Genomic DNA, 86,700 nt, shown 5'->3' on the forward strand with positions numbered 1-86,700 from the left:
CCAGAAAGAGCGGAGGCACATCCCCGGTAGGAGGCGCGCCCTCGCGGCGATTGGCTCAAGGTATATTGCGCCAGGGGCGGCCCTCCTACCAGAAAGAGCGGAGGCACATTTCCGGCAGGAGGCGCGCCCTCGCGGCGATTGGCATCACGGAGTATCGCGCCGGGGGCGGCGGCCCTCCTACCCAGAAAGAGCGGAGGCACATTCCCGGTAGGAGGCGCGCCCTCGCGGCGATTTGCGTCAATACGGCAAGCCGGTTCAATAGCCGTAGGCCTGCGAAAGATCCGCCAGCGATTCGCCCCCGTGCAGACGACAGATGGCTTCGGCGACGAAGGGGCCGAGCCCAATCACCTCGACCCGCTGTGCCAGAAATTGTGAATCCAGGGCCTCGGGGGGGACGGTGTCGCCGATGAAGATGCGCTCCAACGGGGATTCACTCAGTTTGTCGCCCGCTCCCGGGGCAAACACACCATGGGTGGCAACAGCGATCATCCGACGCGCGCCGCGCTTTTTACACGCCTCTGCCGCCCGGGTTAGGGTGGTGCCACCGGCAATCAGGTCGTCGACAATGACGACCGTCTTGTTGGCTACATCTCCGACCAATTGTTCTCCGGAGACGACACCGCCGCTGCGCTTTTTCTCCATGAATCCGTTACTGGCCGGCCTTTTCAATTGCCGCTCCAGGACTTCACGGAACCGCTCGGCGCGCTTGACCCCCCCGGAATCGGGAGAAAGCACCAGGGTGTCGTCTCCTCCGATGAAATCAGCCACGGGGGCAGCAAAGGCGTGCCGCGCCTCCAGGTGTTCGGTTGAGCAGCGAAAGGCGTTTTCAAAGGCCGAGGGATTGTGGACATCTACCGCCAGTACTCCATCCGTACCGACGGCTTCGAACAGCATCGCCACGTACCGCGTGGTTACCGGGTCATGGGGTTTGGTCCGACGATCCTTGCGGGCGTAGCAGAGATAAGGCAGCGCCGCAGTGACCCGCGCAGCCCCCGACTGCTTCAACGTCCCGATGAAAAACAGGAGCCGGACCAGTTTTTCGTTCACGCCCTGCCCGCCGCGGCCGTGCAGCGACTGGACGACATAGACATCCCGATCCCGCACCTCCACCAGCGGGCGCGCCTTGTGTTCACCATCCTCGAACTCGCGCTCTTCATGTTCACTAAGCGAGACATCCAGGGCCCGGGCCACGCTTTGGCCGAATTCCCGGGATGCCTCAAGGACAAACAGCATCGGTGTGGGCGGCATGCTCATTGTCCCGTATGGGCCTGGAACCACTCCCGGGCCAGACCCGCGACCTGTTCAAGTTTGCCGGGCTCCTCGAACAGGTGAGTCGCACCGGGCACGATTTCCAGCCGAGTCTCTGCCTGCATCTGTTCGGCGGCCTCACGGTTGAGCTGGATCACCTGCTCATCAAGCCCCCCGACCAGCAGCAGCGTTGGTGCCTTGACCCGGGCCAGTGCCTCTCCGGCCATATCGGGACGGCCCCCGCGGGAGACCACAGCCGCTATGCTCTCCGGTTTCCTGGCAGCAACGTTGAGTGCTGCCGCCGCACCGGTGCTGGCCCCGAACAGGCCGATGTGCAGGGACTGCAGCTCCGGCTGGCTTAGAACCCAATCCACGGCGTTCCCGAGACGTCGGGAAAGCAGGCCGATGTCGAAACGGAATTCGGCACTGTACTGATCGATTTGATGCTCGTCCGGCGTCAACAGGTCGAAAAGCAGCGTCGCCAAACCGCCGCCATTGAGGTCCTCGGCTACCAGACGATTGCGGGGGCTGAACCGACTGCTGCCGCTGCCATGGGCGAACAGCACGATGGCTCGACTCCCTTCGGGAATGTTAAGGTTACCCGGGAGCGTCGCGTCCGGTGTTTCTATCATAACTTCACGTTTTTCGATGGCGGCCCGATCATTCATGCTGATTCCCTCCCAGAAGCGCGATGACCTCGTCGTCCGTAACCTGACCGAAGTCCTCGAAGAATTGCCCGACCGCCATGAACGAGCTGGGCGTCATCAGACAGACCATCTCATCCACCGACTTCCCGATGCGTTCGGCGGTTTCCGGGGGCGCCGCGCCGATTCCGACGATCACCTTCGCAGGCCTTTGCGCCTGCACGGAGCGGATCGCCGCCTGCAGCGTGGAACCGGTTGCGATACCGTCATCGACCAGAATGACCACCCGGCCCTCGGCCTTGGCCGGAGGACGTCCATAGCGTTCACGGCGCTGGCGGATCTTTTTCAGCTGCCGCTCCGCCTCTTCGTCGATATAGGACTGCTCTATACCATACTGCCGAGCCACCGGCGTCAACTCCACATGTCCGCTCTCATCCACTGAACCGATGGCATACTCCGGGTTCCCCGGCGCGCCCAGCTTATGGACCAGAACCACATCGAGCTCGCCCTCGAGGTGGTCGGCAACGATGCGTCCCATGGGTGCCCCGCCCCGGGGAATAGCCAGAACAAGAGGGTTATCGCCGCGGTGGTGCTCCAGCCGCTCGGCGATCTCTTCGGCGGCTTCCTCGCGATTTCGGAACATACGCCTCTCCACCCTTCTCGGTCGGTTATCCGCAGTATAGGAAACGGAAAGGGGCTTTTGGGCTAGCAGCCTATCGGACTTGTGAATAATCTACCGGGCTGAGGGCAGTGCAGTCCAGATTGCCTCGATTTTTTGTACATAGAACCAGTCGGCTTGGCTCCTTGAGAACAGGTTCCAGACATTCTCTACTACCGCCATCCATTGCGGGATGCGGGGCTCTAACGACTGCGTCCGTGCAGTCGTAGGCTCCTCAATCGAAAAAATTGGTGACCGCTCTCCCACCATGCCGTGCCGCTACCACTGGCTGAGTCCGACAGGCTCCTGGAGAGCAAGAAACTGATGGTTCAGGGATGAAACAGTCCCGAGATACTGAGCGCGCCCATACCGATAAGCATGGCACCCGCGGTCCGCTCCAGCCCACCCTTCCAGCCTGCCAGGCGCTCACGGACCTCAGCACCGATATGCGCCACCACCAGGCTGAACAGAACGGCGGGAATGGCTACCGCACCCAAGCCGAATCCCACCCCCAGCATCAAACCCGCGGTCGGGTCAGCCGTGACGGCAGCCGCCAGTGCCACCGTGCCGAGCGGCACACATGGATTGAGCGCCATGGCCGCACCCATTCCAAACAATCCCATCGGCATGAGCGCGGTATCGGCAGGTTTGTGGTGCAAAATGATTTCCGATTGATTCCCGGGAGAAGGGTGTGCACTGCAGGATGACGGTGTGCCTTTACCCGTTCGGCGCGACCGCCACAGGATCACAAGGCCGACGATGACCGATGCGGCACCGAGCAGGACGGCCCCGGCGCCGTATTCCAACTGCACCGTCACCGCACGCCCCACAGCTGCCGCTGCCGCGCCGAGGGCCGCGTAGGCAGAGAGCCGGCCCAGCGAAAACGGCAGAATAGTGCGCCAAGCCTGTCTGATACCGCCCGAGCGGGCCAGAAAGACCGGCCCGAGATAGGGCAGACAGGCGATATTGCAGGGCCCTGCACCGTAGATCAGGCCCATCACTAGCGCTGCCGAGAAGCTGAGTGCGACCGGTTCCATTTACGTGCTCCGGGATTCGTCATTCGGGATAGCATGGCCGCCCTGTTTCCGGGCGGCCGTTTCGGTTGCGATTCCGACCAGGAAGGGCATCCCTGCCCCAGTCTGAAATCCTTTGTGGTGCGTTTCCTGCCGAATCGGTTCAGAAACGCAGGGACACACCTGCATAGTACGCCCGGCCCGGATTCACGACGATTGAAAGATCCTCCTCATCGTAGACACCATCTTCATTACCATCCCCCGTGCCACGGACCGTGTTGTAAAAACGCTCATCCATGACATTGTCGACGCGGGCGAAGAAAGACCAGTCCTTGGCGTCGTAATTCAACAGCAGATTGAAGACCTCGTGGCCATCGATTTTTTCCTGGTTGATTTCATCGGCGTAATAGGAGGAGATAGCATCCATTTCTCCGGTCAACAGCCACTTACTGGCTGGCCGGTAAAGCAGCCGCAGATTGGCGTGGTGCTCCGGTACGCGTGGAACGCTGTTCCCGGCGTTGTCGTAGGTCTTGTCGCAGGCGACAACCTCCATTGTTCCTGTTCTGTAGTTATATTCCGTTATTCCTGTAAAACCAGACGAACAGCTCCCACCAACCGGCTCCACTCTCAAGTGGTAGTCGTCATATTTCGTATAGGTGCTGTCGAGATAGGTATAAGCGATGTCCATCGATAGCTTGCGGGAGGGGTCGGTCAGCAGCGAGAGTTCAAGCCCGCGGCTGCGGAAATCCCCCACGTTATCGTAAACGGCATCGGTACTGGTGGAGTACTGCCCCCCGGTGGACTGGATATGGTCGTAACGATCGAGTTGGAAGATGGCGGCATCGAGATCGACCGGCAGACCCAGCCAACTGGTTTTGGTCCGAAACCCGATTTCCCTGTTGATGGTGGTTTCGGGGTCGAGGTCCGGATTGGGTGCGGTTTTATGGCTGGGGCTATTGCTGCCCACGAACAACTGCTCCGGAGAGGGTGCCCGAAATCCCGTGGAGGCATTGGCGTAGAGGTCCATGTTCGGGCGAAGCGAATAGTTGCCGCCCAGTCGCCATGAGAAGACATCGAAATCCTTTTCACCGTTGAGCTCCGAATCCAGCTTATCCTCGTACTCCAGCTCGATGCGGTCTACCCGACCATTGGTGGTAAAGGTCAGCCGCTCGGTCGCCTGCATTTTAACTTCGCCATACAGCGCCTGCACCTTTTCGTCGGTGTCGTTGAAGTTGGCCGGATCACCAGGTAAAGCTGCATTCCAGCCAGTGGTCTCGATTCGGAAGGTGTCGCGGTTCTGGTACAGGTTATCGCGCAGATCCACCCCCGCCATCCAGGCAACGGTCTCGCCGCCGGTCCGGAACTCCGACTTCACTCCGCGCTGCACCTGATGATAGTCGTTGTCATAGGTGTAGACTTCCGGATCATCGTCGGTGGGAGCGGTTACAAACTCGGTGTCGTCGGTGAACTGGTAGGCATTGACCATCCAGTTCGACGCTTCTCCAATATCGTTGGAATAGGTCAGGAAGTACTTGGACAGATCGACGTCAAAGTGATTGGCGTAATCGTTGTAGGAGGGGTCCTCACTCTTCGGATCCTCCTCGGCCGCAGTGACCCCTTTGACATTGCCATGGCTCCCCTTCTCCCGATTGGAGCGTTCGAAGCCAAAGGTCAGGTCACTGGTATCGCTCAGGTAATATTGCAGTTTACCGTTAAGATAATCCGCCTGGGATGCGGAATCGTCATAATAGCCGTCCGTCTGGCGGCTGGAGACCTGGACATGTCCGTTCGCTTTTTCACCCGCGAAACCTGCCCGAGCCAGTCCCTTTTGATGTCCGAAGCTGCCGCCTTCGGCCTGAACCAAATAGCCGGCCTTGTCCGCGCCGCGCTTGGTGGTGATAATCACGGCACCTGAGAGGGCATCATCACCGAATAGATAGGAGGCGCCGCCTTTGACTACCTTGATGGACTCGATGTTGTCGAGATCGATGTTGACGCGGCCGGTCCGTTCAAAAACAGGCACGCCATCGATGACGACGGCCACGCCCGGTTTTTCCCCCATGTAGACCTGATTCTCCACTCCGCGGATATGGATCTTCAGGGAGTCACCGCTCTGCACCTCCGTGGTAACACCGGGGATTTGCTGCAGTATCTGCTGGATGTTTTCGGCATGCGCCGCATCCACCTCTTCGCCCCTGACGACGCCAATGTTCGAAGGTTCACCCCGCTTGCTATCGAAACGGTCGTCGATGGTGGTGGACTCCACCTGGATAATGCCCAGGTCTTCTGCCGTGGCGACCTGAGTTCCGGAAAGCATCACGCCGCCCAACATTGCGGCGCTGACGGCCGATGCCAGCCGAGACTGACGAAATTCAAACATACCTAACCCCTTAAATAATTATGATCGATTATGTTTTTTCCGTGTCACTGCCTCCCTGATGGGCATCCGTAGCCCTGTGACTAACTTCCTATCGATGGCAATAAAATTCCAAAATTGAAATTCTTGAATTATTTGGTATTCATCTTCTGTGCTGTAAATCAGCCATATGGTTCATCCCGAAAATCGATAGCATTTGTCTCTCTGAAGCGGTTGGCCAGATTCCGGGCTTCAGGACCTGCAAGTCTGCTCGGCATCGGCCGCTTCCGCCTGCCACGCTTCACGGGCGAGAATCGCGGCGCCGTAGGCCGTGGTGATTTGAGGGATATCGGGGATCACCAGCTCGCGCATCAGCTCCTCTTCGAATGCCGCCACCAGCCCCTTGTTCAGAGCGGGACCACCATCGAAGTAGATGCGGTCTTCCAGACCGACCCGCTTGGCGAGCCGGACGGTTCGCTTGGCGATCGAATAGTGGATACCCGCAACAATCTCTTCTTTGGAATAACCGCTCGCCAGCAGACCGATCACCTCCGATTCGGCAAATACGGCACAGGTGCTGTTAATCGCAGGCGGTGCGCCCTTGAGGTTGAAATGGCAATCACCGAGCTCGTCCAGGTTGAGCTCGAGGTTGCGCGCTGCCATGTCGAGAAAACGACCGGTACCTGCGGCACACTTGTCATTCATGGCGAAAGTGACCACATTGCCATCCTCGTCGATCTGAATCGCCTTCGAATCCTGACCGCCGATATTGATAATGGTCCGCACGCCGCCGTAGGCCTCTCCCGCCTTCTTTGCCCCCATGGCATTGGCGGTGATCTCGCTCACGGATTCATCGGCTTCGCGGTAGAGTTTTCGCCCGTAGCCGGTCGCCGTAAGAAAAGCGATATCCGCCTGCTCAAGGCTGTTTTCCTTCAGCAGTGAGTGGAACGCCTCTTGCGCATTGCCGTAGAAATGGCTGCCGGTTGCGACCGTTTTACTGGCGAAAAGGTTGTCCGCCTCATCGACCAGAACCACCTTGATCGCGGTGGAACCGATGTCGATACCTGCAAAATACGGCATGCTATTTTCTCCTTCTGCGTGCCTTGAGCGACTCGATGAACGCCTCGATGCGTGTCGAAAGCTGACCGACATCATCGGGGCTGTAATCGGTCTCCACGTACAGCGAGGGGATCCCCTCGTCGGCGAGGAAGCGGCTGATACTGCGCTGTTCCATTTCAAAGACCTGACACCCGGAAAAGGCCTGGTACACCACACCATCCACCGCGAATGTGCGTGCCAACTCCAGTAGCCGGCGCTTGCGATCCTCGTCACTGATGAAGATGGGACAGGTGCAGGGTTTGAGCGCACGGTCGGCGACTGCATCCACCATGTCGTAGAGCTGCCACTCATCGACATTGACGGCGTCGTAGAGCATGCGATTGGCGGAGCAGGTTTCGTCGGCGACAATCACCGCCCCCGACTGCTCGATTAGCGTGGGCAGCTTGAGGTTGGGAAAGATGGGCGGTGAACCGGTAAACAGAATACGCGGTGCCCGGCGCTGGGCGGCGGCGAAGCCCTCCTCGCAGCGCTTCTCCACCTCATCATTCAGCGCCTCGACGGCATCGGTCCAGGCATCGATGTCGTCGAAGAAATAGGCATTCGTCACCAGAAACACATCCTTGCCGAGGATGGGCGCGAGCGGCGCCATGCGCAGGCGATGCAGTCTGCGAAAGGCCTGCTGCGCGCGCGCCACCCTGGCGATACTGTCGCGCAGGCTGTTGCGGGTGATCTTGTGTCCGGTGAGCGAACCCAGCTCCCGGGCGAATCCGTTGACATTGCTCTGCCAATAGGTGCGGGCCGCCTCACTCTCCTTGGAGGGAGGCAGTTCGAGGTGATGGACCCGGTAGCCGGCCTCCTCCATCAGGCGACCCGATTTGGTCTTCTGGTCACAGGTGGTCACGTTGACAATGTCCCGGCCTTCGTCGAGCCAGGAGGCGAGTCCACTGGAGAGCATGCCGAGGGTCGCCTTGACCAGGGAGCAGGACTTGGCCGGCATGAACTCCGCCCCGAGCTGGTCGTAGGTATGGGACCCGTTACAAAGACGTACGGGTACGGCACCGGCCGCATAAATGAGCTCCTCGGGAACCTGCACGCAGGTGGTGCCGATGACCTTTTTTCCCGGGTGCGGCACCTCGCCTTCGCAGTGAATGCGGCGGTAGAGGTCGTAGAAGTAATCCATTGCCTTCGGATTATCGGGAAAGTCCTTTTCAATCTTGTTCAGCGCCTGAGCGGATTCGCGGGATAGCTGCTTGCGCGCCATCTCGGTCTGTTTTGCCTTTACCTCGGCGCTCATCTCTTCCTCCTCTTGGTCATGCGCTTGAAGAAACCGGCTTCGGTCGATTCATAGATGGGGATCCCCATGAACGAGGCCTTGAGTGCCCCCTCCTCGGGACAGGAGGCGACGCACTTGAAGCACATCATGCAGTCGTCCTTGATCAGCGTTTTACTCTCGACATCGTCCGCTATTTCCTTGATCTGCATGTCGCAGGCGCGATAGCAATCACCGCAACGGGTGCACTTGCTGCCGTCCTTGCGCAGCTTCAGCAGCGCCACTTTCGAAAACAGCGAATGGAGCGCGCTCATGGGACAGAAAAAGCAGAAAAAACGCTTGTTGATGAACCCGCCGATAAAGAAGATCCCGAGCACCAGCATCCCAAGTCCGGTCATGGTGGCGGCGGTGCCGGTGGAGAAGTCCACGGTCCACTGGGAGAAATCACCGGTAAACGCCGGGATCACCATGCGTGCCGGACAGATCTTGCAGAACGGCGTCCCCATGTCCTCCGGCAGGGTCGGCAGTCCCGCCACGGAATTCGCCATCAGAAACGGGATCACGATCAATAGGATCAAAAGGATGTACTTGATCTTCTTGAGCCGGGTGAACCAATCCAGGCTATAGGTGGAATAGCGAATACCGAGCTTCTGACGCAGGCTCGTCATCCAGTCCTGGATGGTTCCCAGCGGGCAGGCATATCCGCACCACGCCTTGTTGAAGACGAAAAGCCAGGCGACAAAGGTCAGCAGGCCGGTGAGAATGCCGAGCCCGCGCCAGCTGATGATGCTGTCCCAGGGGATGTGGGTCTGATGCTGCAGCGGCAGGAGATAGCAGACTCCCGCCCGCCCCGGCTGGTTGAAGCCACAGGAGAACGTCGGCAGGGACTGGCCGAGATTGATCAGGAAGTATCCGCCGTACACCAGCAGGACAAAAAACCCCAACTGGACCCAGAAGCGAAACCGCCGGATATCGGCCCCGTTGATGAATGCCCGTAGCCGCTTCACTGGAGCCGCTCCCGTCCCGCCCGGCTGTGCTTCAGGCGGTAGAGGAACACCCCTCCGGCACCCAGTGCCGCTGCGATCAGCGCCACGATGAGACCTACCAGATAGGACGAGTACTCCACTTCGGAGGGATAAAAGATGCCCGGCAGGGTTGCCCGATAGTGGGCCTTTTCGAACGGTGTGCCATTCAGCTCACCGGGCGTCTCGACCCGATACTCCGCGGTGACCAGAAAGGCCTCGTGATGCCTCTTGTCAAAGTCGTTCCAGGCGGGATAGTAATCACGAATCAGCTTGAACACAGCCCTACCGTCCGCGTCTGCCACCACCTGTTTGGTCCAACCCTCCCGGGTGGTCAAGCTGACGTTGGCACCGGCGGCGGGGCTCCCTTTGTAGTGGACGCGAAAGCCCACCTTATCGCCGGATCGAATCCGCGTATGAAAATCTTCACCGGGGAGACGTTCGCGAATGATCTCCAGGGGCACACCGGCCCGGTCCCGCGGCGGCATGCGTGATGCAGTGAGTTTGGGATCGTGTCCCTCGCCGCAGCTGTGCTTGAGGACCTCCGCCTTGACGATGGAGGTCTTCAGCACGGCATCTTCGACGCTGCGTTCGATGAAATAGGCGTTATAGAACCCTTCTTCGGGCATGGGGAAGGTGATGCCGCCACCGCTGGCGACCTTGAACAGGTCGGGTGCAAGGCTTTCGCCATCGATGCCGAACACGCCGAAACTGGCATCATCGGCGGGCTGCGTATAGACGGCGGAGGCCGGCTCACCCCCGGCTCTCAGCCAGAGCCGCTTGACGTAGACGCCTCCACGGCCCCGTTCGATCATCCCGCCGTGCGCGTGGTGTGCACGCTTGGCCCACTCCGCATCCGGCGGCTGATCGGAAAACCAAACCGGTTCGGCCTGGGCGCTTCCGGCCAGCCCACCGGACAGCAGCACAAACCCGATCACCCAGTATCGCCACTCTGCCATCTTCTCTCCCATGCCCATTCACCCCACCATCAAAAATCACGTTCATGAATACCGGCGTGCGTTACCGCTCGTTTTTTATGGAGTACCTTGAGGGACCATTCGGCTCCTCTATGCTGAGCAGATACCCTGTGCTCCGGCGGCTCAGACACAAACAGACACAATTCGATACACAAGGACACAATCCGTGCACGGAGCACATTTCATGCCGATGGCTAATTCACTGTTTTTTCAGAAGTAAAGTTCGAACTTCAAACGAGGGTGCGTGTTATGCCGCACCCATCAGGGGCAAAGCACACAGTTTGGAGTGACCCCCTACAGCGTACGAATGCGCTATCTTCGCTATAAACGCATCTGAGGAGGTTGACATGTCGACCTTGTATCCCGCTGACGTTCTGCGCCGGCTCGCGACCGAGTTCCATCACCGTAAGCAGGAAAACAAAGAGAAAGCGGGACTCCACAGTCAACAGCGGCGCCGGCATGAAAAGGAGCTGGAGGAGCTGCAGGCCGATTTTGAGTCGATGTTGAAGCGCTGGGTAAATGAGTCCGAACGCGAAGCGTGGCGTGCCCATTTCCATCACTTTGCGCCGGTGCCGGCAGGTCCGCAGCTTGAACAGCCGCCTCTGTTCAAGGGGCGTAGTTCCAGCGGAGGCCTGTTGGAAATCCGACAGGCACCGGGCCCCGCTTACGAAATCATTCTCGATGGAACACCCGTTCGACGCATCAGTGAGTCCCCCGGACTGACTGAGCGCCGGATTGACCGAATGCGTTTTGAAGAGACTGAATTTGAAGAGGTATTCGATGCGCCGGAGGAGGGGCAGGCTCCACTGGCCGACTTCTATGACGGACCTCGGGATGGTGCCCCCTGGGAATATTCCCACGCTCTTTTCAGGGACGGGCTCATCGATGCAAATTTCGGGCTCACCGAGAGGGGCCGGCGGTGGCTCGATACCCGGCGACATGGAAATGAGGGCGGAGTCCAGGTCTGGTTGTAATCGTCACCGATTAACCGTTAAATAAGCAGCCGATGCACAGAGCCCCGGAGTCAACGGGGAGTCGGTTATGGCTTACAGAAAATTCCCGACACTCGTTCGATACGGATTTATCATTCCGGCGTTATTGCTCGCGGGCCTGCTGCCCCATGCCCTTGACCAGGCTCTTGGCTTTCATGGAACGATAACCACCTTCTTTGGCGCCTCCATGGTGGTCGCCTGGTATGGCGGCCGGGGACCGGCGCTGCTTACACTTTCCCTGGGTGCGCTCGCTGCCGCCTACCTCTTCATGCCGCCGCACGGCAGTTTTTCGGCTGAGCCAGGCGAATCGTTCGGGGTCGCACTGTACCTGGCCATCAATTTCGTTGTCGTTGTTCTGGTGGTTTACCTCAAACACAGCAAGGAGACTTCCGATCTCAATGACTTGCGCTTTCGGCGTCTGTTGGAGGCCGGCAACGTCGGGATCGCCCTAGCCGACACTACAGGCCGCATCAAGCATGCCAACCCGGTACTTCTTGACATGCTCGGGTATACCCCGGCCGAGGTCGAAGCCGGAAAGCTTCGCTGGGATCGGCTCACGCCCTCTGAATTCACTGAGGTGACCGCAGAAGCCCTTCGGCAGGTCCATTCCAGCGGCCTGCCATTTGGCCCGTACGAGAAGGAGTACATCACCAAAAATGGGGAACGGGTCCCGGTCCTGATCGGGCTTGTGCCTTTCGAAAGAACACCCGATGGGACCTTGACCGGGGCCATCTTCGTCATGGATCTGAGCCGTATGAAGCAGGTGGAAAAACAACTGCGGCTGCAGGAGGCGCGAATGCGCATTGCGGCCAAGACCGCCGGCTTCGGTTCGTTCGACTTGAACCTGAAAACTGGTGAGGAGTACTGGTCCCCGGAAATCAAAAAGCTGTTTGGATTGTCACCGGAGGCACCAATAGCACTGGAGGCGGACCGACTCCCAACCTGTTTTCACCCCGACGACCGCAAAAACATTCTGCGAGCCATACAGGCCGCCATGGATCCGGCCCGCGCCGGCGATATAAAGATTGAGCACCGAATTTTACAACCGAGTGGAAAAGAGTCCTGGGTACTCAACCGAAGCAAGGTGTTTTTCGCCGGCGAGGGGGAAAAACGCCATCCGCTTCGTCACATTGGCGCTCTCATCGATATTGATGAACGCAAACGTCTCGAGGAGGCGCTGCGGGCAAACGAAGCGCGTCTGAAACGCGCCAATGCCGAGCTGGAACAGTTCGCCTACGTCACCTCCCATGATCTCAAGGCTCCTTTGCGATCCGTTCACGGACTCTCTAGCTGGATCGAAGAGGAGACCGCCCCGCACCTCTCCGCGGATGGCCGGCGCCATATGCAGTTGCTACGCGATCGCGTGGCGTACATGGATCAGCTACTCAACTCCCTGCTGGAATATTCCCAGGCCGGCGGTCGGGTCGGGGAACTGAAAACCGTAGCCACCGCCGATTTGATTGAGAATGTTATTGCCGCGACCGAGCATCCCCCCGAGTTTCGGTTTGAAATCGTTTCGGATATGCCTCGCTTCACGACCGATACATTTCACCTCCATCAGGTGTTCAGCCACCTGCTCGACAATGCTGTCAAACACCACGACCGTCCCGATGGACGGGTTTCAGTATCCTCGCGTGATCTGGGCACGGTCTATGAATTTACTGTTGCCGACGACGGCCCCGGCATACCTGGCGAGTGTCAGGAACGGGTTTTCAACCTCTTTCGGCAAGGACCCCGTGCACCGAAATCGACCGGTACCGGGGTGGGTCTGACGGTGGTAAAAAAAGTGGTCGAGAACATCGGCGGTGATATCCATCTGGAATCATCGCCGGCTCAAGGTACAACATTCCGTTTTACCTGGCCGAAAGAGATCCTGGCGAACGGCCCGAACCAGGTGTAGCCACTTCAGAACGCCGGGATTCACCCAAAGTATGGCCATGCCCTCTGCATGGATATCGCGCAACTCCTCCCCCCGACCCGATTACCCTCAGCATCTGCAGCGTTGCTTGAGCCATGATAAGCCGTATGAGCAAATCAGTACGCGTCAATGTTAGAATATTTTGACCCGCCACCTGTGGCACCTGGAGAAGGCCGAATAGTGAGTTTGGCTTAACGTTCAATACAACAAATCAATTATAAGATGAAACATACTTATCGTACCCTCGTTGTCGCTCTTGCCGTCTACACCCCCTGCACAGCCTTCGCCACCAACGGCTACCAGCTGATCGGCGTAGGGGCCTATCAGAAGTCACTGGGCGGAGCCGTTACCGCAAATCCCGGCAGCGCCATGACCGCCGTGACCAATCCCGCCGGCATGGCCCGTATCGGCAGCCGCGCCGACTTTTCCATGGAAGCCTTCATGCCCGAGCGCGAAGCCGGTTTTTCGGCAACGGGTGGAGATACGGCTGAGAGTGCAGTGGATATGTACGGTGTGCCCGCCATCGGCTGGACCGCACCAGTTAGCGAACAGAACCAGGACGTCTTTTTCGGCGGCGGCATGTATGGCACCTCCGGCATGGGCGTTGATTATGCGCCGACATTGATGTCGCCGGGCGTGTACTGGGACGGCTACTCCAATATCTCCTTCTGGCAGATGGCGCCGACCGTGGCCTGGAACCAGAATGAGCGGCTTAGCCTGGGCGCCTCCCTGAACATCGACTACCAGTCCGTGGCCTTCCGCCAGCGCGCCATGCAGGATACGACTGGTGACGGAATGGGTGACGCAACCGTTTCCAACTTCGATCTGGGGCGCTCCACCAGTTCGTTCGGCCTGGGCTTCTCCTTTGGAATGTTCTACGACCTGACCAAGTCCATCGACCTCGGCTTCGCCTACAAGAGCCGCCAGGAGTTTTCCGATCTGGAATACCAGTTGGCACAGGGGGATATCACGGATCAGTTGGGCAACCCTCTTCCGGCGGGCACCTATAAACTGGATCTCGACTACCCTCAGCAAGCCTCCCTCGGTATCGCCTATCAGGCCACACCCACATTGACCGTTTCGGCGGATCTCAAGTGGATCGACTGGTCCGACACCATGAACAAGCTGACCGTGGAAGGCCCGGGCGTAACAGTCCCGATGGATCCGGGCTGGGATGATCAGACGGTGTATGCCCTCGGTCTCGCCTACGCGGTGAATAACCGATTCAACCTGCGTATTGGTTACAATCACGCTGATTCGCCGTTTGGCGATGAAGAGGTCAGCCGCAATCTGATCCTGCCGGCCGTGGTCGAGGACCACTACACCATCGGCGGCGATTACCGGTTCAACCAACACTGGGAATTGGCCGCACATTACATGTATTCCCCGGAAGAAACCTTCACGGCCCCGGCGGACGATCCGATCGCCCCGGGTGCCGAAATCAAACTGGGGGAAACCTCCTTCGGCCTGAACGTCGGCTATCATTTCTGAAGCCGCCGGCGCGGGGCTCCGGCCCCACGCCGCTGTTTAGTCAGACGCTATCGAATCATCACGGTAGGAGTGGCACCCTCGCCGCGATTCGCGCGAAAGAATCCCCCAGGGAGCGGGCTCCCTACCCCATCGGGAAAAACTCTCCCCTACCCTGGCGTAGATTAGTCAGTAAGCGCGTAACTGCTCGCCCGGGTCATCGCGCACGGCCCAGGAAATCCGGCATCCCCGCGCAGGCGGGGATCCATTTTGAGCCATGTTTCTGTTCTCTGGATTCCCGCCTACCCCCCGCCTGCGCGGGGGTGACAGGGAATGACGGAGGGGGTGAGTAGTTACGGAAGCGCAGCGGTTATTTGCCCAGCAAGCCGTCTAGAACTTGCGGTCACTCCAACCCTCGGCATCGGGCATGCCCGACAGGGCCTCCTCGAATTCGGAGCCGACCATACCGGCTTCGGGAGATACTCCGTCTCCCAGTTCGCCGAGGTAGTAGTGCTGGAGGATGTCGATAAAACGCATCGCCTGGGGGGAAAGGAAACGGCCCTGGCGCAGGACAATGCCGTAGGAGCGCTTGGGGAAGTAGCGCACCAGTGATTTGCACGCCAACCGCTCATCACCGGTCAGACAGACATCGGTCACAATCGAGATACCGAGCCCCAACTCCACGTATTTCTTGATCACCTCCCAGCCGCCGGCCTCCAGCGCCACCTTGTAATTCACATTGTGTTGCCGAAATACCAGGTCAACGATACGCCAGGTGGAGAGATGACGGGGCGGCAGTATGAGTCCATGGGGACCAATATCCTTGAGCGTGACCGTTTCCTTGTGCGCCAGCGGGTGGTCCTGCGCGGCAATCAGGGTCGGGTCATAGGTCACCACTGGGCGGTACTTGATCTCCTCCGGCACTTCCAGCATGGAACCGACGGCCAGGTCCACTTCATCCGCGCGCAGCATGGCCATGCCATCCCGTCCTGTAACGTTGTGCAGCTTCAAACGGATATTGGGATAAGCCTTGGCGAACAGCCGAAGCGGCTCGGCCAGTATATAAAGAATGGTTGACTCGCCCGCTGCGATATCAAGCTCCCCGGATTCCAGTTTTCCGTAATTGGCTGCAAAACTTTCGTGCAGCTTGTCGATGCCCTCCACCAGCGGTTCCGCGAGCTTGTAGAGCGCCTCCCCTTCCGGCGTCATCTTGATGTGGGGACCCCGCCGCTCGAAAACGGTCACCCCGAATTCCCTCTCCAGCGCCTGTATTTGCAGTGAAACCGATGGCTGGCTGAGAAACAGTGTTTCCGCTGCCAGCGTAATACTCCCCGCTCGTGCAGTGTGACAGAAAGCGCGTAACTGCTTGAGCCGATTCTGTTTGTAGTAAAGATTGGGTGTTGGATTCATGGCGTTTGTTCGTGGCTTGGCGTCTTTATCATTAAGTTAGCCAATATTGAGCATTGAAATAATTGTCGTGTCAAATACACCCGGGATCACTAGGATTACTTCCGTGACCAATGACTTACCGTTACAAGCATTGGAATTTTCAATACTAACAACTGAAGCCGCATCAGGGGGTGTAATGGCGTCCGTCATGCATATTGCGATTGCCGGGACGTTCATGGCGGGGCTGGGTGTTGCACTGGCTTCGGTGCTGGCCATTGCCAATCGTCGTCTGCAGGTGGAAGAGGACCCTCGACTCGACGACATCGAAGAGATGCTTCCCAACGCCAATTGCGGTGCCTGCGGTAACCCAGGGTGCCGCCCTTTCGCCGAAGCCCTGCTCGCCGGTACGGCCGAGCCGGCCAAATGCACCGTCAACCCCGTAGAAGTGAATCAGGCCATTGCAGACTTTCTGGGCATCGACCTGGGCACCCCCGACAAGCGCGTGGCACGCCTGGCCTGTGCCGGCGGCAGTCACGTTGCCTATACCCGCGCCCGCTATCGCGGTCTGAAATCCTGTCGCGCCGCATCTGTGGTCTCCGGCGGCGGCAAGGGATGCAGCTGGGGCTGTCTGGGCCTGGCCGATTGCGAAGCCGTCTGCGACTTCGACGCAATCCAGATGGATCAACACGGGCTACCGGTGGTGGACGTCGACAAGTGCACCGCCTGCGGCGATTGCGTAGACATCTGCCCGAAAGAACTCTTCTCCGTGGAGCCGATCAGCCACCGTCTCTGGATCGCCTGCAAAAACCGGGACATGGCCGATGAGGGCGAGGCCCACTGCGAGGTGGTCTGCAATGGCTGCGGTCGCTGCTCCGCCGACTCACCCGAAGGGCTCATCGCCATGGAGGACAACCTGGCGGTGATCGATTACGAAAAAAACGACCTCACCTCAAAGGTCGCCATAGAGCGCTGTCCAACGGGCGCCATCGTCTGGCTCGATGATGTCAAAGGCGCCATCAAAGGGGCCAAAGCCAGGCGGGTCACCCGCAAACAACCCCTGCCCGAACGGGTGGAGCCGCTGCCACGACTCTGACAACACCGATCCCCTGAGATTACAAGAAGTGGTGTTTTCGATGAAGATGAAGCAGAAAGAAGAAGTACAGGTTAAATATCCCGGCTCCCGCCAGGCGATGGACGGCAACAGCGCTGTCATCCTATGCGAGCGCGAGTCGTCCGATGCTGCCGGCGCCTATCCCATTACTCCCTCGACACAGATGGGGGAATTCTGGGCGGAAGAGGTCTCCAATGGTCACATCAATATCTCCGAACGGCCCCTCATCTTCATTGAACCCGAGTCGGAACATGCCGCAGCGGCAGTAACCGCCGGCCTGTCAATGACCGGCCTGCGCGCCACCAACTTCTCCTCGGCCCAGGGCGTGGCGTTCATGCACGAATCGCTCTACGCCGCAGCGGGCAAGCGCCTGACCTATGTCCTGAATATCGGCTGCCGTGCGATCACCAAAGCCTCACTGAATGTGCACGCCGGCCATGACGACTACCACTGCGTGGACGACACCGGTTTCTTCCAGATGATGGCCAACGACGCCCAGGGTGCCGCGGACCTGAACCTCATCGCCCACCGCGTGGCGGAGTTGGCCCTGACGCCGGGCATCATCGCCCAGGACGGCTTCCTTACCACCCACCTGATCGAATCCCTGCAGGTCCCGGAACGCGAGCTGATCGCCGAATACCTGGGCCGGCCCGAAGACCTCATCGAGTGTCCCACCCCGGCCCAGAAGATGCTGTTCGGGGAGACCCGTCGTCGCATTCCCCTGACCTGGGATGTGGACAATCCGGTCACCTCCGGCTCGGTCCAGAACCAGGACGCCTACATGCAGACTGTCGCCGCCCAGCGCCCGTTTTTCTACCGGCATATTCCGGCGCTGATGGAACGGGCGATGGAAGAGTACTACCAGCTCACCGGTCGCAAGTATGGACGTATTCACACCTACCAGACGGATGATGCGGACTATCTCATCGTCGGCCAGGGCTCCATGGTGGTACAGGCCGAGGCGGTGGCCGACTATCTGCGAAAGAGCCGCAAGCTGAGGGTGGGTGTGGTCGGCATTACCAGCTTCCGCCCCTTCCCGGGCGATCGACTGGGACAGGTACTCAAAGGCAGAAAGGGGGTTGCCGTGCTGGAGCGAACCGATCAGCCGCTGGCGGAGGACCTGCCGCTGATGCGCGAGCTCCGCGCCACCCTCTCCAAGTGCATCGAAAACCAGTTCGCCGCCAACGGCCAGCTGCCCTGGCCCAATTACGCGGTCTACGCGAAAAACGGGGACATTCCGGTCCTCTACTCCGGCGCCTTCGGCCTTGGCTCCCGCGACCTGCAGCCCGAGGGTCTGATCGCAGCCGTGGAGAACATGCTCGATGACGGCCCCAAAAAGAAATTCTTCTATCTGTCGATCGATTTCCTGCACGACGGCCCCGAAAGCCCCAAACAGGAGCTCTACCAGCAAGAGCTGCTCGAGGCGTACCCGGATATCGGCGACCTCGCCCTGCGCGGTTCGGAAAACCCGAACCTGATGCCCGAAGGTTCGATCACGGTTCGCATGCATTCGGTGGGCGGCTGGGGCGCGGTGACCACCGGCAAAAACCTGGCGATGACCCTGTTCGACCTTCTCGATTACGACATCAAGGCGAACCCGAAATACGGCTCGGAAAAAAAGGGACAGCCGACCACCTATTATCTGTCCGCTGCACCGGAACGCATCAAGATTAGCTGCGAGTACCACTTTGTGGATGCAGTCCTCGCCCCGGACCCGAATGTGTTCGAGCACTCCAACGCCCTGTTCGGGCTCAAAAAGGGTGGCACTTTCGTGGTGCAATCCAGTCTCGACACACCGGAGGCGGTCTGGAACAGCTTTTCCTACTCCACCCGCAAGTTCGTGGTCGAAAACGACGTTCGCATCTTCTATGTGGACGGCTTCGGAATCGCCAAGAGCGAGGCCTCCAACGCCGACCTGCAGTTCCGCATGCAGGGCATCGCCTTCCAGGGCGCCTTTTTCAAGGCCTCTCCGCTGATGGAAGCCGCAAACCTGGATGAAAAATCGCTGTTCCGGGCCATCGAGGATCAGCTGGAGTCGAAATTCGGCTCCAAGGGCCGCCGCGTGGTGGAGGACAATCTGCGAGTGGTCCGTCGCGGCTTTGACGAGTGCACGGAAATCCTCGACAAGCCGCTCGGTGAAGTGAACGCCCTCACCAAAAAACACAAGTCCACGCTGCCGATCACTCTCAAGCGGATGCCGCAGAACCCGGACCGGCTGACCGACATTCATCGATTCTGGGAGTCGACCGGCAATTTCTATGTCTCCGGCCACGGATCTGACAATCTGGCCGATCCCTTCATGAGCCTGTCGTTGATCCCTGCGGCCACCGGGATCTATCGGGACATGACACAGATCCGCTTTGAGTATCCGGACTGGATTCCCGAAAACTGTACGGCCTGCGGGGACTGCTATACCGCCTGCCCCGACAGCGCGATTCCCGGTCTGGTCAATTCCATACCGGAGGTGTTCAACACCGTCATCCAGCGCATCGAGGGAAGCGGCCGCCCTACCCGTCATCTGCGCCGGGCGGTTCGTACCCTGGAGAAGAAACTCCGCTCCGGAATCGAAGCCGACGGTGAAAGCGCCAATGTGCAGCTGCTGATCGACCAGGCCATCGTCGAGACCATCGTCGAATCGGAACTGGAAGCCGAAGCCCTGGAGCGCCTCAACACCGAACTGGAGTGGTTCAAGGAGTCCATCGGCAGTTTCAAGTTTGCCAGTACCAAGCCCTACTTCACCGCCAAAGAGAAGCGTGGCAAGGGTTCCGGCGGCCTCTTCTCGATCACTGTCAATCCGTATACCTGCAAGGGCTGCATGGAGTGCGTCGAGGTCTGCGACGACGCTGCCCTGGTGGCTGTGAAGCAGACCCCCGAATCGGTGGAGCGACTGCGTGAGGAGTGGAACTTCTGGCTCGACCTGCCCACCACGTCACCGGACTACATCCGGGTGGACGACCTGGATGAAGCCATCGGTGCGCTCGATACCATTCTGCTCGACAAGCGCAACTTCGGTTCCCTGATCTGCGGCGACGGTGCCTGTCTCGGGTGTGGCGAAAAGACCGCCATTCACCTGTTCACGGCCACCGTGACGGCGCTGATGCAATCACGGGTCAAGGTTCACCTGGCCAAAATCGAAGACTTGATCCAGCGGTTCGAAAAACACATTCGTCTGAAGCTTGCCGAGTCCATGGACCTGTCCGATACGGGAACCATCACGGCCGTGGTCGACCGGCACCGGGATGTGGACCTCACCCTCTCCCGGCTGTCGGCAGGTCTCGATGAGGACAGGGACAGCAATCCTCTGGATGCCGACTGGCTGAAGTGGGCCACGGATCTGCTGGCACGGCTCAAGGAGCTGAAGTCCAGATACGTCAGCGGACCCAACGGCAACGGCCGCGCCGAGATGGGCATTGTCAACGCTACCGGTTGCACCTCCGTCTGGGGTTCAACCTTCCCCTACAGCCCCTATCCGTTCCCCTGGACCTCACACCTGTTCCAGGACAGCCCCTCCATGGCAATGGGTCTGTTCGAGGGCCATATGCAGAAAATGGCGGACGGTTTCCGGGCCGTGCGCATGGCGGAGCTCGAACTGAAGGGAAACTTCAATCGGGAGACCCATGGGGAATTCTTCAAGTACTTCTCCTGGAAGGACTTCAGCGACGAAGAGTTCAAGCTCTGCCCGCCGGTGGTCTCGGTCGGCGGTGATGGCGCCATGTACGACATCGGATTCCAGAATCTGTCGCGCGCGATGATGTCCGGACTGCCCATCAAGGTGCTGGTCCTCGACACCCAGGTGTACTCCAACACCGGTGGCCAGAGCTGTACATCTGGTTTCGTCGCGCAGGTAGCCGACATGGCGCCATACGGCACAGCGATCCGCGGCAAACAGGAGATCCGCAAGGAGATTTCACTTATCGGCATGGCGCACCGCACCAGTTATGTCATGCAGAGCTCGGTGGCCAATGTGAATCACCTGCTGGAGAGCTATATCGAGGGCCTGAACAGCCGGCGACCGGCACTGTTCAACGTCTACACCACCTGCCAGCCCGAGCACGGCGTAGGTGATGAAGCGACCATGCGTCAGACGAAACTGGCGCTCGATTCCCGCGCCTACCCGATGTTCCGCTTCAATCCGGACCGCGGCACCACGCTGGCGGAGTGCTCCGACATCGACGGCAACCCGGCCATCGAAGAGGATTGGGTCACTTACACCCTGCGCTACGAAGAAGAGGGGCAGCAGAAGAGTCTGGAGGTGCCCCTCACCTTCGCTGACTTTGCCGTGACCGAAGGGCGTTTCCGCAAGCACTTCAAAACGGCGCCGCGGGAGAGCTGGGATGACGACAAGATGGTGCCGGTAGTCGAGTTTCTGGACCTCGACGCGGACGAGCGCGAGGGGAAATTTCCCTATGTGTGGATGGTCGATGGCAAGAACCGTCTCAATCGGGTGCTGGTCTCCCGGGAGATCATCGAGTCCAGCGAAGAGCGTCGTGACTTCTGGCGGCAGTTGAAGGGACTCGTTGGTGCCGACCAGACGGTCGATTTGAACCAGGTCGCCAATGATGCGCGCATCGATATGGCTCAAAAGCTGACCCATAGCCTGCTGGCAATGGCGACCGGCAATGCAGCGAACGGCAATGGCTTCGGGGAAACCCTGGCGGGGCTGCCGGCCAACGGAAACGGCGCACTCCGGTTCGAGAATGGCGCCAACGGCTCGGGCGTGGCCGACACCGATTACGAAGCCGTATGGGTGGAAACCCCCGAATGCACCGCCTGTGACGAATGCATCGAACTCGCCCCCAAAGTGTTCCAGTACAACGACAAGAAACAGGTCGAAGTGATCAACCCGCGAGGGAGTTCCTACAAGGACCTCGTCAAGGCGGCGGAAAAATGCACCGCCGTATGCATTCATCCGGGCACCCCCTGGAATCCGTCCGAGGCGGACGAAAAGCTGTTGAAACGGGCGTCGAAATTCGCATGACCAAGTACACCACAGAGCACACAGAGGAATTTCCTGGAACACTCTCTGTGTTCTCTGTGGTTACAGAACATGGTGTCAGCAATGGGATTTTTTAATTTCATCAGGCGGAAGAGCTTCTCGCACGGTATCCACCCGCCGGATTACAAAGAGGAGACGGCGCACAAGCCGATCCGGCGACTGCCGTTCGCCCCCGAAATGGTCATCCCGCTGTCGCAGCATTTCGGTGCAGCGGCCATTCCGCTGGTGCGGCCGGGTCAGGAAGTTCTTCGCGGTGAACCTGTCGCGCGTGCCGACGGATTCATGTCGGCACCCATTCATGCCCCGGCGACGGGCACAATAGAAGACATACGCCTGATGCCCACGGCGCGTGGCCCCAAGGTGGAGTCCATCATCCTCAAGGCACACCCGGGTGCAAGCCAACGGGTGCTCTACGGTGCCGAACTGGACGTCGATACCCTGAGCGCCGAAGAGCTCGTGAAGGCCGTCCAGGATACCGGCATGGTCGGACTGGGCGGCGCAGGGTTTCCAACCCACGTCAAACTCACGGTTCCTCCGGAGCATCGGGTCGATACGCTGGTGGTCAACGGCTGCGAATGCGAGCCCTACCTGACCACCGACCACCGCATCATGCTCGAGCATACGGATGAACTGATCCGCGGCATCCGCATTGCCCTGCGCGCCAGCGGCACCAGACAGGCAGTAATCGGCATCGAGGACAACAAACCCGATGCCATCGAGGCCATTCGTGAGCGCCTCAAGCCAGAGGACCCGATCGCGGTTCAGGAGGTCCGGACCAAGTACCCGCAGGGTTCGGAAAAATTGCTGATCACTGTGCTGCTGGGACGAGAGGTGCCATCGGGCGGACTTCCTTTTCAGGTGGGTGTCGTGGTCAACAACGTCGGCACCCTGGCCGAGATCGGGCGACTGCTGCCAAAAGGCGAAGGTCTCATCGAGCGCGTGGTCACCATCGCCGGGCCCGAAGTCAAAAAGCCCGGCAATTACCTGGTGCCACTCGGTACACCCCTGCGCTTCATCCTGGAGCAGGTCGGCTATTTTGGTGACGCCGGTCACCTGATCCTGGGCGGACCGATGATGGGGACGAGCGTGGCCTCGCTGGATGTTCCTATCACCAAACCAATCTCCGGCCTGATTGTATTGCCGGAAGAATCCGCCAACGACCACCCCGACCGGGTCTATCCCTGTATCCGATGCGGCACCTGCGTGGATGCCTGCCCGGTACATCTCAATCCGTCACGGCTGGGGCAGCTTGCGGCAAGGCGCCGATACGAGACCATGGCCGTCGAGTTCCATCTGAACGACTGTTTCGAGTGCGGATGCTGTAGCTATGTATGCCCGTCCAACATTCCGCTGGTGCAGTATTTTCGCATCGCCAAGTCCGTCAACCGCGAACGGGCAGCGTAATGAATACGATTGAAAACCACGGGGGGCACGGGGAGCACGGGGAAACCCATTACTTTTGTTGCCGTCCCCGTGTTCCCCGTGGTTAACAAATAGAGAAAACATGGTAGCCAAGGTCGAACTCAAGACATCGCCGCATCTGCGTTCGGCACCCAGTGTCGACCAGATCATGCGCAATGTGGTTTATGCGCTGCTGCCCATCGTGGCATTCGCGATCTACCAGTTCGGATTGTCGGTCCTGGTCCTGACCATCACCGTGGTGGCGTCCTGCCTGGGAACCGAGCGCCTGTTCAATTGGCTGTCGGGGAAACCGAATACCCTGAGTGACTGGAGTGCGGTGATCACCGGACTCCTGTTGGCGTTGACCCTGCCACCCGCCTTCCCGTTGTGGATGGGTGCCGTTGCCGGCTTTACCGCCATCGCCATCGGCAAGGCCCTGTTCGGCGGACTCGGCTTCAATGTATTCAACCCGGCGCTGGTGGGACGCGCTTTCGTCCAGGCCGCATTCCCGGTTGCGATCAGTACCTGGACACCGGCCTTTGCTCCGGGACGCTTCATGGAATTCATTCCATCGACGTTGGCATTGCCCTTCATGAAACCGCCGGCAGTGGATGACTGGATAGCCACGCAGGCGGTTGACACCTTTACCGGCGCAACGCCGCTGGCGCAGTGGAAGTTCGATGGCGAGATCGTGGACAGCTGGAGCCTCTTCAGCGGCATGACTACCGGCTCCAGCGGCGAAACCTCTGCCCTGCTGATCCTGGCTTGCGGCGCCTATCTGGCCCTGCGGCGCATGATGAACTGGCAGATACCCGCTGCCATGCTGCTCGGTGCCGCCCTGACCGCCCTGCCCTTCTGGCTCTACGCACCGGAGACGTACCCCTCGCCGGTGTTCGTCCTTTTCTCCGGCGGACTCATGCTGGGCGCGGTATTCATGGCCTCCGATATGGTCGCCTCACCGGTGACCCCGCGGGGGCTGTGGATCTATGGGCTGTTAATAGGCTTTTTAACAGTCGTGATCCGGTTCTGGGGCGGCCTGCCGGAAGGCGTCATGTACGCCATTCTGCTCGGTAATGCCGCCTCGCCGCTGATCGAATCCATCAGCCAACCGCGGATTTACGGCCAGAAGAATTGATTAACCGCAAAGCTTCCGCTCCTGCTCACGCTCCTCACCTACATCCCTGTAGGCGAAGGCGCAAAGAGCGCAAAGATAATTGGCCGGAAAGGTCACTAACACACAGAGCATCACAGGATGACGCCACAACAACAGATACAACGAGTTCCGGCGCTCCCCTCCAGCAGCAGGCTGATTGGCACACTGGGGGTGATTGCAATGCTCTCCGGTTTTCTGGTCGTGCTGGTGTACGAATACACCCGTCCCTTCATCCTGGAAAACAGACGCGAAGCGATCGAGCGTGCAGTATTTCAGGTCGTGCCCGGAGCAACAGACCATCGTGACTTCGTGGTCAATAACGAGGAGATATTCCCCGCGGATTCGGGCAGGAACGGCACCCTCCTTTATGCCGCATACAACACAGCGGGGGAACTGGAGGGTATCGCTGCCGGCGCCGCGGCTCAGGGCTATGCCGACACCATCCAGCTGCTGTTCGGTTACGAACCCGACTGTGAGTGCATCACCGGTTTTTCCGTACTGCAAATGGCGGAGACGCCGGGGCTGGGTGACCGAATTCTTACCGACGAAGGCTTTCTGTCCAATTTCAACGATCCCGGGCTGGATGCGAGACTGGAGCCGAATCGTAAGGAGTTGGCCAATCCCATCGTCACGGTCAAACACGGCACCAAAGAGCAGCCGTGGGAGATCGATGCTGTCTCCGGAGCCACTGTCACATCCAAAGCGGTGGGCAAGGCACTCAACAATGCCGCGCAGGAACTTCTGCCGAAGCTGTCGCCCCATTTGGACGAACTGCGTAGAGGAGAGGAATCGCAAAGGCACGAAATCGCCGGAGACGCAAACGGGTGAACCATGGCTATCGATTTGAAGAAAAATGAGAGCATAACCGCGGATACCTTTCTCTCGGGACTTTGGCGGGAAAATCCCGTATTCGTGATGCTGCTGGGGATGTGCCCGGTACTTGCGGTGAGTAATTCGGTGATCAATGCCCTTGCCATGGGCCTGGCGACCACCTTTGTGCTGCTGGCCTCTTCGGGCCTCGTATCACTGCTTCGAAGCTTTATCCCGAAACAGGTCAGGATCGCCAGCTACATCGTCATCATCGCGACCTTTGTAACCATCGTGGATTATGTCATCCAGGCCATCAGCCTTGACCTTTACAATCAGTTAGGCGCATTCATTCAACTGATTGTCGCCAACTGCATGATCCTGGGCCGCGCCGAAGCGTTTGCCTCGAAACAGCGCCTCGGCAAGACACTTGTCAACTCCCTGGGGCAGGGGGCCGGCTTTACCTTCGCCCTCCTCTGTCTGGGGTCGGTCAGGGAACTGCTGGGCAACGGCACGCTATTGGGTATCGACCTCTTTGGCGCCAACTTCGAGCCCTGGGTGGTGATGATCCTTCCCCCGGGCGGCTTTTTCGTCCTCGGCGGCTGGCTGCTGCTGTTCAACTGGATGAGGGAACGCAAGGCGCGCAAACTCCGGGAAACAGAAGATGCGGAGGTGGCCCATGCCTGACTCACTCTCGTTCATCTTTCTCAATGCCTTCATTATCAACAACTTTGTGCTGGCACTGTTTCTGGGCATCTGTCCATTCCTGGGCGTATCCGGAAAGCTGCAGACGGCTTGGTCGATGGGCCTTGCTACCGCCCTGGTGATGCTCATCAGTTCGGTTTCGGCCTACGTCATCAATAGTCTGCTGGTGGAGTTCGGTCTCGAATTCCTGCGGCTCATCTGTTACATCGCAGTGATCGCCTCGGCCGTACAGCTGGTGGAAATGGCCATGAAGAAGTTCAGCCCCACGCTGTTCCGGGCACTGGGGATCTTCCTTCCGCTGATCACCACCAACTGCGCCATTTTGGGACTGGCGCTGTTTCAGACTTTCAACGAGTACAACTTCCTGCAGTCGGTCGTCTACAGCCTTGGCGCAGGTGCGGGCTTTATGCTGGCTATCGTGCTGATGGCCGGCCTGCGGGAAAAACTGGAACTGGCGGAGGTGCCGAGCATCAGCCAGGGCGCTGCGATGAGCCTCATGCTGGCGGGCATCCTTTCGCTCTCCTTCATGGGCTTTGCCGGACTCGGTGGGTAGCACTCCAATGCGGAATCAAGTAGCCGAAAACAGGCTTGCACCGCAGAGGCGCAGAGTTCGCCGACGAGTACGCAGGGATTTTTCAAAAGAGGTGCGACTTCAATTCACCGCAAAGGCGCAAAGAGCGCCAGGGAAAAACAGGATTACACCGCGACAGTGGGGATCTAGAGGCACGGTTCGTTGCCACGACTTCCTGGATTCCCGCCTTCGCGGGAATGACAGCCGAACGGTGACTGTGGGCACATGGAAATTTGGCGAACATCTCTGCAAATTGCGCGCCTCTGCTGTGAATTTTTCGCTTTCTTTGCGTCTTTGCGGTTAACCAGAGGGGTTTACTAACCATGATTAATTATTTCTTTGCAATGGGCCTCATCATGCTGCTGCTCTTGGGCTGGGTCTCGGTTCAGCATCTGGCGCGCCTGTTTGCCAAGCGCGATCCGCAGTTTGGAGCCGTCCGCGAGGATGGCGGTGGTTGCGGCACCGGTTGTCTTTGCCGTGGCGGAAGTTCCTGTAAAAGCCGGAACTAACCCAGACTATTCACCGCAAAGACGCAAAGGACGCAAAGCTTTGATTACACCGCACCGTGTATTATCGCCATGGTTCTTCCGTTTCCGTTGTTTTTCGGTTATGTGTGCCGATAAGCAATTGAATATTTGCGCTCTTGGCATCTTTGCGGTGAATTCGTGAAGTCTCCGGGCTAATTGGCTCAATTCGCCGCGAGGAACCTTTGATCTCTTTGCGGCTAAACGTTTTATCGACGATGTGGGGGAGTAACGTGGCGGACGAATACATCATCTGGTTCGACAAACTGGGCATGGACGACGTGGCACGGGTCGGCGGCAAGAACGCATCCCTTGGGGAAATGATCAGCGGGCTGGCGTCCGCCGGTGTGCGCGTACCGGGAGGATTCGCAACCACTGCCCATGCCTTTCGTGACTTTTTGCGCCACGACCGCCTGGCGGATCGCATCGACGGGCTGCTGGAAAAACTCGACGTGGAAGATGTCGATGCGCTGGTCGAGACCGGTGCCACCATTCGGCAGTGGATCATCGACACGCCCTTTCCTGAGCCCCTGCATGCCGCCATCACCTCGGCCTACGGGAGGATGGCCGGTGAACACCAGGGCGAGTTGGCGGTGGCGGTGCGCTCCTCGGCGACCGCCGAAGATCTTCCCGACGCCAGCTTTGCGGGTCAGCAGGAGACGTTCCTGAACGTCCGGGGCCTCGACGATGTACTGATCGCCGTGAAGCATGTGTTTGCTTCCCTCTATAACGATCGAGCCATCGCTTATCGCGTGCACCAGAACTTCACTCATGCGGAGGTGGCGCTTTCGGCAGGTATCCAGCGCATGGTGCGCTCGGATATCGGGGCCGCCGGCGTGATGTTCACCCTCGATACCGAGTCCGGGTTCCGGGATGTGGTCTTTATCACCGGAGCCTATGGCCTCGGCGAGACCGTGGTTCAGGGCGCGGTCAACCCTGATGAGTTCTATGTCTACAAGCCAACTCTCGCCAAGGGTAATCCGGCCGTGCTTAGCCGCGCACCGGGCACCAAGGCCATAAAGATGGTCTACAGCGACCAGGCAGGGCATGGTAATTCCGTGAAGACAGTCGACGTGGACGAGGAAGAGCGGCTTCGCTTCTGTCTCACCGATGCACAGGTGGAGGAGCTGGCACGCCAAGCCATGACCATCGAAAAGCACTACCGACGGCCGATGGATATCGAGTGGGCGCTCGATGGCGAAGAGGGTGCGCTCTATATCGTACAGGCACGTCCGGAGACGGTGAAAAGCCGGGGCGGACAGGTGATTGAGCGCTACAGCCTGAAAAAACCCGGGGTGGTTCTGGCCTCCGGCCGCGCTATCGGGCAGAAGATCGGAACCGGCCCCGCACGGGTGATCAAAAACGTCAAAGAGATGAACCGGGTCCAGCACGGCGATGTTCTGGTTACCGACATGACCGATCCCGACTGGGAGCCGGTCATGAAACGGGCGGCGGCGATTGTCACCAATCGGGGGGGCCGGACCTGTCATGCAGCGATCATCGCCCGTGAGCTGGGGATCCCCGCCGTAGTCGGCACCGGCGACGCCAGCTCACTTATCACGGAGGGTCAGAAGGTCACGGTCTCCTGTGCCGAGGGGGATACCGGCTACATCTACAAAGGGCAACTGGCCTTCGAGGTCAAGACCGCACACGCCGACAAAATGCCCGACCTGCCGGTCAAGATCATGATGAACGTCGGCAATCCGGGCCGCGCCTTCGATTTCGCCAACCTGCCCAACGCGGGGGTCGGCCTGGCCCGCCTCGAATTCATCATCAACGCCATGATCGGGGTCCATCCCCGGGCGCTTCTGGAATTCGAAAAGCAGCCACCGGAGCTCCAGGAGCAGATCCGCAAGAAAATGGCAGGCTACGCGACTCCCGTGGACTTCTATGTCGAAAAGCTGGCCGAGGGCATCAGCACGCTGGCGGCAGCCTTTTACCCGCAGCCGGTCATCGTCCGCATGTCGGATTTCAAGTCCAACGAATACGCCAATCTGCTGGGCGGCAGCCGATACGAGCCTCAGGAAGAGAATCCCATGATTGGATTCCGCGGCGCTGCACGGTATCTCTCCGAGACTTTCCGCCCCTGCTTCGACCTCGAGTGCCGGGCGCTTCGCAAGGTGCGGGACGAAATGGGACTCACCAATGTGGAGGTCATGATCCCCTTCGCCCGGACCGTGGACGAGGCGAAAGGCGTGATCGACCTGTTGAGGGAGAACGGACTGGAGCGGGGCAAGAACGGGTTGCGGGTGATCATGATGTGCGAAATCCCGTCAAACGCGATCCTCGCGGACGAATTCCTGGAACACTTCGATGGCTTCTCTATCGGCTCCAATGATCTGACCCAGTTGACGCTGGGTCTGGATCGCGACTCGGGGTTGATCGCATCCTTGTTCGATGAACGCAACGCGGCCGTCAAGAGACTCTTCTCCATGGCCATTGAGGCGTGCCGCAAACAGGGAAAATACATCGGTATCTGCGGGCAAGGTCCATCCGATTACCCGGACCTTGCAAAGTGGCTGTTTGATCGCGGCATCAGCAGCATCTCACTGAATCCCGATACCGTGATCGAGACCTGGCTACACCTGGCCGGCAAAACGGTCGACGAAGAGGACAACGCAACGGCAGGAGGATCCGTCGCCTGACCTGCCACAATCATAAACCCCTGTAGGTCAGCCTTCAGGCCGTCATCAAGTTGGACCCGGCCACCAGCCCATAGGGCGTGCCGGCTGTCCATCTGTAGGTCGGCCTTCAGGCCGTCATCGAGTTGGACGGCTACCTTGGTGGACACAAAGATCGAAAAACCGGACGGCCCAAGGCCGTGTTCGCCCAGAGGGCTGGGCTCCTACGAAAAACCGGAGGCACTGGCCGGTAGAGCCCATGGATTGCATCGCAAGACGGAACTGCATGTCTTGCGCTGCAAGACATGAAGTCTCGGGGATTGGTCCATTATTGCGCCAAACAAATTCCTTTTGGCACAATAAGTTGCATGCAATCCATATCAGGAGGCGCGCCCCCGCGGCGATTTTCGTCACGGTCAGTGTCGTGCCGGGCGACCTCCTGCCGGAAACAAAGGCAATAGTCCCCGTCGGAGCTACACCGGCAGGAGCCGGCAGTGTTAATAAAAGATCAGGGTAAACGTCTTGGCGATCTCCGATCGGCCTTGACCCCTGCAATTTCCCACAGGAGACTTTCTATCTCCGTGTTCCCAGTGGTTAATTCTATGCGCCGTTCCGTTTTCTTCCTGTCCGATCACACCGGCATTACCGCCGAGACGCTGGGCCGTAGCCTGTTGACCCAGTTTGACGGGATCGATTTTCACCAGACCAGCTGGCCTTTTCTCGACAACATCGAAAAGGCCGAAAGTGCAGTGAGCCGCATAAACCGGGCTGCCCGTGAGGACGGCTGCCGCCCGCTGGTGTTCTCGACCATCGTCGATACGGAGGTACGCAAGGTCATCCTCGCCTGCCGGGGCGCCGTATTCGATTTTTTCGATGCCTTTAACGACAGACTGGAGAGCGAACTGGGACAACCGGCACTGCATGTCACCGGCCGTTCCCACGGCATCAGGGATTTTCAGCGCTACACATCCCGTATCGATGCACTCAACTTTTCGCTGGCCAATGATGACGGACTGATGGCCAGCAACTATCCCGCCTCGGACATCATTCTGATCGGCGTTTCCCGCTCGGGAAAGACGCCCACCTGCCTCTATCTGGCGCTGCAGTACGGCGTGCTCGCGGCCAATTACCCGCTGACCGAGGATGATCTCAAGGAGGGCCTGCTTCCAAAAGCACTCGCTCCCTACCGTGATCGCCTTTTCGGGCTGACGATAGACCCTGACCGTCTGCATCGAATTCGAACGGAACGCTATCCCGACAGCCGTTATTCTCAGCTAAAGCAGTGCCGATTCGAGATCGATACTGTCGAGTCCCTTTACCGTCGGGAGGCAATACCGTTTCTCAACACCACCTCCATGTCCATTGAGGAAATCGCCGCCACCATCATGCAACGGGCTGGTATTCAGCGCCGTCTGTATGGCTAAGAACCTGTCCAAGAATAGCGGCCGTCACCCACGTGTTCGGGTTTCCTGCAGACACAAAAAAAGCCCGCGAGACGGGCTTTTTTGTAATAGTCAGCCCCGATGTCACCTATGTGTCAGCTGGGGCCAGAGATGAAAAAACCCGGATGAGGTCCGGGTTTTTAAGTTGCTGTTTTTATCAGCTTTTATATGGTCGGAGCGGGGAGATTCGAACTCCCGACCCCCACAACCCCATTGTGGTGCGCTACCAGGCTGCGCTACGCTCCGAAAACCGGTCTTCCCGTCGGGAAGCGCGGTATGATACACAACTGAAAGAAAAACCGAAACATGAATCGGTCAATGTTTCAGGATATCCAGCACCCCTTCAAGCTCCATGCGGATCTGGCGGATGATCTGCTGACTCTGTTGTGAATCGGCCTTGGCCGGCTCACTCTCGAGCTGTTGCCGCGCACCGCCGATGGTAAATCCCTGTTCGTAGAGCAGGCTGCGGATCTGGCGGATCATCATGACATCCTGCCGCTGGTAGTAACGGCGGTTGCCCCGCCGTTTTACCGGCTTCAGTTGCGGGAATTCCTGCTCCCAATATCGCAGCACATGCGGCTTTACGGCACAGAGTTCGCTGACTTCGCCGATGGCAAAATAACGTTTTCCCGGGATGGGCGGAAGCTCGTTATTGTTGCTGGGTTCCAGCATAAGCCTCTACCCGCTGCTTGAGTTTCTGACCGGGACGGAAGGTCACCACCCGACGGGCCGTGATGGGGATCTCTTCGCCGGTCTTGGGGTTGCGACCCGGTCGCTGTTTCTTGTCACGAAGATCGAAATTACCGAACCCCGACAACTTGACCTGCTGTCCCTCTTCCAGTGCCCTTCGAATCTCCTCGAAGAACATCTCGACGAGCTCCTTCGCCTCGCGTTTATTGAGGCCGAGCTCTTCGAACAATTGTTCCGCAATCGCTGCTTTGGTAAGCGCCATATCACTCTCTCAATGAAGCGCCCAGCTGGTTGCCAAGCGTTGTCACTACTCCGTCGATGACGGCGTCGACTTCTTCGTCGGTTAGAGTGCGTGATTGCGACTGCAAGGTCAAGCGTAAGGCCAGACTTTTTCTACTGGAATCAATGTGTTCGCCCTCATAGACGTCAAAAAACTTTAACTCACGCAGGATCTCGGGAGCAGCTGCGCGGGCGCACTCCGCCACCTTTGCGGCCGGCATGTCCCGCTCCACGACAACGGCGATATCACGGCGGATGGCCGGAAAACGCGACAATTCGTGGAATTGGGGCAGCCGTCCATGGGTAACGGCATCAAGCCGCACCTCAAAGATAAAAGCCCGCGCCGACAGGTCGAGGCTGGCTTCGACAGAGGGATGCAGCGCCCCTATCCAGCCAATCGCCTCACCGTCGAGCCGGATGAGGGCCGACTGACCCGGATGCAGTGCCGGATGTTCAGCCGCTTCAAACGTCACATTCTCAGCCCGGCCGGACAGATGGAACAGTTCCTCGACGTCGCCTTTGACGTCGAAGAAATCCACCGGTCGATTGGGGCTGCCCCACTGTTCCGGCAAGGCGCTGCCCGCGACCACTCCGGCGAGCATCGGCTCCTGACGGGTCTCTTCCCCCGAACGCAGAAACCGCAGCCCGGTTTCAAACAGGCGAACACGCCCCTGCTGACGGTTCAGATTGCGGATCAGCGCCGGGATCAGTCCTGACCAGAGCGTCGTGCGCATCACGGAAAGGTCAGCGGAGATGGGGTTGGCCAGCGGTATTGCGTCGGCCTCCGGGTCCAAAACCTCCTGGACACGGGGCTCGACGAAGCTGTAGGTAATCGCTTCCTGGTAACCGCGATCCACCAGGAGACGACGCAGGCGCGTCAGCGGCACCTCGGCTTCCGGCTCGGTACGCATAACCAGTGGCGCAGTGGGCGCGCAACCCGGCAGGTTGTTGTATCCGACCACCCGCGCCACCTCTTCGATCAGATCCTCCTCAATACGAATATCGAAGCGGAAACTGGGGGGCGTCACCATCCAGCCGGCGTCGATCGAAGTCACTCCCATATCGAGACGCTCGAGCACATCCTGGACCTGCCCGGCAGGGATTTCGCTACCGAGTACCCGGGTAATCCGTTGGTGGCGTATCGCAACCGGTGTCCGCGCTGGAAGATACTCTTCGGAGACCACTTCAATGACCGGCCCCGGCCTGCCGCCGGTAATCCCAAGCAGTAACTCGGTGGCGCGCTCAATCGCACACTGCTGCAGCTGCGCGTCCACGCCGCGCTCGAATCGGTGAGACGAGTCGGTATGCAGGCCATAGCCCCGTGCCCGTCCGGCAATCCGGGTGGGTTCGAAAAAAGCACTCTCCAAAAAGATATCCCGGGTCTGCTCCGAAACCCCGGAGGCCTCTCCCCCCATGATACCCGCTAGTGCCAGCGGGCCGCTGCCGTCGGCAATGACCAGATCCTCACTGCTCAGCGTGATTTTTTCACCAGTCAGCAGTACGAGAGTTTCCCCCTCTTCCGCCTTTCGCACCCAAATGCCGCTCCGTAACCGATTCAGGTCGAAGCCATGCATCGGCTGCCCCAATTCGAGCAGAACGTAATTGGTAACGTCAACGACCGGCCCGAGCGAACGGATGCCGCTGCGGCGTAACCGTTCACGCATCCAGACGGGGGTTTCGGCGGTCGCATCGATCCCGCGGATCACTCGTCCCACATAACGGGCGCAATCCACCGGCGCATCGACTTCAACCGGGAAGGTGTCCTCTATGACCGGACTGACACTTTCCATGTGAGGCCCATTGACGTCCATCCGATTGAGGGCTCCCACTTCACGGGCAATACCGACAATGCTCAGGCAGTCTGCACGGTTGGGTGTCAGGCCCAGCTCGATACTGACGTCATCCAGTTCCAGGTAGTCGCGGATGCTGGTGCCGATCGGCGCATCGGCCTGCAGTTCCATCAGCCCATCAGAGGCTTCGGCAAGTCCCAGCTCCTTGGCAGAGCAGAGCATTCCCCGGGAGGGAACGCCGCGAAGCTTGGCCTTCTTGATCTTGAAGTCGCCGGGCAGACGGGCGCCGACCACGGCGGTGGGAACACGCATGCCCTCGTGGACGTTGGAGGCACCGCAGACGATATCCAGAGGTTCGCCCTCTCCCACATCCACTTTGCACACCCGAAGCTTGTCCGCATCCGGATGAGGCTCGACATGGAGCACGTGACCCACAACGACACCGTCAAAGGCCGGTGCCGCCGGCTCGATGGCGTCGACCTCCAGACCCGCCATCGTCAACTGGTCGGCCAGCTCCCGGGTGGATACCCGGGGGTCAACCCACTCCCGCAACCATCTCTCGCTGAATCGCATAGGTTCGAATCTTGTAAGCCGTGTTATTAGAGCCCGGTGGGATTACCGGAACTGTTCCAAAAAGCGAAGGTCGTTCTCGAAGAAGAGCCGCAGGTCATTAACGCCGTAGCGCAGGAGCGTCAGGCGCTCTACCCCCACGCCGAAGGCGAAACCCGTATACCGCTCACTATCGAGCCCGGCGTGGCGGAATACTTCCGGATGGATCATGCCGCAGCCAAGGATCTCGATCCAGCCGGTATGGCTGCACAGGCGGCATCCCGAACCGCCGCACTCCACACACTGCACATCCACCTCCGCCGACGGTTCGGTGAAGGGGAAATAGGAGGGGCGAAAACGCACGGCCAGTTCCTGTTCGAAAAAGTTACGAAGAAATTCGTCGAGGATGCCCTTCAGATCGGCAAAGGTGGTGCATTCATCCACCATGAAGCCTTCCACCTGATGGAACATGGGGGTGTGGGTCAGATCCGAATCACAGCGATAGGCGCGGCCAGGGGCGATCACCCGAAAAGGCGGTTCCCGCCCCTCCATCACCCGAATCTGCACCGGAGAGGTGTGGGTACGCAGTACCGTGTGTTCATCAAAATAGAAGGTGTCGTGCATGGCCCGCGCCGGGTGCGACTCCGGGATATTCAGGGCCTCGAAGTTGTGATAATCGTCTTCGATCTCGGGGCCTTCTGCCACCTCGAACCCGAGCTGTCCGAACAGATGCTCAATCCGTTCCAGTGTCCGGGTGACCGGATGCACGCCCCCTGTGGACTGACCACGGCCGGGCAGCGTCACGTCCACCGCCTCGGCAGCCAGCCGCGTCTGCACTTCAGCGACCTGCATCGCCTCCTTCCGAGCCTGTATCGACTGCTGCACGGACTGCTTGGCCTTGTTTATGGCCTGCCCGGCTGCAGGGCGCTCTTCCGGGGACAGTTTGCCAAGCTGCTTCATTCGTTCGGTGAACAGCCCCTTTTTGCCCAGGAAGCGGACACGCACTTCATCAATGGCTGCGAGGTCCTCCGCGGCCTCGATGGCACTTCCGGCTTCGGTTACCAGCTTGTCGAGATCGGTTTGCACGTTCTTACCCTGGTGTTAAATGGCGCGGGCGTAACCAGCACCCCCGGCACCCAAACAGAAAAGGGGAAGGCATTGGCAGCCTTCCCCTTTTCCTCGATCTGGCGTCGGACCGTCATGGTGACTGTGATCGGACAGCCTCCTGGCCCCGGCAAAAGGTGCGGTTTACGCTGCCAGCGCTGCCTTCGCCTTATCCGCCAGGGCGCCAAAGGCAGCCTTGTCGAAAACAGCGATATCAGCCAGCACCTTGCGGTCGACTTCCACGTTGGCTTTCTTCAGGCCGTTGATGAAGCGGCTATAGGAGAGTCCACACTCGCGCGAAGCAGCATTGATACGCACGATCCACAGGTTGCGGAACTGGCGTTTACGCTGACGGCGATCGCGATAGGCATACTGACCGGCCTTGATGACCGCCTGCTTGGCAACGCGGAATACATTCTTGCGACGGCCGTAGTAACCCTTGGCCTGAGAAAGAATCTTTTTATGCTTGGCGCGTGCGTTGACGCCACGTTTAACTCTGGGCATTGCTCGTCATCTCCCCTTTAACTGTACGGAAGCATTTTCGCCACGAGACGTACATCCGCCTCATGAACGGTGCTGGGCGAACGCAGTTGGCGTTTCCGCTTCGTGCTCTTCTTGGTGAGGATATGACGGCGGTGCGACTGGTTACGCTTGAACCCGCCCGAGGCGGTGCGCTTGAAGCGCTTGGCCGCGCCCCGATTGGTTTTCATCTTTGGCATGTCTTTCCAAAACTCCGCATTTTCATTTCATTACGCGTACGTTTGTGACCGGGCACCTTACGGCAGACGGTAGCACGCAGTGGATAGGCAACGGCTGCCTATTGCTTCTTCTTGGGGACGATGATCATGATCATTTGCCGCCCCTCCATTTTCGGGAACTGCTCGACGACCCCGAGACCCTCGAGATCCGCTTCAACCCGTTTTAGGAGTTTGCGACCTAGATCCTGATGGGCCATTTCACGACCGCGAAACCGCAGTGTGACCTTGACCCTGTCCCCGGCTTCAAGGAAACGCACCAGGTTGCGCAGTTTTACCTGGTAGTCTCCTATGTCCGTTCCCGGACGGAACTTCACTTCTTTCAGTTGGACCTGTTTCTGCTTCTTTTTGGCCGCCTGCTTCTTCTTGTTCTCTTCAAAGATGAATTTACCGTGATCCATGATACGGCAAACCGGCGGCTTGGCCTCGGGGGCCACTTCCACCAAATCCATGTCCACATCGGCGGCGGCGCTTAACGCCTCCTCAATGGACACAACTCCGACCTGATTGGAATCCTGATCTATGAGGCGGACTTCAGGTACTCTGATTTGATCGTTCAGACGCACCTGTTTATCTTTGGCAGCGATCCTTTAACCCTCCAAAACATTACGACCGCGGCTTGCGATCTCGGCGGCGAGGCCTTCGGCAAAGTCATCAATCGACATGGAACCGAGGTCCTTACCACCACGCGTACGCACGGCCACAGTTTTATTTTCAACCTCTCGATCCCCGATCACGAGCATATAGGGGACCCGTTGCAGCGTGTGCTCCCGAATTTTAAAGCCGATTTTCTCGTTTCTCAAGTCAGTTTTCACCCGAAAGCCGCTATTTTCAAGGACTTTGGCAATTTCAGCGACAAAATCGGCCTGACTATCGGTAATATTCGCCGCCACCACCTGCACGGGAGCGAGCCAGGCGGGGAATTGACCGGCGTAATGCTCAATGAGAATGCCGATAAACCGTTCCAGAGAACCCAGAATAGCCCGATGCAGCATAACCGGCACCTGTTTATCGCCATTTTCATCAATATAATGCGCCCCCAGACGGCCCGGCATGGAGAAATCCACCTGGATGGTACCGCACTGCCAAACCCGCTCGAGGCAGTCTTTTAACGAAAACTCGATTTTGGGACCATAGAACGCCCCCTCGCCTGGTTGCAGGTCCCAGTCCAAACCCTTGTTGTTCAGGGCCCGCTCCAGGGCGTGCTCCGCCTTGTCCCAAACCTCATCGGAACCCACCCGCTGCTCGGGACGGGTCGAGAGCTTGATGATGACGTCCGTGAAGCCGAAGTCTGCATAGACCTGATGCAGGAGGTCGATAAACGCCGACACCTCCTCCTGAATCTGCTTTTCGGTACAGAAGATATGGGCATCATCCTGCGTGAAGCCGCGCACCCGCATCAGCCCATGCAGAGTACCGGAAGGCTCGTTTCGATGACAGGAGCCGAATTCCGCCATGCGCAGCGGCAGATCCCGGTAGCTCTTGAGCCCCTGATTGAAGATCTGCAGATGGCAGGGACAGTTCATCGGTTTGATGGCGAAGGTCCGCTTCTCCGATTCGGTGGTGAACATGTCCTCGCGGAACTTCTCCCAGTGCCCCGACTTTTCCCACAAGGAGCGATCGGCGAGCAACGGGGTACGCACTTCCTGATAGCTGTGCTTGCGCAGCACCTGGCGGATATACTGCTCCACCTGCTGATAGAGGATCCAGCCACGGTCATGCCAGAACACCATGCCCGGGGCCTCTTCCTGGGTGTGGAAGAGCTCCTGCTGACGGCCGATCTTGCGGTGATCGCGTTTCTCCGCCTCTTCCAGACGGTGCAAGTACTGCTTCAACTCCTTTTTATTACGCCACGCCGTCCCGTAGATGCGCTGCAGCATCTCGTTACTGGAGTCGCCACGCCAGTAAGCACCGGCGAGCTTCATCAGCTTGAAGGCCTTCAGCTTGCCGGTGGAGGGCACATGCGGACCACGGCAAAGGTCGACGAAGTCGCCCTGCCGGTAGAGCGAGATGTCTTCGCCTTTGGGGATCTCTTCAATGATTTCGGCCTTGTACTGCTCTCCCATCCTGCGGAAAAACTCCACGGCCTCATCCCTCGGCATCACGTCGCGCTGGACGGGGAGGTCCTCCTGAGCCAGCTCCGACATCCGCTTCTCGATGGCCTGCAGGTCTTCCGGCGTGAAGCTCTTCTCCCGGGCGAAATCATAATAGAAGCCATCCTCGACCACCGGGCCAATGGTCACCTGGGTTTCGGGGAAGAGCTCCTTGACGGCCTGCGCCAGGAGGTGTGCGGTGGAGTGCCGGATAACATCCAGCCCTGCCTCATCCTTTTCGGTGACGATCGCCAGTTCGGCATCATGGTCGATGGTAAAATCCGTATCCACCAGCCGACCATCCACTTTGCCCGCCAAAGCCGCCTTGGCCAGACCGGGGCCTATATCAGCGGCAACATCATGGATGGAGACCGGATGATCGAACTCGCGCCGTGAGCCGTCTGGGAGGGTAATCGTGGGCATGAATCTTCCTGTCAGTTTCAGTGGTGGTCCATACGAGAGACCACGTGACAAAACAAAAAGCACTGACCCTGAGCACAGTGCTTTTAGCCGATCGGTGGGCATGCGGCTTTCCGCCTCGAACCCTATACGGCGGCAAAACGGAGCCGATTCGGCCGGCTAGTCTATCGTTTTGGCTGACGGGTTGTCAAAAGACGGAGGCGAAGGAAAGGCAACCGCATACTTTGATGCGAGTGATGCAAGTGCTTGATATCAGGTCGTCGGCGGCACGACTGCATGGAGCAGAAGCTAGAACAACGCACGCTATGGAAGACGGTACTAGTCATGCATATGGAGCATATTGTCGAGTGAGCCGTTGCGAGCCCCACCCGCCGCTCCGCGGCCTCGAATCAGTGATGAAAGTGACGGCCCTGCATACTCTTCACTTCCTACATCCCTGTAGGTCGTATTCACGGCGCACCTGAGATCAAGCACTTGCATTGCTCGCCAAGTACCAAGCTTGTGAGCGTGCGTTTACCCGGAGGCGAAGGACTATACAGATCAACCGCGCATCGATGTGTTTAAAGGGTGCGGAGCAACGCATGTGTTCATGCACACGGCACCAGCATCTGTTCCTGCGGTTCTGCAAGTTTCGGTGCGCTCTGCGATGCGGTTATCGGGTCAAGGCAGTGACCCATCAATGCTCCAGTCCAAGTTCGAGGGATCCCCAGACCTTGCGCAGATCCGCCCGCGCCATTTCGGCCTGCAGGCCGATCGGTGTGGAGAGCACCACTATACCGACATAGGACGAACCGTCCAGCAGCGCCCACGCTTCAAGTGCTTTTGCTTTGAGGCGGCTTCCCACACAACCGCCCGGAGCACAGTATCCGTACCAGACCAACCGCTGCAGACCCGATTTTTCGATAATCAGCTCCCGTAACGGAATGCCCGGCCCGACCGGATGTTCGACAACAGGACGCCAGGGGTCGCTGAACATTTGCTGCGACCCACTGGTATAGTCACCGCCGTTTCCCACGAGAAAGGCCCCCGCATAGACCTCGACAGCGCTGCCCTCGATCGCCAGCCGAAGCTTGATTTCCTCAGCGACACCGGTGAAAGCCGGACTCCAGTTGCCTTCCGGCGTGCTGTTCAGTTCCTCATAGGGAGTGGAGAGGGTCAGCTCGGCATCGAAGCCACGGTCGGCCACGGAAAAAGGGATAAAAGAGGCGACGATCAGCGAGATGGCTGCCAGGCTGGCGACACGGTACCCGACTCTCCTATCGCTCCTCGCCTGTTGGATCTCCAGTCCCGGCTCCGGGGCTTCACTCCAGCGCCGGCCGACCGAAAAGAGCATGAGCATGGCGAAGAAATAGACGAACCATCCCCAGCCGTAATGGTCCTGCACAATCGTCGACTCGATACCCAACAACTGTCCGAGCCCCACCACGCCGGCGGCCCGAAAGGCGTTGGCCAGCACCGCGACCACCAGAGCGGCCAACATAAAGAGCACCCGCCGCTTGAGGCTGGTATAAGTAAAGTAGGCATACAGAAGGGCCAGAGGAAGGGTCGCCTCGAGAAAACGCCAGCCGGCACACGTCTCGGCCACTTCGAAAGTGCCGGCCGGGGTGTGGAGCATATAGCCCTCCCAGACCACCAGGAGCCCGACCGCTTGCAGCAGGAAAACCGAAACGCCGGCGGTAATGTCCTGCAGCCAGGTCACCGGAGGCTCATGCAGCGGCAGTGCAAGAAACAGGAACGTCAGGGGAAATGCCAGCGCCTTAACGAAGCCCCTTCCGTACAGCGTCCATACACCCGTGACGACCATAAGAAACAGCAGATAGTTTTCGGCGGTTTCCAAAGCCAACAGATGGGCCAGTTTCCAGATCACCCCGAGCACAAGCAGAACCACAGCCCCGAAAGGCACCGGTTTTATGGCGATCCGCGCCAGGTTATGCCGCTCCCGCCACACAAGACCCACCGCGATCAACGCGATCAGAAACCCCTGGCCGTAGTGCCCCTGCCACTGCGCCACCAGTGATGCCAAAGAAGGGAAATACAGGACCGCAACCAGCGCAAGCAAAACAAGTCCGGGAATGGCCCGATGGCCGGCCTTCAGCCCTCCGCGGTCCGGCTGAATTACCGCCTCGGCTTTCATAATTCAGCCCGGAGCGCTTCGGCCTCCTTCCGGGACGGGAAGGATTTTTCGGACGATAGCAGTTCGCCCAGAATTGCCTTGGCCTTCTCCGGCTTTCCCGCCTCGATATAGGCAAGACTGGCGGAATACCCGATTTCGGGATTCTCCGGCCGGGCACTCCAGGCCTTTTCCAGCAGCGGGAGCGCCTTTTCAACCCGGCCTGCTTTCATCCAAATCTGACCCAGTGTATCGGCCACTTCCGGGCTGCCGGGAGCCAGTTCGAAGGCCTTTTCCGCCAGGGCCTGTGCCCGCTCATCACCGTTTTGGTGATAGAGCCAGGCGAGATTATTGAGGACCAGCGGCTGGTCCGGGTGGCGGGCATGCACCTTTTCGTATTCGCGGATGCTGCGCTCCACCCGTCCGGCGGCCTGGTGGACCTGAGCGAGCAATATGCGCACGCGGTCATCCTTCGGCTGTTGCTGCAGGTGACTTTCGAGGCTCCGATAAGCCGACTCGTGGCCTGCGGCTTTTTGCATTTCATACCGCTTCACGGCGATTCGACTCATCGATTTTTCAGCGTAGACCTCGCTGTACATGGCGAGCGCGGACTCAGGCCTGTGCTGGTGCTTGAGGACATCGCCGAGAAGAACCCGAAGCCGCCAGTCGGCTGAACGCCCCCGCAAAAGCATGCGGAGATGCTCCTCCACCTCCTTATGACGTCCCTGTTTACGGTAAGCAGAGACCAGCGCGCGCCTCGCCTGGACATGACCGGGAGTGTTAACAAGGAGGCGCTCCCATGTCGATATGGCCGCGTCGATATCCTCCTGGGCAAACAGCGTCTTGCCGAGCATGAATGCCAGCCGATCCGCCCGCGGGGTCTCTTCGAGGGCGGCTTCAAGAAGCCCCCGCGCCTTCTTGAAATCGGTCTGAACCAGAGCCACCTCGGCCACCACTGCAGTCGCATCGGCGTGCTCCGGCGTGAACGGCTCCAATTCGGCCGCTACAGCGGCGGCGGCTTCGATTTTTCCTACTTTCATATACGCCAGTGTCAGCAGAATCTTCGGCTCGAGCGCTTCGGGATCAAGGGTCAGGGGCTCGAGCATCTCGATCATCTGTTCGTGTTCATCGGCCATTTCGCTGACCCTCGCCAGCTGCAATCTCACCTGAGGGTTATCGGGATCGAGTTGATAGGCCTGCTCCAGGTACTGCCTGGCGATAGAGGTGTACCCCTGCTCAAGGTGAGCTCCCCCCATGATCAGCAGGCCCGGCACAAAATCGGGCTGCGATAGATAGACCTGATTGGCGTGTTGGATGGCGCTTTCGTAGTCCCCCTTTGCTTTTGCAATAACGGCACGGAGGAAAGAACTCTGGACCGTTTGCGGGAAAGTCTCCGCGAGGCGCTTCACCCCGATACTGGCCGCCTCGATGTCGCCTTCGGCCAGCATCGCCTGTATCACACCGGTCGCCGCACGCTCCTCGTATTCAACCGTCAAAATGGAGGAGAATGCCTCTCTGGCCGCTTTCGGGTTATGCTCCGCCAAGGCCAGATCCCCGGCCAGGAGCCGGATTCTCCTCTCTTCGGGCGCCATCTCGGTGACTTTGTCCAGGTAGCCATGAACGCCTTCCAAGTCGTTCATGGCCAGGCTCATCCGACCGAGCGCAAGCCAGCCCTCCAGGGCTATCTTCTCGAACCCCGCGGCTGCGCTGTAGCTACTTTTCGCGGACTCCCACTGGTGCAACCGGGCCTGGGCATGACCCAGTAACAGTAATGCCTCGCCCTGGCCGGTTGCCTCCAATTCGGCCGTCGTTGGCAAAAACTCGATGACCGCTTCCGGCTGGCCGGTGGCGAGCAGCGCACGCGCCCGGGTGATGCGCGCTCTCTCCAAGGAGAAGCCTAAATCCACAGCCATATTCACGGCCCCCAGCGCCGAACCGGGTCTCCCGGTGGCCAAGTGGGTCTTGGCGAGAAGGTAGTGAGCATCGGCCCGTTCGGGAGCCTGTTCCAAAAGTGCTTGCAGCCGAACCCGGGCCTCCCGGTAGTTCGCATCGGCGTAGGCCTGCTGTGCTTGCGCAAACAACTCTTCGGGATCGGCAAACCAGCTGCATGCCGACAGGACGAAAACGAGCGATGCCACACCCCCGAGGCGAACAATATCCATGTCCGGACTCTCTCCCTGGACTGCGAATGGATGCCGGTAGGCCAGTGTCTTTCTCCTGACCGGCTATCAAAAATCTAGACGCCAGCAACCTCTTCTTCCAGCAACAATCACATCGTATCGATGTCAGTGTCGGTCTTGCGATACCGATTGCACTCGGAGAGGAGGTTGCAGGTGGTACTCAGGGCCGGTCGAGGATGGGGCCCAATCGATAGGAGGCGGGTCGCCCCCGCCGTCCTCGCACACCACCGGGCATACGGTTTCGTACCACGGCGGTTGATGCGATACATTTGAGCCGATGGTAGAGGCCATCAGCTACCATTCCAGAGGCGATCAAAGAGCTTTCTTCGGAAAGGGCCCTCATCAGAGCACCACCACAATGGCGGGGGGGACCACCAGGCACGGCGCTACGCGCCATGACTGGCGCACAAACGAAAAAGCCCGGCCAATTGGCCGGGCTCTTCCGATCGCTGACTCGACAGCGTTTTGTCTGGTAGGCGCGAGTGGACTCGAACCACCGACCCCCACCATGTCAAGGTGGTGCTCTAACCAGCTGAGCTACGCGCCTGTCGAGAGCGCGATAAGATACCTATGGCAAGTTGATAATGCAAGAGGCTGGCGGCCTGTTTGGAAAAAATGGTTCCTTTGAATATCCAGTCTAGTCGGACGTGACCACCAGATTGTCGCGGTTATTTTCAAGCAATACGGGACCGATTCCTTTTATCTCCTGCAGGTCTTCCACGCTCTTGAAAGGTCCATGCTGCTCTCGGTACGCCACGATGGCTTCCGCTCGCACTTGGCCGACTCCGTCGATGGCCTCGGCCAGGACCCCTGGACCGGCGGTATTGATGTTGACCGGCTGGGCCGAAACGGCGGCCGAAAAGAAGATCGAAATGGCTGCGATTATGAAACTGATATTTTTCATCGGTGACTCCTTGTCATCGTTGCTGGGCCGCCATACCCCTTGATCTGCCTCGACTTCCCTGTCGTGGAATTCATCCCTGATGTCGCTTAACCTACCCCCGATCGCCTAACGGAGTCTGTAGGGTATTTCAGTCACATTTTGTAGGCTTATTCTGACAAGCCCAACCGGGGCTCCTATTACGGCGCTCCCACATGCTACATTGACAATTGGATTCGTCTTCCGAAGTAGAAAAGCCAAACGATGATGAAAAAAATTACCAAGGCGGTATTTCCAGTGGCGGGCCTGGGGACTCGATTTTTGCCTGCTACCAAGGCCAACCCGAAAGAGATGTTACCGGTGGTGGATAAGCCGCTCATTCAGTATGCCGTTGAGGAAGCGGTGGCTGCCGGCATGACCGAGATGATCTTCGTAACCGGCCGCAATAAACGCTCCATTCCGGACCATTTCGACAAGGCCTATGAGCTCGAACACGAGCTTGAGTTTCGGGGCAAGAGCAAACTGCTGGAAATCGTCCGCGGCATCGTACCGGACAACGTCACCTGTATCTATATCCGACAGAATGAAGCCTTGGGGCTGGGTCATGCGGTGCTGAAGGCGCGCCCCGCCGTCGGCAATCAACCCTTCGCTGTTATCCTCGCCGATGACTTAATCGAGGATGGTTCGACAGGATGTCTCGCTCAGATGAGCAAGCAGTTCGAGTACTACAACTGCAGTCTCATTGGTGTCGAAGACATTGACCCCGAACAGAGCGATCAGTACGGTATCGTAAAGGCCATGCCCATGGAGGGTGCCATTTCAAAAGTGGAAGGCATCATCGAAAAGCCGAAGCCGGAAGTCGCCCCATCGACACTCGGCGTGGTTGGCCGTTACATCCTCACGCCACGCATTTTTGATTTTCTCGAGCAGACGGGAACCGGTTCGGGCGACGAGATTCAATTGACCGACGCCATCGCCGATCTCATCGAAGATGAGCAGGTACTCGCCTACCGGTTCGAAGGCAAACGCTACGACTGCGGCAGCAAGCTGGGGTACCTTCAGGCCACGGTGGAATATGCCCTCCGCCACCCGGAACTGCGAGATGACTTTCGGGAATATCTGAAAACCTTTTGCTTGCCAGACCAATAACCTTGCCAATTATTGGCCGGGCAGCAAACAGGTGGTAAAAACATCCCGTCCCGACAGCCCTCTACACGCGGCGCCGCTCATCCCCATCGGCGGGCACAGCCCCTGCTATTCCCAGGTCCTGTGTCAAATGCGAAAGCTCGAATCGTACAGGGTCTTGGCCGTTCAAACACAAAAAAGCCCGAATCCTGGCAGGAATCGGGCTTTTCTTCAATTGGCTCCCCGGGACGGGCTCGAACCGCCGACCCAGTGATTAACAGTCACTTGCTCTACCGACTGAGCTACCGGGGACTTGCTTGAGGCCGCGTATACTACCGGCCGATCTCGGTGTGGTCAATACCCTTTAAAAAAGGCCGCGCCGGTTTCCCGGTGCGGCCCCTTGGTTTGCCGACATCCTTGTCGTGCCTACTTCCTTGTGGCACTGATAACTCTAGGTCACGGGGAGCCTGGAAGAAAGCTTTATCCTGTAGGAATTGTCTTTAAAACCCGTAAGTATTTGCCTACTCTTCCCCAAGCAAGCGGGCAAGACGATCGAGGGCCTCGCGCAGGTTATCGAGACTGGTGGCGAACGAAAGTCGCATATAGCCGGGCTTGCCAAAGGCAGAGCCCGGTACCAGGGCGACTTCCGCCTCGTTCAGCAGATATTCGGCGAAATGCACATCGTCTTCGGCACCGATGGCACCGATCGCCCCGCTCATGTCCGGAAAGCTGTAAAACGCCCCCTGCGAGGCGAGGCAATACACGCCCTTGATTCGGTTCAGACGCTCGACGACGAAGTCGTGACGCTCCTTGAATGCCTTCAGCATCTCCTGGATGCAGGATTGGTCGCCTTTCAGCGCCGCTTCCGCTGCCGCCTGGGAAATGGAGGCCGGGTTGGAGGTGCTCTGGGATTGAATCTTCTTCATCGACTGAATCAACATCTCCGGCCCGCCCGCATAACCGATACGCCAACCGGTCATGGAGTAGGCCTTGGAGACACCGTTCATCACTACCGTTCGCTCGTAGAGTTCCGGGCAGGCGTTGACAATGTTGCAGAATGGTTCGTCGGCCCACAGGATATGTTCGTACATATCATCGGAGGCAATGACGATCTCCGGATACTGCTTGAGCACTTCGCCTAGCGCGGCCAGTTCCGCCCTGGTGTAGGCCACGCCGGTCGGATTGGAGGGACTGTTCAGGACCACGAGCCGGGTTCGCGGGGTGATGGCCACCTGAAGCTGCTCAGGGGTGACTTTGAAGCCCTGCTCGATACCGGCTTCGATGATCACCGGCTTACCCTCGGCCAACAGCACCATGTCCGGATAGGAAACCCAGTAGGGAGCGGCGATAATGGCCTCGTCACCGGGATTGAGCAGCGCCTGGGCCATATTGTAGAAGCTCTGCTTGCCGCCACTGGAGACCAGGATCTGTGCCGGCTGATATTCCAGCGCATTATCCCTACGGAACTTTTGAATCACTGCGTCTTTCAGACCCGGTGTACCATCGACGGCCGTGTATTTGGTGAAGCCGCCCCGGATAGCGGCAATTGCCGCTTCCTTGATGTGTTCGGGGGTGTCAAAGTCAGGTTCGCCGGCCCCCAGGCCGATAATGTCCTTGCCTTGAGCTTTAAGCTCCTTGGCGCGTGCGGTCACGGCGAGGGTGGGAGATGGCTTGACGTTCTGAACACGATGGGACAGCTGGATATCCAAGAAATGCTCCTTGACACTTAGGCTTTGAATCAGATTACCCCCTAATATACTTGAACGCTTCGCGCACCTAAATCCCCTTATGAGCAAGTCATTTATTTTAAAATCCGATTATTCCCCCGCCGGGGACCAGCCTGAGGCGATCCACCGCCTCATCGAGGGGCTGGAGGCCGGAGAGGCCGGGCTGACCCTGTTAGGGGTGACCGGGTCAGGCAAGACCTTCACCATCGCCAACGTGATACAGGAACTGCAGCGTCCGACGCTGATCATGGCCCACAACAAGACCCTGGCGGCCCAGCTTTACGGCGAAATGAAGGAATTTTTTCCGGAAAACGCCGTGGAGTACTTCGTCTCCTATTACGATTACTATCAGCCGGAGGCCTATGTGCCCTCCTCGGATACCTACATCGAGAAGGACGCCTCCATCAATGACCACATCGAACAGATGCGGTTATCAGCCACCAAGGCCCTGCTTGAACGGCCGGACACCATCCTGGTAGCAACGGTCTCTGCCATTTACGGGCTGGGCGATCCCCAGTCTTATCTGGGGATGGTGCTGCACTTGTCACGCGGCGAGACAGTGGCTCAGCGTCAGATCCTTCGCCGACTGGCGGAACTGCAATACACCCGTAACGACACCGAACTGCAACGCGGCAACTATCGGGTGCGCGGCGAAATTATCGACATTTTCCCCGCCGAGTCCGAACGCGAGGCCGTTCGGGTCGAACTGTTTGACGACGAAATCGAATCCCTGGCCTACTTCGACCCCCTTACCGGCGAGGTCCTCTCCCGGGTACCGCGACTGACGGTCTATCCCAAGACCCATTACGTCACACCGCGCCAGACCATTCTGGAGGCCATCGATCAGATCAAGGAAGAACTCAAGGCGCGCCTGGACGAACTCTACGCGGCCAACAAACTGGTGGAGGCGCAGCGCCTGGAGCAGCGGACCCGCTTCGACATCGAGATGATGATCGAACTGGGCTACTGTTCGGGGATCGAGAACTACTCGCGTTACCTCTCCGGGCGAGCACCTGGTGAGCCGCCGCCGACGCTGTTCGATTATCTACCCGACGACGCACTGCTGGTGGTCGACGAGAGCCACGTCACCGTCTCACAGATCGGCGCAATGTACCGGGGGGACCGCTCCCGCAAGGAGAACCTGGTCACCTACGGCTTCCGCCTCCCCTCGGCACTGGATAACCGTCCGTTGAAATTCGAGGAGTTCGAGCAAAAGGCCCCGCAGACCATCTTTGTCTCCGCCACGCCCGGAAAATACGAATCGGGTCACTCGGGGGAAGTGATAGAACAGGTGGTACGTCCCACCGGGCTGGTGGACCCGGACCTGGAGGTCCGCCCCGCCACGACTCAAGTGGACGACCTGCTTTCGGAAATCCGCAAGCGGACCGCCAACAAGGAGCGAATCCTGGTCACCACCCTGACCAAGAAGATGGCCGAAGACCTGACCGATTATCTGCAGGAGCATGGTGCCAGGGTCCGCTACATGCACTCGGATATTGACACGGTAGAGCGGATGGAGATTATCCGCGATCTGCGCCTGGGCGAATTCGACGTACTGGTAGGGATCAACCTGCTGCGTGAAGGTCTGGATATGCCCGAGGTCTCCCTGGTGGCCATTCTGGACGCCGACAAAGAGGGCTTTCTGCGCTCCGAGACGGCGCTCATCCAGACCATCGGGCGGGCCGCCCGCAATGTGCACGGCAAGGCCATTCTCTATGCGGACAGGATCACCGGATCCATGCGCCGTGCGATTGACGAGACGGACCGCCGCCGCGACCGGCAGACTATCTACAACGAGGCCCACGGGATTACCCCCAAGGGCATCCAAAAGGCCGTACGCGATATCCTCGAAACGGGTTACCCGGGAGCACCCGGTACGGCAAAGCGCTACGCCAAAGTCGCCGAAAACGTCATCAGGTACGCCGGTCTGAGCCCGGCCGAGTTCCGGAAAACGCTCAAGGAACTGGAAGATAAAATGTACCAGCATGCCCGCAACCTCGAGTTTGAGGAGGCCGCCAACATGCGCGACGAGATCCACCAGCTCAAGGAACAGAACATGGGACTGGGGGAGCCGGCTTCCGACTGAATGTGAAGGAATACCCGCAGAGGGGCAGAGTACGTGAAGATGAATCCTCGGGAGGACTTGATGTTCGCGGCGAATTCTACGCCTCCAGGAGCCTGTCCGAGAATAGCAATGGGCTCCAAAATGTAGGTTGGCGCTGAGGAACGAAGCCCAACAAAATCAGCGTTGGGGTTCGCATAACTCACCTCAACCTACAAAAAACGATGTTCCCGGGCAGGCTCCTATGCGTTTAGAGGCCGAGTTCCTCTTCGATCTTGCGAAGGGCTTCCAACGGGTCTGAAGCGGCCGTAATCGGCCTTCCAATCACCAGGTAGTCGCTCCCCAAGCGGATGGCCTCACTCGGCGTGGTAATCCGTTTCTGATCGTCGGTCGCCGCCCAGGCCGGGCGAATCCCCGGGGTCACCAGGCAAAAGTCACCGGCAATCTCCCGCCGCAACCCGGTCACCTCTTTCGGCGAACAAACGACACCATCCAGGCCGGCGCGCTGGGCCAGACTCGCCAAGTGTAAAACATTGACCTCCGGATCCTCGGGCAGCTGGATCTCTTTCAGGTCTTCGCTCCCCATGCTGGTGAGGATCGTCACCCCGATAAGCAGGGGGCGGCGCTGCCGCTTGTCGAGGGCCTCGCGCGCCGCTTCCATCATGCGGCGTCCGCCCAGTGCATGAACGTTGACCATCCATACCCCCAAATCCGCGGCAGCCTCACAAGCCCTCGCCACCGTGTTGGGGATATCGTGAAACTTCAGGTCGAGGAAAACGTCATAGCCATCCGCCACCAGACGCTCCACCAGCCGAGGTCCTCCCCGAACAAACAATTCCTTTCCAACCTTCAGACGACATCGTTCGGGGCTCAGCCGTTCAACCAGTCTGAAAGCCTGCTCCAAATCAGGAAAGTCCAGTGCCACAATGATTTTAGGTCCGTCATCAGCCATGTTGGGCTTACTCTCCTTCAACACCGTGGATGGGCTTGATAGTGCTCCACTGTTTGCAACCGGGACACTGCCAATGAAGCGTTCGGCCGTTAAAACCGCAGTGACCGCATATGTAGACCGGCTTGCCTGTGAGAATCTTATCAACGAGAGTTTGGAGAATCGAGAAATCCTGCTTTGTTACTTCCCCGGAACCGGTTGCTTTCAATTCTATCAGCCGCGACATACCGCGCACCGAAGGATGCTGCTCAAGGTAGTCGGTCAAAAACCCGACCGCCCGTTCTTCGCCCTCCACTCTTTGCAGCTGCCCCACCAGGGCCAGAGCAATAGTTGCGGAGCCATGGTGCTGCAGGATATCGGTCAGGAAAGCGGTGGCCTCCGACGGCCGCTGCAATGCGCTGTAGCATGCCTCTACCGGCCCGCTGACTTCCGGCAGATAGTCCGGATCCTGCTGTTCTACCCGCTTATATGCCTTGAGCGCCGCCTTCGGACTACCCGAGCTCAATAGCAATCGCCCTTCAATAAGACTGGCGCGCACGCAGCTTTTGTCCTCTGCGAGAGCCTTCTTCACCATCTTCTGAGCCTGCCCGGAACTCCCCCTTCCGAGTTCCATCTCGGCCAACTCGCAATAAAAGTGAGCGATTGTGGGCCGCATCTGTTTCCCCGATCGACCATCAAGCCGTCGTGCCGTATCGATGGCCTTTTCCCACTCCTTCTCCTGTTGGTAAATATCGATCAATTGCTGTAGCGAAGGCGAGCCATAAGTACTATCTTCCACCAACTCAAAAAACAGGCTTTCAGCCCGGTCCAGCAGCCCGGCGCGCATATAGTCACGCCCGAGCTCGAAGAGCGCCTGGTTCCGTTGTTCTCGGGTCAGTGTCGGGCGGGCGATCAGGTTTTGATGAATCCGAATGGCGCGATCGACCTCACCACGTCGCAGAAAAAGATTCCCGAGTGCAAAGTGTGTCTCGACGGTTTCGCTGTCCACCTCCAGCATGTGGACAAAAACTTCAATCGCCTTATCCGGCTGTTCATTCAATAGAAAATTCAGTCCTTTGAAATAGGCCGACGAGAGTCGCGCGTCCCCGCCTTCACGCCCCTTTTGGTGCGACCGGCTTCCGGTCCACCAACCGGAGTAAGCAGCTACCGGAAGCAACAGAAACAGTAGCTCCAGCATCATTTCAGCGGCTATCCCGAACCGGCAATTCCCTTATGTTCTGGATCTCCTGCTCAGCCAAACGCAATCGCCGGCGCAGACGGTTAGTTTCATGCTTTCTGGCAAGGAGCATGCCAGCTGCAGTCACAAGACCCAACAGCGCACCCACGGCGAGCGCACCTACAACCACGAGTGCCAGAGGAATCACGGCTTCGCCAAAGTAATAGTTAAGGTGAACATCGCCCGCATTCAGCACGGCAAACCCGAGCCCTACGGCAGCGAAGCACAACAGAATGATTAAAGCTAGGATACGTTTCACTCTCTACCCCGGGAGGCCGACAACATATGGGCAAGATACTACAAAGGGGGGCTACTACTCCAACCAATGCTTGCCCAAACCGGACATCCGAGCAAAACCCGGTTCGCATTATCTGTAAAACGCTTCGTTGGAGCGGTCAGTTACGAATTTTGGAAGAGAGGCGAAGAAATTGGAATTGGCGATTAAGCACCGCTGTCCCGAATTTCCAGTCCGCGTTCCATGCCCTCATTGACACGGTCCCGCAGCTCTTTGCCCGGCTTGAAATGAGGCACAAACTTCGAATCAAGAGCCACCGCTTCACCGGTTTTGGGATTACGACCCATGCGAGGGGGCCGATAGTGTAGCGAAAAGCTACCGAAGCCACGGATTTCGATTCGATCGCCACTAGCCAGGGTCTGGGCCATATGCTCCAGTACCGTCTTCACCGCAAGCTCAACGTCTTTTTGCGCAAGCTGCGACTGTTTACTGGCAAGTATCTCGATCAGTTCGGATTTTGTCATCATGATATCCGCGAGAGAATGGAGGTCCGGCTACGAGCCGGACCTCCCAATCGTACTGCTCACTGCTAACTAGCTGTCGAATTAAACGCTAACCTAGTGCGGAAAAGCCAAAATGGACCCAACCCGGCTTTCCCTCGCTACAATCGGTCACTCGATAGGCAGCCAGTTAGTCGTTTTTCTTCTCCATCTGCTCCTTGAGCAGGTCGCCCAAGGTCGGATTGACTACCGCCGACTGTCGGCTGTAATCCTGCATGGCGTCGGCTTCTTCTTTCATGTCCTTCGCCTTGATGGAGAGATTGATGGTGCGGTTCTTCCGGTCGACACCGATAAATCTGGCTTCGACCTCCTCACCCTCGTTCAGCACGGTGCGGGCATCCTCGACGCGATCACGGGAGAGCTCGGAGGCACGCAGGAAGCCTTCCATCTGGTCGGCCAGCTGCACAACGGCACCCTTCGCATCCACTTCCTTGACCACACCCTTGACGATGCTGCCCTTCGGATGCTCAGCAACAAACGAGGAGAACGGATCCTGCTCGAGTTGCTTGATACCCAGAGAGATACGTTCACGCTCGGCGTCAATGGCCAGAATCGAGGCTTCGACTTCTTCGCCCTTTTTATAGTTGCGAACCGCCTCTTCGCCCGTCTCACTCCAGGAGATGTCGGAGAGGTGCACGAGACCGTCGATACCGCCGTCCAGGCCGATGAAGATACCGAAATCGGTGATGGACTTGATGTTGCCCGAGACCTTTTCACCCTTGTTGTGGGTGGCAGCGAACTCTTCCCATGGATTCGTGGCGCACTGCTTCATGCCCAGGGAGATTCGACGGCGTTCCTCGTCGATGTCGAGGATCATCACCTCAACCTCGTCACCCAGCTGAACCACCTTGGAGGGATGGATATTCTTGTTGGTCCAGTCCATTTCGGAAACGTGGACCAGTCCCTCGACACCCTCTTCGATCTCCACGAAGGCACCGTAGTCGGTGAGATTGGTGACCTTCCCGTACAGCCGTGTGCCTTCCGGGTAACGACGAGTGATATCTTCCCATGGATCCTCGCCCAGCTGCTTGAGGCCCAGGGAAACGCGATTGCGTTCGCGATCGAACTTGAGGACCTTGACGTCGATCTCGTCGCCGACATTGACGATTTCGGAGGGGTGCTTGACCCGCTTCCATGCCATATCGGTGATGTGCAACAGACCATCGATGCCACCCAGATCCACGAAGGCGCCGTAATCGGTCAGGTTCTTGACGATACCCTTGACCACCTGGCCTTCCTGCAGGTTCTCCAGCAGGGCCTCGCGCTCTTCGGAGGTCTCGGCCTCGACGACGGCACGGCGGGAAACCACGACATTGTTGCGGCGACGGTCCAACTTGATGACCTTGAACTCGAGCTCTTTACCTTCCAGATACGTGGTGTCCCGCACCGGGCGGACATCCACCAGAGAACCGGGCAGGAACGCTCGGATATCTTTGAGTTCAACGGTAAAGCCGCCTTTGACCTTGTCGACAATCCTGCCGTTGACGGTCTCACCGGCCTCGGATGCCTCTTCAAGGCGAGTCCAGGTTTCGGCACGCTTCGCTTTCTCACGAGACAGGCGAGTGGCACCGAAGCCGTCTTCGACGGCCTCCAACGCGACTTCCACCTCGTCGCCGACCTGCACTTCCAGCTCGCCGCTCTCGTTAAGGAACTGCTCGGTCGGAATCATGCCTTCCGACTTCAGTCCGGCGTTTACGACCACCACTTCCTGGCCTACATCCACAACGGTGCCGGTCACGATGGAGCCGGGGCGCATCTGGGTGTTGGTCAGACTCTGTTCAAAAAGTTCTGCAAAGCTTTCGCTCATTACTCCGTAACCTGAAAATATGAAACCGCGTCGCCAGGGCGAGGCAGTTGGGCTGATGGTTATGTCCGATTCGCGGCGTCGGCGAATCCCCGTATTGCACTCTAGTTAAATGTAACCGTCTCAATCTATTTCAATCTTGTCGGCGATGGCCGACATCACTTTTTCGAACACGTCCTGCACGCCGAGTTCGGAAGTGTCGATCACTATCGCATCTTCTGCAGGCCGGAGCGGCGAAGCGCTACGATTACTATCCCGCTCGTCCCGTTCGGCAATCTCTCGCAGAAGACTGGGCAGGTTAACATCCAAACCCTTTTGCTTCAACTGGTTATAACGCCTTTCCGCCCTGACCTCCCGGCTCGCTGTCAGAAAGATTTTGGCAGGCGCATCCGGAAATACCACTGTGCCCATGTCACGACCATCAGCGACCAGACCCGGAGACTGTCGGAAGGCGCGCTGGCGCTGCAGCAAGGCCTCGCGAACGCATGAAAGCGCCGCAACCATTGAGGCATCGCTGCCACAACCCTCTGTGCGGATATCGTTGGTAACATCCTGGTTTTCCAGAAAAACCAGCGCGGTGCCGCCGCACTCCCCGGCCTCGAACTGCACGTCGAGACTGCCGGCGAGCTCGCCCAGGGCCCCCTCGTCATCCAGTGCCACACCACGCCGCCGGGCGGCAAGTGCGATGAGGCGGTAGAGGGCCCCGCTATCCAGGAAATGCCACCCCAGGCGCTTGGCCAGAAGCTGGCTGATCGTGCCCTTTCCGACCCCGCTGGGCCCGTCAACCGTAACCACCGGGACGTTATTCCGATCCATTGTAGCTCTCACCGTACTATAAGAAAGAAAAAGACCGCTCGCCGATCTTTGGCCTTTGGTCTTTGCTCGCCGGTAACTGCTCGCCCGAGTGAGTATGCACGGTATAGGAGCCTGTCATCCCCGCGCAGGCGAACCGTCATCCCCGCGCAGGCGGGGATCCATTTTGCGCGATGCCACTGCTCTCTGGATTCCCGCCTACGCGGGAATGACGGGGAGTGAACAGCTGGTTGCCAGTCTCTGGTCGTTGCCCCTCGCCCCTCGCCCCTCGCCCCTCGCCACTAGCCACTCGCCACTAGCCACTCGCCACTAGCCACTCGCCACTCGCCACTCGCCACTCGCCACTAGCCACTAGCCACTAGCCACTAGCCACTAGCCACTCACTTTCGCCGGCACTTCCGTCACCGCAAGTCCCGCCTCGGCAGCCAAACCGACGAACCCGGGGAAGGAGGTGTTGACATTGGCACAGTCGAGGATGCGGATATCGTCGCTCGCTCGCAGTGCCGCCATCGCGAAGGCCATGGCAATACGGTGGTCACCATGGCTCTCCACCGTTCCGCCACCGAGCGTACCGCCCTGGATCACCATACCCTCTTCCGTTGGACACGCATCGATGCCCAGGATATTCAGCCCATCCGCCATCACCTGAATACGGTCACTCTCCTTGATCCTCAGTTCCCGGGCGCCGGTCAGTCGCGTTTCACCTTCGGCACAAGCGGCAGCCATGAAAAGTGCGGGGAACTCGTCAATGGCCAGGGGTACCTGTTCCTCGGGAATACAAATCCCCTTCAGTCGACTGCCCCGGACCCGAATGTCCGCCACCGGTTCACCACCAACCTCGCGTTCATTGCCAAGCTCGAGCTCCGCTCCCATCAGGCGCAGGATGTTGATAACGCCGATACGGGTGGGATTGATACCCACATGCTCCAGAAGCACATCGGAACCCTCGGCGATGGCGGCGCCAACCATGAAGAAGGTCGCCGAAGAGATATCGGCCGGCACCTCGATCGAACGGGCGGTCAGATGCCCGCCACCTTCGACGCAAACCGTCGAACCGGTCCGACTTACGGGGTAGCCAAAACCCGCGAGCATCCGTTCGGTATGGTCGCGTGTCGGAGCCGGCTCAGTGATGCAGGTACGACCGTCCGCATACAGGCCGGCCAGCAGCAGACAGGATTTGACCTGAGCGCTGGCCACCGGAAGGTCGTAGTGAATCGCCTTCAACGCAGCACCGCCGCGGATACGAATCGGCGGTGTGCCCCCCGGTGCGGTTTCCAACTGCGCCCCCATGGTCTTCAACGGGTCGGTGACGCGGCGCATCGGCCGCCTCGAGAGGGAGACGTCTCCACTCATCTCCACATCGAAGCTCTGTCCTGCCATCAGACCGGCCAGCAGGCGCATGGAGGTGCCGGAATTGCCCAGATAGAGCGGTTTCGCCGGTGCCTTCAGGCCGTGCAGGCCCACGCCTTCGATCCGCAGCCGCCCTTTCTCGGGGCCTTCAATAGGGACTCCCATCTGCCGAAAGGCATCGAGAGTGGCCAGATTGTCCTCCCCTTCCAGAAAGCCGCTGACCTCCGTTACACCTTCAGCCAGCGAGCCGAGCATCACCGATCGGTGGGAGATCGACTTGTCGCCCGGCACACGGATACGCCCTGAGAGGCGTCCGCCGGGCTGTACCAAAAATTCCACGTTTGCGTCAGTCATTGTCTTTTTGTATTGAACCACGGGGAACACGGGGGAGAGAGATTGTTTCACATCCCTGTGCGCCCCGTGTCCCCCGTGGTTAGCTATCGTCCGCCTTATCCACGAAACAGTCACGCGCCTCTTTGGCGCGGGTGAAGACCTCCAGCAGATAGTCGCCATCGCCGGACTCGATGGCTTGCCGCATCTGGTGAAGATCACCTTCGAACCGGTTCATCACCTTGAGGAGTGCATCACGGTTGGCCAGACAGATGTCGTGCCACATGCTTGGGTTGCTCGAGGCGATGCGGGTAAAGTCCCGGAAACCACCGGCGGCGTAGCGGAAGATCTCCGCCTTTTCATCAAGGGTGGCGAGGGTGTTGACCAAAGTGTAGGCCAGCAGGTGGGGCAGGTGGCTGGTAGCGGCGAACACCTCATCGTGGTGTTGGGGCGTCATGGTCTCGACCATTGCGCCGGTCTTCTCCCACATCGCCCGTACCGCCGCCGTGGCACCGGTGTCGCTCTCCGGCAATGGCGTGAGGATCACACGCCTGTGCTGAAACAGCTCAGCAAAGGACGCTTCCACTCCATTGCGTTCCGTCCCCGCGATCGGGTGACCGGGAACGAACCCGGGCGGACAGCGCACCCCGAATACCCGATGTGCGGCCGCCACTACCGAACCTTTGGTACTGCCCACATCCGTGATGATCGCACCATCGGCCAAATGGGGGCGAATGGCTTCCAGAATGGACTCCATCGCCCCTACCGGGGTGCCGATAACCACCCCGTCGGCCCCATCCACGGCCTCCGCCGGATCGGTGCTATACCGGTCGATAATGCCCAATTCGACCGCCCGCTCCAGCTGGGCCTCATCGCGCCCGCAGCCAATGATTTCTCCGACGCTATCGGCTGCCCGCAATGCGCGAGCCAGGGAACCGCCGATCAGGCCGACGCCGATGATTGCCAAACGTCGCACCAGCGCCTCAGACGTCCCGACCGATGGCTTTGGCGATCCCCTTGAGCTCACCCATCAACGCATTGAGTTCATCCGGCGTAATGGCCTGATCGGCATCGCACCAGGCCTCGCACGGACTCGGGTGCATCTCAACCAGGAGGCCGTCGGCGCCGGCAGCCACCGCCGAGCGGGCCAGGGCCGGGACCATCCAGGCCTTGCCGCCGGCATGACTCGGATCGACGATGACCGGCAGGTGCGTCTCCTTCTTCAGGACCGGAATGGCAGTGACGTCCAGGACATTGCGATAGGCGGTTTCGAAGGTACGAATTCCGCGCTCGCAGAAGATGATGTTGTGGTTTCCGCCGGCGGCAATGTACTCGGCCGACATCAGCCACTCCTTGATGGTCGCCGACATGCCGCGCTTGAGGATCACCGGCTTCTGGATCCGGCCCACCTCTTTCAGCAGATCGAAATTCTGCATATTGCGGGTGCCGATCTGGATGGCATCCACGTTGTACTCGTCAAATGCATCCAGACTGCGCACATCCATCAATTCGGTGACAATCGGCAGCTTCTGCTTGTCCGCCGCAGCGCGAAAGATCTCCAGTCCTTCCACGCCGTGGCCCTGGAAGGAGTAGGGGCTGGTGCGCGGTTTGAAGGCCCCGCCCCGCATCAGCCGGCAACCCGCAGCGACAACCATTTCCGCCGCCCTGTCCATCTGTTCCTGCGTCTCCACGGAACAGGGACCGGCAATCACCTGCACGGTATTGCCGCCCAGCTTGACGCCGCCGATCTCCACCACGGTGTCCTCTTTGTGATAGGAGCGGGCGACGATCTTGTAGGGCCTCATAACCCGAATCACTTCCTCGACGCCGGGCAGCGCCTGCAACGCTTCCTTGTCCGCCTTGGTCTCGTCACCGATCGCGCCAATCACCGTGCGTTCGATGCCGCGGGAGACATTGCACCCCAATCCCATGGACTCCAATCGTTTTTCCACGCCGGCGATATGCTTCTCACTGACATCGGTGCTCATGATGATAATCATTTCCTACTACCTCGTTACTCGGTTTTCAGCGCCCCAGAACCTCGTTCAGGGCCTTCAGGACTCTTTCATTCTGTTCGGCGGTACCGATGGTGATGCGCAAATGGTCCGGCATGCCGTAACCGGCAATCGGTCGGACAATAACGCCCACGCGCAGCAGCGCCTCATAGACCGGACCGGCCTGACCCACATTCACCGAGATGAAGTTGCCGACCGACCCGATATAGGAAAGGCCGAGCGTATCGAAACCAGCGGCCAGCTGTTTCATACCCTCGGCGTTCACCTTCAGAGTCCTGGAAAGATGGGCGTCATCATCCAACGCCGCCCCGGCAGCCGCAAGGGCGACACTGTTGACGTTGAATGGGGGGCGCACCCGGTTCAGCAGATCCGCCACGCCCGGATGCGATATCCCGTAACCGACGCGCAGCCCGGCAAGGCCGTGACACTTCGAGAAGGTCCGGCTGACGACCAGATTGGGGTACTTTTCCACCCAGGCCACGGCATCGGGGTAATCCGGTGCCAGATAGCGACCGTACTCGAAGTAGGCCTCGTCCACCACCACGACCGTCTCGGCGGACACTTTGGCGATGAACGCCTCCAGCTCATCACCGCGAAGCCAGGTGCCGGTCGGGTTGTTGGGGTTGGCCACGAATACCACTTTGGTTTCCGGGGTGATCGCCGCCGCCATGGCCGCCAGGTCGTGTCCCCACTCCCTGGCCGGCACGGAAACGGGCCTGGCCGAGGCGGTCATCGCCAGGATTGGGTAGATGGCAAAGGCGTGTTCCGAAAACAGCACCGTATCTCCCGGCTGCACGAAGGCGCGTACCACGAATTCCAGAATATCGCTGGAGCCATTGCCGAGGGTAATGCGCTCCATCGCCACCCCCATCCGTTCCGCGAGATTCTGCTTCAGGCGGAAACCATTGCCGTCCGGATAGAGCCCGACATCCATCATCGCCTTGCGACCCGCCTCGACGGCGAGCGGGCTCGGCCCGAGCGGATTCTCGTTGGAAGCCAGCTTCACCGCGTTAGTGATGCCCAGCTCCCGCTCCAGCTCCTCAATCGGCTTGCCGGGTTGATAAGGCTGCAGCCCACGCACACCAGGCGCCGCCCGTTCAGTAAAGTCAGTCATTACCTGTATTCACTAAATAAAGCCACAGAGGGCACACGATTGCATGGATGCAGGAGGTAGAGCAACGCATGGAGCAGTTGCCGAGAGAACACAGAGATTAAACCACGGGGAGCACGGGAAAACCCTTTTGTATTTGCTCGGCCCGGGGCAGTAGTAACACCCTTCGGTCAACGATAACCCGGTAAGGCGTCATCCAATTCAACAACCCCGTGCGCCCCGTGTCCCCCGTGGTTAATCCGCAGCGCTCCGTGTTCTCTGTGGCAAAACCAAATTCATTACATCGCCGCCTTGGGGAACGAGCCCAGGACCTTGAACAAAGAGGCGTTCCGCCCCAATTCGGCAAGCGCCCTGGCCACTGCCGGCGTTTCCCGATGGCCTTCGACATCGACGAAGAAGACGTACTCCCACATCCCTTGACGGGATGGCCGTGATTCGATGCGGGTCATCGAGATCTCATTATCCGCCAGCGGCTTCAGTAACTGAAACAGCGCACCGGATTCATTCCGGCTGGAAACCAACAGCGAGGTCTTGTCCTCCCCGCTTGGTGGAGTGTCCTCCCGGCCCAGAATCAGAAACCGGGTGGTGTTATCGGGCGCATCCTCGATGTTTTCCGCCAGTCGATTCAGCCCGAACAATTCAGCGGCTGCGATGCCGGCAACGGCAGCGGCCCCCTCTTCCGCCGCCGCCAGACGCGCAGCCTCGGAGTTACTGCTGACTGGGACGCGTTTCACGTTAGGCAAATGGCTGTCAAGCCACTCCCGACACTGGGCAAAGGACTGCGCATGGGAGTAGATCGTCCGGATCCCCTCCAGCGAACACTCCCGCGACATCAGGTGATCATGGATCCGAAGCTCAACTTCGCCACAGATCTTCAGCGAAGTGCGCAGCAGCAAATCGAGCGTGATGTTCACCGCACCTTCGGTCGAATTCTCGACCGGCACGACGCCATAATCGGCACTGCCGGCCTCCACTTCGCGAAAAACCTCATCGATGGCGGCCTGCGGAGCGCCGTTGACCGCGTGGCCGAAATGCTTCAGCACCGCTTCCTGGGAGAACGTCCCCTCGGGTCCCAGAAATGCGATGGTCATCGGCTGCTCCAGGGCCAGGCAGGCCGACATGACCTCCCGAAACAGTCGGGCCATGGTCTCGTCGGACAACGGTCCCTTGTTGCGCTCCTTTACCCGACGCAGGATCTGCGCCTCACGTTCGGCGCGGTAGAACAGCGCCTCGTCGCCCGCGTCGAGCTTCACGCGCGCCACTTCCCGGGCGAGCGCCGCCCGCTCTGCAATCAGATCCTGGATCTGCCCGTCCAGCACATCGATGCGTTCGCGGATCGCCTGAAGTCGCTCTTCACTCATTGACGTCGTCGTCTACACAAATAGCCACAGAGAACACAGAGAACACAGAGAATACAGAGACAGTACCTTAAAAACTCTGTGCCCTCTGTGGTGAAATTTTCAGTTCAGTCGATCACCCGCACCGCAAGCACACCGTCGATGGCTTCGATATCGGCCGCGCAGGACTCGGGAATCGCCTGATCAACATCCACCAGCGTATAGGCGAGGTCACCCTTCGACTTGTTGAGCATGTCATGGATATTGACGCCTGTGTCCGCAAGTTTGGTGGAGATCTGTCCAAGCATGTTCGGCACATTGCTGTTCACCACCACCAGCCGATAACAGTTCTCGGCGCGCGGCATAATGACTTCCGGGAAGTTGACCGAATTGATGATGTTACCCGTTTCGAGATAGTTCCGTACCTGCTCGGCCACCATCACCGCACAGTTCTCTTCCGCCTCCCGGGTCGATGCGCCCAGATGCGGCAGGGTAACGACCTTGGGGGTGTCCTTCAGCAGATTGCTGGGGAAGTCACAGACATAGCCATAGACCTTGCCTGAAGCGATGGCCTCGACCACCGCCTCGTCGTCAACAATGCCGTCACGGGCAAAGTTCAGAATCACCACGCCGTCCCGCATGCGTTTCAGGCGATCGGCATTGATGAGGTGACGGGTGGCATCCACCAGCGGTACATGAAAGGTCACGAAGTCCGAATGGGTGAGGACTTCATCGATACTGGCGGCCTTGCGCACCCCCGCATCGAGGGCCCAGGCCCCCTCTACAGTGATGCCGGGGTCGAAACCGATGACGTTCATGCCCAGGGAAATCGCGGCGTTGGCGACGCGACCGCCAATGGCCCCGAGACCGATCACCCCCAGGGTGCGCCCCGGCAGCTCATAGCCGCCAAAGTTTTTCTTGCCGGCCTCGACCTGCTTGCCGATTTCGGCATCGGCTCCCTCCAGCCCGCGAGCGAAATCCCAGGCCGGCCCGATATTGCGGCAGGCGATGAGCATGCCGGCGATCACCAGCTCCTTGACCGCATTGGAGTTGGCGCCCGGTGCATTGAATACGGGTATGCCCCGCTTGCTCATCTCGTCGACGGGAATATTGTTCACCCCGGCCCCGGCTCGTCCTACCGCCTTCAGCGTCCCGGGTATATCCATGCCATGCATCTTGAACGAACGCAGCAGGATGGCGTCCGGGTGCTGGATCTCCGAAGCAACCTCATACCGCTCCCGCGGCAGCTTCTCCAACCCCGCCACCGAGATATTGTTCAATGTCAAAACTTTATACATCCCCAACCTCCGGATCATTTGTTTACCGCAAAGGACGCGAAGGTTCGCCAAGGGTTTTTGAGAGCCACGCTCAAACTCTTAAAGTTGAGCGATGCCACCCGTTCGGCCGCCCCTTCAGAAGCGGCCGAGCTTGACCCGGTAACGGACCGGCTTGCCTTAGCGCCTCTTCGCGTCCTTAGCGGTTAATATTTTCCACCCCATGGCGACAAGAAGGTTCACCCCCCCTTCAGAAGCGACCGAGCTTGACCCGGTAACGGACCGGTTTACCTTAGCGCCTCTTCGCGTCCTTAGCGGTTAATAATTTTCACCCATGGCGCTTTTCGAAGTCGGCCATGAAAGCCACCAGCGCGTCTACGCCCTCTTCGGGCATGGCGTTGTAGATGGAGGCACGCATACCGCCGACCGAGCGATGTCCCTTGAGGGTGGTCAGACGCTGCTTGGCAGCTTCTTCCAGGAACGTGGCGTCCAGATCGGCATTCGCCAGGGTGAAGGGTACGTTCATCCAGGAGCGGCAGGAGGGCTCGACAGGATTGGCGTAGAAGCCGGAGCTATCCACGGCGTCATACAGTTTCTTCGCCTTGCGCTCGTTGATCCCGGCCATCTTGTCCAGGCCGCCGATATCGTTCTTCAGCCAGTCGAACACCAGCCCCGCCAGATACCAGGCGTAGGTGGGCGGCGTGTTGTACATGGAATCGGCATCGACATGGGTCTTGTACTGGAACATGCTCGGGGTGCCTTCGAGACACTCGCCGATCAGGTCTTCGCGGACGATGACCACCGTAAGCCCCGCCGGGCCGATGTTCTTCTGGGCGCCGGCGTAGATGACACCGAAGCGCGAGACATCAATCGGCCGCGACAGGATAGTGGAGGACATGTCCACCACCAGCGGGATGTTGCCGGTCTCCGGGATGTAAGGGAACTCCACCCCCTGAATGGTTTCGTTCGGGGTGTAGTGGACGTAGGCGGCATCCGCGCTGAGTTGCAATGCATCCTGTGTCGGACAGGTCATGGAGGTTTCGGCTGCGAGATTCACCTGGCCATAGCGCTTGGCTTCGGCAATCGCCTTTTTCGACCAGGAGCCGGTGTTGATGTAGTCCGCCCTGCCCTTGCCCGGCAGCAGGTTCATGGGAACCATGGCGAACTGGCTGGAGGCACCGCCCTGCAGGAACAGGACCTTATAGTTGGCAGGAATCCCCATCAACTCCCGCAGATCGACCTCTGCCTTTGCGGCGATCGACATGAATTCCTTGCCGCGATGGCTCATCTCCATCACCGACATGCCACTGCCCTGCCAGTCCAGCATCTCCTCGCGGGCCCGCTCGATCACCACCTGCGGCAACATCGCCGGCCCCGCACTGAAGTTAAACACCCGTGCCATTTGAGTCTCCCGTAAATAAAACCATTCACCGCAAAGACGCTAAACGCGCCAAGAACTTAAAATATGCACCGCAGAGGCGGAGAGTCCGCAGAGATTCGCGGGATCAAAACCGACTCTGCGCACTCCGCGCCTCTGCGGTGAGAATCATTTTTTGGCGCTCTTTGCGCCTTTGCGGTTAATCAGTCTTCTGTTTCATCCGGGGCTTCGCCCTCGGCATCCTCTTCGTCGGTTTCGGCCACCGGTTCGATGCCGACCAGCTTCTCCCCTTCATCGAGGTTGATCAGCTTCACGCCCTGGGTATTGCGACCCATGACGGAGATCTCGTCGACTCGCATGCGTACCAGGGTGCCGCCGTTGGTGATCAGCATGATCTGGTGCTCTTCCTCCACCAGCACGGCACCTACCACTGGGCCGTTGCGGCCGGCAGTCTGAATGGAGATCACGCCCTGACCACCGCGACCATAGGTCGGATACTCTTCGATACGGGTGCGCTTGCCGTAACCGTTTTCGGTAGCGGTCAGCACGCACCCCTCACCCTCGGCAACGATCAGCGACACCACCTGCTGATTCTCCTTCAGCCGAATGCCACGCACGCCGCGCGAAACCCGACCCAGCGGACGCACATCACGTTCATTGAAACGAATCGCCTTGCCACTGGTGGAGAAGAGCATCACCTCCCGTTCACCATCGGTGATATCCACGCCGACCAGGCGATCCTTCTCGACCAAATCGATGGCAATGATGCCGGTGGAACGTCGACGGGAGAAGTCGACCAACGGCGTCTTCTTGACCGTACCGTTGGCGGTGGCCATGAAGACGTATTTGCCCTCCTCGAACTCGCGGATGGGCAGGACCGCATTGATGCGCTCTTCCGCTTCCAGTGGCAGCAGATTGATGATGGGCTTGCCGCGGGCATTGCGCCCCGCCTGCGGCAGCTCGTAAACCTTCAGCCAGTAAACGCGGCCGCGGCTGGAGAAGCAGAGAATGGTATCGTGGGTGTTGGCCACAAACAGCTTGTCGATGAAATCCGCATCCTTCATGGAGGTCGCCGAACGCCCCCGGCCACCGCGGCGCTGGGCCCGGTAGTCGGCCAGCGGCTGGGCCTTGGCGTAACCCTCATGGGAGAGGGTCACCACCACATCCTCCTCGCTGATCAAATCCTCCAGGGTCAGATCCAGGTGAGTGGCGAGGATCTCGGTGCGCCGCTCATCACCATACTGCTCACGCACGGCCTCGAGCTCACCCCGAATCACCTCCATCAGCCGCTCGTAACTCTCCAGGATCTCGATGAGGCCCTCGATGGTGTTGAGCAGTTCCTTGTACTCACTGAGGATCTTGTCCTGCTCCAGCCCGGTAAGGCGGTGCAGTCGCAGGTCCAGGATCGCCTGAGCCTGGGCTTCGGATAGTCGATAGCCACCCTCGACCAGGCCATACTCCCTGCTGAGCCCTTCGGGACGGGAGGCGTCTGCCCCGGCGCCCTCCAGCATGGCATTCACCATACCGGACTCCCACACAGTGGAGAGCAGCCCCGCCTTGGCCTCGGCAGGACTGGCGGCCTCCCGGATCAGCTTGATGATGGGGTCGATATTGGCCAGCGCGATAGCCAGTCCTTCCAGGACATGGGCCCGTTCGCGCGCCTTGCGCAGTTCGTAAACGGTACGGCGGGTGACCACCTCGCGGCGATGACGGATGAAGGACTCCAGCACTGCCTTGAGGTTGAGCAGCCGCGGCTGCCCCTCCACCAGCGCCACCATGTTGATGCCGAATACGTTCTGCATCTGGGTCTGCTGGTAGAGATTATTCAGGACCACTTCGGGGACTTCGCCGCGCTTGAGTTCGATCACCATGCGCATGCCGTCCTTGTCGGACTCATCGCGCAGTTCGCTGATCCCCTCCATCTTCTTTTCCTTTACCAGGTCGGCAATCTTCTCCAGAAGACGTGCCTTGTTGACCTGGTACGGCAACTCATGGACGACGATGCGTTGGCGACCGTTGTCCTGCGTCTCAATCTCGGTGACGGCACGCACGTAGATGCGGCCGCGCCCGGTGTGATACGCCTCATGGATGCCGCGGGCGCCATTGATAATGCCGCCGGTAGGAAAGTCGGGACCGGGGATATAGCGCATCAGACCGGCGATATCGAGATCGGGGTCATCGATGAGCGCCAGACAGCCGGTCACCACTTCTCTGATGTTGTGGGGCGGGATATTGGTGGCCATGCCCACCGCAATGCCGGCCGAACCGTTGATCAGCAGGTTCGGCAGCCGGGCGGGCAGGACCTCCGGTTCGCTTTCCGACTCGTCGTAGTTGGCGATGAAATCGACGGTCTCCTTGTCGATGTCCGCCAGCATTTCATGGGCGATGCGCGCCATGCGCACCTCGGTGTATCGCATGGCCGCCGGCGAATCGCCGTCGACGGAACCGAAGTTGCCCTGCCCGTCCACCAGCATGTAGCGCAGGGAAAACGGCTGGGCCATACGGACGATGGTGTCGTACACCGCCGAGTCGCCGTGCGGGTGGTACTTACCGATCACATCACCGACAACGCGGGCGGACTTCTTGTAAGGTTTGTTCCACTCGTTGCCCAGCTCCCGCATGGCGTAGAGCACGCGCCGATGGACCGGTTTGAGGCCGTCACGGACATCAGGAAGGGCGCGGCCCACGATCACGCTCATGGCGTAGTCGAGGTACGACTGCTTCATCTCCTCCTCGATATTGATCGGGAGGACTTCTTTGGCGAATTCCGTCATCTAGCAGGAGGTCCGTTTCTTCGAAATCGGGTGAAACCGGCGCTGGATGCCTGTATTGCCGGTTACCGGGACAAAATACAGGTCTGGAGCCGATAAATAGGCACAATCATACCATATCCGCCTTAGCCCCCGCATCCGGCATAAAACCGCTCAGAAAGGCCGAGGGAGCCTCTCGCACCCGTTTGCGCTTTCAAGGCACCGGCTTTTTCATCATCTCCGCCATCTTCTCCGTGGTCGGCTGCTTCACCACACCCTTCTCGGTGACAATGGCGTCGATCAGCTCCGCCGGCGTCACGTCAAAGGCGGGATTCCAGGCCTTCGCCCCCGGAGCGGCAACCGGCCGGCCGCCACAGCCCAGAACCTCATCCGCAGAACGGCTCTCAATCGGGATCTGATCACCGCCGGTCAGGCTCATGTCCACGGTGGAAGTCGGCGCCACCACCATCACCTTCACGCCGTGGTAGCGCGCGGCGATGGCGGCGTGGTAGGTGCCGATCTTGTTGGCAACATCGCCGTTGGCGGCAATTCGGTCGGAGCCGACAATCAGCCAACTCACCCGCCCTTCCCGCATCAGGGCCGCACCGGCACCGTCGGCCAGCAGCGTCACGGGGATACCGTCCTTGACCAGCTCCCAGGCAGTTAGCCGGGCTCCCTGCAGCCAGGGCCGGGTTTCATCGGCATACACTTGCGCGATGCGCTGCTGTTCGAAGGCGCTGCGAATCACTCCCAGAGCGGTACCGTAGCCCCCGGTAGCGAGTGAGCCGGTATTGCAGTGGGTCAGAACCCCCCGGCCCTCGGCAGCGATCAGTGCAGCGCCCAACTCGCCCATACGACGATTGGCCGCCACATCCTCTTCATGAATGCGCTGCGCCTCGGCGAGCAGTGGAGCGACCGGTTCTCCGGAGAGCGTGTCCATGACCCCTGCCATGCGCTCCAGCGCCCAAAACAGATTCACCGCGGTCGGACGCGATGCCGCCAGTGTCTCGAAATCGGCACGGATGGCCTCCCGCCAGCTCTCGGGCTGTGCCGCATGACGGCGCCGCGCGGCCAACACCACGCCATAGGCAGCGGTTACCCCGATGGCCGGCGCGCCACGAACCACCATGTCGCGAATGGCCCCGGCCACGCCGACCGGCTCGTCGTATTCCATATACGTCTCCTCGGCGGGCAGTCGGCGCTGATCCAGCAGTTTCAGGTGTTCGTCCTCCCAGAGGACGGCACGTATGGTGTCGTATTTCATAAAAAAACAAGTCTCGCGTCCGATATCGGCGCACATTCTACCATTCACCGGGTTCCCGGATCCCTCATCAGGGCAGGAGCAGCAGTGAAAGCCGCGGTTGCTACCGAATCGGGACGCGACCCCTTTTCGCGGCTTCCGCCGCTCCTACATGGACGGGGATTTCCGAGCCTGGGGCGGTTCCACTCGCATCCTGCGCCTGAAATCCTGTATCTTTCTGCCCCCATGAACGTGGAAACCCTGATTCACGCCGGCTGGGTGATTCCGGTCGAACCGGAGGGCGTGCTCGTGCGCCACAGCATCGCTGTGGATGCCGGGCGTATCGTGGCGATTCTTCCCACCGATTCGGCCAGGGCCGAATACCGGACCGAAAACGAAGTCGACCTGCCCGGCCATGCGCTGATTCCGGGTCTGATCAACGCCCATACCCATGCGGCCATGTCGCTGATGCGCGGTCTCGCCGACGACCTGCCGCTGATGGAGTGGCTGAAGGGCCACATCTGGCCGGCCGAGGCACGCTGGGTGAGTCCGGAGTTCGTCCGCGACGGCTCGCAGCTGGCGATGGCGGAGATGCTGCGCAGCGGCACCACCTGCTTCAACGACATGTACTTCTTCCCGGATGAGGTGGCAAAGCAGGCCAAGCACGCCGGGGTTCGGGCCGTGGTGGGACTTATCGTCATCGATTTTCCCACTGCCTGGGCGGAGAGTGCCGATGAATACCTGCACAAGGCCCTCGAGGTCCACGACAGCCTGCGCAACGACACCCTGGTGACCACCGCGTTTGCGCCCCACGCACCCTATACCGTCTCGGATGGACCGCTGGAACGGGTTGCCACCTACGCGGAGGAACTGGATATACCAATCCACATCCATCTGCATGAGACCGCGGACGAGATCAGCGATTCGGTCCAGCAGTTCGGAATGCGTCCAATCGAACGGCTGGAGCGGCTCGGGCTGATTTCACCCCGCCTGCTCGCGGTTCATATGACACAGTTGACCCAGGACGAGATCGAGCAGATCGCCGCAGGCGGTGCCCATGTGGCGAACTGCCCGGAATCCAACCTCAAACTGGCGAACGGCTTCTGCCCAACGGCCAAACTGCTCGACGCGGGCGTCAATACCGCTCTCGGCACCGATGGCGCCGCCAGCAACAATGACCTGGATATGTTCAGCGAAATGCGCACTGGCGCGCTGCTGGCCAAGGGCGTGGCGGGTGATGCCAGCGTCGTCCCTGCCGCCGCGGCGCTGCGCATGGCCACCCTGAGCGGGGCTCGTGCTTTGGGTCTGGATGGCGTCACGGGCTCTCTGGAGCCCGGCAAGGCAGCCGACATCGTTGCCGTGCGTCTCGACGACATCGAAACCAGTCCGGTCTATCATCCCCTTTCACAGCTGGTTTATGCCGCCGGCCGCGATCAGGTCACCGATGTCTGGGTCGCGGGCCGTCGCGTACTCCGGGAAGGTGAACTGACCACCATCGATATCGAAGCGCTTCGCGCCCGTACGGCGGAGTGGCGAAAGAAATTGGGCGAATTTGACTAAAGGCTTTAACCGCAAAGACGCAAAGGGCGCTAAAGAAAGAAAAAATTCACCGCAGAGGCGCGGAGTTCGGAGAGATACTCCCAATGAGCGGATATCCTCCGCGCACTCTGCGCCTCTGCGATTGAGTCATTCAGATCTTTCTTAGCGCTCTTTGCGTCTTCGCGGTTAATTAACGAAAAAGACCGATGCGGCAAAATCTATGAACAATCAGGTACACAACGTCGATCCGAGCGAACTGCGCAAGTTCGAGGAGCTGGCCTCGCGCTGGTGGGACCCGGAAAGCGAGTTCAAGCCACTGCACGATATCAATCCGTTGCGCCTGGATTACGTCGACGAGCGGATCGGGCTTTCGGGGAAGAAGGTCCTGGACGTGGGCTGTGGCGGCGGCATTCTCTCCGAGAGCATGGCCGCGCGGGGCGCCGAGGTCACCGGCATCGATATGGGCGAGGCACCGCTGTCGGTGGCACGCCTGCACCAGCTCGAATCGGGCATGAAGGTCGAATACCGGCAGATCACGGTAGAGGCCCTGGCGGAGGAGATGCCGGGCGCATTCGATGCGGTAACCTGCATGGAGATGCTGGAGCATGTCCCCGACCCGGCGTCTGCCATCGCTGCCTGTGCACGGCTGGTCAAACCGGACGGCAGGGTGTTTTTCTCCACCCTGAACCGGAATCCCAAATCGTACCTGTTCGCCATTCTCGGCGCCGAATACCTGCTACGGCTGCTGCCCAAGGGCACTCACGATTACGCCAGGTTTATTCGTCCCTCGGAGATGGAGAGCTGGGCCCGCCATGGCGGTCTGCGGGTCAGGGAGCTGACGGGCCTGAGTTACAACCCGCTGACCCGCCAGTACAGCCTCGGCAGGAATGTCGATGTGAATTATCTGGCCTACTGCGTACGGGAAGAATGAGCATCATCGAGACGGTGCTGTTCGATCTGGACGGTACCCTGGCCGACACCGCCCCGGATCTGGCGGGTGCATTAAACGCAGTTCTGATAGAGGAGGACCGCGCACCCCTGGCCTACGAGGCAATCCGCCCCGTGGTGTCCCATGGAGGAATCGCCCTCATCCGGCTCGGCTTCGGCCTGGAGCCGGGCGCCCCCGACTTCGACCGGCTGCGCAGCTTGCTGCTGGAGCACTACAGGGCCGAAATTGCCACACGCACACGACTGTTTCCCGGCATGGATGAACTCCTTGCGGAACTGGAGCGGCGCCGAATGGCCTGGGGCGTGGTCACCAACAAGCCCGCCTGGCTGACGCAGCCGCTGATGACTGCACTGGGGCTCAGTCAGCGGGCAGCGACCATCATCAGTGGCGATACCGTCCCGGAGAACAAACCGCATCCCGCGCCCATGCATCAGGCCTGTCACGATACAGGCACGGCTCCGCTAAGCTGCCTCTACGTCGGCGATGCCGAGCGGGATATCGTCGCCGGGCGCAACGCCGGTATGGCAACCCTGGTGGCGCTTTGGGGGTACTTGGGAGAAACCGACCACCCCGGTGACTGGGGCGCCGACGGCATGATCGAAGAGCCGCAGCTGGTGCTCGACTGGCTTACCGCAACCACAACCGTCCCCGCCAGTAACCTGTAGGAGCGGCGGAAGCCGCGAAAAGACCGGTGTAAACGAGGTGCGGATGACGAACAAACCCCAAATGCCGATGGACCCGAACTCCGTGGAAGCCGCCTATCGGCACTGCCAATCCCTGGCGCAATCCCATTACGAAAACTTTCCGGTCGCCTCCTGGATACTCCCCCGCCCCATGCGCCGTCCGGTCGCGGTGGTGTACGCATTCGCCCGTACCGCCGACGATCTCGCCGACGAGGGGGCAGACGATATCGAGACCCGGCTGCAGGCGCTGGATGACTACCAAGGACGGCTTGGGCAGACCGCAGCAGGGCAACCGCCAGCTGATCCGGTATTTATTGCCGTGGCCGATGTCCTCAAGCACAAGCCACTGCCGGTATCGCTCTTTTTCGATCTCCTGTCGGCCTTCCGCCAGGATGTCACCCGCAAACGCTACCGGGACTTCGCAGACCTGCTCGACTATTGCAGACGGTCGGCGAACCCGGTTGGTCGCCTGCTTCTGCATCTGCACGGCAGTGCCAGTGCGGAAAACCTTGTGCTGTCGGACCGCATTTGCACCTCCCTGCAACTCATCAACTTCTACCAGGACCTGGCGCAGGACTTCGATGAAAACGGGCGCATCTACATCCCGGTTGATGAGATGGAGGCACTGGAAGTGTCGGAGATGCACTTCGAGCAGCGCCGGAGCGACCCGGCCATGCGCCGACTGTTTAGCGCCCAGGTGGCGCGGGGGCGCGCGATGATGCTGGAGGGAGCGCCCCTGGGCTCGCGGCTGAGGGGCCGATTCGGGCTCGAAATCCGGATGATCGTGGAGGGCGGGCTGGCGGTTCTGGAACGATTGGCCGCAGCCGAGGACGTATTCGCCCGTCCCCGGCTGCGGCGACGCGATCTGCTACGGATGCTGTTCAGGAGCCTGCGGCCGTGGCGACCCTCTCCTCCCTCAGCACTCCCCGATCACGCAGGAGATTGATGACCTGCTCCACGCTCTCCTCGAGCGAAAGCTCGTGGGTATCGATAGTCAGCTCCGGCTTTTCCGGCTCTTCATACGGTGAAGAGATACCGGTAAACTCCTTGATATCCCCCGCCCGGGCCCGTCGGTAGAGCCCCTTCACATCCCGCTCCTCACAGACTTCAATGGGACACTTGCAGTAGATCTCGAGGAATTCACCCTCCGGAATCAGCTCACGAACCCGATCCCGGTCACTGCACATGGGCGAGATGAAGGCGGTCAGGGAGATCACCCCGGCATCAAGAAACAGCTTGGCCATTTCCCCAATGCGGCGGATGTTTTCGTGCCGATCATCGATGGAAAACCCCAGATCGCCACACAGACCGTGGCGAACATTGTCGCCGTCCAGGACAATCGTGCGGCAGCGGTAGCCGTGTAGTCGCTCTTCAACCGCATGGGCCACGGTCGATTTACCCGAACCGGAGAGCCCGGTGAACCACAACACGACACTGCCATGACCATTCAGGTGCTCCCTGTCCTGACGGTTCACCTTCTGTTCCTGCCACACTACATTACTGCTCTTTTGCATTTTCGGGGCTCCGTATCGATTTACATTCCACTCTTACAACCGCCAGGTTGAGCCATTATACTCAGATGGCGTGCCGGTCTGCGGATCCTTGTCCCTAACCTCAAAAAACTTTCATGACGCCCGATGAATACTGCCAGAACCGTACCTCCCGTAGCGGTTCCAGTTTCTACTACAGCTTTCTGTTTCTCCCCTCGGAGCAGCGTCGGGCCATTACCGCCCTCTATGCATTTTGCCGGGAAGTGGATGATATTGTCGACGAAAGCGCAAATCCGGCACTTGCCCGCACCCAGCTCCAGGCGTGGCGGGAGGAAATCGGCCGTCTTTTCCACGATACCCCCCAGCATCCGGTAACCCGCGCCCTGGCGCCGATGCTGGAGCGCTATGAACTGGCCGAAGAGCATTTCCTTGAAATCATAGACGGCATGGAGATGGACCTCGATCAGAACCGTTACGCGGATTTCAAGGAGCTCTCGCTCTACTGCTACCGCGTTGCCAGCGTGGTGGGAATGCTCTCGACCGAAATCTTCGGCTACCGGGACCGCCACACGCTGCGGTATGCCCATGACCTCGGCATGGCCTTTCAGCTCACGAACATCCTGCGCGATGTCGGTGAAGACGCTCGCCGGGGACGGATCTACATCCCGGAAGATGAAATGACGCGTTTCGGCATCACCCCCGAAGATCTGATTCGAGGCAGGGACTCCGACGCGATGCGGGAGCTCTTCAAATGCCAGGGAGACCGTGCCCGCACCTTTTACCGCGCCGCCTTCTCCAGGCTGCCGGAAGAGGACCGCTACAGACAGCGCGCAGCCCTTATGATGGCAGCCATTTACCTGCGCCTGCTGGATGAGATCGAGGGGCAGGGGTTTCCCGTACTGAATCGACGTATTTCGCTGCCATCCTGGCAGAAACTTTGGCTTGTCTGGCGCACGGCACGCCGTGAAGCCGCCCGTCACCGTCGCTGGCTCGGGGAGCAACGCCGATGATGCCGACCTGCCCGCAGTCATGAAGTCGAAACCGATCCTGGTGCTGGGCGCCGGTTGGGCCGGGCTGGCGGCCGGCGTCGAACTGGCGGCCAGAGGCTATTCTGTTCAGGTCCTGGAATCCGCCCGTCAACCCGGCGGGCGCGCGCGCTGTGTGCGCTTCGGGGAACTGAACATCGATAACGGTCAGCACCTGCTGATCGGCGCCTACCGGGAAACCCTGCGTCTCATGGAGAGCATCGGTCTCAGGGAATCCGACATCTTCGCCCGAACACCGCTCCGCCTGGCCATCAGGGGTCACGGCCAGGACCTGGACCTCGCATCGCTGCCGCTTCCAAGCCCAATGCATATCGGCGGCGGGCTAATGCGAGCCAGGGGCCTGTCACTCCGGCAACGAGGTGCCGCTGTAAAGATGGCCTACCGCCTGTGGCGACGGAAATTCGCGCTGGCGGAGGATTGCACGGTCGCCATGCTCCTGGAGCACGAGGGACAGAACACCGACCTGATCAGGCGTCTCTGGGAGCCTCTATGCCTTGCTACCCTCAACACGCCGATTTCGCGAGCCTCGGCGCGGGCGTTTCTTGCCGTACTGCGGGATGCCTTCACCGGGAATCGAGGCAATGCCGACCTGCTGATTCCCCGTACCGGGCTCGGGCGTATCTTTCCAGTGCCTGCTGTAGACTTCATCGAGCAGAGAGACGGCCATGTGCAACTCGGGCGGCGGGCCAACCGACTGCTGATCGAGGACAACCGCATCATCGGCATCGAAACCGGCGACAAAACCGTTCTAGCCGATCAAGTGGTACTGGCCGTGCCGCCCGTGGCGGCTGCCCGCCTGCTGCAACCGCATTCGGCGCTGGCAGGTACCGCCGAACGGCTGTTCCAACTCTCCTACGAATCCATCACCACGGTCTATCTCCATTATCCTGAAGAGGTCCGACTCGCCAACGCCATGCTGGGACTGATCGGCACTCATGCACAATGGGTATTTGACCGCAGCCTTTGTGGACAACCCGGCCTGATGGCCGCAGTCATCAGCACCGACGGCCCCCATACCTTGATGGAAAACCGACAGCTGATTGCCGCCGTCTCTGAAGAGATTTCCCGCCTCCTGCCGGGCGGGCCGAGCCCCCTCAACAGTGCCGTTATCCGGGAAAAGCGGGCGACGTTTGCTTGCGAGGCCGGGGTCGATGCCCTACGCCCCGAGGCGAGGACACCCGTGACCGGTCTTTGGCTGGCCGGGGATTACACCGCGACCGGCTATCCGGCCACACTGGAGGGAGCGGTTCGCAGCGGGGTTCAATGTGCGCGCCACATCATGGATAATGCACGTCCCTAATCAACATCCTGAATTCCGATGGCATCCGTTCCTCCCGACACTTTGAAACAGTATCAGCCTCCCGCGGATCTTCTGAAAGAGCGGATCATTCTGGTCACCGGAGCCGGCGGCGGGCTCGGAGCCGCGGCCGCAAAAAGCTTCGCAGCCCACGGCGCAACGGTGATACTACTCGGACGCACTATTCGCAAGCTGGAGGACACCTACGACGCGATTGAACAGGCGGGGCACCCTCTTCCGGCGATCTATCCGATGAATCTGGAAGGGGCGGCGCCAAAGGACTATGCGGAACTGGCCGCCACCGTCGAAAAGGAGTTCGGACGACTGGACGGGCTGCTGCACAACGCCGCCACCCAGGGCCAGCTGACGCCCCTGTCGCAATACAGCATCGAGTTGTGGTCACAGGTGATGCAGACCAACCTGAATGCCCCCTTCATGATGACCGCCGCCCTGCTCGACCTGCTAAAGGCGTCCGACGACGCCTCGGTCGTGTTCACCACCTCGGACGTCGGCCGCAAGGGTCGCGCCTACTGGGGTGCTTACGGGATCTCCAACGCCGCCTGCGAAAACATGATGCAGATCTGGGCCGATGAGCTCGAGGTCAACACCCGCGTACGGGTCAACAGCCTGGATCCTGGTCCGGCACGCACCACCATGCGCGCCCGCGCCTACCCCGGCGAAGATCCCAACAGCATTCCCTTGCCCGAAGCACTCATGGGCGCCTACCTGTACCTGATGGGCCCGGAGAGCCGCGATATCACGGGACAGCAATTGAACGCGTAGGGTGCACTCTTCAAATACACCGTCGACAGCTCGCACCTGCATTGGAAGCGGCGCATCAGAGGATGTTCCACGCCGCTGCCTCCACCATACTGTTCTCTGTGTGCTCTGTGGTGAACGGTGTAGTTGAGCGGTCGACTCAATCCCAGATATCCACATGCCTTCCCTCGGCCTCGATGCGTTCGGCGCGGGCCTGCACGAAGCGCTGGAATTCCGGAACCTCGCGGTAGGCCCCGGAGGCCACGTATTCCAGGGCCGACTGCACGTGGAAGCTCTTCAGGTAGGCCTCGGTCCGGAATACCTCCCTTCCGGTCTTGTCAAAAAACAGCATGCCGGGCGTGTATTTGACCTCCATGGAATCCGCCCATTCCCGGGCCGTGGTGCGCTCACCAGCTGGCGTCAGAACCCGGGTATCGGCCCAGCGATCGAGCCGCACCACATCGAAGGCGCCCAGCAGGTCGCGCGTCGCTTCCCGCGCCAGGACGTCCCGGTGGAATTCGTCACAAGCGGCGCACCGGGGCTGTTCGAAGAGCACAACCAGTGGACGCTGGGCGGGGATGCTTTCCGACCTTGTGAGAGCAAACGGCGGCTCCTGGAAAAAGGGTGCCTCGTTCAGCTCTTCGGAGGCCTCCTCTTGCTGATTTTTGGCCAGAAAATCGGAAAAAGCATTTTTCCGGTCGATCGATGCGTACTCCAATGCCGAAATGAATTTGGCGGGATGATAATAGCCATTGACCCGCAGCGCTTTTCGGCCCTGCTCATCCAGGAAAAGCAGCGTCGGGGTGAACATTACCTTTAAATCCGCCGCAAATTGCTTTTCCGTCACCACCTCTCCATCCAGATTGGTGACTTCCCGATCGCCCCACAGATTGATCGCCACAACCTCATAGAGGTCGCGGGTTTTCCGGGCGATCTCCCGCTGACCGAAATTGTCCTGCAACAGCTTGGCACAGTAGGGACAGCCGTCCTGATAGAAATAGAGGAGCAGCCGTTTTCCCTCCTGGGCCGCCTCACCAACATCCTCGTGCAGATTCAGGAAAGATTGCTTGAACCACTCGGGCTGGGGGTGATAACCCGGATTGACGCCATCCTCCAGCTTTTCGCCGGCACCGAACGCGATGCCCATCATTCCGAATAGCACAACCGGCAGCAACCGCAGCAGTCGCTTGATCATCTCCACCATCCTCGTTCTGTTTTATAATAAGTCTCACTATATCGCTGCGAATGAACGTCCGCCACATTACCCATACATTGGCAAGGCCTTGGCGTGAATTCGACGGCCGGAGGCTGTTTCTCCTGCACGGAAAGGTGATAGAACTACGCTGCGACGTAAGGAAGTGGCCAGAGCTAATACTCGGCACGGTCCGGTTTTGCGGACCAGAGGGCAAAGGGACGTTCGGCCCCGGAGATGTCGACCCGGTGTGCAGGCAACTGCCGCTCCTCCGGCGACCGCGCCAATTCCTCGGCGATGAACAGATCATCGAATCCCGCCTCGGCCGCAGCCTCGCCCATCGCAGCAAAAAAGATGGCGTCCAACCGTGCCCAATAGGCCGCACTGAGACACATGGGGCAGGGGGCACAACTGACATACAGCACACAGCCCACCAGGGAGAAATCTCCCAGAGTGCGGCAGGCCTCGCGAATCGCATTTACTTCCGCATGAGCCGTAGGGTCGTTATCGAGTGTCACGCGATTGTTGCCCTTGCCAATGATATGTCCATCCCGGACCACGACCGCCCCGAAGGGGCCACCGCCCTGCTCCACCGATTCTTCAGCCAACCACAATACGGTTTCCAGAAAGGAAATATCCGGTTCCATCGAAGCCCCTTGGTTTGAACACCTTTCTGATTGTCGGAACTCTTCCACCAATGATCAAACCCTGTCGCGTCCGGGGCACTGCGACCGAAGGCAACAGCCGGCACAGCGGCTCTTTTTCCGGCAGTAATCTTTCGCGTGGGCCACTATCAGGGCGTGGTACTCATTGAATAACTCGACCCGATTGGGCTCGCTGGCGAGCCCCTGCTCGACGAGGGATCGCAGCTCCTCATAGGTCTCATCGCCTTGAATCACCTCTAAACGGGAAAAGAGTCGCCGGGTATAGGTGTCGATGACGAAAACCGGGCGACCGAACGCATACAGAACGATGTCATCAGCCGTCTCCGGACCCACACCGTTTACGGACAATACCCGCTGCCGTAGCTCCGCCGTCTCCAGCCGCTCCAGGGCTTCCAGGCCGCCTGCCTCCAGATACCAGCGGCAGTAATTGCGAAGCCTCTCCGCCTTCACGTTGAAATAACCCGACGGACGAATCCATTCGGCCAGCTCGGTGTGCGGAACACCGAGCATTGTCTCCGGGCTCAGCGCATCCCGGGTCTTTAGGTTGCAAATCGCCTTTTCGACATTGGACCACGCCGTATTTTGCGTCAGAATCGCACCGACCATGACTTCGAAAGGCGTGTCCGCGGGCCACCAATGCTGCAGCCCGTGCTCGACAAACAGCCGATCATGAATGGTTTTAAACGGCATGATGCCCGCCTGAATCGCCTGAGCAATGAAATGGGTGACCCAATCGGCCCTGCCGCGAAGACGCGGACCGCCCTGCTGGCCAGGTGCAGTTCCTTCCCGGTCCCTGTGTGCACCGTCCGCCAGCGGTTACCTTATCGGGACCGAAACCATTCACCAGGGTTCCGGGCGAGGGAACAATTCGGCTATTCGTACCCGTTACCGACGCCGCTTGCCGGGGCGCGCCGTTCTCCCCTGGGGCTTGTGGCGTGCCCTGCGGCTGACCGGCCGCTCCTTTTCCGGTTCATCGGGCAGACCCGCGGCATCGAGCAGCGCCTTGAGTGCCGGTGGGGGCAGATCCTGAAAGCGCCCCTGGCGAAGCGCCCGGTTGAGGATGACGGGTCCGTAGCGTACGCGGATCAGCCGGCTCACCACGGCCCCCTGAGACTCCCAGAGACGGCGCACTTCCCGATTGCGTCCCTCGCGGATGACGACATGGAACCAGTGATTGGTCCCCTCCCCGCCGGCATCCACCACCGAATCGAAGCGGGCAAAACCATCCTCGAGTTCAACGCCCTCGGTCAACTGCTTGATCACATCGGGTGAGGGCTCGCCGTAAATGCGCACCGCGTACTCGCGTTCAACTTCCGACGAGGGGTGCATCAGACGATTGGCGAGTTCTCCATCATTGGTGAGCAGCAGCAGCCCCGACGTATTGACGTCCAGCCGCCCGACCGGTATCCAGCGCCCTCCTCCCGCACGAGGCAGGTTTTCGAAGACGGTGGGGCGGCCCTCCGGGTCACTCCGGGTGACGAGTTCACCCTCGGGCTTGTTGTACACCAGAACCCGGCGCCGCGGACCGGCCTTTCGATGGCGCGATAGCACCCGGCCGTCAACGCGAATGAGATCCGTTTCCTCCACGCGATCGCCCAGCGTGGCCACCCTGCCGTTGACAGAGATCCGCCCGGCCGTAATCCACGCCTCGAGTTCACGTCGCGAGCCGAAGCCGGCCCGGGCCAACAGTTTTTGCAGCTTTTCGCTCATAGGATTGGAATCGAACCACAGAGATCACGGAGTGATCTGAGAAAAAAGTTTCACGGCCACAGGGGTCAGCCGCACAAGTACCGAGTGCTACGACGGTTCCGAATTCTCTACGGACAAACCGATGGATGCGCCATACGGTGCCACATCGGGCGCTGTCTCTGTGGTCATACGTACTCAACCGGTTCCAGATCCACCGGCGGCAGTGGCACGCCTTTCTCCGGTTCATCTTCGGCGGCATTCTCGCCCGGGAGACGCAGATCCAGCTCGGCGTTGAGCTTGTCGATGTCCCTGAGTTCGGAAAGCGGCGGCAGGTCATCGAGCGTCTTCAGATCGAAGTAATCCAGGAACTGCCGTGTGGTAGCATACATGGCGGGCTTACCGGGTACATCCCGATGCCCAACCACCCGCACCCACTCACGCTCCTGCAAGGTTCGCATGATGTTGGTGCTGACCGAGACACCACGGATATCCTCGATTTCGGCCCGGGTGATTGGCTGACGATAGGCCACCAGCGCCAAGGTCTCCAGAAGGGCTCGGGAGTATCGGGCCGGTTTTTCCTCCCACAGACGGGATACCCAGCGAGCCGTCTCGGCCCGTCCCTGAAAACGGTATCCGCTGGCCACCTCCCTGAGCTCCACGCCGCGCCTTTCGCAGTCGGCCTGCAGGGCTTCGATAGTCTCCCGAAGCGCCCCCTTGTCCGGCCGCTCCTCCTCCTCGAACAGGCCCTGCAACCGATCCAGACTGAGTGGTTCACCCGCCGCAAACAGGGCCGACTCGACAATCTTCTTCAGCTCTTCGATTTCCATAGATCGATTCGGATTACTCGCTGGTGCCGACGGCCTTGACATGGATCCGCCCGAAGGTTTCGGTCTGGATCAGTTCAATGAGCGATTGCTTGATAAGCTCAAGCACGGCCATAAAGGTTACCACCACGCCCCGACGCCCCTCTTCGAGCGGGAACAGCGTGGTGAATTCCGTAAAGTACTCGGTGCTGAGGGCCTCCAGTACCTGCGACATGCGTTCGCGCACCGACAGCGTTTCACGCTGGACATGATGATGGGCAAACATCTCGGCACGACGGACCACTTCCGAAAGCGCAGTCAGCAGTTCCCGAAGGTCGAGATCGGGCCTGGGCTTCTCCACCGCACGATCGGGTCCCTCGATGCACGCCGGGAAGACCTCCCTTCCCACACGGGGGAGGTCATCGATATCTCCAGCCGCCTGTTTGAAGCGCTCATACTCCTGGAGACGCCTAACCAGTTCCGCACGTGGGTCATCATCTTCTTCTTCCGAAGCCACCGGGCGCGGCAGCAGCATGCGCGATTTGATCTCCGCCAGCATGGCTGCCATAACCAGGTATTCCGCGGCCAGCTCCAGCTGGAGTTCTTTCATCAACTCCACGTACTTCATGTACTGGGTCGTGATCTGCGCGATGGGGACATCCAGGACATCCAGATTCTGCCGCTTGATGAGATAAAGCAGCAGATCCAGCGGTCCTTCGAACGCCTCCAGAAAGACCTCCAGCGCCTGCGGGGGAATATAGAGGTCCTTGGGCATCTCCATCAGAGGTGAGCCCAGGACGATGGCAAAGGGCATCTCCTCCTGTCGCGGCTGCCGGGAGGCTTCCCTCTCTTCCCGGGCGTTGGGTTCGACGCAAACGTCATTCATGGTCGATTACCGGTAGTCCAGCCCCATGGAGCGGCGAACCTCCTCCAGGGTGAGTTTGGCCTCGTCACGAGCCTGTTCGCGCCCCTCCGCCAGGATCTTGCGCACCAGCGAGGGGTTATCGATGAATTCCTTGGCGCGCTCACGGATGGGCGCCAACTCCGAAGAGACGGCATCGATCACCGGCTGTTTACAATCCAGGCAGCCGATGCCGGCGGTGGTGCAGCCCTCCTGTACCCACTGACGGGTCTCTTCGCCCGAGTAAACCTTGTGCAGTTCCCATACTGGACACTTCTCCGGATCGCCCGGGTCGGTACGGCGCACCCTGGCCGGATCGGTAGGCATGGTGCGCAGCTTCTTTTCGACTTCCTTGGGGTCTTCCCGGAGGCCGATAGTGTTGCCATAAGACTTGGACATTTTCTGTCCGTCCAGGCCGGGCATCTTCGACGCCGGGGTGAGCAGCGCCTGGGGCTCGGGCAGGATAATCTTGCCGGCGCCCTCGAGATAGCCGAACAGGCGTTCCCGATCACCCAGGGTGATGTTCTGCTGATTCTCTAGCAGCGCCTGGGCCGTGGCCAGCGCCTCGTGATCGCCCTGCTCCTGATAGCGTTTACGCAGGTCGTGGTACAGACGGGCATTCTTCTTGCCCATCTTTCTCGCCGCCTGCTCGGCCCGGTCGGCAAAGTCCGGTTCGCGGCCATACAGGTGGTTAAAGCGGCGCGCCACCTCACGAGTCAACTCCACGTGGGCGACCTGGTCTTCACCGACCGGAACCTGGGTCGCGCGGTAGATCAGGATATCGGCGCTCTGTAGCAGCGGATAGCCGAGAAAACCATAGGTAGAGAGGTCCTTTTCCTTGAGCTTTTCCTGCTGGTCCTTATAGGTAGGTACACGCTCCAGCCACCCCAGCGGCGTCATCATCGACAGCAGCACGTGCAGCTCGGCGTGCTCCGGCACCTGGGACTGAATAAAAAGCCGCGCCGAACCGGGATTGATTCCCGCCGCCAGCCAGTCGATCACCATATCCATCGCGTTCTCGACGATCGGACCGGTATTGTCGTACTCGGTGGTCAGGGCGTGCCAATCGGCAATAAAGAAGAAACACTCGTATTCATGCTGGAGCTTCAACCAGTTTTTCAGGACGCCGTGATAGTGGCCGAGGTGCAGACGGCCGGTGGGCCGCATACCTGACAACACGCGCTGATTTTGCGACGACAGGGAATTCAAAACGACTCCAATTCGTGATCAGACCAGTGAATACAGGACCGCCAGGAAGGCCTCGGGCGATAGCCCGGTCATCCCCCCCAGCAGCGACAGAAACCATGTCACCATCGGCCACAGAATCTGTCCCAATATGCCAGTAACCAGTAGCAATACCAAGATGGGAAACCCATAGGGCTCAATACGGCTGAGCTGCCAGGATGCCGGTCCGGGCAGTAACCCGACCGCCACCCGCCCGCCGTCCAGCGGCGGCAGTGGAAGAAGATTAAGCACCATCAGGATGATATTGATGAAGATACCTGCTACTGCCATGTAGATGAGGAAAAGCCCTACATCCCCCCCAAACCAGGCTCCCAGCTGGGCCATCAACACCCAAAATGCTGCCATGATCAAGTTTGACAGCGGTCCTCCCAGGGCCACCAACGCCATATCGCGTTTCGGGTTCCGCAAATTCTCATAGGTAATGGGCACCGGCTTGGCCCAACCAAAAATGATCCCTCCCAACATCAGCAGGATACCCGGCACGAGAATCGTCCCCACCGGGTCGATATGCTTAATTGGATTCAGCGTCAACCGTCCCAGCATGCGCGCAGTCGGATCGCCAAAACGAAGGGCAACCCAGCCGTGGGCCGTTTCATGCACGGTAATGGCAAAGATCACCGGCAGCGCCCAGACCGCGATGCGCTGCATGACATTGAGTTCATCCATTCGGGGATTATACCTGCTGGTTCACTGTGAGCCGAAGTCGGCTGAACGTAATGGGTTTAACCGCAAAGACGCAAAGGGCGCAAAGAAGGATCTTTTATCCTACTCATGTGCTCGGGGTTTGAGGAACCCTTCGAGGAACTTCGGAGGGAAGTACTTTCCAACCAATCACCCCCTTTGCGCGCTTTGCGTCTTTGCGGTGAATTACCTCAAGCTTCGAAAGGGGCGGGATCGCCAAGCCCGCGGCGCAGAACCTCCGGCGTATCATCCTCAAAGGCGATCACCGTAGTCGGTTCCAGGCCACCAAAGCCGCCGTCGATGATGAGGTCGACGGCGTGCTCCAATCGATCACGGATATCCTCGGGATCCGATTCCGGTATCTCCCGGCCCGGCAGGATCAGGGTGGTACTGACCATGGGCTCGCCCAATTCCTCAAGCAAGGCCTGCGCGATCGGATTAGCGGGAACCCGCAGACCGATGGTCTTACGCTTGGGCTGCTGCAGCCGACGCGGCACCTCGCGCGTAGCGGGTAGAACAAAGGTATACGGGCCGGGCGTCACCGCCTTGAGTAGCCGATACGCCGTATTGCCCACTTTGGCATAAGTACCCAGTTCCGACAGATCGCGACAGACCAGTGTGAAGTGGTGCTTTTCGCTCAACTGGCGAATGTTGCGAATCCGATCAAAGGCCTTTTTATCATCCAAATGACAACCGAGCGCATAGCCGGAGTCAGTCGGATAGACCGTCACGGCCCCGCTACGAATCATGTCCACTGCCTGCTTGATCAAGCGTGGCTGGGGATTGTCAGGATGGATCTGGAAGAATTGGCTCATGAAATCCGTCGTTGTTTTTGTTCACAGAGGAAAACCACAGAGGAGGGTTTTCCACCCGGGTTTTTATCCGTGACCTCTGCGGTCAATGTCACACGCGGCGCGCTTCAACTCAGTGTCCCAGCTACCCCAGATAGGATTGCAGCCGTCAGGCAGCGGTGCCAGGCGTCCCAGCTCCACCCACGGATGTTCCGGACCATGATAATCCGAGCCCGCCGAAGCGAGCAGCCCGTTATGGCGCGCGAGCTGGGCAATTTTAAAGCAGTCATCGCGGCTGTGGCTGGCCGAGACCACCTCGATACCGACGCCACCCGCCTCCATGAACTCCCCGACCAGCTTCCGCAGACGTGTCATGGTCATATCGTAGCGGGCAGGGTGGGCAATCACTGCCTGCCCCCCAGCGGCACGGATCCAGCCCACCGCCTCTTCGAACGTGGCCCATTCTCCCGGGACGTGGCCCGGCCTGTTACGTTTCAGAAAGTGTTTGAAGACATCGCGCACGCTCTTGGCATGTCCCTCCCCGGCCAGGAACTGAGCAAAGTGTGTACGACTGACAACTCGGCCCTTGGCCCGCTCCGCAGCCGCCTCGTAGGCACCCTCAATGCCGACTTTGGCGAGACGCCGTCCGATTTCACGGGCCCGCCAGTCCCTAAATTTCCGCAGGCGCCCGAGTCCCGCCTGTAGCGCGGTATTGTTCGGGTCAACGTGCAGTCCCACGATATGGATCGTCATCCGATTCCAGGTGACCGAGACCTCCACACCGGGAACGAGCGTCAATCCGAGCGCCGTCGCGGCTTCAGCGGCCTCGGTGACGCCGGCCATCTCGTCGTGATCGGTAAGCGCCAGAACATCCACACCGGCGGCGCGGGCCCGGCGGACCAGCTCCCCGGGGGCAAGTGTCCCGTCCGAAGCGAGTGAATGACTGTGTAGGTCGTAAAACATAATCTTTCTATTCTACCCTATCCCGCGCCTTGGCTTCACGCCGCATGGCGTGCTGCAATGTGCTAGTGTACTGTTACATGCTTGGCTCGCCCGAAGGGAGCCCCAAAAGCGCCATGACGGCGTTGCAGCGCTTGACAGGAGAGTAACCATTGCCTGCGCGCTGCAACTTGTCCTGAACGTTCTTGGGAGCTCTGAAAGTATCGGCAAGCATGCAACAGTACACTAGTTGTTAATAGACGCTGTCGGGCACAGATCATCCAACCTGATTCAATTCATGAAACTTCTTTTTGATTTTTTTCCCATCCTGCTGTTTTTCATCGCCTACAAAATATATGGCATCTATACCGCAACGGCAGTGGCGATCGGGGCCTCTTTTATTCAGGTGGCGGTCTTTTGGTTGCGCCACCGCCGCTTCGAGAATATGCACCTGGTCACCCTGGGCCTCATAGCGGTCCTCGGAGGCGCGACACTCTGGTTGCAGAACGAGACCTTTATCCAATGGAAGCCGACCGTGGTCAACTGGCTGTTCGGGTTCGCCTTTCTTGCCAGTCACTTCATCGGCCGCCAGCTGCTGGTCAAGCGCATGATGGGCTCGGCCCTGGAACTGCCCGACATCATATGGCAACGACTCAATACCGCCTGGGCCCTGTTCTTTATCGGCTCGGGATTTCTCAATCTCTATGTCGTATACAACTTCGACACCGAGATCTGGGTTAATTTCAAACTCTTCGGGCTGATGGGGCTGACCTTTGTGTTCGTGATCGGACAGGCTTTCTTTCTGGTGCGTCACATGAAGCCACAAACGGAAGAGAAAAACTGATGCTTTACGCGATAATCTCCGAAGATGTGGAAAACAGTCTCGAACAGCGCCTTCAGGCGCGTCCGGCGCATCTCGAGCGACTGAGAGTCCTGCAGGACGAAGGGCGGCTCCTCCTGGCGGGCCCCCACCCGACCATTGATGCCGACGACCCCGGTCCCGCCGGCTTTTCCGGCAGCCTGGTGGTCGCAGAATTCGAATCGCTCGAAACGGCGCGCCGCTGGGCGGCCGCGGATCCCTACATTGAAGCCGGCGTATACGACCGGGTGATCGTCAAACCCTTCCGGAAGGTGGTGCCATGAATCGCGTCGAAGCCATTCGCTCCGTACTCAACAACACTCTCGAACCAGAACAGCTGGAGATCATCGACGACAGCCACAAGCATGCCGGCCACGCCAGTGCCGGGGGCGCAGGCCACTTTACCGTGCGCGTGGTTTCACCCGTTTTTGCGGGCAAAAGCCTGATCGAGCGGCATCGTCTCGTCTATGCTGCCCTTGATGATCTGATGCACTCCGAGATCCATGCACTCTCCATCAAAGCTGAAACCCCGGAAGAGAGCAAAAACCAATAAGGAGCACGTTTTATGAACAAATCTTTCTCTTTCCTGCGCCGCACCGGTGCCACTCTACTCCTGGCATCCCTGCCCCTGGCCTGCATCCAGGCGGCCGAAGAAGTCGCCACAGTAAACGGCGAACCCATTTATCGCGAGGACATCGAGCAGTATCAACAGCAGCAGGGGATGGGTGCCGAGCAGGCGAAGGATCAAATGCAGGTGATCAACGAACTGATCTCCCGCGAACTGGTATACCAGGACGCCCTTGCCAAGGACCTCGACGAAGACCCCGAGGTCCAGGCGGCGCTGGAAGAAGCCAGCCGCAATGTCCTGTTGAATGCCGCTGTGCAGACGGCCCTCGAGGAGAACCCGGTAACCGAAAAGGAGATGAAGACCTTTTACGACGAGCAGATCTCCCGGATCGATGCCACCGAATACAAGGCGCGCCACATCCTGGTCGAGGAGCAGGATACGGCTGAAGAGGTGATCGCCAAACTGGAGGAAGGCGCCGAGTTCTCTGTCTTGGCCGAGGAGTTTTCGATCGATCCCTCGAGTCAGCAAGGCGGCGATCTGGGCTGGATCAATCCGCAACAGATGGTGCCGTCCTTCTCAGAGGCCCTTCAGAATATGGAAGAGGGGGAATACACCGCGGAGCCGGTACAGAGCCGCTTCGGCTGGCACGTCATTGAGCTGGAAGACACCCGTTCCCAGCAGCCGCCGAGTTTCGAGGAGGTGAAGCCGCAGATTGAACAGGCCCTGCAGCAGAAATACGTCGCAGAGTATCTGGAGAGCCTCAGGGAGAACGCCGACATCGAAATCAAGGAGTAACTGTAACTGCTCACTCCCCCGTCATTCCCGCGGAGGCGGGAATCCAGAGAGCAGCGGCATGGCTCAAAATGGATCCCCGCCTGCGCGGGGATGACGAATCTCCTATGCCGCGCATGACCAACCGGGCGAGCAGTTACGAGTAACTGGCGGTTTTTAACCACAGAGGAGACAGAGCTCACCGAGATTACAGCCGTCATCTCTGCGCCCTCTGTGTTCTCTGTGGCTGAAATCTAGGAGCCTGTCCGAGAATAGCGACCATCACGAGGACAAGACGGATTGAGTCGGATTTTCCGGCCATCTGAGGCAAATACGACTGCATGGACGCAGTCGTTAGAGCGA

At 59.4% G+C, this 86,700-nt stretch carries 74 protein-coding genes and 3 tRNA genes; 26 read left to right on the forward strand and 51 right to left on the reverse strand.

The genetic code is table 11. The features are described from left to right. Positions 1-255: 255 nt before the first annotated feature. The 9 genes from Q7L05_RS01585 to Q7L05_RS01625 all read right to left on the reverse strand — a co-directional run bounded on the left by Q7L05_RS01585 (position 256) and on the right by Q7L05_RS01625 (position 10,241). Positions 256-1,248, reverse strand: coding sequence for a ribose-phosphate diphosphokinase (locus Q7L05_RS01585; protein ID WP_303901058.1), 993 nt, complete (start codon positions 1,246-1,248; stop codon positions 256-258). 2 nt (positions 1,249-1,250) lie between these two features. Further along, positions 1,251-1,916, reverse strand: coding sequence for a dienelactone hydrolase family protein (locus Q7L05_RS01590; RefSeq protein WP_303901059.1), 666 nt, complete (start codon positions 1,914-1,916; stop codon positions 1,251-1,253). After that, on the reverse strand, positions 1,909-2,535 hold the full coding sequence (locus tag Q7L05_RS01595) for a phosphoribosyltransferase (protein ID WP_303901060.1): 627 nt from the start codon (positions 2,533-2,535) through the stop codon (positions 1,909-1,911). The genes Q7L05_RS01590 and Q7L05_RS01595 overlap by 8 nt, the downstream gene beginning before the upstream one ends. 344 nt (positions 2,536-2,879) lie before the next feature. After that, positions 2,880-3,587 carry an urease accessory protein UreH domain-containing protein gene (locus Q7L05_RS01600; protein WP_303901061.1) on the reverse strand — a complete coding sequence of 236 codons (708 nt, stop codon included), beginning with the start codon at positions 3,585-3,587 and terminating at the stop codon, positions 2,880-2,882. A gap of 139 nt (positions 3,588-3,726) precedes the next feature. Continuing rightward, positions 3,727-5,943: a TonB-dependent receptor gene (locus tag Q7L05_RS01605; protein WP_303901062.1), complete on the reverse strand. Its 2,217-nt coding sequence runs from the start codon at positions 5,941-5,943 to the stop codon at positions 3,727-3,729. A 228-nt stretch (positions 5,944-6,171) separates the two neighbouring features. Further along, positions 6,172-6,999: an acyl-CoA dehydratase activase gene (locus Q7L05_RS01610; RefSeq protein ID WP_303901063.1), complete on the reverse strand. Its 828-nt coding sequence runs from the start codon at positions 6,997-6,999 to the stop codon at positions 6,172-6,174. A gap of 1 nt (position 7,000) precedes the next feature. Beyond that, entirely contained in the window at positions 7,001-8,272 is a 1,272-nt protein-coding gene (locus Q7L05_RS01615; protein WP_303901064.1) for a double-cubane-cluster-containing anaerobic reductase, read from the reverse strand. Beyond that, positions 8,269-9,255 (reverse strand): 4Fe-4S binding protein, encoded by a 987-nt coding sequence (locus Q7L05_RS01620; RefSeq protein ID WP_303901065.1) that lies wholly within the window; start codon positions 9,253-9,255, stop codon positions 8,269-8,271. The genes Q7L05_RS01615 and Q7L05_RS01620 overlap by 4 nt, the downstream gene beginning before the upstream one ends. Beyond that, positions 9,252-10,241 carry a hypothetical protein gene (locus Q7L05_RS01625; protein ID WP_303901066.1) on the reverse strand — a complete coding sequence of 330 codons (990 nt, stop codon included), beginning with the start codon at positions 10,239-10,241 and terminating at the stop codon, positions 9,252-9,254. Before Q7L05_RS01625 ends, Q7L05_RS01620 begins: the two co-directional genes overlap by 4 nt. 353 nt (positions 10,242-10,594) lie before the next feature. On the opposite strand from Q7L05_RS01625, the gene Q7L05_RS01630 reads away from it, so the two are divergent. From Q7L05_RS01630 to Q7L05_RS01640, 3 genes are all read left to right on the forward strand, one after another. After that, a complete protein-coding gene (locus Q7L05_RS01630; RefSeq protein WP_303901067.1) occupies positions 10,595-11,221 on the forward strand; it encodes a hypothetical protein in 627 nt (208 codons plus the stop codon). Between the two features lie 67 nt (positions 11,222-11,288). Next, positions 11,289-13,139: a sensor histidine kinase gene (locus Q7L05_RS01635; RefSeq protein ID WP_303901068.1), complete on the forward strand. Its 1,851-nt coding sequence runs from the start codon at positions 11,289-11,291 to the stop codon at positions 13,137-13,139. Positions 13,140-13,379: 240 nt separating this feature from the next. Further along, positions 13,380-14,648, forward strand: a complete 1,269-nt coding sequence (locus Q7L05_RS01640; RefSeq protein ID WP_303901069.1) for an OmpP1/FadL family transporter — start codon at positions 13,380-13,382, stop codon at positions 14,646-14,648. Between the two features lie 366 nt (positions 14,649-15,014). Here the strand turns inward: Q7L05_RS01640 and Q7L05_RS01645 are convergent, their stop codons facing one another. After that, the gene (locus tag Q7L05_RS01645) at positions 15,015-16,034 is read right to left on the reverse strand and encodes a LysR family transcriptional regulator (RefSeq protein ID WP_303901070.1); all 1,020 of its coding nucleotides are present in this window, start codon (positions 16,032-16,034) and stop codon (positions 15,015-15,017) included. Between the two features lie 175 nt (positions 16,035-16,209). Here Q7L05_RS01645 and Q7L05_RS01650 point away from each other — a divergent pair, with 175 nt between their 5' ends. The 10 genes from Q7L05_RS01650 to ppsR all read left to right on the forward strand — a co-directional run bounded on the left by Q7L05_RS01650 (position 16,210) and on the right by ppsR (position 31,326). After that, a complete protein-coding gene (locus Q7L05_RS01650) occupies positions 16,210-17,106 on the forward strand; it encodes an RnfABCDGE type electron transport complex subunit B (protein WP_303901072.1) in 897 nt (298 codons plus the stop codon). A 40-nt stretch (positions 17,107-17,146) separates the two neighbouring features. Beyond that, positions 17,147-22,102, forward strand: a complete 4,956-nt coding sequence (locus Q7L05_RS01655) for a 2-oxoacid:acceptor oxidoreductase family protein (protein WP_303901074.1) — start codon at positions 17,147-17,149, stop codon at positions 22,100-22,102. Positions 22,103-22,183: 81 nt separating this feature from the next. Continuing rightward, positions 22,184-23,524: an electron transport complex subunit RsxC gene (rsxC, locus tag Q7L05_RS01660; protein WP_303901076.1), complete on the forward strand. Its 1,341-nt coding sequence runs from the start codon at positions 22,184-22,186 to the stop codon at positions 23,522-23,524. Positions 23,525-23,624: 100 nt separating this feature from the next. After that, positions 23,625-24,656, forward strand: a complete 1,032-nt coding sequence (locus Q7L05_RS01665) for an RnfABCDGE type electron transport complex subunit D (protein WP_303901078.1) — start codon at positions 23,625-23,627, stop codon at positions 24,654-24,656. Between the two features lie 117 nt (positions 24,657-24,773). Further along, positions 24,774-25,502, forward strand: coding sequence for an FMN-binding protein (locus Q7L05_RS01670; RefSeq protein ID WP_303901080.1), 729 nt, complete (start codon positions 24,774-24,776; stop codon positions 25,500-25,502). A 3-nt stretch (positions 25,503-25,505) separates the two neighbouring features. Then, the gene (rsxE, locus tag Q7L05_RS01675) at positions 25,506-26,168 is read left to right on the forward strand and encodes an electron transport complex subunit RsxE (RefSeq protein ID WP_303901082.1); all 663 of its coding nucleotides are present in this window, start codon (positions 25,506-25,508) and stop codon (positions 26,166-26,168) included. Continuing rightward, the gene (locus Q7L05_RS01680; RefSeq protein ID WP_303901084.1) at positions 26,161-26,739 is read left to right on the forward strand and encodes an electron transport complex protein RnfA; all 579 of its coding nucleotides are present in this window, start codon (positions 26,161-26,163) and stop codon (positions 26,737-26,739) included. Before rsxE ends, Q7L05_RS01680 begins: the two co-directional genes overlap by 8 nt. Positions 26,740-27,080: 341 nt before the next feature. Then, positions 27,081-27,266: a hypothetical protein gene (locus Q7L05_RS01685; RefSeq protein WP_303901086.1), complete on the forward strand. Its 186-nt coding sequence runs from the start codon at positions 27,081-27,083 to the stop codon at positions 27,264-27,266. A 233-nt stretch (positions 27,267-27,499) separates the two neighbouring features. Next, positions 27,500-29,926: a phosphoenolpyruvate synthase gene (gene ppsA, locus Q7L05_RS01690; protein WP_303901088.1), complete on the forward strand. Its 2,427-nt coding sequence runs from the start codon at positions 27,500-27,502 to the stop codon at positions 29,924-29,926. Between the two features lie 578 nt (positions 29,927-30,504). Next, complete coding sequence (ppsR, locus tag Q7L05_RS01695; protein WP_303901090.1) at positions 30,505-31,326, forward strand: posphoenolpyruvate synthetase regulatory kinase/phosphorylase PpsR; 822 nt, start codon at positions 30,505-30,507, stop codon at positions 31,324-31,326. 187 nt (positions 31,327-31,513) lie between these two features. Here the strand turns inward: ppsR and Q7L05_RS01700 are convergent. The 13 genes from Q7L05_RS01700 to Q7L05_RS01760 form a co-directional block, all read right to left on the reverse strand. After that, a tRNA-Pro gene (locus Q7L05_RS01700) sits at positions 31,514-31,590 on the reverse strand. A 69-nt stretch (positions 31,591-31,659) separates the two neighbouring features. After that, positions 31,660-32,016, reverse strand: coding sequence for a MerR family transcriptional regulator (locus tag Q7L05_RS01705; RefSeq protein ID WP_303901092.1), 357 nt, complete (start codon positions 32,014-32,016; stop codon positions 31,660-31,662). Next, entirely contained in the window at positions 31,994-32,296 is a 303-nt protein-coding gene (ihfA, locus tag Q7L05_RS01710; protein WP_092991467.1) for an integration host factor subunit alpha, read from the reverse strand. The genes Q7L05_RS01705 and ihfA overlap by 23 nt, the downstream gene beginning before the upstream one ends. A 1-nt stretch (position 32,297) precedes the next feature. Beyond that, on the reverse strand, positions 32,298-34,676 hold the full coding sequence (gene pheT, locus Q7L05_RS01715) for a phenylalanine--tRNA ligase subunit beta (protein WP_303901095.1): 2,379 nt from the start codon (positions 34,674-34,676) through the stop codon (positions 32,298-32,300). A 42-nt stretch (positions 34,677-34,718) separates the two neighbouring features. Continuing rightward, positions 34,719-35,738, reverse strand: coding sequence for a phenylalanine--tRNA ligase subunit alpha (pheS, locus tag Q7L05_RS01720; RefSeq protein WP_303901097.1), 1,020 nt, complete (start codon positions 35,736-35,738; stop codon positions 34,719-34,721). Between the two features lie 162 nt (positions 35,739-35,900). Further along, on the reverse strand, positions 35,901-36,260 hold the full coding sequence (gene rplT / locus Q7L05_RS01725) for a 50S ribosomal protein L20 (RefSeq protein WP_303901099.1): 360 nt from the start codon (positions 36,258-36,260) through the stop codon (positions 35,901-35,903). 17 nt (positions 36,261-36,277) lie between these two features. Next, entirely contained in the window at positions 36,278-36,475 is a 198-nt protein-coding gene (gene rpmI, locus Q7L05_RS01730; RefSeq protein ID WP_303901101.1) for a 50S ribosomal protein L35, read from the reverse strand. A 98-nt stretch (positions 36,476-36,573) separates the two neighbouring features. Continuing rightward, positions 36,574-37,098, reverse strand: a complete 525-nt coding sequence (gene infC / locus Q7L05_RS01735) for a translation initiation factor IF-3 (protein WP_303901178.1) — start codon at positions 37,096-37,098, stop codon at positions 36,574-36,576. 3 nt (positions 37,099-37,101) lie between these two features. Further along, positions 37,102-39,027 (reverse strand): threonine--tRNA ligase, encoded by a 1,926-nt coding sequence (thrS, locus tag Q7L05_RS01740; protein ID WP_303901103.1) that lies wholly within the window; start codon positions 39,025-39,027, stop codon positions 37,102-37,104. A 673-nt stretch (positions 39,028-39,700) separates the two neighbouring features. Beyond that, positions 39,701-41,158 (reverse strand): exosortase A, encoded by a 1,458-nt coding sequence (gene xrtA, locus Q7L05_RS01745; protein ID WP_303901106.1) that lies wholly within the window; start codon positions 41,156-41,158, stop codon positions 39,701-39,703. Then, positions 41,155-43,296, reverse strand: coding sequence for a tetratricopeptide repeat protein (locus Q7L05_RS01750; RefSeq protein WP_303901108.1), 2,142 nt, complete (start codon positions 43,294-43,296; stop codon positions 41,155-41,157). Before Q7L05_RS01750 ends, xrtA begins: the two co-directional genes overlap by 4 nt. 488 nt (positions 43,297-43,784) lie before the next feature. Beyond that, positions 43,785-43,861: transfer RNA gene (locus Q7L05_RS01755), tRNA-Val, on the reverse strand. Between the two features lie 90 nt (positions 43,862-43,951). After that, a complete protein-coding gene (locus Q7L05_RS01760) occupies positions 43,952-44,218 on the reverse strand; it encodes a ComEA family DNA-binding protein (RefSeq protein ID WP_303901110.1) in 267 nt (88 codons plus the stop codon). Positions 44,219-44,458: 240 nt separating this feature from the next. Here Q7L05_RS01760 and galU point away from each other — a divergent pair, with 240 nt between their 5' ends. Beyond that, positions 44,459-45,343: a UTP--glucose-1-phosphate uridylyltransferase GalU gene (gene galU / locus Q7L05_RS01765; RefSeq protein WP_303901112.1), complete on the forward strand. Its 885-nt coding sequence runs from the start codon at positions 44,459-44,461 to the stop codon at positions 45,341-45,343. 212 nt (positions 45,344-45,555) lie between these two features. On the opposite strand, the gene Q7L05_RS01770 is transcribed toward galU, so the two are convergent. Both Q7L05_RS01770 and Q7L05_RS01775 read right to left on the reverse strand, forming a co-directional pair. Further along, positions 45,556-45,631, reverse strand: a tRNA-Asn gene (locus Q7L05_RS01770). Between the two features lie 209 nt (positions 45,632-45,840). Continuing rightward, a complete protein-coding gene (locus Q7L05_RS01775; protein ID WP_303901114.1) occupies positions 45,841-47,028 on the reverse strand; it encodes a pyridoxal phosphate-dependent aminotransferase in 1,188 nt (395 codons plus the stop codon). A gap of 79 nt (positions 47,029-47,107) precedes the next feature. Between Q7L05_RS01775 and uvrB the strand changes: the two genes are divergently transcribed. After that, entirely contained in the window at positions 47,108-49,132 is a 2,025-nt protein-coding gene (uvrB, locus tag Q7L05_RS01780) for an excinuclease ABC subunit UvrB (RefSeq protein WP_303901116.1), read from the forward strand. Positions 49,133-49,358: 226 nt separating this feature from the next. On the opposite strand, the gene pyrF is transcribed toward uvrB, so the two are convergent. The 15 genes from pyrF to mtnA all read right to left on the reverse strand — a co-directional run bounded on the left by pyrF (position 49,359) and on the right by mtnA (position 67,494). Next, entirely contained in the window at positions 49,359-50,060 is a 702-nt protein-coding gene (gene pyrF / locus Q7L05_RS01785; protein WP_303901118.1) for an orotidine-5'-phosphate decarboxylase, read from the reverse strand. 7 nt (positions 50,061-50,067) lie between these two features. Further along, positions 50,068-51,237 carry a lipopolysaccharide assembly protein LapB gene (lapB, locus tag Q7L05_RS01790; protein ID WP_317623077.1) on the reverse strand — a complete coding sequence of 390 codons (1,170 nt, stop codon included), beginning with the start codon at positions 51,235-51,237 and terminating at the stop codon, positions 50,068-50,070. Position 51,238: 1 nt separating this feature from the next. After that, complete coding sequence (locus Q7L05_RS01795) at positions 51,239-51,532, reverse strand: LapA family protein (protein WP_303901119.1); 294 nt, start codon at positions 51,530-51,532, stop codon at positions 51,239-51,241. 182 nt (positions 51,533-51,714) lie between these two features. Continuing rightward, positions 51,715-52,032, reverse strand: a complete 318-nt coding sequence (gene ihfB / locus Q7L05_RS01800) for an integration host factor subunit beta (protein WP_303901182.1) — start codon at positions 52,030-52,032, stop codon at positions 51,715-51,717. 166 nt (positions 52,033-52,198) lie between these two features. Then, positions 52,199-53,875 carry a 30S ribosomal protein S1 gene (rpsA, locus tag Q7L05_RS01805; protein ID WP_303901121.1) on the reverse strand — a complete coding sequence of 559 codons (1,677 nt, stop codon included), beginning with the start codon at positions 53,873-53,875 and terminating at the stop codon, positions 52,199-52,201. Between the two features lie 120 nt (positions 53,876-53,995). Next, the gene (gene cmk, locus Q7L05_RS01810; protein ID WP_303901123.1) at positions 53,996-54,688 is read right to left on the reverse strand and encodes a (d)CMP kinase; all 693 of its coding nucleotides are present in this window, start codon (positions 54,686-54,688) and stop codon (positions 53,996-53,998) included. 369 nt (positions 54,689-55,057) lie between these two features. After that, entirely contained in the window at positions 55,058-56,389 is a 1,332-nt protein-coding gene (gene aroA, locus Q7L05_RS01815) for a 3-phosphoshikimate 1-carboxyvinyltransferase (protein ID WP_303901125.1), read from the reverse strand. A 79-nt stretch (positions 56,390-56,468) separates the two neighbouring features. Further along, on the reverse strand, positions 56,469-57,344 hold the full coding sequence (locus Q7L05_RS01820) for a prephenate dehydrogenase (protein WP_303901184.1): 876 nt from the start codon (positions 57,342-57,344) through the stop codon (positions 56,469-56,471). 4 nt (positions 57,345-57,348) lie between these two features. After that, positions 57,349-58,365 (reverse strand): 3-deoxy-7-phosphoheptulonate synthase, encoded by a 1,017-nt coding sequence (gene aroF / locus Q7L05_RS01825; protein ID WP_303901127.1) that lies wholly within the window; start codon positions 58,363-58,365, stop codon positions 57,349-57,351. A 25-nt stretch (positions 58,366-58,390) separates the two neighbouring features. Further along, positions 58,391-59,494 (reverse strand): histidinol-phosphate transaminase, encoded by a 1,104-nt coding sequence (hisC, locus tag Q7L05_RS01830; RefSeq protein ID WP_303901129.1) that lies wholly within the window; start codon positions 59,492-59,494, stop codon positions 58,391-58,393. Between the two features lie 275 nt (positions 59,495-59,769). Further along, positions 59,770-60,852 carry a prephenate dehydratase gene (gene pheA, locus Q7L05_RS01835; RefSeq protein WP_303901131.1) on the reverse strand — a complete coding sequence of 361 codons (1,083 nt, stop codon included), beginning with the start codon at positions 60,850-60,852 and terminating at the stop codon, positions 59,770-59,772. A gap of 104 nt (positions 60,853-60,956) precedes the next feature. After that, positions 60,957-62,126 (reverse strand): phosphoglycerate dehydrogenase, encoded by a 1,170-nt coding sequence (locus Q7L05_RS01840; protein ID WP_303901133.1) that lies wholly within the window; start codon positions 62,124-62,126, stop codon positions 60,957-60,959. 304 nt (positions 62,127-62,430) lie between these two features. Beyond that, positions 62,431-63,504, reverse strand: coding sequence for a 3-phosphoserine/phosphohydroxythreonine transaminase (gene serC / locus Q7L05_RS01845; protein ID WP_303901135.1), 1,074 nt, complete (start codon positions 63,502-63,504; stop codon positions 62,431-62,433). Positions 63,505-63,683: 179 nt separating this feature from the next. Next, positions 63,684-66,254: a DNA gyrase subunit A gene (gyrA, locus tag Q7L05_RS01850; RefSeq protein ID WP_303901137.1), complete on the reverse strand. Its 2,571-nt coding sequence runs from the start codon at positions 66,252-66,254 to the stop codon at positions 63,684-63,686. Between the two features lie 190 nt (positions 66,255-66,444). Then, positions 66,445-67,494, reverse strand: a complete 1,050-nt coding sequence (mtnA, locus tag Q7L05_RS01855) for an S-methyl-5-thioribose-1-phosphate isomerase (RefSeq protein ID WP_303901139.1) — start codon at positions 67,492-67,494, stop codon at positions 66,445-66,447. A gap of 222 nt (positions 67,495-67,716) precedes the next feature. Here mtnA and Q7L05_RS01860 point away from each other — a divergent pair, with 222 nt between their 5' ends. The 4 genes from Q7L05_RS01860 to hpnC all read left to right on the forward strand — a co-directional run bounded on the left by Q7L05_RS01860 (position 67,717) and on the right by hpnC (position 71,587). Then, positions 67,717-69,030 (forward strand): TRZ/ATZ family hydrolase, encoded by a 1,314-nt coding sequence (locus Q7L05_RS01860; RefSeq protein ID WP_303901141.1) that lies wholly within the window; start codon positions 67,717-67,719, stop codon positions 69,028-69,030. Between the two features lie 199 nt (positions 69,031-69,229). Next, entirely contained in the window at positions 69,230-69,940 is a 711-nt protein-coding gene (gene ubiG / locus Q7L05_RS01865; RefSeq protein WP_303901143.1) for a bifunctional 2-polyprenyl-6-hydroxyphenol methylase/3-demethylubiquinol 3-O-methyltransferase UbiG, read from the forward strand. Further along, positions 69,937-70,623, forward strand: a complete 687-nt coding sequence (locus tag Q7L05_RS01870) for an HAD family hydrolase (protein WP_303901145.1) — start codon at positions 69,937-69,939, stop codon at positions 70,621-70,623. Before ubiG ends, Q7L05_RS01870 begins: the two co-directional genes overlap by 4 nt. A 67-nt stretch (positions 70,624-70,690) precedes the next feature. Continuing rightward, the gene (gene hpnC, locus Q7L05_RS01875) at positions 70,691-71,587 is read left to right on the forward strand and encodes a squalene synthase HpnC (protein ID WP_303901186.1); all 897 of its coding nucleotides are present in this window, start codon (positions 70,691-70,693) and stop codon (positions 71,585-71,587) included. On the opposite strand, the gene cysC is transcribed toward hpnC, so the two are convergent. Continuing rightward, positions 71,523-72,155 (reverse strand): adenylyl-sulfate kinase, encoded by a 633-nt coding sequence (cysC, locus tag Q7L05_RS01880; protein WP_303901147.1) that lies wholly within the window; start codon positions 72,153-72,155, stop codon positions 71,523-71,525. The two genes, hpnC and cysC, sit on opposite strands and share 65 nt — an antisense overlap. A 113-nt stretch (positions 72,156-72,268) precedes the next feature. On the opposite strand from cysC, the gene hpnD reads away from it, so the two are divergent. The 3 genes from hpnD to Q7L05_RS01895 are packed head-to-tail and all read left to right on the forward strand — an operon-like array spanning position 72,269 to position 75,257. Then, on the forward strand, positions 72,269-73,141 hold the full coding sequence (gene hpnD, locus Q7L05_RS01885; protein ID WP_303901149.1) for a presqualene diphosphate synthase HpnD: 873 nt from the start codon (positions 72,269-72,271) through the stop codon (positions 73,139-73,141). Further along, positions 73,074-74,477, forward strand: coding sequence for a hydroxysqualene dehydroxylase HpnE (gene hpnE, locus Q7L05_RS01890; RefSeq protein ID WP_303901151.1), 1,404 nt, complete (start codon positions 73,074-73,076; stop codon positions 74,475-74,477). Before hpnD ends, hpnE begins: the two co-directional genes overlap by 68 nt. Positions 74,478-74,519: 42 nt before the next feature. After that, the gene (locus Q7L05_RS01895; protein ID WP_411293305.1) at positions 74,520-75,257 is read left to right on the forward strand and encodes a YciK family oxidoreductase; all 738 of its coding nucleotides are present in this window, start codon (positions 74,520-74,522) and stop codon (positions 75,255-75,257) included. A 136-nt stretch (positions 75,258-75,393) separates the two neighbouring features. Here Q7L05_RS01895 and Q7L05_RS01900 read toward each other — a convergent pair whose 3' ends face one another. The 10 genes from Q7L05_RS01900 to Q7L05_RS01945 all read right to left on the reverse strand — a co-directional run bounded on the left by Q7L05_RS01900 (position 75,394) and on the right by Q7L05_RS01945 (position 84,163). Continuing rightward, the gene (locus Q7L05_RS01900; protein ID WP_303901155.1) at positions 75,394-76,428 is read right to left on the reverse strand and encodes a thioredoxin family protein; all 1,035 of its coding nucleotides are present in this window, start codon (positions 76,426-76,428) and stop codon (positions 75,394-75,396) included. Positions 76,429-76,601: 173 nt separating this feature from the next. Next, positions 76,602-77,072, reverse strand: coding sequence for a nucleoside deaminase (locus Q7L05_RS01905; RefSeq protein WP_303901157.1), 471 nt, complete (start codon positions 77,070-77,072; stop codon positions 76,602-76,604). Positions 77,073-77,126: 54 nt separating this feature from the next. Continuing rightward, positions 77,127-77,780 carry an endonuclease III domain-containing protein gene (locus Q7L05_RS01910; RefSeq protein WP_303901159.1) on the reverse strand — a complete coding sequence of 218 codons (654 nt, stop codon included), beginning with the start codon at positions 77,778-77,780 and terminating at the stop codon, positions 77,127-77,129. A 195-nt stretch (positions 77,781-77,975) separates the two neighbouring features. Beyond that, complete coding sequence (gene rluB / locus Q7L05_RS01915) at positions 77,976-78,800, reverse strand: 23S rRNA pseudouridine(2605) synthase RluB (protein ID WP_303901161.1); 825 nt, start codon at positions 78,798-78,800, stop codon at positions 77,976-77,978. 164 nt (positions 78,801-78,964) lie between these two features. Next, a complete protein-coding gene (gene scpB, locus Q7L05_RS01920) occupies positions 78,965-79,606 on the reverse strand; it encodes an SMC-Scp complex subunit ScpB (protein WP_303901162.1) in 642 nt (213 codons plus the stop codon). A 13-nt stretch (positions 79,607-79,619) separates the two neighbouring features. Continuing rightward, on the reverse strand, positions 79,620-80,468 hold the full coding sequence (locus tag Q7L05_RS01925) for a segregation and condensation protein A (protein ID WP_317623078.1): 849 nt from the start codon (positions 80,466-80,468) through the stop codon (positions 79,620-79,622). 6 nt (positions 80,469-80,474) lie between these two features. Beyond that, entirely contained in the window at positions 80,475-81,692 is a 1,218-nt protein-coding gene (locus Q7L05_RS01930) for a tryptophan--tRNA ligase (protein ID WP_303901164.1), read from the reverse strand. An 18-nt stretch (positions 81,693-81,710) separates the two neighbouring features. Continuing rightward, positions 81,711-82,394: a site-2 protease family protein gene (locus Q7L05_RS01935; protein ID WP_303901166.1), complete on the reverse strand. Its 684-nt coding sequence runs from the start codon at positions 82,392-82,394 to the stop codon at positions 81,711-81,713. Between the two features lie 206 nt (positions 82,395-82,600). After that, positions 82,601-83,224, reverse strand: a complete 624-nt coding sequence (locus Q7L05_RS01940; RefSeq protein ID WP_303901168.1) for an L-threonylcarbamoyladenylate synthase — start codon at positions 83,222-83,224, stop codon at positions 82,601-82,603. 63 nt (positions 83,225-83,287) lie between these two features. Beyond that, positions 83,288-84,163, reverse strand: coding sequence for a PHP domain-containing protein (locus tag Q7L05_RS01945; protein ID WP_303901170.1), 876 nt, complete (start codon positions 84,161-84,163; stop codon positions 83,288-83,290). A 274-nt stretch (positions 84,164-84,437) separates the two neighbouring features. Here Q7L05_RS01945 and Q7L05_RS01950 point away from each other — a divergent pair, with 274 nt between their 5' ends. The 4 genes from Q7L05_RS01950 to Q7L05_RS01965 are packed head-to-tail and all read left to right on the forward strand — an operon-like array spanning position 84,438 to position 86,361. Then, positions 84,438-84,983 carry a septation protein A gene (locus Q7L05_RS01950; RefSeq protein ID WP_303901171.1) on the forward strand — a complete coding sequence of 182 codons (546 nt, stop codon included), beginning with the start codon at positions 84,438-84,440 and terminating at the stop codon, positions 84,981-84,983. Further along, the gene (locus tag Q7L05_RS01955; protein ID WP_303901173.1) at positions 84,983-85,282 is read left to right on the forward strand and encodes a YciI family protein; all 300 of its coding nucleotides are present in this window, start codon (positions 84,983-84,985) and stop codon (positions 85,280-85,282) included. Before Q7L05_RS01950 ends, Q7L05_RS01955 begins: the two co-directional genes overlap by 1 nt. After that, positions 85,279-85,551 carry a BolA family protein gene (locus Q7L05_RS01960; RefSeq protein WP_303901175.1) on the forward strand — a complete coding sequence of 91 codons (273 nt, stop codon included), beginning with the start codon at positions 85,279-85,281 and terminating at the stop codon, positions 85,549-85,551. Before Q7L05_RS01955 ends, Q7L05_RS01960 begins: the two co-directional genes overlap by 4 nt. A gap of 12 nt (positions 85,552-85,563) precedes the next feature. Then, the gene (locus Q7L05_RS01965; protein WP_303901177.1) at positions 85,564-86,361 is read left to right on the forward strand and encodes a peptidylprolyl isomerase; all 798 of its coding nucleotides are present in this window, start codon (positions 85,564-85,566) and stop codon (positions 86,359-86,361) included. The last annotated feature ends 339 nt before the right edge of the window (positions 86,362-86,700 follow it).

The organism is Thiohalomonas denitrificans, assembly GCF_016841685.1.
Lineage (GTDB): Bacteria > Pseudomonadota > Gammaproteobacteria > Thiohalomonadales > Thiohalomonadaceae > Thiohalomonas > Thiohalomonas denitrificans_A.

What these genes read in the sequence shown, in the direction of transcription:
- xrtA (WP_303901106.1), bottom strand. Translation starts at nt 41,158, where the DNA reads ATGAAAGCCGAGGCGGTAATTCAGCCGGACCGCGGAGGGCTGAAGGCC.
- rsxC (WP_303901076.1), top strand. Translation starts at nt 22,184, where the DNA reads ATGGGATTTTTTAATTTCATCAGGCGGAAGAGCTTCTCGCACGGTATC.
- Q7L05_RS01750 (WP_303901108.1), bottom strand. Translation starts at nt 43,296, where the DNA reads ATGGATATTGTTCGCCTCGGGGGTGTGGCATCGCTCGTTTTCGTCCTG.
- Q7L05_RS01630 (WP_303901067.1), top strand. Translation starts at nt 10,595, where the DNA reads ATGTCGACCTTGTATCCCGCTGACGTTCTGCGCCGGCTCGCGACCGAG.
- Q7L05_RS01600 (WP_303901061.1), bottom strand. Translation starts at nt 3,587, where the DNA reads ATGGAACCGGTCGCACTCAGCTTCTCGGCAGCGCTAGTGATGGGCCTG.
- scpB (WP_303901162.1), bottom strand. Translation starts at nt 79,606, where the DNA reads ATGGAAATCGAAGAGCTGAAGAAGATTGTCGAGTCGGCCCTGTTTGCG.
- rluB (WP_303901161.1), bottom strand. Translation starts at nt 78,800, where the DNA reads ATGAGCGAAAAGCTGCAAAAACTGTTGGCCCGGGCCGGCTTCGGCTCG.
- Q7L05_RS01610 (WP_303901063.1), bottom strand. Translation starts at nt 6,999, where the DNA reads ATGCCGTATTTTGCAGGTATCGACATCGGTTCCACCGCGATCAAGGTG.
- ppsA (WP_303901088.1), top strand. Translation starts at nt 27,500, where the DNA reads ATGTGGGGGAGTAACGTGGCGGACGAATACATCATCTGGTTCGACAAA.
- Q7L05_RS01655 (WP_303901074.1), top strand. Translation starts at nt 17,147, where the DNA reads ATGAAGATGAAGCAGAAAGAAGAAGTACAGGTTAAATATCCCGGCTCC.
- aroA (WP_303901125.1), bottom strand. Translation starts at nt 56,389, where the DNA reads ATGACTGACGCAAACGTGGAATTTTTGGTACAGCCCGGCGGACGCCTC.
- lapB (WP_317623077.1), bottom strand. Translation starts at nt 51,237, where the DNA reads ATGATGCTGGAGCTACTGTTTCTGTTGCTTCCGGTAGCTGCTTACTCC.
- Q7L05_RS01685 (WP_303901086.1), top strand. Translation starts at nt 27,081, where the DNA reads ATGATTAATTATTTCTTTGCAATGGGCCTCATCATGCTGCTGCTCTTG.
- Q7L05_RS01910 (WP_303901159.1), bottom strand. Translation starts at nt 77,780, where the DNA reads ATGCCGTTTAAAACCATTCATGATCGGCTGTTTGTCGAGCACGGGCTG.
- Q7L05_RS01870 (WP_303901145.1), top strand. Translation starts at nt 69,937, where the DNA reads ATGAGCATCATCGAGACGGTGCTGTTCGATCTGGACGGTACCCTGGCC.
- Q7L05_RS01945 (WP_303901170.1), bottom strand. Translation starts at nt 84,163, where the DNA reads ATGTTTTACGACCTACACAGTCATTCACTCGCTTCGGACGGGACACTT.
- Q7L05_RS01665 (WP_303901078.1), top strand. Translation starts at nt 23,625, where the DNA reads ATGGTAGCCAAGGTCGAACTCAAGACATCGCCGCATCTGCGTTCGGCA.
- ihfB (WP_303901182.1), bottom strand. Translation starts at nt 52,032, where the DNA reads ATGACAAAATCCGAACTGATCGAGATACTTGCCAGTAAACAGTCGCAG.
- hisC (WP_303901129.1), bottom strand. Translation starts at nt 59,494, where the DNA reads ATGACTGACTTTACTGAACGGGCGGCGCCTGGTGTGCGTGGGCTGCAG.
- Q7L05_RS01705 (WP_303901092.1), bottom strand. Translation starts at nt 32,016, where the DNA reads ATGCTGGAACCCAGCAACAATAACGAGCTTCCGCCCATCCCGGGAAAA.
- Q7L05_RS01605 (WP_303901062.1), bottom strand. Translation starts at nt 5,943, where the DNA reads ATGTTTGAATTTCGTCAGTCTCGGCTGGCATCGGCCGTCAGCGCCGCA.
- pheA (WP_303901131.1), bottom strand. Translation starts at nt 60,852, where the DNA reads ATGAGTGAAGAGCGACTTCAGGCGATCCGCGAACGCATCGATGTGCTG.
- Q7L05_RS01590 (WP_303901059.1), bottom strand. Translation starts at nt 1,916, where the DNA reads ATGAATGATCGGGCCGCCATCGAAAAACGTGAAGTTATGATAGAAACA.
- rpsA (WP_303901121.1), bottom strand. Translation starts at nt 53,875, where the DNA reads ATGAGCGAAAGCTTTGCAGAACTTTTTGAACAGAGTCTGACCAACACC.
- Q7L05_RS01960 (WP_303901175.1), top strand. Translation starts at nt 85,279, where the DNA reads ATGAATCGCGTCGAAGCCATTCGCTCCGTACTCAACAACACTCTCGAA.
- Q7L05_RS01625 (WP_303901066.1), bottom strand. Translation starts at nt 10,241, where the DNA reads ATGGGAGAGAAGATGGCAGAGTGGCGATACTGGGTGATCGGGTTTGTG.
- Q7L05_RS01645 (WP_303901070.1), bottom strand. Translation starts at nt 16,034, where the DNA reads ATGAATCCAACACCCAATCTTTACTACAAACAGAATCGGCTCAAGCAG.
- Q7L05_RS01840 (WP_303901133.1), bottom strand. Translation starts at nt 62,126, where the DNA reads ATGTATAAAGTTTTGACATTGAACAATATCTCGGTGGCGGGGTTGGAG.
- rplT (WP_303901099.1), bottom strand. Translation starts at nt 36,260, where the DNA reads ATGCCCAGAGTTAAACGTGGCGTCAACGCACGCGCCAAGCATAAAAAG.
- ihfA (WP_092991467.1), bottom strand. Translation starts at nt 32,296, where the DNA reads ATGGCGCTTACCAAAGCAGCGATTGCGGAACAATTGTTCGAAGAGCTC.
- rpmI (WP_303901101.1), bottom strand. Translation starts at nt 36,475, where the DNA reads ATGCCAAAGATGAAAACCAATCGGGGCGCGGCCAAGCGCTTCAAGCGC.
- Q7L05_RS01595 (WP_303901060.1), bottom strand. Translation starts at nt 2,535, where the DNA reads ATGTTCCGAAATCGCGAGGAAGCCGCCGAAGAGATCGCCGAGCGGCTG.
- Q7L05_RS01680 (WP_303901084.1), top strand. Translation starts at nt 26,161, where the DNA reads ATGCCTGACTCACTCTCGTTCATCTTTCTCAATGCCTTCATTATCAAC.
- Q7L05_RS01860 (WP_303901141.1), top strand. Translation starts at nt 67,717, where the DNA reads ATGAACGTGGAAACCCTGATTCACGCCGGCTGGGTGATTCCGGTCGAA.
- Q7L05_RS01635 (WP_303901068.1), top strand. Translation starts at nt 11,289, where the DNA reads ATGGCTTACAGAAAATTCCCGACACTCGTTCGATACGGATTTATCATT.
- Q7L05_RS01640 (WP_303901069.1), top strand. Translation starts at nt 13,380, where the DNA reads ATGAAACATACTTATCGTACCCTCGTTGTCGCTCTTGCCGTCTACACC.
- Q7L05_RS01935 (WP_303901166.1), bottom strand. Translation starts at nt 82,394, where the DNA reads ATGGATGAACTCAATGTCATGCAGCGCATCGCGGTCTGGGCGCTGCCG.
- Q7L05_RS01905 (WP_303901157.1), bottom strand. Translation starts at nt 77,072, where the DNA reads ATGGAACCGGATATTTCCTTTCTGGAAACCGTATTGTGGTTGGCTGAA.
- hpnD (WP_303901149.1), top strand. Translation starts at nt 72,269, where the DNA reads ATGACGCCCGATGAATACTGCCAGAACCGTACCTCCCGTAGCGGTTCC.
- Q7L05_RS01760 (WP_303901110.1), bottom strand. Translation starts at nt 44,218, where the DNA reads ATGAAAAATATCAGTTTCATAATCGCAGCCATTTCGATCTTCTTTTCG.
- serC (WP_303901135.1), bottom strand. Translation starts at nt 63,504, where the DNA reads ATGGCACGGGTGTTTAACTTCAGTGCGGGGCCGGCGATGTTGCCGCAG.
- pheT (WP_303901095.1), bottom strand. Translation starts at nt 34,676, where the DNA reads ATGCGATTCAGCGAGAGATGGTTGCGGGAGTGGGTTGACCCCCGGGTA.
- uvrB (WP_303901116.1), top strand. Translation starts at nt 47,108, where the DNA reads ATGAGCAAGTCATTTATTTTAAAATCCGATTATTCCCCCGCCGGGGAC.
- Q7L05_RS01955 (WP_303901173.1), top strand. Translation starts at nt 84,983, where the DNA reads ATGCTTTACGCGATAATCTCCGAAGATGTGGAAAACAGTCTCGAACAG.
- aroF (WP_303901127.1), bottom strand. Translation starts at nt 58,365, where the DNA reads ATGATTATCATCATGAGCACCGATGTCAGTGAGAAGCATATCGCCGGC.
- Q7L05_RS01925 (WP_317623078.1), bottom strand. Translation starts at nt 80,468, where the DNA reads ATGAATGACGTTTGCGTCGAACCCAACGCCCGGGAAGAGAGGGAAGCC.
- pyrF (WP_303901118.1), bottom strand. Translation starts at nt 50,060, where the DNA reads ATGGCTGATGACGGACCTAAAATCATTGTGGCACTGGACTTTCCTGAT.
- Q7L05_RS01900 (WP_303901155.1), bottom strand. Translation starts at nt 76,428, where the DNA reads ATGATCAAGCGACTGCTGCGGTTGCTGCCGGTTGTGCTATTCGGAATG.
- hpnC (WP_303901186.1), top strand. Translation starts at nt 70,691, where the DNA reads ATGGACCCGAACTCCGTGGAAGCCGCCTATCGGCACTGCCAATCCCTG.
- cmk (WP_303901123.1), bottom strand. Translation starts at nt 54,688, where the DNA reads ATGGATCGGAATAACGTCCCGGTGGTTACGGTTGACGGGCCCAGCGGG.
- thrS (WP_303901103.1), bottom strand. Translation starts at nt 39,027, where the DNA reads ATGCCCACGATTACCCTCCCAGACGGCTCACGGCGCGAGTTCGATCAT.
- galU (WP_303901112.1), top strand. Translation starts at nt 44,459, where the DNA reads ATGATGAAAAAAATTACCAAGGCGGTATTTCCAGTGGCGGGCCTGGGG.
- ppsR (WP_303901090.1), top strand. Translation starts at nt 30,505, where the DNA reads ATGCGCCGTTCCGTTTTCTTCCTGTCCGATCACACCGGCATTACCGCC.
- Q7L05_RS01650 (WP_303901072.1), top strand. Translation starts at nt 16,210, where the DNA reads ATGGCGTCCGTCATGCATATTGCGATTGCCGGGACGTTCATGGCGGGG.
- Q7L05_RS01670 (WP_303901080.1), top strand. Translation starts at nt 24,774, where the DNA reads ATGACGCCACAACAACAGATACAACGAGTTCCGGCGCTCCCCTCCAGC.
- Q7L05_RS01615 (WP_303901064.1), bottom strand. Translation starts at nt 8,272, where the DNA reads ATGAGCGCCGAGGTAAAGGCAAAACAGACCGAGATGGCGCGCAAGCAG.
- Q7L05_RS01950 (WP_303901171.1), top strand. Translation starts at nt 84,438, where the DNA reads ATGAAACTTCTTTTTGATTTTTTTCCCATCCTGCTGTTTTTCATCGCC.
- Q7L05_RS01965 (WP_303901177.1), top strand. Translation starts at nt 85,564, where the DNA reads ATGAACAAATCTTTCTCTTTCCTGCGCCGCACCGGTGCCACTCTACTC.
- gyrA (WP_303901137.1), bottom strand. Translation starts at nt 66,254, where the DNA reads ATGACGGAATTCGCCAAAGAAGTCCTCCCGATCAATATCGAGGAGGAG.
- mtnA (WP_303901139.1), bottom strand. Translation starts at nt 67,494, where the DNA reads ATGAAATACGACACCATACGTGCCGTCCTCTGGGAGGACGAACACCTG.
- Q7L05_RS01940 (WP_303901168.1), bottom strand. Translation starts at nt 83,224, where the DNA reads ATGAGCCAATTCTTCCAGATCCATCCTGACAATCCCCAGCCACGCTTG.
- Q7L05_RS01585 (WP_303901058.1), bottom strand. Translation starts at nt 1,248, where the DNA reads ATGCCGCCCACACCGATGCTGTTTGTCCTTGAGGCATCCCGGGAATTC.
- ubiG (WP_303901143.1), top strand. Translation starts at nt 69,230, where the DNA reads ATGAACAATCAGGTACACAACGTCGATCCGAGCGAACTGCGCAAGTTC.
- cysC (WP_303901147.1), bottom strand. Translation starts at nt 72,155, where the DNA reads ATGCAAAAGAGCAGTAATGTAGTGTGGCAGGAACAGAAGGTGAACCGT.
- rsxE (WP_303901082.1), top strand. Translation starts at nt 25,506, where the DNA reads ATGGCTATCGATTTGAAGAAAAATGAGAGCATAACCGCGGATACCTTT.